At 46.1% G+C, this 102,489-nt stretch carries 95 protein-coding genes, 1 tRNA gene and 3 pseudogenes (1 of these 99 only partly in view); 64 read left to right on the top strand and 35 right to left on the bottom strand.

Features of this window, described 5'->3' with window-relative positions; all coding sequences use genetic code 11:
• A partial coding sequence (locus RWM02_RS00810) for a YolD-like family protein (RefSeq protein WP_314068432.1) occupies positions 1 to 221 on the top strand: 221 nt, incomplete at its 5' end.
• Between the two features lie 310 nt (positions 222 to 531).
• On the opposite strand, the gene waaF is transcribed toward RWM02_RS00810, so the two are convergent.
• Complete coding sequence (waaF, locus tag RWM02_RS00805) at positions 532 to 1,710, bottom strand: lipopolysaccharide heptosyltransferase II (RefSeq protein ID WP_390887708.1); 1,179 nt, start codon at positions 1,708 to 1,710, stop codon at positions 532 to 534.
• On the bottom strand, positions 1,694 to 2,725 hold the full coding sequence (locus RWM02_RS00800) for a glycosyltransferase family 4 protein (protein ID WP_314068430.1): 1,032 nt from the start codon (positions 2,723 to 2,725) through the stop codon (positions 1,694 to 1,696). The genes waaF and RWM02_RS00800 overlap by 17 nt, the downstream gene beginning before the upstream one ends.
• A gap of 133 nt (positions 2,726 to 2,858) precedes the next feature.
• On the opposite strand from RWM02_RS00800, the gene RWM02_RS00795 reads away from it, so the two are divergent.
• From RWM02_RS00795 to RWM02_RS00780, 4 genes are read left to right on the top strand one after another with little or no spacing between them, the layout of a single operon-like run.
• Positions 2,859 to 3,791, top strand: coding sequence for a glycosyltransferase family 9 protein (locus tag RWM02_RS00795; protein ID WP_314068428.1), 933 nt, complete (start codon positions 2,859 to 2,861; stop codon positions 3,789 to 3,791).
• Positions 3,788 to 4,840, top strand: coding sequence for a glycosyltransferase family 4 protein (locus RWM02_RS00790; protein WP_314068426.1), 1,053 nt, complete (start codon positions 3,788 to 3,790; stop codon positions 4,838 to 4,840). The genes RWM02_RS00795 and RWM02_RS00790 overlap by 4 nt, the downstream gene beginning before the upstream one ends.
• Positions 4,827 to 5,900 carry a glycosyltransferase family 9 protein gene (locus RWM02_RS00785; RefSeq protein ID WP_314068424.1) on the top strand — a complete coding sequence of 358 codons (1,074 nt, stop codon included), beginning with the start codon at positions 4,827 to 4,829 and terminating at the stop codon, positions 5,898 to 5,900. The genes RWM02_RS00790 and RWM02_RS00785 overlap by 14 nt, the downstream gene beginning before the upstream one ends.
• Complete coding sequence (locus RWM02_RS00780; RefSeq protein ID WP_314068422.1) at positions 5,897 to 7,084, top strand: glycosyltransferase family 4 protein; 1,188 nt, start codon at positions 5,897 to 5,899, stop codon at positions 7,082 to 7,084. The genes RWM02_RS00785 and RWM02_RS00780 overlap by 4 nt, the downstream gene beginning before the upstream one ends.
• On the opposite strand, the gene RWM02_RS00775 is transcribed toward RWM02_RS00780, so the two are convergent.
• Positions 7,032 to 8,315, bottom strand: coding sequence for a glycosyltransferase family 9 protein (locus RWM02_RS00775; protein ID WP_314068420.1), 1,284 nt, complete (start codon positions 8,313 to 8,315; stop codon positions 7,032 to 7,034). The genes RWM02_RS00780 and RWM02_RS00775 overlap by 53 nt on opposite strands.
• A gap of 92 nt (positions 8,316 to 8,407) precedes the next feature.
• On the opposite strand from RWM02_RS00775, the gene RWM02_RS00770 reads away from it, so the two are divergent.
• The 3 genes from RWM02_RS00770 to RWM02_RS00760 all read left to right on the top strand — a co-directional run bounded on the left by RWM02_RS00770 (position 8,408) and on the right by RWM02_RS00760 (position 11,041).
• Positions 8,408 to 9,688 (top strand): hypothetical protein, encoded by a 1,281-nt coding sequence (locus RWM02_RS00770; RefSeq protein ID WP_314068418.1) that lies wholly within the window; start codon positions 8,408 to 8,410, stop codon positions 9,686 to 9,688.
• A complete protein-coding gene (locus tag RWM02_RS00765; protein ID WP_314068416.1) occupies positions 9,678 to 10,436 on the top strand; it encodes a polysaccharide deacetylase family protein in 759 nt (252 codons plus the stop codon). The genes RWM02_RS00770 and RWM02_RS00765 overlap by 11 nt, the downstream gene beginning before the upstream one ends.
• Positions 10,437 to 10,603: 167 nt before the next feature.
• Positions 10,604 to 11,041: a hypothetical protein gene (locus tag RWM02_RS00760; protein ID WP_314068414.1), complete on the top strand. Its 438-nt coding sequence runs from the start codon at positions 10,604 to 10,606 to the stop codon at positions 11,039 to 11,041.
• Between the two features lie 198 nt (positions 11,042 to 11,239).
• On the opposite strand, the gene rfaQ is transcribed toward RWM02_RS00760, so the two are convergent.
• From rfaQ to waaC, 4 genes are read right to left on the bottom strand one after another with little or no spacing between them, the layout of a single operon-like run.
• Complete coding sequence (gene rfaQ / locus RWM02_RS00755) at positions 11,240 to 12,328, bottom strand: putative lipopolysaccharide heptosyltransferase III (RefSeq protein WP_122873420.1); 1,089 nt, start codon at positions 12,326 to 12,328, stop codon at positions 11,240 to 11,242.
• Entirely contained in the window at positions 12,325 to 13,089 is a 765-nt protein-coding gene (locus RWM02_RS00750) for a glycosyltransferase family 2 protein (RefSeq protein ID WP_314068411.1), read from the bottom strand. The genes rfaQ and RWM02_RS00750 overlap by 4 nt, the downstream gene beginning before the upstream one ends.
• The gene (locus tag RWM02_RS00745; RefSeq protein ID WP_314068409.1) at positions 13,083 to 13,976 is read right to left on the bottom strand and encodes a lipid A biosynthesis lauroyl acyltransferase; all 894 of its coding nucleotides are present in this window, start codon (positions 13,974 to 13,976) and stop codon (positions 13,083 to 13,085) included. Before RWM02_RS00745 ends, RWM02_RS00750 begins: the two co-directional genes overlap by 7 nt.
• Entirely contained in the window at positions 13,969 to 14,955 is a 987-nt protein-coding gene (gene waaC, locus RWM02_RS00740; RefSeq protein ID WP_314068407.1) for a lipopolysaccharide heptosyltransferase I, read from the bottom strand. Before waaC ends, RWM02_RS00745 begins: the two co-directional genes overlap by 8 nt.
• A 63-nt stretch (positions 14,956 to 15,018) precedes the next feature.
• Here waaC and RWM02_RS00735 point away from each other — a divergent pair, with 63 nt between their 5' ends.
• From RWM02_RS00735 to RWM02_RS00725, 3 genes are read left to right on the top strand one after another with little or no spacing between them, the layout of a single operon-like run.
• Positions 15,019 to 15,936, top strand: coding sequence for a 3'-5' exonuclease (locus RWM02_RS00735; RefSeq protein ID WP_314068405.1), 918 nt, complete (start codon positions 15,019 to 15,021; stop codon positions 15,934 to 15,936).
• 51 nt (positions 15,937 to 15,987) lie between these two features.
• Positions 15,988 to 17,046 (top strand): NAD-dependent epimerase, encoded by a 1,059-nt coding sequence (locus tag RWM02_RS00730; RefSeq protein WP_314068403.1) that lies wholly within the window; start codon positions 15,988 to 15,990, stop codon positions 17,044 to 17,046.
• Positions 17,043 to 17,954, top strand: a complete 912-nt coding sequence (locus RWM02_RS00725; RefSeq protein WP_314068402.1) for a DNA ligase — start codon at positions 17,043 to 17,045, stop codon at positions 17,952 to 17,954. Before RWM02_RS00730 ends, RWM02_RS00725 begins: the two co-directional genes overlap by 4 nt.
• 208 nt (positions 17,955 to 18,162) lie before the next feature.
• On the opposite strand, the gene RWM02_RS00720 is transcribed toward RWM02_RS00725, so the two are convergent.
• Entirely contained in the window at positions 18,163 to 18,441 is a 279-nt protein-coding gene (locus RWM02_RS00720) for a helix-turn-helix transcriptional regulator (protein WP_314068440.1), read from the bottom strand.
• Between the two features lie 107 nt (positions 18,442 to 18,548).
• Here RWM02_RS00720 and RWM02_RS00715 point away from each other — a divergent pair, with 107 nt between their 5' ends.
• The 26 genes from RWM02_RS00715 (at position 18,549) to RWM02_RS00590 (ending at position 45,590) form a co-directional block, all read left to right on the top strand.
• Complete coding sequence (locus tag RWM02_RS00715) at positions 18,549 to 18,752, top strand: hypothetical protein (RefSeq protein ID WP_314068400.1); 204 nt, start codon at positions 18,549 to 18,551, stop codon at positions 18,750 to 18,752.
• Between the two features lie 77 nt (positions 18,753 to 18,829).
• A complete protein-coding gene (gene galE, locus RWM02_RS00710; RefSeq protein WP_314068398.1) occupies positions 18,830 to 19,816 on the top strand; it encodes a UDP-glucose 4-epimerase GalE in 987 nt (328 codons plus the stop codon).
• Positions 19,813 to 21,135: a UDP-glucose dehydrogenase family protein gene (locus RWM02_RS00705; RefSeq protein WP_314068438.1), complete on the top strand. Its 1,323-nt coding sequence runs from the start codon at positions 19,813 to 19,815 to the stop codon at positions 21,133 to 21,135. The genes galE and RWM02_RS00705 overlap by 4 nt, the downstream gene beginning before the upstream one ends.
• Complete coding sequence (locus RWM02_RS00700) at positions 21,132 to 21,575, top strand: ecotin family protein (RefSeq protein WP_314068396.1); 444 nt, start codon at positions 21,132 to 21,134, stop codon at positions 21,573 to 21,575. The genes RWM02_RS00705 and RWM02_RS00700 overlap by 4 nt, the downstream gene beginning before the upstream one ends.
• Entirely contained in the window at positions 21,572 to 22,804 is a 1,233-nt protein-coding gene (gene tviB, locus RWM02_RS00695) for a Vi polysaccharide biosynthesis UDP-N-acetylglucosamine C-6 dehydrogenase TviB (RefSeq protein ID WP_314068394.1), read from the top strand. Before RWM02_RS00700 ends, tviB begins: the two co-directional genes overlap by 4 nt.
• A complete protein-coding gene (locus RWM02_RS00690) occupies positions 22,804 to 24,318 on the top strand; it encodes an MATE family efflux transporter (RefSeq protein WP_314068392.1) in 1,515 nt (504 codons plus the stop codon). Before tviB ends, RWM02_RS00690 begins: the two co-directional genes overlap by 1 nt.
• Complete coding sequence (locus RWM02_RS00685) at positions 24,315 to 25,070, top strand: glycosyltransferase family 25 protein (protein ID WP_314068390.1); 756 nt, start codon at positions 24,315 to 24,317, stop codon at positions 25,068 to 25,070. Before RWM02_RS00690 ends, RWM02_RS00685 begins: the two co-directional genes overlap by 4 nt.
• Before the next feature lie 93 nt (positions 25,071 to 25,163).
• The gene (locus RWM02_RS00680) at positions 25,164 to 26,228 is read left to right on the top strand and encodes a glycosyltransferase (protein WP_314068388.1); all 1,065 of its coding nucleotides are present in this window, start codon (positions 25,164 to 25,166) and stop codon (positions 26,226 to 26,228) included.
• Between the two features lies 1 nt (position 26,229).
• Positions 26,230 to 27,213: a glycosyltransferase family 2 protein gene (locus RWM02_RS00675; RefSeq protein WP_314068386.1), complete on the top strand. Its 984-nt coding sequence runs from the start codon at positions 26,230 to 26,232 to the stop codon at positions 27,211 to 27,213.
• Positions 27,210 to 28,337 carry an N-acetylgalactosamine-N,N'-diacetylbacillosaminyl-diphospho-undecaprenol 4-alpha-N-acetylgalactosaminyltransferase gene (gene pglJ / locus RWM02_RS00670; protein WP_314068384.1) on the top strand — a complete coding sequence of 376 codons (1,128 nt, stop codon included), beginning with the start codon at positions 27,210 to 27,212 and terminating at the stop codon, positions 28,335 to 28,337. The genes RWM02_RS00675 and pglJ overlap by 4 nt, the downstream gene beginning before the upstream one ends.
• A complete protein-coding gene (locus RWM02_RS00665; protein ID WP_314068382.1) occupies positions 28,327 to 30,687 on the top strand; it encodes an STT3 domain-containing protein in 2,361 nt (786 codons plus the stop codon). The genes pglJ and RWM02_RS00665 overlap by 11 nt, the downstream gene beginning before the upstream one ends.
• A gap of 59 nt (positions 30,688 to 30,746) precedes the next feature.
• Positions 30,747 to 31,874 (top strand): N,N'-diacetylbacillosaminyl-diphospho-undecaprenol alpha-1,3-N-acetylgalactosaminyltransferase, encoded by a 1,128-nt coding sequence (gene pglA / locus RWM02_RS00660; protein WP_314068380.1) that lies wholly within the window; start codon positions 30,747 to 30,749, stop codon positions 31,872 to 31,874.
• The gene (gene pglC, locus RWM02_RS00655) at positions 31,867 to 32,472 is read left to right on the top strand and encodes an undecaprenyl phosphate N,N'-diacetylbacillosamine 1-phosphate transferase (protein ID WP_122866383.1); all 606 of its coding nucleotides are present in this window, start codon (positions 31,867 to 31,869) and stop codon (positions 32,470 to 32,472) included. Before pglA ends, pglC begins: the two co-directional genes overlap by 8 nt.
• Positions 32,459 to 33,064 (top strand): UDP-N-acetylbacillosamine N-acetyltransferase, encoded by a 606-nt coding sequence (gene pglD, locus RWM02_RS00650; protein WP_314068377.1) that lies wholly within the window; start codon positions 32,459 to 32,461, stop codon positions 33,062 to 33,064. The genes pglC and pglD overlap by 14 nt, the downstream gene beginning before the upstream one ends.
• Before the next feature lie 245 nt (positions 33,065 to 33,309).
• The gene (gene pglE, locus RWM02_RS00645; RefSeq protein ID WP_314068375.1) at positions 33,310 to 34,398 is read left to right on the top strand and encodes a UDP-N-acetylbacillosamine transaminase; all 1,089 of its coding nucleotides are present in this window, start codon (positions 33,310 to 33,312) and stop codon (positions 34,396 to 34,398) included.
• Entirely contained in the window at positions 34,399 to 36,177 is a 1,779-nt protein-coding gene (gene pglF / locus RWM02_RS00640; RefSeq protein ID WP_314068374.1) for a UDP-N-acetylglucosamine 4,6-dehydratase (configuration-retaining), read from the top strand.
• A 2-nt stretch (positions 36,178 to 36,179) separates the two neighbouring features.
• Positions 36,180 to 37,076, top strand: a complete 897-nt coding sequence (locus RWM02_RS00635; protein WP_314068372.1) for a PDC sensor domain-containing protein — start codon at positions 36,180 to 36,182, stop codon at positions 37,074 to 37,076.
• Positions 37,073 to 37,684 (top strand): imidazole glycerol phosphate synthase subunit HisH, encoded by a 612-nt coding sequence (gene hisH, locus RWM02_RS00630; protein WP_314068371.1) that lies wholly within the window; start codon positions 37,073 to 37,075, stop codon positions 37,682 to 37,684. The genes RWM02_RS00635 and hisH overlap by 4 nt, the downstream gene beginning before the upstream one ends.
• The gene (hisA, locus tag RWM02_RS00625; protein ID WP_314068436.1) at positions 37,684 to 38,394 is read left to right on the top strand and encodes a 1-(5-phosphoribosyl)-5-[(5-phosphoribosylamino)methylideneamino]imidazole-4-carboxamide isomerase; all 711 of its coding nucleotides are present in this window, start codon (positions 37,684 to 37,686) and stop codon (positions 38,392 to 38,394) included. Before hisH ends, hisA begins: the two co-directional genes overlap by 1 nt.
• A 66-nt stretch (positions 38,395 to 38,460) precedes the next feature.
• Positions 38,461 to 38,826, top strand: a complete 366-nt coding sequence (locus tag RWM02_RS00620; protein WP_297966609.1) for a chemotaxis response regulator CheY — start codon at positions 38,461 to 38,463, stop codon at positions 38,824 to 38,826.
• Between the two features lie 12 nt (positions 38,827 to 38,838).
• On the top strand, positions 38,839 to 39,669 hold the full coding sequence (locus tag RWM02_RS00615; protein ID WP_314068369.1) for a 50S ribosomal protein L11 methyltransferase: 831 nt from the start codon (positions 38,839 to 38,841) through the stop codon (positions 39,667 to 39,669).
• Between the two features lie 18 nt (positions 39,670 to 39,687).
• Positions 39,688 to 41,616: an ATP-dependent zinc metalloprotease FtsH gene (gene ftsH, locus RWM02_RS00610; protein ID WP_314068367.1), complete on the top strand. Its 1,929-nt coding sequence runs from the start codon at positions 39,688 to 39,690 to the stop codon at positions 41,614 to 41,616.
• A gap of 4 nt (positions 41,617 to 41,620) precedes the next feature.
• Positions 41,621 to 42,265 (top strand): phosphatidylserine decarboxylase, encoded by a 645-nt coding sequence (locus tag RWM02_RS00605; protein ID WP_314068365.1) that lies wholly within the window; start codon positions 41,621 to 41,623, stop codon positions 42,263 to 42,265.
• Positions 42,246 to 43,025: a CDP-diacylglycerol--serine O-phosphatidyltransferase gene (gene pssA, locus RWM02_RS00600; RefSeq protein WP_314068362.1), complete on the top strand. Its 780-nt coding sequence runs from the start codon at positions 42,246 to 42,248 to the stop codon at positions 43,023 to 43,025. Before RWM02_RS00605 ends, pssA begins: the two co-directional genes overlap by 20 nt.
• Before the next feature lie 124 nt (positions 43,026 to 43,149).
• Positions 43,150 to 44,667: a 2-isopropylmalate synthase gene (locus tag RWM02_RS00595; RefSeq protein ID WP_314068360.1), complete on the top strand. Its 1,518-nt coding sequence runs from the start codon at positions 43,150 to 43,152 to the stop codon at positions 44,665 to 44,667.
• Positions 44,668 to 44,891: 224 nt separating this feature from the next.
• Entirely contained in the window at positions 44,892 to 45,590 is a 699-nt protein-coding gene (locus RWM02_RS00590) for a vWA domain-containing protein (protein ID WP_122861985.1), read from the top strand.
• Positions 45,591 to 45,815: 225 nt separating this feature from the next.
• Here RWM02_RS00590 and RWM02_RS00585 read toward each other — a convergent pair whose 3' ends face one another.
• Both RWM02_RS00585 and serS read right to left on the bottom strand, forming a co-directional pair.
• Positions 45,816 to 48,206, bottom strand: coding sequence for a tetratricopeptide repeat protein (locus RWM02_RS00585; RefSeq protein ID WP_314068356.1), 2,391 nt, complete (start codon positions 48,204 to 48,206; stop codon positions 45,816 to 45,818).
• Positions 48,206 to 49,450: a serine--tRNA ligase gene (serS, locus tag RWM02_RS00580; RefSeq protein WP_314068353.1), complete on the bottom strand. Its 1,245-nt coding sequence runs from the start codon at positions 49,448 to 49,450 to the stop codon at positions 48,206 to 48,208. Before serS ends, RWM02_RS00585 begins: the two co-directional genes overlap by 1 nt.
• An 86-nt stretch (positions 49,451 to 49,536) precedes the next feature.
• Between serS and RWM02_RS10640 the strand changes: the two are divergent.
• The 3 genes and pseudogenes from RWM02_RS10640 (at position 49,537) to RWM02_RS00560 (ending at position 54,203) form a co-directional block, all read left to right on the top strand.
• Positions 49,537 to 51,442 (top strand): annotated as a pseudogene (locus RWM02_RS10640) (site-specific DNA-methyltransferase).
• Between the two features lies 1 nt (position 51,443).
• Positions 51,444 to 53,906, top strand: a complete 2,463-nt coding sequence (locus RWM02_RS00565) for a type III restriction-modification system endonuclease (protein WP_314068349.1) — start codon at positions 51,444 to 51,446, stop codon at positions 53,904 to 53,906.
• A gap of 3 nt (positions 53,907 to 53,909) precedes the next feature.
• Entirely contained in the window at positions 53,910 to 54,203 is a 294-nt protein-coding gene (locus tag RWM02_RS00560) for a restriction endonuclease (protein ID WP_314068434.1), read from the top strand.
• 29 nt (positions 54,204 to 54,232) lie between these two features.
• On the opposite strand, the gene RWM02_RS00555 is transcribed toward RWM02_RS00560, so the two are convergent.
• The 5 genes and pseudogenes from RWM02_RS00555 to RWM02_RS10535 all read right to left on the bottom strand — a co-directional run.
• Positions 54,233 to 54,673: a copper resistance protein CopD gene (locus tag RWM02_RS00555; protein WP_122861990.1), complete on the bottom strand. Its 441-nt coding sequence runs from the start codon at positions 54,671 to 54,673 to the stop codon at positions 54,233 to 54,235.
• Between the two features lie 15 nt (positions 54,674 to 54,688).
• Entirely contained in the window at positions 54,689 to 55,654 is a 966-nt protein-coding gene (gene trpS, locus RWM02_RS00550) for a tryptophan--tRNA ligase (RefSeq protein WP_314068345.1), read from the bottom strand.
• Between the two features lie 423 nt (positions 55,655 to 56,077).
• The gene (locus tag RWM02_RS00545) at positions 56,078 to 56,581 is read right to left on the bottom strand and encodes a shikimate kinase (protein WP_314068341.1); all 504 of its coding nucleotides are present in this window, start codon (positions 56,579 to 56,581) and stop codon (positions 56,078 to 56,080) included.
• On the bottom strand, positions 56,574 to 57,977 hold the full coding sequence (der, locus tag RWM02_RS00540) for a ribosome biogenesis GTPase Der (protein ID WP_314068338.1): 1,404 nt from the start codon (positions 57,975 to 57,977) through the stop codon (positions 56,574 to 56,576). The genes RWM02_RS00545 and der overlap by 8 nt, the downstream gene beginning before the upstream one ends.
• A 130-nt stretch (positions 57,978 to 58,107) precedes the next feature.
• Positions 58,108 to 58,602, bottom strand: a pseudogene (locus RWM02_RS10535) (methyl-accepting chemotaxis protein); the annotation flags it as partial.
• Between the two features lie 1,431 nt (positions 58,603 to 60,033).
• Here RWM02_RS10535 and RWM02_RS00530 point away from each other — a divergent pair.
• From RWM02_RS00530 to RWM02_RS00480, 11 genes and pseudogenes are all read left to right on the top strand, one after another.
• Complete coding sequence (locus RWM02_RS00530) at positions 60,034 to 60,927, top strand: DMT family transporter (protein WP_314068329.1); 894 nt, start codon at positions 60,034 to 60,036, stop codon at positions 60,925 to 60,927.
• A 5-nt stretch (positions 60,928 to 60,932) separates the two neighbouring features.
• Positions 60,933 to 61,982, top strand: coding sequence for a hypothetical protein (locus RWM02_RS00525; RefSeq protein ID WP_314068326.1), 1,050 nt, complete (start codon positions 60,933 to 60,935; stop codon positions 61,980 to 61,982).
• A 9-nt stretch (positions 61,983 to 61,991) separates the two neighbouring features.
• Positions 61,992 to 62,798, top strand: coding sequence for a 3-deoxy-8-phosphooctulonate synthase (kdsA, locus tag RWM02_RS00520; protein WP_314068324.1), 807 nt, complete (start codon positions 61,992 to 61,994; stop codon positions 62,796 to 62,798).
• On the top strand, positions 62,788 to 63,117 hold the full coding sequence (locus RWM02_RS00515) for a DMT family transporter (protein ID WP_107811629.1): 330 nt from the start codon (positions 62,788 to 62,790) through the stop codon (positions 63,115 to 63,117). The genes kdsA and RWM02_RS00515 overlap by 11 nt, the downstream gene beginning before the upstream one ends.
• The gene (locus RWM02_RS00510; protein WP_314068319.1) at positions 63,114 to 63,437 is read left to right on the top strand and encodes a DMT family transporter; all 324 of its coding nucleotides are present in this window, start codon (positions 63,114 to 63,116) and stop codon (positions 63,435 to 63,437) included. Before RWM02_RS00515 ends, RWM02_RS00510 begins: the two co-directional genes overlap by 4 nt.
• Before the next feature lie 9 nt (positions 63,438 to 63,446).
• The gene (locus tag RWM02_RS00505; RefSeq protein WP_314068316.1) at positions 63,447 to 64,565 is read left to right on the top strand and encodes a cation diffusion facilitator family transporter; all 1,119 of its coding nucleotides are present in this window, start codon (positions 63,447 to 63,449) and stop codon (positions 64,563 to 64,565) included.
• A 17-nt stretch (positions 64,566 to 64,582) separates the two neighbouring features.
• Positions 64,583 to 65,053: a 6,7-dimethyl-8-ribityllumazine synthase gene (ribH, locus tag RWM02_RS00500; RefSeq protein WP_314068314.1), complete on the top strand. Its 471-nt coding sequence runs from the start codon at positions 64,583 to 64,585 to the stop codon at positions 65,051 to 65,053.
• Between the two features lies 1 nt (position 65,054).
• Positions 65,055 to 65,450 carry a transcription antitermination factor NusB gene (nusB, locus tag RWM02_RS00495; protein WP_009492867.1) on the top strand — a complete coding sequence of 132 codons (396 nt, stop codon included), beginning with the start codon at positions 65,055 to 65,057 and terminating at the stop codon, positions 65,448 to 65,450.
• A complete protein-coding gene (gene pyrF, locus RWM02_RS00490) occupies positions 65,447 to 66,133 on the top strand; it encodes an orotidine-5'-phosphate decarboxylase (RefSeq protein WP_122862001.1) in 687 nt (228 codons plus the stop codon). The genes nusB and pyrF overlap by 4 nt, the downstream gene beginning before the upstream one ends.
• Before the next feature lie 104 nt (positions 66,134 to 66,237).
• Positions 66,238 to 66,348: pseudogene (locus tag RWM02_RS00485) on the top strand (helix-hairpin-helix domain-containing protein); the annotation flags it as partial.
• 142 nt (positions 66,349 to 66,490) lie between these two features.
• Positions 66,491 to 66,581: transfer RNA gene (locus RWM02_RS00480), tRNA-Ser, on the top strand.
• 253 nt (positions 66,582 to 66,834) lie between these two features.
• On the opposite strand, the gene RWM02_RS00475 is transcribed toward RWM02_RS00480, so the two are convergent.
• The 15 genes from RWM02_RS00475 to RWM02_RS00405 all read right to left on the bottom strand — a co-directional run bounded on the left by RWM02_RS00475 (position 66,835) and on the right by RWM02_RS00405 (position 82,998).
• Positions 66,835 to 67,344 carry a hypothetical protein gene (locus RWM02_RS00475; protein WP_185898220.1) on the bottom strand — a complete coding sequence of 170 codons (510 nt, stop codon included), beginning with the start codon at positions 67,342 to 67,344 and terminating at the stop codon, positions 66,835 to 66,837.
• Positions 67,341 to 68,294: a hypothetical protein gene (locus tag RWM02_RS00470; protein ID WP_314068308.1), complete on the bottom strand. Its 954-nt coding sequence runs from the start codon at positions 68,292 to 68,294 to the stop codon at positions 67,341 to 67,343. Before RWM02_RS00470 ends, RWM02_RS00475 begins: the two co-directional genes overlap by 4 nt.
• A complete protein-coding gene (locus tag RWM02_RS00465; RefSeq protein ID WP_004321767.1) occupies positions 68,291 to 68,965 on the bottom strand; it encodes an ABC transporter ATP-binding protein in 675 nt (224 codons plus the stop codon). Before RWM02_RS00465 ends, RWM02_RS00470 begins: the two co-directional genes overlap by 4 nt.
• Complete coding sequence (locus RWM02_RS00460) at positions 68,962 to 70,071, bottom strand: ABC transporter permease (protein ID WP_314068305.1); 1,110 nt, start codon at positions 70,069 to 70,071, stop codon at positions 68,962 to 68,964. The genes RWM02_RS00465 and RWM02_RS00460 overlap by 4 nt, the downstream gene beginning before the upstream one ends.
• Positions 70,061 to 70,249: a hypothetical protein gene (locus RWM02_RS00455; RefSeq protein WP_314068303.1), complete on the bottom strand. Its 189-nt coding sequence runs from the start codon at positions 70,247 to 70,249 to the stop codon at positions 70,061 to 70,063. The genes RWM02_RS00460 and RWM02_RS00455 overlap by 11 nt, the downstream gene beginning before the upstream one ends.
• On the bottom strand, positions 70,246 to 71,382 hold the full coding sequence (locus RWM02_RS00450) for a nitrous oxide reductase accessory protein NosL (protein WP_314068301.1): 1,137 nt from the start codon (positions 71,380 to 71,382) through the stop codon (positions 70,246 to 70,248). Before RWM02_RS00450 ends, RWM02_RS00455 begins: the two co-directional genes overlap by 4 nt.
• A 14-nt stretch (positions 71,383 to 71,396) precedes the next feature.
• Positions 71,397 to 72,242 (bottom strand): tetratricopeptide repeat protein, encoded by an 846-nt coding sequence (locus tag RWM02_RS00445; RefSeq protein WP_314068299.1) that lies wholly within the window; start codon positions 72,240 to 72,242, stop codon positions 71,397 to 71,399.
• Between the two features lie 11 nt (positions 72,243 to 72,253).
• Positions 72,254 to 74,950, bottom strand: coding sequence for a cytochrome c biogenesis protein CcsA (ccsA, locus tag RWM02_RS00440; RefSeq protein ID WP_314068297.1), 2,697 nt, complete (start codon positions 74,948 to 74,950; stop codon positions 72,254 to 72,256).
• A gap of 19 nt (positions 74,951 to 74,969) precedes the next feature.
• A complete protein-coding gene (gene nrfD / locus RWM02_RS00435) occupies positions 74,970 to 75,941 on the bottom strand; it encodes an NrfD/PsrC family molybdoenzyme membrane anchor subunit (RefSeq protein ID WP_314068295.1) in 972 nt (323 codons plus the stop codon).
• Position 75,942: 1 nt separating this feature from the next.
• Positions 75,943 to 76,626: a 4Fe-4S dicluster domain-containing protein gene (locus tag RWM02_RS00430; RefSeq protein ID WP_314068293.1), complete on the bottom strand. Its 684-nt coding sequence runs from the start codon at positions 76,624 to 76,626 to the stop codon at positions 75,943 to 75,945.
• Positions 76,627 to 76,662: 36 nt separating this feature from the next.
• Positions 76,663 to 77,475, bottom strand: coding sequence for an FKBP-type peptidyl-prolyl cis-trans isomerase N-terminal domain-containing protein (locus RWM02_RS00425; RefSeq protein WP_314068290.1), 813 nt, complete (start codon positions 77,473 to 77,475; stop codon positions 76,663 to 76,665).
• A gap of 54 nt (positions 77,476 to 77,529) precedes the next feature.
• Positions 77,530 to 79,596 carry a cytochrome c3 family protein gene (locus RWM02_RS00420; protein WP_314068288.1) on the bottom strand — a complete coding sequence of 689 codons (2,067 nt, stop codon included), beginning with the start codon at positions 79,594 to 79,596 and terminating at the stop codon, positions 77,530 to 77,532.
• 97 nt (positions 79,597 to 79,693) lie between these two features.
• Entirely contained in the window at positions 79,694 to 81,133 is a 1,440-nt protein-coding gene (locus RWM02_RS00415; RefSeq protein ID WP_314068285.1) for a c-type heme family protein, read from the bottom strand.
• Positions 81,117 to 81,812, bottom strand: a complete 696-nt coding sequence (locus RWM02_RS00410; RefSeq protein ID WP_314068283.1) for a response regulator transcription factor — start codon at positions 81,810 to 81,812, stop codon at positions 81,117 to 81,119. The genes RWM02_RS00415 and RWM02_RS00410 overlap by 17 nt, the downstream gene beginning before the upstream one ends.
• Before the next feature lie 79 nt (positions 81,813 to 81,891).
• Positions 81,892 to 82,998, bottom strand: coding sequence for an FtsW/RodA/SpoVE family cell cycle protein (locus RWM02_RS00405; RefSeq protein WP_314068281.1), 1,107 nt, complete (start codon positions 82,996 to 82,998; stop codon positions 81,892 to 81,894).
• Between the two features lie 52 nt (positions 82,999 to 83,050).
• On the opposite strand from RWM02_RS00405, the gene RWM02_RS00400 reads away from it, so the two are divergent.
• The 13 genes from RWM02_RS00400 to mnmC all read left to right on the top strand — a co-directional run bounded on the left by RWM02_RS00400 (position 83,051) and on the right by mnmC (position 98,512).
• A complete protein-coding gene (locus RWM02_RS00400; RefSeq protein ID WP_314068279.1) occupies positions 83,051 to 84,067 on the top strand; it encodes an RluA family pseudouridine synthase in 1,017 nt (338 codons plus the stop codon).
• The gene (locus tag RWM02_RS00395; protein ID WP_314068277.1) at positions 83,997 to 85,214 is read left to right on the top strand and encodes a fibronectin type III domain-containing protein; all 1,218 of its coding nucleotides are present in this window, start codon (positions 83,997 to 83,999) and stop codon (positions 85,212 to 85,214) included. Before RWM02_RS00400 ends, RWM02_RS00395 begins: the two co-directional genes overlap by 71 nt.
• On the top strand, positions 85,214 to 86,389 hold the full coding sequence (gene trmB, locus RWM02_RS00390; RefSeq protein ID WP_314068275.1) for a tRNA (guanosine(46)-N7)-methyltransferase TrmB: 1,176 nt from the start codon (positions 85,214 to 85,216) through the stop codon (positions 86,387 to 86,389). The genes RWM02_RS00395 and trmB overlap by 1 nt, the downstream gene beginning before the upstream one ends.
• Positions 86,373 to 87,044, top strand: coding sequence for a cell division ATP-binding protein FtsE (locus RWM02_RS00385; RefSeq protein ID WP_002953262.1), 672 nt, complete (start codon positions 86,373 to 86,375; stop codon positions 87,042 to 87,044). Before trmB ends, RWM02_RS00385 begins: the two co-directional genes overlap by 17 nt.
• Positions 87,031 to 87,840: a cell division protein FtsX gene (locus RWM02_RS00380; RefSeq protein WP_314068272.1), complete on the top strand. Its 810-nt coding sequence runs from the start codon at positions 87,031 to 87,033 to the stop codon at positions 87,838 to 87,840. The genes RWM02_RS00385 and RWM02_RS00380 overlap by 14 nt, the downstream gene beginning before the upstream one ends.
• Positions 87,837 to 89,087 carry a murein hydrolase activator EnvC family protein gene (locus RWM02_RS00375; RefSeq protein WP_314068270.1) on the top strand — a complete coding sequence of 417 codons (1,251 nt, stop codon included), beginning with the start codon at positions 87,837 to 87,839 and terminating at the stop codon, positions 89,085 to 89,087. The genes RWM02_RS00380 and RWM02_RS00375 overlap by 4 nt, the downstream gene beginning before the upstream one ends.
• A gap of 72 nt (positions 89,088 to 89,159) precedes the next feature.
• Complete coding sequence (pyrH, locus tag RWM02_RS00370) at positions 89,160 to 89,879, top strand: UMP kinase (RefSeq protein WP_314068268.1); 720 nt, start codon at positions 89,160 to 89,162, stop codon at positions 89,877 to 89,879.
• A gap of 15 nt (positions 89,880 to 89,894) precedes the next feature.
• Entirely contained in the window at positions 89,895 to 90,113 is a 219-nt protein-coding gene (locus RWM02_RS00365) for a DNA-directed RNA polymerase subunit omega (protein WP_295142509.1), read from the top strand.
• A complete protein-coding gene (locus RWM02_RS00360; RefSeq protein ID WP_314068265.1) occupies positions 90,097 to 92,295 on the top strand; it encodes a RelA/SpoT family protein in 2,199 nt (732 codons plus the stop codon). The genes RWM02_RS00365 and RWM02_RS00360 overlap by 17 nt, the downstream gene beginning before the upstream one ends.
• A 17-nt stretch (positions 92,296 to 92,312) precedes the next feature.
• On the top strand, positions 92,313 to 93,521 hold the full coding sequence (gene tyrS, locus RWM02_RS00355) for a tyrosine--tRNA ligase (protein ID WP_314068262.1): 1,209 nt from the start codon (positions 92,313 to 92,315) through the stop codon (positions 93,519 to 93,521).
• Positions 93,521 to 94,612: a nitronate monooxygenase family protein gene (locus RWM02_RS00350; protein ID WP_314068259.1), complete on the top strand. Its 1,092-nt coding sequence runs from the start codon at positions 93,521 to 93,523 to the stop codon at positions 94,610 to 94,612. Before tyrS ends, RWM02_RS00350 begins: the two co-directional genes overlap by 1 nt.
• Positions 94,596 to 96,440, top strand: a complete 1,845-nt coding sequence (locus RWM02_RS00345; protein ID WP_314068256.1) for an N-acetylmuramoyl-L-alanine amidase — start codon at positions 94,596 to 94,598, stop codon at positions 96,438 to 96,440. Before RWM02_RS00350 ends, RWM02_RS00345 begins: the two co-directional genes overlap by 17 nt.
• Entirely contained in the window at positions 96,437 to 98,512 is a 2,076-nt protein-coding gene (gene mnmC / locus RWM02_RS00340) for a bifunctional tRNA (5-methylaminomethyl-2-thiouridine)(34)-methyltransferase MnmC2/FAD-dependent 5-carboxymethylaminomethyl-2-thiouridine(34) oxidoreductase MnmC1 (protein WP_314068253.1), read from the top strand. The genes RWM02_RS00345 and mnmC overlap by 4 nt, the downstream gene beginning before the upstream one ends.
• A gap of 272 nt (positions 98,513 to 98,784) precedes the next feature.
• On the opposite strand, the gene RWM02_RS00335 is transcribed toward mnmC, so the two are convergent.
• The 5 genes from RWM02_RS00335 to aspS all read right to left on the bottom strand — a co-directional run.
• Entirely contained in the window at positions 98,785 to 99,318 is a 534-nt protein-coding gene (locus RWM02_RS00335) for a DUF937 domain-containing protein (RefSeq protein WP_314068250.1), read from the bottom strand.
• A gap of 88 nt (positions 99,319 to 99,406) precedes the next feature.
• A complete protein-coding gene (gene ppa / locus RWM02_RS00330; protein ID WP_314068247.1) occupies positions 99,407 to 99,925 on the bottom strand; it encodes an inorganic diphosphatase in 519 nt (172 codons plus the stop codon).
• A 242-nt stretch (positions 99,926 to 100,167) separates the two neighbouring features.
• On the bottom strand, positions 100,168 to 100,557 hold the full coding sequence (locus RWM02_RS00325) for a YgiW/YdeI family stress tolerance OB fold protein (RefSeq protein ID WP_314068244.1): 390 nt from the start codon (positions 100,555 to 100,557) through the stop codon (positions 100,168 to 100,170).
• A 136-nt stretch (positions 100,558 to 100,693) separates the two neighbouring features.
• Positions 100,694 to 101,260 (bottom strand): adenylate kinase, encoded by a 567-nt coding sequence (locus RWM02_RS00320; protein WP_314068242.1) that lies wholly within the window; start codon positions 101,258 to 101,260, stop codon positions 100,694 to 100,696.
• Positions 101,261 to 101,617: 357 nt separating this feature from the next.
• Positions 101,618 to 102,489, bottom strand: partial view of an aspartate--tRNA ligase gene (gene aspS, locus RWM02_RS00315; protein WP_314068240.1) — the 3' end only. It continues 880 nt past the right edge of the window; only the last 872 of its 1,752 coding nucleotides appear in the window; the start codon falls outside the window, past its right edge; the stop codon is at positions 101,618 to 101,620.

Here is a 102,489-nt window from a genome sequence, read left to right as displayed (position 1 = left end):
GCGAAAAGCTAGATCTAGACGAATCAAAGATAGAAGAAATCCTAAATAAAATAAGCAAACTAAAGCCCGCCGACAAGGTAAAAATCACATACCACGACGGGCAGGGCTACGCGAATATAGAGGGGCTGGTTTCGGGCGTAAATTTGATGGATAAAAGCCTAACGGTAGTGAAGACTAGGGTCAAATTTGACGATATTTACACGGTTGAGGTTGTTTCGTGAGGCGGCGTTTTGGTTGTTTTGCGGTGTGCGAGATACTATAGACGGCACGCAAAACGCTTAAATTTGCTAGCTTTAAAGGCGTTTAAATTTTACTTTGTCTGCTATTTTTTGACGGCTGAAAAATGCGGCGAAATCTTAGTCGCGTTAAAAATAGGTAAAGTAAAATTTATCTTGTTTGAGCGGCTTTGTGCTATCTCAAAAATAGGTTTTTATGCGTCAAATCGGGTCACGCGCCGTTTTAAAAATATTATGCGCGACGGGGGATTTTGCTGATTTGCGGCCGTTTGAGAAAATCCGCGCGCTCAAATTTCTAGTTTTTTGCCGCTTCGGAGAGAAATTCTCGCTCGATCGCCTGGATGACGGCTTGCGGCGAGAGATCCTTCATACAGGCGTGGGTGCCCAGCGGACAGACGCGCTTCATGCAGGGCATGCACTCTAAAGTTAGCCGCAGGATGCGGGCGTTTTCGTTGCGCCACGGACAGGTCTGCGTAAATCTCGTCGGCCCAAAAAGCGCGACCGTAGGCGTTTTATAGGCTGCAGCGATATGCATCGGGCCGCTGTCGTTCGTGACGAATATCCCGCCACTTTGCCAGATGCCGCCGATATTTTCGCAAAGCTCGCGCACGCTTGTTTTGCCCGCTAGATTTTCGCACTCCGCGCTGTTTTCTCGTAAAATTTGCTCGATCTGCTCGCATATATCCCGCTCGCCCGCGCCGCCGAAAATCATAATCTTAAATTTATCTTTAAAATGCAGCGCCACCTGCGCGAAGTGGGCCGGATACCAGCGTTTGGCGCTTCCGTAGCTAGCGCCCGGATTTAGCCCGAGTACGGGCGCGTCAAATTTACGCGGCTCAAAGTAAAGCTTCAGCTCGTCGTCCGCCCGCTTTAAATTTAGCGCCGATTTGACGAATTTTAGGTATTTTTGCACCTGATGCGCGCCGTCTTTGCTCTTTTGAAAAACAAATTTTCTCTCCGCCCGCGCCCCGTAAAGTAAAACCTTGCTCGCAAACGAGCTTCTAAAGCTAAACGCCGCGTCAAATTTACCGAGATTTCTAGCCTGCCAAAATAGCCGCCAGAGCCTAAATTTAGCCTTTTTGCTGTTATCTACGATGACGCGCTCGCAGTTTGGATGAGCCTTAAAAAGCTCGCACGCCGCAAACGAGCCGAAAAATACGATTTTGACGGGCTCTTGAGTCTCTTTTTTTAAATTTTGCGGATTTTGATTTTCTTGCGCGTTTGCGGTCAAATTTGGGCCGCGGTCAGCTTCAAATTCACCGTCCAAATTTGGCGTATCGTTTTTAAAAATTTGAATTTCTTGCGTTATCGAGCCGAAATTTTGCGACGAAAAGCTAAAATCTCGCTCATTTTCAAATTCGCCCGTCAAATTTCCCGCGTCAAATGCCGCCGCGTGCTTTGCAATGGCCTCCACCGCGGCGCTTGCCATCACGGCGTCGCCCAGCCAGGTCGGCAGCTCAATCAAGATTCGCACGTATGATCTCCAGCGTCGCGTTCGCGTTTTTTTCGATGCTAAACTCGCTAGCAAGCGCCAAATTTCGCTCTTGTAGCATTGCTAGCCGCTCGTCGTCGTTTAGGATCTCGTCGATCAGAGCGCAGATGTCGTAGTCTTGCGGCGAGCTCATCACAAACTCCCCTGGTAGTATCTCCGCCGCGCCGTTTTGAGCGGTCGTGATAGCGACGCAGCCGTAGCTAAGCGCCTCTAAAACGACGTTTGAAAACGGCTCGTACGCCGTCGGGAACAAAAACAGCTCGCTGCCTTCGTAAAATCTCGCCGCGCTTTTTTGCGCGCCCGTAAATACGGCGTTTAAGCCTAGTTCCTTGGCTAGATTTTTGTAGCGGGCGGCGTTTTTGTCGCGGCCCACGATCAGGCAGTTTACGCGGGTCTTTAGGCGAGCCGCGATGCGCAAGAACTCCTCCGCGCCTTTGCGTTTAAAGCCGCTTCCCACAAACAGCAGCGTCGGTAGGTGAAAATCAAGCCCGAATTCCTCGCAAAGAGCGAGCTTTGCCGAGCCTTTTTGCACGCGCGTAGGCAAATTTACGCCGTTATAGACGACTGCGATCTTATCAGGGGCGACGGCGTAGGTTTCGCAAATTTGACGTTTTATGAAATTTGAGTTGGCGATGATTTTTTTGGCATTTCTAAAAGTGCGCTTTTCAAGGTAGGGAATTACGAAATTTAGCGGGTTTACAAACCAAAACGGCTTGGTTTTCATATAGACTTTATGCACGCCGTCGCCCGCGCGGTAGATGTCGGCGCAGGTGATGCGCTCTAAGCTAAAATAAATTTCGTCCGCGCTCTTTTGCCGCTTTGCTTGCGAGTTAAAAAGCAGGGCTTTGATCCACGAGCTTAGCTTTTTGCTGCCGTTAAATCCGCGCGTCTCGCACACAACGCCCGAGTTTTTTAGGGCTTTAACGAGCCGCGAGAGATATCTCTGCGCCCCGCCGATAGCGTCTAGATCAAGCCTTAAAAATACTATTTTTTTCATGTTCGCCTTTTAAAATTTAGCGGTATTTTATAAGTTTTTTGATGAATTTTAGGTTATGCCGGGCGTGCGAGGGATGTGGACGTAAATAAGTATAAGCGTAAAATAGGTATAATCGCGCAAAAAAAGGAAAATCGTGAAAATTTTGCTCGTTAGAAACGATAATATCGGCGATCTCATCTGCACGACGCCGGCGATTGAAGCACTGCGAAAGGCTCATTCGCGTGCACAGATCGACATCGTGGTAAATAGTCTAAACGCATGCGTCGTTCGCGGCAATCCATTTTTAAACAAAATATATATCTACACTAAACCAAAGCACGTAAAAGGAGCGGCGGCAAAGGTGCGGGCATTTTGGGGGAAATGTAAAATTTTGTTTCAAATTCGCCGCGAAAAATACGATGCGACGGTGATTTTTAGAAGCGCCTATTCGCCCTCCGCCGCCATATTTGCTAGAGCCGCAGGGGCTAAAACGACCATAGGCGCGGCAAAGCAAAACGAGGGCGGGTCGTTGATAACGCATAAACTAAGCTTTAATCCGCCGCCTCACGAGGTGCTGCTTTGCTATGAGCTAGCCGCGCCGCTGGGAGCGAAATTTGACGGAGAAAAGACGCTTTACGTGCCGAGCTTTAAAAGTGAGAAATTTAAGGATTTCGTATTTTTTCACGTCTCCTCAAGAGTGGAGCAAAACCGTATGGACGAGGCTAAAATTTTACGGATTTTGGGATTTTTAAAGCAAAATTTCAGGCACGTAGCCGTTAGCGCCGAGGATGCGAAACTGGGCGAAAAAGTAGCGCGAGAAGCGGATGTGGAGTTTGCCTCGACTGCGAGTCTAGATGAACTTGCAGGCTACATCTGGGCGGCCAAATTTGTCCTCACGCTTGACGGCGGCGTAGCGCACTTAGCTCCTGCGCTTGGCGTAAAAACGGTGCTGGCGCTTGGCAAAACGGACGCCGCTCGCTGGGCTCCGATTTACGGCGGCGCGAAGTGTGCCGTGCTGCAAAGCGCGAGTAAAAGGGCGCAGGATGTCGCGGACGAGGAAATCTACGAGGCGGTCAAAAATATATGAAAAAAACGGACAAAATCAACATCCTAGAGCTTGAAAGCTCACTAGGCTTCGGCGGTCAGGAGCACCGCACGCAGCGCGTCATAAACGGGCTAAATAAGGATAAATTTAAGGTATTTTACGCGCTAAATCCAGGCTCAAAAAGCTTTGAAAAGCCCATTGATTGCGAGTTTGCGGAATTTAACCTAAGCAAGGTCTATAATATTTTTGAAATTTTTAAAATTTGCCGTTTCGTGCGTGAAAAAGATATCTCGATCATCGCAACGCACTCGGGCAAGGACGGTAACATTGGCGCGATCGTCGCAAAGCTAACGGGTGCCAAAGTCGTGCGAACTAGACACCTGCAAACGCCGATCAGATCGGCATTTAGCTACAACGTAAACGATAAAATCGTAGCCGTCTCAAACGCCGTAAAAGCCCAGCTCGTCTCGCAGGGCGTGCGGGGAAATTTGATAGACGTTATCTATACCGGCGTGGATACGGCGCGGTTTAATCCAAATTTTACCAAAGATATAAAAGTGGAGCTAAATTTGAGCGCGGACTGCGTCGTAGTCGGTATCGTAGCGGTCTTGCGCGCGGCGAAAAATCATCAGCTGCTATTTGAAGCTTTTAGTGAGCTAAATCTGCCAAACACCGCGCTAGTCGTGGTCGGCGACGGTCCGCAGGAAGAAAATTTAAAAAAAATAAAGACGCCAAACATCTACATGCTAGGCTCGCGCACCGACGTGAGCGAGTTTTTGGGTAGTTTTGACGTTTTCGTGCTGCCCTCAAAGATGGAGGCGCTAGGCACGGCGCTGCTTGAAGCGCAGTCGTGCGGGGTGCCTTGCATCGGTAGCGACGCGGGCGGCATCGGCGAAGCGATAAGTAGCGGCGAAACGGGGCTTTTGTTTAAAAACGGCGATAAAGAATCGCTCAAAGCAGCCTTAAAAACGCTAATAGAAGACGCGGCGCTTCGGGCGAAATTTAACGCGAACGCGAGGGAATTTATCGTGCGAAACTTCTCGATAGAGACGATGGTCGCGCAGACGGAAGCGATGTATGAAGCTCTTTGAGAGCGCGGCGCGGCTCATTTTGCGCTTTAAAAGCGTGCGCAAAACGCAGCTGGTTACGCAGCCCATACAAACGGTCTGTTTTTTTAGCAACACCGCGCTTGGCGATACGATTTTTAACACGCCCGTTTTTCGCGTTTTTCGGCAAAATTTCCCGCACGTACGCATCGTCGCGCTACTAAATCCATCTACCGCGCCGCTTTTTAAAACCGATCCGAATATCGACGAAATTTTGCTTTACGACGGCAAAAAAGGCGGCTTTTTGCGCGCTTTATCGCAGCTAAAAAAGATAAAACCCGACGCCATCTTTATCCTGCACTCAAACGAGCCCGAGGCCACTCCGCTAGCCGTTTTAAGCGGCGCAAAATACGTCTTTAAGCTGCCAAATTCCGGCAGTAAATTTAGCCCCTTTCACTCAAATGAGCCAGAGCCATACGGAGAAGAGCGATACGTCGTGCTAAACCGCCTCGAGCAGCTTAAATTTGTAGGCATAAAAAGTCGCGACACGAGGTTAAATTTATATTTGCGAGACGAGGACTTTACCCGCGTCGATGAAATGCTAAAAAAAGACGGCAAACGCAAATTTATCGGCTTTCAGATGGGGGCTAGCACGGTTTCCAGGCAGTGGTTTTGGCAGCGTTGGCGGGGGCTGGCGGGAATTATTTTGGAGCGCACGGACGCCGTCATCGTGCTAACGGGCAGCCCCGCCGAGCGAGCGATGACCGCGCAGTTAGACGAGGAGTTAAGAAGCGCACACGTGATAGATGCGGCGGGTAAATTTAGTCTGCGAGAGGCTGCCGCGCTGATAGCTAGGCTTGACGTGCTTGTCACGCCCGATACCGGCCCGCTGCACGTCGCAGCTGCGCTAAAAACGCCTACGATCGGGCTTTTTGCCGTCGCTTCGCCCGTGAACTCAAATCCGGATTTTGACGAAAATATCCATAAATTTATCAAAAAGCCGCGCACCTGTTCGCCTTGCGTCGGCAAAAACTGCAAATTTCAGGAGTGTATGCTGCAAATCGAGGCGGATGAGGTCTGGGAGATGCTAAAGGAAATGATTTGAAAAAGATTTTGTTCGTCGATACGGGGCGCGAATACGGCGGCGGGACGAAGAGTTTTTTGTATCTTTTGCGGGGGCTTGCCGCGCAGCAAAAATACGATCTTTGCGCATTTTTTGAGACTGATTACGAGGCGGGCGGACGCAAAATCTCGCAAATCATAGAAGAGGTTGGGGCTAAATTTATAAATTTTGCGCCTAAAAAACAGCCCTCAAAGCTAAAAAAAGAGCTTTTACGCACGCTGGGCGGTCAAATTTTAGCAAAATACCTCTATAAAAGAGACTACGACTACGCGCTTTGCTTGCTGCGGCAGGTGCGTCCCGATATCGTTCATTTAAATAATCACTTTTCAACCAATCTCGCCTACATCGCTGCCGCAAACGCCCTAAATATCGCGGTAGTGCAGCACTTGCGTAAAAACTCGCCCGTCGAGCCCTTTAAGCTTGAAATTTTAAAGCGGTTAAAATTTACGCCCGTTTGCGTTTCAAATGCGACTTACGAATTTTACGCCGCGCAGATAAAAATGCCTAAAAACGTGGTTTATAATCCCGTGGAGGCGCCTGTTTTAAGGCGGGAAAAATCTGAAGCGAGCGAAAATTTAAGCCTCTCGCAGACAAATTTAAAAAATAGCGGCTACGATAAAAGCGCCGCCCTAAAAGCCAAATTCGACGCCGAAAAAATAAATATCGTAATGCCCGCAAATTTCTTGACGCTTAAAGGCCATGAGCTCGTTTTTGACGCGCTTGCGGGGCTAAAAAGAAGCGATGTAAAAGTGTATTTTGCCGGCGCGGGCGAGCTAAAAGCTGGCGCGAAAGTCAAATTTGACGCGCTGATAAAATCAAACAAGGCCGAGTATCTAGGCTTTGTTTCCAAGATGGACGAGATTTACGCCGCGTGCGACTACGTGCTTGGATTTTCCAGCGACGAGGGGCTGCCTAGAGTCGTCATCGAGGCGCTTGGATGCGGGCTTGGCGTCGTGTACTCTGATATCGCCGTCATAAGGGAGATTTATGAAATCTCCTCGAAAAAGCAAGATTTTTTTATAGTTCAAAGAAGCTCGGACGCGCTTTTAGCCTGCTTTGACGGCTTGTGTAAGCCAGCCTCAAAAAGCCCCGACGATGCCGTTATAAAGGCCTTTAGCATAGAAAATTATCTTCGCGGGATAGATAGGATATATAGCGAACTTTGACGAAGGCCTCGATCTCTGCGAGATTTTGCTCACTAAGCTCGAAAAATGCGCTCGCGTCGATATCACGCACGGTTTTAAACACGGAGCTAACGGGCGGCAAATGCGAGTTTATCACGAGCGAGTCGGCGATGCCCCTTTGCTCGCTGGCAAAACAAGGCCCCATTAGGCAGATCGTGGCCGTGCGCACGCTGTCTGCGACGTAGTAGTTGCCCGTGTCTGAGCTCGCGTAAAGCTGCATCTGCGAGAGATAAAACGGCAGCTCATCAAGCTTGATTTTATCTATCAAAGAGATGATTTTTAGCTCGTTTTCGCCGAATTTTTTTACGTAAGTATCGCAAATTTGCGAGCTAAAATTTGACTCGTCGCTAGCGCCGTTTTGGCTGCAAATTTGAGCTTTTGTCTGCTCTTCGTTTGTATTTTCAAGACCGCCGTAAATTTCGCTCGTATCGCTACCGGCTAAATTTGCGCAAATTTGTCCATCGCTCGGATTTTCCGTCTGCTTTTTGTCCGTATTTTCCGCGAGCAGGTTTTTTAGCAGCGCAGCCTCTTCGCCGACGCCGAAAATGTAAACCTCGCAGTCAAATTTAGCGAAAATTTCAAAGATTTTTTCCCAAGTTTTTTTTGGCGGCGTTTTCATTTTATTGCCCGCGCTCAGGCTCACGCCGATCTTAAATTTGCCACTTTTTATTAGATTTTCTTGCGGGATAAAGAGCGGTTTTTGCAAGCATTTTTCATATTTTAGCTCGCTCTCGCCCAGCGTTTTTAGGTAGGTTAGCAGCGTGAGGTCTTGCAAAGTGTGCGGCACTTTTTTCATGCCGAGCGACAGCAGGGCAAAGTCGCTAGATGCCGCGTAGTGATGCACGGCGATGATGTTTTTAGCTAGAGTGCAGCGCGCTAAAAAGAGGTTTAGGCTGTTTGGCATCAGAACGTAGACGCTCTCGTAGTTGCGCGAAAAAAGCTCGAGCGCGAGTCCTATTTTTGAGGTTTTTTTACGCTTTACGTCATTTATCGTAAATATTTTTTCTATTCGGCTGTCGTGTTTTGCGAAAGCTAGATTTATCTCGTCTATGAGCACGTCAAATTTGCTCAGCTTTTCAAAGATCACGGTCGAGTTTGCGTAGTCGCCGATTTTAGCGGTTTGTATGAGTAAAATTTTATCGGATGCTTTTTTAAAACAGCTTGTTATTTTAAGGTACGGCCAAAGTATTAAATAAAATAAAAAATATATCAAAAATAAATCCTCTGATTTAATCAAATAGGCCATTTTACATGATTTTTAATTAAATATTGTTATAATCGCGCACTTAATAAAATGGAGAGTGTATGACCAAGCAAAAGGCGTTTGATTTTTGTCAAAATTTAATAATATATCTTCTCTTTTTATTTATAGTTTGCGAGCATCACGTAAGCTTTACTGCTGTAAAAAACATATCGCTCTATACTGCTGTTTTGCTAGCTTTTACAACGTTATTTTTGTGCAAAGATCAAATATTGCAAAGAATTAAATCAAATTTTAGCCATGCTAAAATGAGTCTAATATTCTTAGCTTTATTTGCTGCTTATGCACTTTTGATATCTTGTTTTCCATATGACGATTCTTTTGGTTCCGCAAAAAAAGCTTTTAGCGAATTTGGAAGAGGGGTTGCATTTTTATTTGTAGTGCTTGTTTGTTCAAACGGCAAAGAAAGACAACAAAAAATCCTTTTTTATTCCATATTGGCGGCATTTATTTTTATTACCGTTTACTATGCATTGCCGATTTTTGAAAATTTGGACAAAATTTCAAGTGCGGATCCGGAGGCTGGAAGAATAGTACATAGGGGATATTCATTATTTGTAGACAGGTTTATGGTGTTTGCTTTGTTGGGTATAATATTTTTTAAAAGCAATGCTGTAAAAGCTTTTATGGTTATTTTTTGTTGTATTGCTATTGCTATGGATATATTAGGCGGAGCTAGGGGGAGCTGGCTTAGCGTATTTGTTGCTTTTATTTTGTTATTTATATTTCTGGTTTTCAGTAAACATAGAGATTTTTTAAAGAAAAATTTTAAAAAATTATTTGTCATTGGAATGCTTTGCTTTTTAAGTATAGGGGTTTTATTTTTTAATTCATCCATTGCAAACTCTAAATTATCGCAAGGATTGCATAGTTCGGGCAGGGATTTGATATTAAAAGAAAGGCTACCCTTGCTTTTTGAAACTAATAGATGGATATTGGGGCTTGGGCACGGCGAGCACTTATATGATAAATTTTTAGCTGACAAGTCGGATGAAAAGGGTATTGAAATTTTCATGATGTCCATAAGGGACGGAAAAAGACATTGGTTTAATGATGAGCCTTTTTTTATAGGCAATATATATTATTACGGAGCTATCGGAGTTTCATTTTTATTTTTATCATTTTTCTATTTATTAAAAGAAAGTTTAAGCTCTTTTAAAAGTACGCAAAATTTATTATTTGCCGGAGTTTTTATTTCAGCTATATCGTATTTTGGCGTAAGAGGACTATTTGAGACATATAATTTAAAAATTTTATACCTTTTTTATTTAATCGGATTTCTTATTTTATTTAAATCGAAGGTCGATGTAAAAAATGAGCGTTAGCGTTTTGATGTATCATCACGTTTTAAAAAAGGGCGGATTTATCGCTTCTAGCGTGGAGGACTTTGCCTCGCAGATGAGATTTCTCGCCGAGGCTGGCTACAAAACGCTCACGATGAGCGAATTTATCGCCTATAAAAAGAGCGAGCTGGCCGTACCTAAAAAAAGCGTCCTTATTACCTTTGACGACGGTTGGAAGGACAACTACGTCTACGCCTACCCTATCTTGCGCGAGTTTGGGCTGCGGGCGAGCATATTTTTAGTGACGCAGTGGATCGAGCGCGCGAGTCTGCGACAGGGCGAGTTTATCGAGCTAACGCACTCCGAATACAAACAAGTAGCCCACCAGCGCCCGCAGGACGTGTTTTTAAACCTTGACGAGATAGCTGCGATGCGGGACGTTTTTGACTTTCACTCGCATACGCACACGCATTTTGACGAGTATTTCGGCGCGCTCCCGCCTGAGGAAAATTTCGCTCGGTGCCGCGAGTTTATGCGCGCAAATTTGGGCATCGAGGACAAAATTTTGTGTTGGCCGCGGGGCAAATACGACGAAAATTTGATCCGTCTGGCTAGGCAGGCGGGATACGAGGCGTTTTTTACGACGCAGCGAGGTATAAATAGACCAGGCGGCGACTTGTCGGCTATCAAGCGCATCGCCGCTAAAAAGGACGCTGCGTGGCTAAAACGCACGCTTTTTATCTATCAAAACGACTTTTTGGGCGGGATATACTCAAAGATAAAAAAGTAAGATTTGCCTTAAATTTGAGTAAAATTTGGAGTTTTGGCGGATTTGGTTCGATCTGCGTAAATTCGGCTCAAATTTAAAATGTAAAAGAATCATTCAACGAGATCAAAAAATACATCGGCAAAGGTGGCTAAAAAGCTTTGATCGTAAAATTTAGAAAAAAGCAAAATATGATGAGTGCAGAGCAAAAATATAAATTTTACAGGGCGGCGAGATATTTGCTAGCGGTGCCGATGGTTTTCTTGCTTGATTGGTGGGCGGCGGCTTTGATTTTGGCGGTTTTGCCTTTTGAGGGCGCGCTAAGGATTACCGTTTTTGCGGCAACATTTGCGATTTTGGCTTGCGCGCTGCTTTGGTATTTATTCAAAAGGTATAAAAATTTTAAGCTAAGCAAGCTGTTTGTAAAAAATCCAAATCTTAGTTTGCTGCTTTTTGCGATAGAGAATTTATCGCTCGGCGCTTTTTACGGCGGGTTTTTGGTATGCCTCGCGGCGGGGTATTTTTGGGGCGAGCGTGCGGCAGTCTGGAGTATAGCGTTTGTTGTCGTTGCGCCCGTTTGTCTGATCGTTTTCGTGATTTCGTATATGTTTAATGAAAAGAAGGCCTAGGCGTCAAATTTAAGCGCCCAAATTTATAAAATCAAGAAGGTCAAATTTAACGGCTAGCGTTCAAGTAAAATTTGACTTTGCAAAAGCCGAGCCGATAAATTTGATCGTCAAATTTGGCCAAAACAGCCAAATTTACCGCTCGAGGCTCAAATTTGCTCGTAAAATTTAGCCAAAACGGCCGAAATTTACAAAGCCTGCTTAGCTTTGGCTTAAATTTTCCCTGATTTTCCTCTCTATCGCCTCCAGCTCCTCGCCCTCAAATCTCATCAGCGTTCGCTCCACGCCGTGCTTTATCATCCCCTCTTTGTCGCACGGCACGAAGTCCCAGTCTTTTTGAAATACCGCGTGCTTGCCCATAGTTTGGTTGCCGTTGCGCTGCGTGTAGCCGTTTGCGTCTAGTTCGTTATCCCACGGCCCCCACTCAAACGCCCCGCTAGGCCCAAACAGCGCGATCACGGGCACGTCGTTAGCCGCAGCTAGGTGCATGATCGCCGTATCCACGCCGATAAACATCGCGGAGCGCTTTGATAGAGCGGCGGTTTGCTTTAGGGTGAGCTTGCCGCCTAGATTTACGGGGCTAGAGGAGCACAGCGCCAGCACGTCGTCTAGCTTTTTTAGCTCGGCGTCGTTGTTATCGGCCGTCAGCACTACGCGCACGCCAAGCTCTTCGCAAAAGTCGATTATCGCAGCCATAGTTTCGTCGTCCGCGCACTTAAACATCCAGCGGCTAGTTAGATGCACGTGGATAAATTTAGGCGGCAAATTTAGATGACTGATGCACTCTGGATCAAAATACACGCTCACTCTTTTGCCGCTAGGCTCAAGCCCGAGCGCGGCTAAGGCGTCTAGATTTCTATCCACGGTGTGGCGTAGGCCGCCTATTTTAGGGGCTTTGTGAGTTATTATTTTATTTACGGTCTTGTTTTTGCCCTCAAAGCCCACGATGGTTTTTATCTTGGCGTATTTGGCGACGATGATACCGCGGTCTCCCGTCGTGGTTTGCACGGCGATGTCGTATTTTTGCTTTTTGATGGTGCGGATAAACTTTAGCTCGCGCCAAAGTCGTTTGAAAAAGCCGACCTCTTTTATATTTGCGCGGTCGTAGACGTGGATGTTTTGGATGTTCGGGTTGCCTTCGATCATCGCTTCCGTGCCCTTGTTTAGCGCGAAATCTATCTGCGCGTCAGGGTAGATGCGGCGCAGGTTTTCGATGAGCGGAGTCGTGAGCAACACGTCGCCGATGTTTCTAAATTTCATAACTAGGATTTTGATTTTTTTATCTTTCATTTTACGTACTTCCAAAATGTGTATTGCGCGTAAAGCCTTGCTATCACGTAGCCGCGCCAGCCCTCGCGCCAGCCGCCTTTTAGGAAAAATAGCTTAAAAAACGTCCATGCGGGGTTTAAAATAGCTTTAAATTTACTTGATTTCGCACCCTTTGCGCCCAGGCTTGAGTAGCGATTTTGCTTGGCGATAAACTGCTCGATACTATCGTAGGCATAGTGTTTAAAGTGGTTTTTTAGCCTGCCGATTTGATTTTTGGCGGCGGTTAAATTTGCTCCGCCTGCCGGAGTTTGTTTGTCTGTTTTAACCGCGCTTTTTAAAACGACCTTTTCGTGTATCTCGCGCCCGTCAAATTCCGCCCGCGTCTTGTCAAAAAGTCTAACCGTGTAGTCTGGATAAAGCCCCATAGTGCCCACTTCTTTACCGAAAAAGATATTTGCGCGAGCCACCTCGTACGCGCAAAACTCGGGACGCTGCAAAACCTGCAAAATTTCCTCTCGCAAAGGCTCCAAAATCACCTCGTCGCTATCTAGCACGAAAACCCAGCGATTGCGCGCTAGATCCACTCCTAGCTGCTTTTGCGCGCTAAATCCCAGCCATTTTTGCTTGTGAAATTTGACGTTTTTAAACCCTGCGCAAATTTGCTCTGTAGCGTCCTGCGAGCCGCTATCGACCACGACGACTTCGTCTGCGAATTCGCAGCTTTTTAGCACTTCGGCGAGGTATTTTTCGCTGTTAAGCGTGAGGATTACGACGCTTAGCATTTATAAATTTCCTCGTTAAAATGTTTAAAGCGTTTATGAAACCAAAAGTACTCGTCCGGCTTCTCGCGCACGGCGGCCTCGGTAGCGTCTGATTGAGCTTGCGTGGCATTTAGCACGGCTTCGTCTTTGTCAAAATCCCTAACGTCGATCAGCGGGAAAAAGCAAATTTCGCTGAGGTTTGCCCCCTTTTCGCGGATAAAGGCCGGCACGATGAGCGCGTCTGTTTTTTGCGCGAAAATGCTAACTGCGGGCGTATGCAGGACTTTTCGCCCGAAAAATTTGACCTCTACTCCTTCCTCTTTGGCGGTGTTTTGATCGACTAGGATGCCCACTAATCGGCGCGCCTTGACCGCTTTTAAAATTTGCTTGGCGCCGCCCATTTTATCGATGAGCTCGATATCAAAGCGGGTGCGGTTGGCTGCTAAAATGCGCTGCATGACCGCGCTATCAAGAGCGCGTCCGACGATGCTAACGCCGCCGAATTTTGCCGCCATCGCTAGAGAAAAAAGCTCCCACTGTCCGTAGTGCGCCGTTTGCACGATGATAGGACGACCCGAAGCGAGCGCGTTTTGAAAGATTTGCTCGTTTTTAAATTCGACCTTTTCTAGGATTTTTTCCTTACTCGCGTTTTGGTTTTTTATAAAATTTACCGCAAATTTGGCGTAGTTTCGGTAAGTATCTTTTACGATCTGCTCTTTTTGCGCGGCCGTAAGCTCGTCCGCGTAGGCGAAATTTAGATTTGCCCTGATGATTTTGGTGTGTTTGGCGTCAAATTTATAAAACAAAAACGCGATGAAATTTAAAAAAGGATCCAGCAAAAACGCGGGCGTAACGGTAAAGATAAATTTAAAAAATCTATAAAGCCAAAGGTAAAATAAATCACGCATCAAGTAGCCTTTTTGCCGCGTTTGCGATAGCTTGCGGCGCGATATCTCGCACGCAAAAGTCGCTTTTATCTATCTTTTTCGCGTCTATTTTTTTGCCCGCATCTAGCGTTAAATTTACGGGGCTAGCAAAGGCGTTTCGCTCTGCGGGGCGGTTGCCAAAAAGCGTGATAGAGGGGCGGTTTTGCGCCCAAGCTATATGCGTTACGCCGCTATCGTTGCCGATAACAAGGTCGCAGGACGAGATAAAGCTTACGAGCTCTTTTAGGTTTAAGCTTAGCGGTTTTGCGTTTGAGTTTTTGATCAAATTTATGGCTTTTTTCTCCTCGTTTTCGCCGTTAAAGCAGACGAAAATTTCATTTTGCGGCTCGTCTAGCAGAGCGATAACATCGCTAAATTTATCGTAAATTTTACTCGGCTCGCTAGCAAAAGGCGCGATCAAAATTTTCTTTTTTGAGCTTTTAAATTTACTTTGCGGGGCGCTAAAACAAGGCTGTTTGGCTAAAATTTCATCCTCGCTAAAACTAAAGCCCAAGGCAAAAGCCGTAAGTTTTAAATTTCGCAAGATGATATTTTCTGCGTAGTCGCAATTAAATTTATGCCTATAAAACAGTGCCGCAAGCGGTTCTTTGACGCTAAATTTGTCAAATCCGTAACTGTTTTTGCCAAGAAGCTTCGCAACCGCGGCGGATTTGATCAGCCCTTGCAGGTCGATGACGTAGTCAAATTCGCCCTCTTGTTTTGCAGACGCGATCAGCTCCAAGCTTTTTTTGTATTCGCCGTTTTTTAGCGGTAGCGATACGACGCGCGAAATTTGCGGACAAAGGAATAAAATCTCGCTAAATTTAGCGTCGGCAAACCATGTTATTTTGGCTTGCGGTAAGTGCTTTTTGATAAACTGCAGCACGGTAGCCGCATGGACGATATCGCCCAGGGCGGAGAGCTTGATAACGGCGATGTTTGGGCTTAAATTTTTACTCATTTACCGCTTTTATAAAGATTTTTAGCTATCATTTTAGGCAAAAATAGCTAAAAAAGGTTTGAAATGGCTAAAAATTATATCTGTGTTTTTGACTGCGAGACGGTGCCCGACACCGCGCTTTTGCGTAAAATTTACGACTTTGAGGGAAGCGACGCGGAGGTGGCGAGGCAGGCGTTTGCCGCGCAAAAGGCAGCAAGCGGGAGCGAATTTTTGCCCGTGATGTTTCACCGCGTCGTGGCGATCTCTGCGGTGATGGCGGACGAGTACGGTAAATTTTTGCGCGTAAGCACGATGAAGGGCGCAAACGAGCGCGAAATCCTAAATAAATTTATCGGTTTCGTAAACTCGCACAACCCGCGCCTGGTGAGCTTTAACGGGCGGGGTTTTGATCTGCCGATGATTTTAACTCGCGCGATGAGGTACAACGTCTCGTTTCCGAGCTTTTACGAGGTCGAAAACAAGGAGCTTGGTAAAGGCAAATGGGACGGCAACTACCGCGACAGGTATAGCGGCAAATTTCACTTCGATCTGCTCGATCACGTGAGCGAGTTTGGCTCCGTGCGCGGGCTAAAGCTCGATACTCTCTGCGCTAGCCTAAATTTACCCGGCAAATATGACGTGCACGGCGATCAGGTGATGGAGCTGTTTTTTGACGGTAAGATCGACAAGATCAACGAATACTGCGAAAGCGACGTGCTAAACACATACTGGCTTTTCCTAAAATACGAGCTTTTGCGCGGAAATTTGACGCTGGACGATTACGCGGACGATATCTCGGTGATGAGCGAGTGGCTCGCGGCAAACTGTGCGCAGATGGGCTATACGCCGGTTTTTTGCGAGGCGGTCGATCGCGAACTTGCGCGCCTTGAGACGCAAAACTACGAGGACGAGCCCGAGCTCGGAGATGACGACGAGCAGGCCGCGGTGGAGGAGTACTATACCGAAGAAAATATGCCCGAGATAAATTTAGACGAGCAGTGAGAACGGGCGCAAAAATACGCTAAAATAGCGTCAAATCACAAAGGAAAAAACATGAAAATTTTAGTAACCGGAACGGCGGGATTTATCGGATTTCACTTGGCAAACGCCCTCGTAAAAAGAGGCGACGAGGTCGTCGGATACGACGTGATAAACGACTACTACGACGTAAATTTAAAGCTTGCGCGCCTAAAAACGGCCGGCTTTGATATAAACGAGATCGAGCGAGGTAAGCTGATAAGCTCAAAAACGCAGCCTAATTTAAAATTTATAAAAGCCGACTTGGCCGATACCCAGACGATGAAAGAACTTTTTGATAAAGAAAAATTTGACGTAGTGGTAAATTTAGCCGCGCAGGCGGGCGTGAGATATTCGCTAATTAATCCGCAAGCCTACATCGACAGCAACGTTACGGGCTTTATGAATATCCTCGAATGCTGCCGCCACAACCAAACTAAAAATCTAGTCTACGCAAGCTCGAGCTCGGTTTACGGCCTAAACGAAAATATGCCGTTTTCTACGCACGAGGGCGTAAATCACCCGATCAGCCTCTATGCCGCGACTAAAAAAAGCAACGAAATGATGGCGCACACGTACTCGCATTTATTTGGCGTGCCGACTACGGGGCTGCGATTTTTCACCGTTTACGGCCCGTGGGGACGCCCCGATATGGCGCTGTTTTTGTTCGTCTACGCCGCGCTAAAAGGCAAGAAAATCGACGTCTTTAACTACGGCAAGATGAAGCGCGACTTTACCTACGTGGACGACATCGTAAAGGGCATCATAAAATGCGTCGATAACCCCGCCAAGCCAAATCCCGCGTGGGACGCGAAGCATCCCGATCCCGCCACGTCAAGCGCGCCGTTTAAGGTCTATAATATCGGCAATAATAGCCCCGTAGAGCTCATGGACTACATCAAGGCCGTCGAGCTAAAAATCGGCCGCGAGATAGAGAAAAACTTCCTCCCGCTGCAAGCCGGCGACGTGCCTGCGACCTATGCGGACGTGGGCGATCTAGTAGCGGACTTTGACTACAAGCCAAACACTAGCGTAAATGACGGGGTGGCTAGGTTTATCGAGTGGTACTGCGAGTTTTACGGGGTTAAAATTTGAGATTTTTCGCGCTATTTTTGGCCGCCTTTTTAAATTTTGCTATGGCGGCGCAGAGCGAAAATATAAGCAGCGCCGCGAGCGCAGATACCGCTAAAAAGGCTAAATTTGAGCTTTTAAAACTTAGCGAATACAAAGGTCAAAGTGTCGGCGGCTGGCTAGCTAGCGAGAAACTAGACGGCGTGCGCGCCTACTGGGACGGGCGAAATTTGCTCTCTAGAAACGGTAAAATTTTAGCCGCGCCAGGGGGCTGGAGCGCGCATTTTCCGCCGTTTGCGCTTGACGGCGAGCTTTACACCGCGAGGGGCGAATTTGAAAAAATCCAATCGATCGTGATGGATAAAATGCCGAGCGCCACGGCGTGGAGCGAGGTTAAATTTTATGTTTTTGACGTACCTGAGGCTAGCGGCGGGCTTTTAGAGCGGCTTAGCGAGCTTGAAAAATTTATCTTGCAAAATCCGCAAGCCGGGCAAAATTTAAAGATAATCAAGCAGGTGAAAGTAAAAGATAATGCCGAATTTGAGGCATTTGCGGAGGCCGTCATCGCAAAAGGTGGCGAGGGTGCCGTCGTGCGCGAGCCAAACGCGCCGTACGAGCGAAAACGAAGCAAAAACGCGCTGAAATACAAAAAATTTAAAGACGCCGAGTGCGAGGTGACGAAGGTAAACGCGGGCACTGGCAAATACGTCGGGCTCATGGGCTCGGTAACCTGTAAGGCGCTTAGCGCTGCGGGCTCAAACTCGGACGAGCAAATCGCTAGCGGAGTAAAATTTAAGATTGGCTCGGGTTTTAGCGACGAAGAGCGCGCAAACCCGCCTAAAATCGGCTCTATAATAACCTACAAATATCAAAATTTAACCGCAAAAGGGTTGCCGAGGTTTCCGGTATTTTTGCGGGTTAGAGAGGATTAAATTCGGCCGTTTCGGGCAAATTTGCCGCTTTGATGCTCGCTTGGACTCAAATTTTAAGAATTCTGACGGTCTTTTGGTTAAATTTGGCTTCTTTTATCGCCTTGATTTGCGCTCTGCCAGCTCAAAAAATACAAACACCGTTTCATTAAAAATTTACATTCAAATTTGCTATGCCCGTTTCAAATTAAATTTAATGCTTAATCTAACTCTACTCGCCGCCGTCTCGCTCAGAAATTTCCTTAAAAAATTCGTTTATATTGCAGTTAAAAAGTTTTGAGAGCTTAAAAAGGTGAAGTAGATTAAAGTGTTTGCCGTGGGCGTTATTTTCCATATTTGCGTAAAATCCGCCCGAGGCCTGCCCTATACTTAGAGCCGTCTCGAGCTGGCTTAGATTTTTCTCTTGCCGCATTCTTTTTACATTTGAAGCTACGGTATCAAAAAACTGCTCGTTTTCCTCATCTGTCGTTATCTCAGGTAAATTTAACACGCCCATTCCTATAGAAAAGTTTTCTATAAGTTTATTTCTCATATAATTCTTTATCAACTTGCTATGGCGATTATGCCTATAGCAGTAATTTTTTTAAGGAGCGGATGATGAAAAAAGTTTTAGTGCCATTATTGGTGTTTTTGGGATTTGAAAGTAGCATTTATGCTTATCAAATTAATGGAATGTATGCAACGCTTTTAGACTGCAACTATGAACAAGTTGGTTATCAAATGGGTTATGTTGGATATTACCGCGGTAGCGACAATAAAATATATACCGTATTTTTTGGAAATAATTATTGTGAATACTAAATTGTAGTTTTATTTTAAGCCCCTCCAGTTATTTGTTTTGATATAATTCCACAAACTAAAAAGCAAAAAGGCAAACAATGAAAATTTTAATAACAGGCGGAGCGGGATACATCGGCTCTCACGTGCTAAAAGCGCTTTTAAAGCAAGGCGGACACGAGATAACGGTCGTAGATAATCTCTGCAAAGGCACTACAAAGGCGCTTGACGCGCTTGAGAAAATCGGAAAATTTAAGTTCGTAAAGGCAAATTTAGAGGATGATTTGAGCGGGATTTTTGCGGAGGGCAAATTTGACGCGATTATCCATTTTGCCGCATTTATCGAGGTTTTTGAAAGCACGCAAGATCCGCTAAAATACTACCTAAACAACACCGCAAACGTCGCTAAAATTTTAACCTATTGCAAAGAGTACGGCGTAAATAAATTTATATTTAGCTCCACTGCAGCCGTTTACGGCGAGCCAGAAATCGGAGAGGTTGATGAGCAAACCGCGGCAAACCCGATAAACCCGTACGGCCGAAGCAAGCTAATGAGCGAGTGGATCATCAAAGACTACGCCGCCTCAAATGAAAATTTCAAATTTGCGATTTTGCGGTACTTTAACGTCGCGGGCGCCGACGAAGAGGGGCTCATCGGGCAAAACTATCCAAACGCCACGCACTTAATCAAAGTCGCGACGCAGACGGCTCTAGGCAAACGCGAAAGCATGGGAATTTTCGGTAGCGACTATCCGACCGCAGACGGCACCTGCGTGAGGGACTACATCCACGTGAGCGACCTAGCCGACGCGCATCTAAGCGCGCTGGAGTACCTAAACGAGCATGAAACAAGCGAGACCTTTAACGTCGGCTACGGCCGCGGCTTTAGCGTAAAAGAGGTTATAGAAACGGCTAAAAAAGTAAGCGGGATTGATTTTAAAGTAGTTAGCGCACCTCGCAGAGAGGGCGACCCCGCACGCCTCATCGCAAAGCCAGAAAAGATAAGAAATTTAACTAACTGGCGGCCTAAGAGAGAGGATCTCTCGCTCATCATAAAAACCGCGCTTGAGTGGGAGAAAAGACTGTGAGGATCGCAGTCGTAGGCACGGGATACGTGGGGCTAGTTAGCGGTGCGTGCCTAGCTAAAATGGGCAACGACGTCATATGCGTGGACGTGGACGAAGCAAAGATAAACGCCCTAAACAGCGGCGTCATACCGATCTATGAGCCGGGGCTCGGCGAAATCGTGGCCGAGTGCAGGGCAAACGGCGCGCTTAAATTTAGCGTCGATATAAAAGAAGCCTTGGCGCACGCTAGTGTGCTATTTATCGCGGTGGGCACGCCTATGGGCGCGGACGGGCAGGCGGATCTGCGCTACGTGCTAGAGGTCGCAAAAAGCATCGGTCAAAATTTAACCTCGCCGCTAATCGTCGTGGATAAATCAACCGTACCCGTGGGCACAGCGGAAAAGGTTAGCGAAGTGATCGCTAGCGAGCTAAAAAAGAGAAATTTGGACGTCAAATTTGAAGTCGTCTCAAACCCCGAGTTTTTAAAAGAGGGTGCGGCGGTCGAGGACTTTTTAAAACCCGATCGCGTAGTAGTGGGCGCTAGCAGCGAGTGGGGGCAAAGCGTCATGCGCGAGCTTTACGCGCCGTTTATGAAAAATCACGACCGCTTTATCGCTATGGACGTAAAATCGGCCGAGATGACCAAATACGCCGCAAACGCGATGCTGGCGACTAAAATCAGCTTCATAAACGAGATCGCGGGTATCTGCGAGCGCGTAGGAGCGGACGTAAATTTGGTGCGAAAAGGCATCGGCAGCGATTCTCGCATCGGTTATAGCTTTATATATCCGGGCTGCGGATATGGCGGCAGCTGCTTTCCAAAAGACGTCGAGGCGCTCATATATACCGCTAGGCAAAACGGCTTTGAGCCGAAGGTTTTAAGCGCGGTGGAAGCTAGAAACGCGGCGCAAAAAACGGTGCTTTTTGAAAAAATTTCAGCATTTTTCGGCGGAAATTTGAGCGGCAAAACGGTGGCGATTTGGGGGCTAGCGTTTAAACCAAACACCGACGATATGCGCGAAGCTAGCTCGCTAGCGCTTATAAAGGCGCTAGAAAACGCGGGCGCAAACGTCGTCGCCTACGATCCAAAAGCCGCAAATGAAGCCAAAAAATATCTACCTAACTCAAATTTAAAATTCGCCCCAAACAAATACGACGCGCTAAACGGCGCCGATGCGCTCGCGCTCGTGACCGAGTGGAGCGAGTTTAGGTCGCCTGATTTTATGGAGATGAAGCAGCGGCTAAAAAACGCCGTGATCTTTGACGGGCGCAATCAATACGACGCAAAAAATCTGGCAAATTTAGGCTTTAAGTATTTCCAAATAGGAGTGAAATCATGAGGAAAATTTTACTTTTTATCGCAGCTTGCGCGTTGCCGTTTGCGCTTTTGGCGGGCGAAAATGCGGCAAAAACCGAGGAAAATATTTTCGAGCTACCTATCTCAAAGATGCCGCCTGATTATTTTAAATACGAAGTCGCGTTTTTTAAAGAGATAGAAATCGACTGCAACTTCGCCTTTTTGCTCGGCGGAAAGCTCGAGGAAAAAGAGGATGCGCGCGGGATTTATTACGAATTTAGCGGCGGGGACGAGCTGGCGCAAACGATGATGCTTTGCAAGGACGGAAAGAAAAAGAGGCGGGTTTATTATGAGCTCACTCAAATTTTACCCGGCGTTAGCCCGGTTAAAATCATAACTCCGCAAGGTGTAGGCGCGGAAATAAGAGTGTATGAACGCGTAAAAACGATAGAACCAAAAAAATTAAAAAGGAAAAATAAATGAAAATAGCCGTTATCGGACTAGGATACGTCGGGCTGCCTTTGGCGGCGGCGTTTAGCGAAAAATACGAAGTCACGGGCTTTGACGTAAACGCTGCCCGCATCGAGGAGCTCAAAAGCGGGTATGATCGCACGCTGGAGCTAAGTGCTGAGCAGATGAAAAAGGCGATCGAGAATGGCATGAAATTTAGCCTAAATTTGGACGATATAAAGGATTGTAATTTCTTTATCGTTACCGTCCCAACTCCGATAGATAAAAACAAGCGCCCCGATCTAACGCCAGTTATAAAAGCCACGCAAAGCGTCGCGAAAGTGCTAAAAAAGGGCGATATCGTCGTGTATGAAAGCACTGTGTATCCGGGCGTTACGGAGGAGATCTGCGTGCCGCTACTTGAGCAAAGCGGGCTTAAATTTAACGAGGACTTTTTCTGCGGATACTCGCCAGAGCGCATAAATCCGGGCGATAAAGAGCATACCGTAACTAAAATCAAAAAAATCACTAGCGGCTCGACGCCGGAAATCGCCGACAAGGTCGACGAGGTCTACCGCTCGATCATAACGGCGGGCACGCACAAAGCGCCTACTATCAAGGTCGCCGAGGCTGCCAAAGTCATCGAAAACACGCAGCGCGATATAAACATCGCCTTTATGAACGAGCTTGCGATGATATTTAACAAGATGAACATCGACACGAACGCCGTTTTGCAGGCGGCGGGCACGAAGTGGAATTTCTTAAATTTCCGTCCTGGACTAGTCGGCGGCCACTGCATCGGCGTGGATCCTTATTATCTCACGCATAAGGCGCAGGAGCTTGGCTTTCATCCGGAAATGATCCTAGCCGGACGCCGTATAAATGATAATATGGGTAAATACGCCGCCGATCAGGTCGTAAAACTAATGATAAAAAGGGGCGTTTTGATAAATTCGGCTCGCGTTTTGGTGCTTGGGCTTACGTTTAAGGAAAACTGCCCCGACATCCGCAATTCGCGCGTGATAGACGTGATCGAGGAGCTTAGGGATTTTGGATGCCGCGTGGACGTCTACGATCCGTGGGCGGACGAAACCGAGGTGAAGCGCGAATACGGCTTGACGCCTCTAAAAAGCTTTGACGAGGCGGACTACGACTGCGTCGTGATCGCCGTCGCTCACGATAAATTTAAAGGGTTAAAATTTAGCAAAGCTCTCGTTTACGATATCAAAAACGTTTACGAAAACGCCGACGCAAGGCTGTAATGCTCGTAAATTTGATCAGCTCCATCGTCGTTTTTATCGTCTCGATGGGGATAAATTTTTTCCTCACGCCCTACATTTTAAAGAGCCTAGGCAACGAGGCCTACGGCTTTGTCGGGCTGTCTAACGCTATCGTGGCCTACGCTTTGGTCGTGACTGCTGCGATAAACTCCGTTAGCGGCCGCTTCGTCGCGTACGAGTGGCACAGAGACGACACCCGCGCGGCAAACGCCTGCTACTCGTCGGTTTTAGTCGTAAATATCTTTTTTTGCGTTCTTATTTTGCTTGGCGCGGGCATTTTTATCTTAAATTTACAAAGCGTGCTAAACGTGAGCGACGCGCTACTAGGCGACGTGCGGCTTACTTTTGCGTTTTATTTTATAAATTTTTGCGTCGGGCTTTTTAACGGCGTCATCAGCGTCTCGATGTTTATCAAAAACAAGCTATACATCATCTCCGTTCGCAACGCCGCGTCTAGCGCCATTTTAGCCGCTCTCATCGTAGCGCTTTTTTATTTTTTTAGACCGATGATCGCATATATCGCGATCTCCGCTCTAGTCGCGTCGCTATTTGTTTTTTTTACCAGCGTTTGGGTTTCGCGCCGTATCACGCCCGAGCTTAAATTTAACCCGCGAGAATTTGACTTTGCGAGGATAAAAGAGCTTTTGAAATCTGGCGTCTATAATAGCTTTAACGCCCTAAACCGCGTGCTTATGAGCGGTATGGATCTGTTTATCTGCAACATATTTTTAAGCGCTAATGCGACGGGAATTTTGGCCGTTTCGAAGGCTGCTCCGATCATTTTAGAGAGCTTCGTAGCGCAGCTTAGCGCGATATTTGCGCCCAAATTCGTCGAGCACTACTCCAAATCAAATTTGGCCGCGCTTGTTGCGGAGGCTAAATTTTCGATGCGAGTTACGGCATTTGTCATGAGCGTACCGGCGGCCATTTTCGTGGCTTTCGGGCGCGAATTTTACACGCTTTGGTTGCCGTTTAAAAGCGCGGACGAGATAAGTCTAATCTATAATCTCTCGATGATAACTCTAGTGCCGATTATATTTATCAGCTACGTTTTTTCGCTTTTTAATCTCGACGGCGCGACGAATAAACTAAAACGCCCCGCGATAGCAAACACGATTTTGGGCGCGGGCACGATTTTGGCGCAGATTGCCGTGCTTAAATTTACGCCTTACGGCATTTACGGCATGACGGCTGTCGGCGCCGCGCTTTATTCGGTGCGCATTTTGGGATTTGATCTCATAAACGCCGCGTTAAATTTGAGCTTGCCGCTTACTACTTTTTACGGCGTTTATTTTAAAAATTTAGCCGTTTTTGCGGCGGTTTGCGGACTGTTTTTTTGGCTGCGAAATTTCGTGCAAATTTCAAGCTGGAGCGAATTTGCCGCGTATTCAGCGGTTTTGCTTGCGCTCGGTTACGCCGCGAGCCTGTTTTTGATATTTGATAAAAGAGAGCAACTAGTGGTGATAAATAAAATCAAATCGAAGTTTAAAAGATGAAAAATTTAGTATTCGTTATTTCGCTAAAAAGCGACGAGGCGCGCAGGCAAAAACTAAAAGAGCGGTTTAAAAACTACGGCGAATTTAAGCTCGTTGAGGCGACCGACGGCAGGACAATGAGCGCAAAGGAGTACTACGGCTACGCGCTGCCTAGCCTTGAGGCTTACGGCAGGCTATTAAGCCCGTCCGAGGTCGGTTGCTCGCTCTCTCACGTGCACGCTTACGAGGAGTTTTTAAACAGCGACGCCCGGTTTGCGCTCATCTTAGAAGACGACGTCATCGGAGATGAAAGCGGCGTAAAAAAGGCGTTTGAAACGGCTACTAAGATGGATGCGGGCTCGGCGCTCATTTGCGGCGCGCAAGACGGGCTAGAGGGGCGATTTAGCGCATTTGGTAAAAAACTAGAAGATGATTTTTGGTTAGTCTCAAAGCGCTCTTACGGCACGATTTACCGAGCGGCTGCTTACGTGCTTGATAGGCGCGCGGCGGAAGCGATTTTACAAACGCACAAAAGGGCGCTTTGCGTGGCTGATTTTTGGCGGATTTTGCTTTTACAAAACGGCTTAAAGATGTATTTTAGCGATATTTTCGCGCATCCAACCGATCTAGCAGACTCAAATATCCAAGCCGAGCGGGTGCAAAGAGCGCAGGCAAAAGTCTCGCCGCTAGCTCGCCTAAATAGCTTAAAATATGTCGCCGCAACGCGCTTTGAAGCGGCAATTTTGGGCTATGAGCGGATATTTAAAAGATAAGAAACTAAGCGATTATAAAGCTCAAAATTTATAAAATCAATAATTTTGAAGATTTATTAAATTTTCGCGCATCGATTAAAATTTGGAGAGAGAATGAAGGTTTTATTTATAATTTCGACCCTGCAAGCAGGCGGCGCCGAGCGCGTGATGAGCTTGCTGGCAAGCTATTTTGCGAAATTTCACGACGTAACGCTTTTAAAATTTGACACCAAACCGCCGTTTTACGAGCTAGACGAGAGGATAAAGCTGATCGATCTGCCTTTTCCGATGGTGAAAAAGGGCTTTTTCGCAAATTTAATAAGGCGCGTGAAAAAGTTTTTTTATCAGCGAAATTTGATCAAAAACGGCGGATTTGACGTCGTTATCTCCTCGATGGATAGCACCAATATCAACGTAATTTTGTCGAATTTATTTATAAACAAGCCGCTTTTTATCAGCGAGCATTCAAGCGCCGATTTTTTCAAGGGGCGCGGCTGGCTGTTTTTACGCCGAATGCTCTATCCGCTAGCTAGCGGACTTACGGTGCTTACGAAGGAGGACTACGAGTACTATAGCTTCGTAAAAAATAAAACCGTGATGTATAATCCGATGTTTGAAGCCAAAAAACAGGGCTTGCCGAAGGAAAATATCATCCTTTTCGTCGGTCGTCTCATCTCGCTTAAGGGCTGCGACGTATTTTTAAAAGCCATGAGTTTAGTCGATAAAGAGCTTTTAAAAAACTGGAAAATAGTGATAGCGGGCGCGGGCGAAGAGAGGCAAAGACTAGAGCTTATCGCACACGAGCAGCTGCATCTGGATGCCGAATTTATCGGGCAAACGAGCGATGTCGCTTCGCTTTACGAAAGGTCTAAAATTTTAGTCTCAAGCTCCAAAACCGAAGGCTTGCCAAACGTTTTAATCGAGAGCGTATTTTTTAACTGCGCCAGGGTGGCGACTGCTACAAGCGGCGCAAAAGAGCTCATCGAGGACGGCAAGGACGGATTTTTAGTGCCGATAGACGACGTAAAAGCGCTCGGAAGCAAAATCGAACTCTTGATGCGCGACGAGGAGCTTAGACAAGAGCTGGTAAAAAACGCCAACGAGCGCAAAAACGCCTTTAAAACCGATCAAATTTATCAAAAGTGGATGGATTTTATCACGCAAAACATAAAGAACTGAAATGCTAAAAGTAAGCATAATAATCCCAACCTACAACCGCAAAGAGCTTTTTGAAGCCGCCCTAAAAAGCGCGCTGGCTCAAGACTACGAAAATAAAGAAATCATAATCAGCGACGATAACTCAAACGACGGCACGCGCGAGCTTGCGCAAAGTTACGTCGCTAAATTTGACAACGTAAAATACGTCTTAAACCAAACTTACGACCGCGGCCCAAACGGTAATAAAAATAACGGCTTTGATCACGCTAGCGGCGATGCTTTCGTGATACTAGACGACGATGACTTGCTGATAGAAGGCGCCATAAGCAAGATGGCGGCCGTACTAGAGCAGGGGTATGCCAGCGTCTGGGCGAACTGTTATTTTGAGATCGACGGCGAGCCGACGACGAAATTTTCGGGATTTGGACTGAGTAAAAGCGGGGAAATTTTGCCGCAAGACTACTACGACGGCAAGATAACGGGCGAGTTTTTGATAATGTTTCGCCGCGACGCGATCGGTCAGAGGCGCTTTGAAAAGGGGCTTTACGGTAGCGAAAATACGCTTTGGATATATCTTTTTGACCTTCCTGCTTACTATCTGCACGATGCAGTGCGTATTTACCGCTTTCACCGCAGCGACAGCGTCACGATAAACTCGTTTAAGCGCCCGCTTTGCATAATGAAAGGTTACGCGATGACTGCGGAGCTCATTTTGCAAAAGATCGCCGAGAAAAACGCTCAAGCTAGCGCAAACGGGGCAAATTCGGCCGAGCCGAAATTTCGCGTAAACGACGCTCACATCGCGATCCTATATAAAATGGCGGCGTACTATGCAAAATTTGGCGGCGAATACAAAAAAATGTACGAATATCTTTTTAAAAGTCTCAAATTTAAATTTACAAAAGAAGCGCTTGCGATGCTGATTTTAAGCCCGTTTCCAAAGTCGATGATTTTGTTTTTAACTAAAATTCGCGTTTGGATATACAAAAAAACGCACGGCGAATGAAAAAATTAGCCGTTTTTCTCTACTCTATGGGGCCGGGCGGCGCAGAGCGCGTAGTTTCAAATTTGCTCCCGGCTTTGTGCGAAAAATACGAAGTTCATCTCGTTTTAATGAGTGAGGTCGTAGCCTACGAGATACCAAGCGCGGTAAAAATTCACTTCCTCGAGCGCTCGGATCCCTATGAAAGCGGCGTAAAAAAGCTATTTCGCTTGGGACTTTTGTTTCCGTTTTTAGCCTTAAATTACAAAAAACTTTGCGACGATTTGGCTATCGACCTGCATTTTGTCTTAATGAACCGGCCTTGTTATATCGCGCTTTTAGCAAGGATCGCCGGAGTAAAAGGACGGATGGTGATAAGCGAGCGTAGCTGTCCGTCGGTCATCTATAAAAGCGGCCTTAGCGGTCTTGCCAATAGAATTTTGGTTAAGGCGCTTTACCCAAAAGCCGATCTCATCCTAGCTAACGCGCAGGGAAACGCCGATGATCTCGTGCGAAATTTCGGCTGCAACGCCGCAAAAACTAAGGTGCTATATAACGCGGTCGATTTGGCTGCGATAAAAACTCTCGCAAACGAGCCGCTAGAGGATAAATTTAAGCCGTTTTTTCTAAATATCGGCCGGCTTGATAGCGGTAAAAATCAAGCGATGCTAATAAGAATAATCGCAAATTTAAACGACGAGCGCGCGACGCTTGGGATCCTTGGCAAAGGGCCTTTGCAAGGCGAGCTTCAAAATTTGATCGATGAGCTTGGCGTAAGCTCGCGCGTAAAACTGTTAGGCACAGATAAAAATCCGTTTAAATTTATCAAAAACGCGCAGTGTTTCGTCTGCGCTTCGCGGTTTGAGGGCTTTTCAAACGTGCTTTTAGAGGCGCTTGCTTGCGAGAGATTTATCATCTCCACCGATCACAAAAGCGGCGCTAGGGAGCTTCTGGGCGACGATGAATACGGTATTTTAACGCCCGTTGATGACGAAAAAGCGATGGAGACTGCGATGAGGCGAGCGCTTGAGGATGAAAATTTAAGGCAAGATTATGAAAAAAAAGCGTACGGCCGCGTAGTAAAATTTGATAAAAACGCCGTCGCGGCGCAGCTCATAGGATATTTAGAGGGTGAAAATGGCGAGTAAAATTTTAGACTTCCCCGGCAAATTTAAATTTTCAAAGCAAACTTGTTTTTTGATGCTTGCGGCGTTTATTTTTAGCGTGGTTTGCAGGCTGTACTGGGTGTACTGGGCGGGCGAATACCAGCACTTTTTCTGGAACGATCAGCTCATGATCAGCACAAACGACGGCTACGCCTTCGCCGAGGGCGCGCGCGATATGATAGCGGGCTTTCATCAGCCAAACGACCTTAGCTACTACGGCCGTTCGATGCCGACGCTTACGTATTTTTTGTATCAAATTTTGCCTTTTAGCTTCGAGAGCATTTTGCTTTATATGAGCGTGTTTTTTAGCTCGCTTATCGTTATTCCCGTGATTTTGATAGCCAAAGAGTACGAGATGCCGGGCATGGGCTTTGCGGCGGCGCTGCTAGCTAGCATCGCAAACAGTTACTACAACCGCACTATGGCCGGCTACTACGACACCGATATGCTCACGATCGTGCTGCCAGCGTTTAGCGTCTGGGCGATGATACGCCTCGTGCAGAAAAAAAACGTAAACGACCTTATTTTTATCCCGATTTTTATCCTGATAAACGACTGGTGGTATCCGAGCTCGTACTCGCTAAATTTTGCGATGCTGGGCGCATTTTTGCTCTACACTTTGGTTTTTGATAGGAAAAACGCGCTAAATTACGAAGCGGCTATTTTGATGATAGTCGCGCTTACCTATATCGATTTTTACGCTAAAACCGCGCTTGCGGTCGCGCTTTATCTAGTGATGAGATTTCGTCCGCAGATCTGGGATAAGCGCGCTGTCGCGGCTTGTCTTGCTTTAGCCGTCGCGCTTCTGGGTTATAGCGGCGGACTAAATCAAATTTTATTTCAGCTTAAATTTTACGTATTTCGCGGGGTTTCGGAGAGTAGCGAGCCTGTTTTTCATTTTTACAACGTAAATAAAACGATAATGGAAATGGATAATTTTTCGTTTGAATTTAATTCTATAAACGCCTTTGCTAAGCGTATCAGCGGGCATATCGTTACATTTGCCTTATCGCTTGTAGGTATCGCCGCGCTGTGCGTCAAATTTCGCTCCTTTTTGCTCGCGCTTCCGATGTTGCTACTTGGATTTTTGGCGCTAAAAGGCGGGCTTAGATTTACGATCTATTCCGTGCCAGCGATGGCGATAGGGTTTGGGTATTTTGCCGTCCTTTGCGTGGGTTTTTTCAAAAAAGATAAAATTTTAGACAAATTTTGCATCGTTTGCGTTGCGGCGTTTTTCGCGTTTTTCTTTTTGTATTTTGATAAATACTACAGCCTCTTGCACGGCAAATCTCCGGTTTTCGCTCCAAATTTCGACGGCGAGGCTAGCCTTGGCGTATATCTAGCTACGCTTGCGGCGGCAGCGCTCGTTTGCGGGGCGGCTTATTTTATGGTTTCGGGGTTAAGCTCGCTCAAAAAACACGCGCTTTTAGAAAAAATTTGCGTCTTTTGTATCGCTGCGCTATCCTTGATGCCGTGTCTTGAGCACATTTACGGCTACAAGGTCGGCACGGTTTTTGCCAAAAGCGAGGTCGAGAGCCTAGATAAACTACACAAGATCGCGGGACGCGAGGACTACGTGCTGGCGTGGTGGGACTATGGCTACCCGATCCGCTACTACGCGGACGTCAAAACCCTCATCGACGGTGGCAAACACCTAGGCAGGGATAACTTCGCCGTGAGCTTTGCTCTAGCTAGCAACCAGCGCATGTCGGCAAATATGGCGCGTCTAGAGGTCGAGTACACCGAGCGAAATTTTAGCGAGAGATTCGGGCTAAATTTGAACCAAATGATGAAGGACTACAACGCCACGAGCGTAAATTCGTTTTTGTATTCGCTAAACGGCAAGGATTTCCGCCCGCCGCAAAAAACGCGCGAGATTTACTATTATCTACCAGACTCCATGCTTGATATCTTTAACGCGGTTTTGCGCTTTTCAAACCTCGATCTAAACAGCGGCGAGGAGTACGGGGCGATATTTTATCCGGGCAAACCTTACTCGGTGGACGGCGATACGATAAATATCGGCGGAGGTTTTGGCGTATCGGGCGACGCGTCTAAAGTCTATATCGGCGAGCGCGAAATATCCGTGAATACGTACTTTGAAACAAGCTACGACGAGAAAGATAAACTAGTCGTCAAAAAGCACGAGATGAACGCGGACGGTAAAATTTATCTCATTTTTATGAAGGATTACAGGCGGTTTTTGGTACTTGACGAAGCGGTGCTAAACTCGGCGTATATACAGCTTTTCGTGCTCGAAAACTACGACAAAGAGCTGTTTGAGCCGGTTGTTTTAAACGGTGCGGTTAAAATTTATAGGTTGCTAAGATGAGGGCGGTAAATTTGATCAAGGTGCGGACGTCCGCTAAATTTGCGATAGAGGTTTTTTAAATGGCTAAATTTGGATTTTTGAGTCACGCCGATATGAGCATTTACTTTTTCCGCGCTCCGATTATGCGCGAGCTAAAGCGGCTCGGGCACGAGGTTTTTGCTATCGCTCCGCAGGGCGAGTATACAGATAGGCTAAAAAGCGAGTTTAACTGCGTGACATACGAGCTTGACCGCGCGAGCCTAAATCCTCTAACCGTGCTTGAAAACTCAAAAAAGCTAGCCGAGATTTTGCGCGGACTAAATTTAGACCTGCTACAAACCTCGGCGCACAAATCAAACGTGTTTGGCACCTTTGCGGCTAAAAAAGCGGGCATAAAGCGCGTGATAAATTTAGTCGAGGGGCTTGGCAGCTTTTATATCGATAACGACTTAAAAACCCGTCTGGTGCGCGCCGCGATCGAGACGCTTTATAAAAAAGCGTTAAAGATGAGCGACGGCTGCGTATTCGTAAACGAGGCCGATCCTGCATATTTTCTAGCTCGCGGGCTGATTGCCGAAGAGAAAATTTTTAAGATAAAAAGCGTGGGCGTAGATACGCTCAAATTTGACGAAAGCAGCGTGCCGGCCGCAAATTTGGGCGAGGATCTGCGCGGCAAAAAGATCGTACTGATGATAGCGCGCGCGATGTGGCACAAGGGCGTGCGCGAGTTTTACGAGGCGGCAGAGCTTTTACGCGGGCGCGAGGACTGCGCGTTCGTCTTTGCGGGCGAAGGGTTTGAGGGAAACAAAAGTACGGCGGACGCTAAGTTTCTAACTGGCGGCGCCGTGCGGTATCTGGGCGCTAGAGACGACGTGCCGCAGCTTTTAAAGGCTAGCTATCTACTCGCGCTTCCAAGCTACAAAGAGGGCTTTCCGCGCACGGTTTTAGAGGCGATGAGTATGGGCAGAGCAGTCGTGGCTAGCGACGTGGCCGGCTGCAACGAGGCCGTGACGAACGGCTTTAACGGCCTGCTTTGCGAGGCGAAAAACTCGGCCGATCTAGCCGCAAAGATAGAAATTTTACTAAACGACGAAAATTTGGCCGCACAGATGGGGCGAAACGGGCGGGAGCTTGCGGTGCGCGAGTTTGACGAGCGAGCGGTCGCTAGGAAATATATAGAAATTTATAGGAAATTTATCGATGTATAGGGCGTTTTTTAAGAGATTACTGGATATTTGCGGCGCGATTTTTCTCATAGTTTTGACGCTGCCGATCATGGCGGTCGTCGCGGTTTTGATCTATTTTAAGGTTAGTAAGGACGTCATTTTTACGCAGGCGCGCCCGGGCTTGCATGCTAAAATTTTTAAAATTTACAAATTTAAAACGATGAGCGACGAGCGCGGCGCGGACGGCGAGCTGTTGCCCGACGAGATGCGCCTAAGCGGTATCGGCAAGACTATCCGAAGCCTCAGCCTTGATGAGCTACCGCAGCTTTTTAACGTGCTAAAAGGCGATATGAGCTTCATCGGGCCGCGTCCGCTTTTGGTCGAATACCTGCCTCTTTACGACGCCGAGCAGGCGACCCGCCACGACGTGAGGCCCGGTATCACGGGGCTAGCGCAGGTAAACGGCCGCAACGCGATCAGCTGGGCGGAGAAGTTTAAATTTGACGCTAGGTACGTCCGCGAGCTTAGCTTTGCGCTGGATGTGAAAATCGCGATTTTAACGGTGCAAAAGGTGCTAAAACGAAGCGGCGTGAGCAAAGAGGGCATGGCTACGACGGAGAAATTTAATGGCCGCAACTAAAATTTACGTTTACGGCTTTAGCGGGCACGGAGCGGTAGTGGCGGACGTAGCTAGAGCGTGCGGATACGGCGAGGTCGTGTTTTTGGACGACGCTAAATTCGACGGCAAAAACGTGCTCAAATTTGACCCGAGCTTAGAAAAAGCGGACGTGATCGTTGCTATCGGAGATAATAAAATCAGACGCATCCTGCAAGAAAGAGTAAAAAACGCGGGCTTTGGCGTAGTAAATTTGATCCATCCAAGCGCGGCGGTAAGCGCTAGCGCGCAAATAGGCGAGGGTGCGGTCGTGATGCCAAATGCCGTCATAAACGCGCGCGCTGTAATAGGCGAGGGCGCGATAATAAACACGGGCGCGATCATAGAGCATGACTGCGAGATCAGTGATTTTGCCCACGTTAGCCCAAACGCGGCGCTAGCAGGCGGCGTAATCGTGGGCGCAAATACGCACGTGGGTATCGGCGCTTGCGTCATCCAATGCGTAAAAATCGGCGCAAACTGCATCATCGGAGCGGGTAGCGTCGTGGTAAGAGATATCGCGGACGGTAGCGTCGCCTATGGTAATCCCGCTAAAGTCAGGCGAAGCGTAAGCTAAATTTGAGAGCCAAAATATCGCTCGTCAAATTTGCGCTCGCAACGACAAAAATCGTCGCAAACTAGAAAATAGATAAAATTTAGCCAAGTCCCATGCCGCGTCAAATTTGCCGTTTAAAACGAATTTTGACGCAAAATTTAACAAAATCCCCATTTTCTACGCTCTAAAAGCGACTTTAAACGAGTTTTTATAAAAATATTTAGATTTTAAGTGCTACAATGCGTAAATTTCTTTAAGGAATAATAATGCAAAGAATTTTCCTAAGTCCGCCGCACATGAGCGGCAAAGAGCAAGAGTACATAAACGAGGTTTTTAAGAGCAACTATATCGCGCCGCTTGGTGAATACGTGAATAAATTTGAAGCGAGCGTCTCAAGCTACGCGGGCGCGCCAGATGCATTGGCGCTAAATTCCGGCACGTCGGCGATCCACTTGGCGCTAAGGGTGCTTGGTATCGGGGCGGGTGACGCGGTGCTAGCCTCTACGTTTACCTTTATGGCGTCCGTTAGTCCGATACTTTATCAAGGCGCTACGCCTGTTTTCGTTGATAGCGACGAAAGCTGGAATCTAAGCCCCGAGCTACTAAAAAAGGCGATCGCAAATTTGCCTAAAAAGCCAAAAGCGCTCGTCGTCACGCACCTTTACGGTCAGGCGGCCAAGATGAAAGAGATCTGCGAGATCTGCGAGCGGGAAAATATCGCCGTCGTCGAGGACGCGGCCGAGGCGCTGGGCGGTTTTTTGAACGGCAAAGCGCTGGGTACGTTTGGACGGCTGGGCGCGTATAGCTTTAACGGTAACAAAATCATCACCACAAGCGGCGGCGGCATGCTGGTGGGCGAAAAAGAGCTCGTCGAGAAGGCGAGATTTTATAGCACTCAAGCTAGAGAGCCGTTTTTGCACTACGAGCACAAAGACTACGGCTATAACTACCGCCTAAGCAACGTCCTAGGCGCGATCGGAACGGCGCAGATGGAGGTGCTCGAGCAGCGCGTGATAAAAAAACGCGAAATTTTTGAAAAGTACAAAAAAGAGCTTCCCGAGCTTGAATTTATGCCCGAGATCCCAAATTCCCGCGGCAACCGCTGGCTAACGACCGCGCTGTTTAAAGAAAAAGGCGCGCATCTACGCGTGATTGAGGCGCTTGCGAAGGAAAATATAGAAAGCCGTCCGCTTTGGAAGCCGATGCATATGCAGCCGGTGTTTGAGGGGGCGCTAGCGTTTACGGACGGTACTAGCGAGGAGATGTTTGCGCGCGGTATCTGCCTGCCTAGCGGCACGGCGATGCAGGACGAGGAGTTCGCGCGAGTAGTAAAAATCGTAAAGGAAAATTTATAAATGTTTAAGGCGACGAAGCTAAAGCGGCTTGCGTTTTTTCTAACCTTTGACATCGTGATATTTGTCGCGTCGTTTTATCTGGCGTATCTGCTTAGATTTAGCGGCGTGCTGCCTGATTATTTTAGAGGCGGACTGGTCGCGGGCTGCGCTACGATGGTGGTTTTAAAGCTATTTTTCATGTGGCTTTTTAAAATTTACAAGGTGCCGTGGAGATTTTTCGGACTAAACGAAGCGAGGAAAATTTTCCTCGTTCATCTTTGCGCGATCGTCTGCTTTTGGATCGTTTATTTTGCGATGCCCGCGGTTTTTAACCCGTTTCCTCGAAGCGTGGTTTTTATAGACTTTATCATCTCGTGCTTGCTAATCGGAAATTTAAGGATCGCCAAGCGTATGTTTTTAGACTTTTCTAAAAAGCCGCACACGGGCGAGCCTTGCGTCGTTATCGGTGCTACGTCAAAGGCGCTTCACGTTTTAAAGGGGCTTAGGCAGGGCTATATCGATCTATATGCCGTGGGCGTGGTAGACGGCAGGAGTGATCTAGTCGGCACTTACTGCGACGGATTTTTAGTGCAGCCAAAGAGCGAAATCGCAAATTTGATCAAAGAGTACAACGTAAAAACCGCTATCATCGCGCTAGCACTCGGTCAAGACGAGCTAGCCGAGCTTTTTGACGAGCTTACGGCCTACGGTATCCGCGATATCAAGATCTTCTCGATGTTTGGTACCGGCAAGGACGCGATCAAAGATATCTCGATCGAGGATCTGCTAGCTAGAAAGCCAAAGGACCTAGATAGTAGCGCGGTGGAGAAATTTTTAGGCGGTAAGGTCGTTTTGGTTACGGGCGCAGGCGGTAGCATCGGTAGCGAAATTTGCAAGCAGTGCCTTAAATTTGGCGTTAGCAAGCTAATCATGATCGATCACAGCGAGTTTAATCTATATAAAATCGGCGAGATAACCCACAGCGACAAAACCGTGAGCAAGATGATAAATATCGTAAACGAAGCGGATTTGCGCGCGGTTTTTGAGGAGTTTAAACCGCAGATCGCGATCCACGCCGCAGCCTATAAGCACGTGCCGCTTTGCGAAGCAAACCCTAAAGCCGCGGTTGTAAATAATATAATCGGCACTAAAATTTTGATCGATTTATCTATCGAATACGGCGTTAGCAAGGTCGTGATGATATCCTCCGATAAGGCCGTACGCCCGACGAATATCATGGGCGCGACTAAACGCGTGTGCGAGCTTTACGCGCTAAACTCGAATTTGCCGGCTAAAACCGAGATCGTCGCAGTGCGCTTCGGTAACGTTCTAGGATCAAGCGGCAGCGTAATACCGAAATTTAAAGAGCAAATCGAAAATAATAAACCGCTAACAGTCACGCATCCTGATATCACGAGGTATTTTATGCTGGTTTCCGAGGCCTGTCAGCTCGTGCTTCAGGCTGCCTCGATCGCAAAGGGCGGCGAGCTTTTCGTGCTTGATATGGGCGAGCCGATAAAGATCGCCGATCTAGCCAAAAAGATGCTGATTTTATCAAACAAGGAGCATCTGGGCGTCGAATTCGTCGGCCTTCGTCCTGGAGAGAAGCTTTACGAGGAGCTTTTAATAAACAAAGACGACGTAAAAACCGAGTTTCAGTCTATTTTCGTGACGCACTCGGGCGAATACGACGTAGCCAAACTAAACGAGCAAATTAAAAATTTAACGCAAGCGGACGACGTCGCGGCGGCGCTCAAAGAGATCGTGCCCGAGTTTAATCACGCGCTAAATAAGGAATAAATTTGACGCTGCAAGATATACAGAGGTTTTCGGAGCTAAGATACAAGGCTAGAGCCTATATATGCTATCTTTTTAGTAAAAATTTGCCAAACAGGCTGCCGGGGGTAAACGCCGAGTCGATAAAAAGCGGCTTTGATAAAATGGCGCACGAGATAGAGGGCTTTGACGCGTTTTACGTGCTTGACGCAAACGGCGTGCAGATAGGCGACGCCGTGAGCCTAAACGAAAAATACAAAGCCGGCGGCGGCGAAAACTGCAGCAATAAGTCATATTATTACACCGCGGTGCGCGAGAAGCGCTGCGTGCTAAGCGACCCGTACCCGTCCTCGCTCACGGGCGAGCTGTGCGTGACGGCGTCCACTCCGATATATGACGACAAAGGGGAGCTAAAATTCGTCGCGTGTATCGACGTTTCGCTAGAAAATATCCTAGCCATCGTCTCTCACGGTAAGTTAGAGAGCTACTTCGGCAAATTTCTAAAGGTCGTTTACGCCGCGTTTTCGGTCGCGCTTTTTATGGTAGCGGCATTTCTTTTCGTAGACGGGCTAAAGAGATTTTTGTCTAAAGATTTTATGAACATTAACGTCGAGGAGATGTTTGAGACCACGATCGTGCTGACGCTGGCTCTGGCGATCTTTGACCTAGTTAAAGCGATATTTGAAGAAGAAGTGCTCGGAAAAGGAAAACATAGCGATAATGGCGAAAACAAGACGATGGTGCGTTTTATCGGCTCGATCATCATCGCGCTTGCGATCGAGGCTTTGATGCTCGTGTTTAAATTTGCCATCACGGCGCCCGATCACATCATAAACGCGATCTATCTGATCGGCGGCGTTGCGATGCTGATGATCGCGCTTAGCGTCTATCTTTTTGCAACCAAGCAAAGGAGCTCGCATTGATCGGCATCATCGACTACGGCGCGGGAAATTTAAGAAGCGTGCTAAACGCGTTTGAGAGTTTAAATTTAAAGGCGCAGCTGGCGGTTCGCGGCGAAGAGCTGGGTAAATTTGACAAGATAATCTTGCCCGGCGTCGGAGCTTTTGGCGAAGCGATGCAAAAGCTAAAAGATAGAGACTTTATCCCCGCGATAAAAGAAGCCGTAGTTGACGGAAAGCCGTTTTTAGGCATTTGCCTGGGTATGCAGCTGCTTTTTGAGCAAAGCGAGGAGTTTGGCGTAAACGAGGGGCTGGGGCTCGTAAAAGGGCGAGTGGTTAAATTTGACCCGTCTAAATTCGATATGCCGCTAAAAGTGCCTCACACAGGGTGGAATACGATAAATTTTACCAAGCAAACGCCGATAAATAAGGATCTGGCGGCTAGCGAGTATTTGTACTTCGTGCACTCTTATCATGTAGTTTGCGAGGACGATGCGGCGCTTGGCTTTAGCGAATACGGCTATAAATTCGTAAGCGCGGTGCATAAAGATAACATTTGGGGCTTTCAGCCGCACCCCGAAAAGAGCCACGAAACGGGACTAAAAATTTTACGAAATTTCGGAGAGATGTGATGGAAATTTTCCCTGCGATAGATTTAAAAGAGGGCAAGGCGGTTCGGCTTTTTAAAGGCGAAATGAGTAGCGCCAAAATCTACTCGGATACGCCGTGGGAGCTAGCCAAAAGGTTTGAAGATATGGGCGCAAAGTGGCTTCACGTCGTAGATCTTGACGGAGCGTTTGCGGGAGAAGCGGTAAATCTAAAAACCGTAGAAAAGATCGCAAAAGCCGCAAATTTGCAAATCCAAATCGGCGGCGGGATACGCGATGAAGCGCGCATCAAAAGCTACCTTGATAGCGGTATAACGCGCGTTATCTTGGGCTCGGTAGCTCTAAAGGATCCAAATTTTACTAAAGAAATGGCGCAAAAATACCGCGTCGCCGTCGGCATAGACGCCAAAGACGGCTTCGTCGCCGTGCAGGGCTGGGCGGAGGTGTCGCAGATGAGGGCGACCGAGCTAGCGCGCAAATTTGCCGGAGCCGGAGTCGAAGCAATCATCTGCACCGACATCTCAAAAGACGGCACCCTTAGCGGCGTGAACATTGAGTTTACCTCGCAGATCGCAAAAGCAAGCGGTATAAATACGATCGCAAGCGGCGGCGTAAAAGATATAGAGGATATCCGGGCACTAATACGCGCTGGAGACGTTTACGGCGCGATCGTGGGCAAGGCACACTACGAGGGGACGCTCGATCTAAAAGAGGCCTTTAAGCTGGGCCGATAAATTTTTAAAGTAAATTTAAATATAAAATTTGCTAGAATTGGACATTTTTTAAAAAAGGATGCGATTGTGAAAATACTAGTAGTCGACGACAGCTCTACTATGAGAAGAATTATAAAAAACACCCTACAAAGGCTTGGACATCAGGAAATTTTAGAGGCCGAGCACGGAGTCGAAGCGTGGCAAATTTTGAGTCAGCACAGTGATATAAACGTGCTTATCACCGACTGGAATATGCCTGAAATGAACGGCCTTGAGCTCGTAAAAAAGGTCCGCGCCGAGGCAAAATACGTCGATATGCCTATCATCATGGTAACGACCGAGGGCGGTAAAGCCGAGGTCATCACTGCGCTAAAAGCAGGCGTCAATAACTACATCGTAAAGCCGTTTACGCCGCAAGTTTTAAAAGAAAAACTTGAAGACGTTTTGGGCTAAAAGAGCGTAAATTTGAAAGATAAATTTTACGAGCTTGAAGTTCTTTGTTCGCAGGAGCTTCGCGAGCTTTTTGAGGATCTCGTTTTTTCTTTGGGTGTTACTTGCACGCAAGAGACTCATGGCGGGTTTATCATCCGAGACGAAGACGAGCTAGACGAAGTGGAATTTGGCCTGCAAGAATACGCAAAATCTTTACAAGACGCGCTTGGTCGCGAGATCGAATTTAAGATAACGAAAAGCCAAAAAGAAAATAAAGACTGGCTAAACGAATACAAAAAAAACGTAAGACCGATAGAGATAGGTAAATTTTACATCCACCCAAGCTGGGAAGAGTCTAAAGACGGGTTTGAAAACATTATCATCGATCCTGCGCTTGCCTTTGGCTCGGGTCACCACGAGAGCACGAGTGCCTGTATAGAGTATCTGCAAAAATACGCCGCAAACGGCATGAGCGCGCTTGACGTGGGTTGCGGAAGCGGGATACTAAGCATCGCTCTAGCAAAACTAGGCTGCGTCACGGATGCCTGCGATACGGATGAGCAGGCCGTGCAAAGCTCGCAGAAAAATGCCGAGCTAAACGGGGTTAAATTTAATCAAATTTGGACCGGTTCTGTGGCGAATCTGGATAAAAAATACGACGTCGTCGTCGCAAACATCATCGCCGACGTGATACTAATGCTAAAAAACGATTTGATAAATTTGCTAAAAGAGGGCTCGTATCTCGTTTTAGCAGGCGTTTTGGATAAATACGAAACGCGAATTTTAGAGGCTTTTTCGTCGCTTAAGCTGGTAGAGAGCCAAACCAAAAACGAGTGGAAAAGCTTCGTATTTCAAAAAGCGTAAAATAATTTAAGGAACATAATGGATAACAGAAAAAACGATGATAAAAATTTAAATAACGGCGGAAACGGCTTTTTTAATAAAAATCCGATTATGATTTTCGCAATTTTCGCGGTAGTTGTCGTGCTGGTGTTTAAGGGGCTAAACGGCGACGTAGACGGTATGCCGATAACCGGACAAAGCGCGGTAACTGCTAAAAATTTATCGTATTCTGATATAAAAGAGATGATAAAAAATAAGCAAGTCGCAAAGGTCGGCATCTCTGAAACCTCGATAAAAGCCGTTGATAACGGTGGTGCGGTCTATACGGCAAAGAGGGTGGGCGACTCTACTTTGGTTCCTCTTTTAGAGGAGCAAAAGATCCCTTACGGAGCGTATAGCGAGACGAATTGGTTTACCGAGATGATTTTCTCGTGGGTGCTTCCTATTTTTATTTTCTTTGGAATTTGGATGTTTTTGGCTAGCCGTATGCAGCGAAATATGGGTAGCGGAATCCTTGGAATGGGAAGCTCCAAAAAGCTCGTAAACTCGGAAAAACCGAAGGTTAAATTTACCGACGTAGCGGGCGTGCAGGAGGCTAAAGAGGAAGTCAAGGAAATCGTGGATTTTCTAAAGCATCCTGATAGATATATAAATTTGGGCGCAAAAATCCCAAAAGGCGTGCTTTTAGTTGGACCTCCGGGTACGGGTAAAACATTGCTGGCAAAAGCCGTCGCGGGCGAAGCTGACGTACCGTTTTTCTCGGTTTCCGGATCAAGCTTTATCGAGATGTTTGTCGGCGTGGGCGCTAGCCGCGTGAGGGATCTTTTTGAAAATGCAAAAAAAGAAGCTCCGGCGATCGTCTTTATAGACGAGATCGACGCCATCGGCAAGAGCCGCGCAGCTAGCGGAATGATCGGCGGAAACGACGAGCGCGAGCAAACGCTAAACCAGCTTCTAGCCGAGATGGACGGCTTTAGCTCGGATGCGTCGCCGGTTATAGTACTTGCCGCGACGAACCGTCCAGAGGTGCTTGACGCCGCGCTTTTAAGGCCGGGTAGATTTGACAGGCAGGTGCTCGTCGATAAGCCTGATTTTAAAGGCAGGATCGAAATTTTACGCGTACATATAAAAGATATTAAGCTAGATCATAGCGTTAGTATCGAGGATATCGCGCGCATGACGGCGGGCCTTGCGGGAGCGGATCTAGCCAACATCATAAACGAAGCCGCGCTACTAGCGGGCAGAAAAGAAAAAGGCAAAGTCGAGCAGGCTGATTTGCTCGAGGCCGTTGAGAGAGCGATCGCTGGTCTTGAGAAAAAATCTCGCCGCATAAATCCGAAAGAAAAGCGCATCGTGGCCTATCACGAGAGCGGACACGCACTCATAGCAGAGACCACCAAAGGCGCAAACAGAGTCACCAAAGTATCGATAATACCGCGCGGGCTTGCGGCACTGGGATACACGCTCCATACGCCTGAAGAGAATAAATTTATGATGCAGCGTCACGAGCTTATGGCCGAAGTAGACGTGCTTCTAGCCGGACGCGCGGCGGAAGAGGTCTTTATAAAAGAGATTTCAACCGGTGCGGGCAACGACCTAGAGCGCGCGACCGATATACTTCGCTCGATGATCTCGATATACGGCATGAGTGATATCGCTGGACTTATGGTGCTTGAAAAGCGCCGCAGTACTTTCCTGGCCGGCGGTCAGGCCGATAGAGACTATAGTGACAGGACGGCGGAAAAGGTAGATGAATTTATTAAAACCACGCTTGATGAGCGCTATAAACACGTGCTTGAGACGCTGCGAACCTACGGCGATGCGATAGAAAAGATGGTTGAGGCGCTTTACGAAGAGGAAACTATCGAGGGAGCGAAGGTTAGAGAGATTATCGCAAACTATGAAAAAGAGCGCGGGATGCCTAGCAGGCTCGTAAATTTAGAAGAAAACAAAGAGGAACAAGCGTAAAGATATGCAAAACATCGGGCTAATCGCAAAACAGGGCTACAAATACGTCTTCGTTTTAGGGCTTTTGCTTTTGCTTGCGCTGGTTTTGGGCGTATGTCAAATTTTATTTTTCGCGCTTTTTGCGCTTTGCGTATTTTGGTTTAGAAACCCGGAGCGAGCGCTAGGTAGCGACGATGCGTACGCCGTGCTTAGCCCGATCGACGGTAAGATAAAAAGCATAGATAAAATTTACTATTTTGATACTCAGTGTGTAGCCATAACTATCCGTAAGGGCGTGTTTGACGCAGGTGCGCTCAGGGCTCCTTGCGATATGGAGCTTTTGGAAGTCAGGCGGAGGCACGGCCTGTTTTTGTGCAACGCTATGGAGCCTTCTAAAAATTTAAACGAACGAGCCTTGTTCGTATGTAAAAATTTAGATAATAAATTTGCGATCCGCGTCATCGCCGGATCTCTTAGTAAGGGTATTTCTTTTGAAAATTTTAGCCGTCTAAAGACGGGCAGGAGATTTGGCTTTTTAGGTAGCGGCGAGGTGGTTCTGATACTACCCGCAAATACGAGAATAAGCGTTAGCGTTGGCGAAAAAGTGGCAAGCGCGGGCATTTTAGGGTTTTTTAGCTACGAGGAAAAAGATGCAAGACAATCAGCATAAACTTCAGTTAATGTATATTTTGCCGAATTTATTCACGGCGGCTTCGGCCTTTTTGGGTATCATCAGTATCATCGCTTCCGTCCGCGGCTACATCGCGGCCAGCGCAGGACTAGTCGAGGAGGCTAACGGCTACTTTTTTAAGGCTATTATTTACATCGTTTTGTCTCTTTTTCTGGACGGACTTGATGGGCGAGTAGCGAGGCTAACCAAAACTACGTCAAAATTCGGCGTGGAGTTTGACAGTCTTGCCGATATTATAGCTTTCGGCGTCGCGCCCGCGATGCTTTTTTACTTTACGGTCGGACACAGCTTTGGGCGTTTGGGTTCGCTAGTCGCTGCACTGTTTGTAGTTTTTGGTGCTATTAGACTTGCTCGGTTTAACGTAATGACCGGCACCTACGAGCCGTCCGTTTTTATCGGTCTTCCGATACCTACGGCCGCCATCGTTTCGGCATTTTGGGTCGGGCTAAGCTTAGAATACGACTTCACCAGAAGCGCCGAGTGGTTTTTGATGTTTTTGCAAATTTTGCTCTCCGTCTTGATGGTGAGCAATATCCGCTACCCTAGCTTCAAAAAAATCGATCTAAAAAAAGCCGATTTTCTTCGCATATTAGTCGGTCTTACGGTTGCATTTTCGGTAATCTATATCTATCCGATCGAGGCTGTCACGGCTTTAATGAGTGTTTATGTTTCTTACGGTATAATCAGGTATATTTTTATGAGATGTAAAAACAAAAAAATCCAAAAGGAGAGCGAATGAACGGCAACGTCAAATTTAACGCATTTTTCTCTCTACTTCTGCTGCTGCGCTAAGCAGCGACTCTTTCACACCCTAATAATCAAATTTAACCACGCAAACTAAAACTCCAAAAAAAGGATAAAAAATGAACAATGATAAAATAATAATATTTGATACGACTTTACGAGACGGTGAGCAAAGCCCCGGTGCCTCGATGAATACCGAGGAGAAAATCCGCATCGCGCGACAGCTAGAGCGTCTAAACGTGGACGTTATGGAGGTCGGTTTTGCCGCGGCTAGTAGGGGCGATTTCGACGCGATACATCAGATCGCCAAGCAAGCCTCAAACGCATCTATCTGTTCGCTCGCCCGCGCCGTAGACGGCGATATAAAGGCTGCGGGAGAGGCTATCGCTCCGGCAAAAAATAGGCGCATCCACACCTTTATCGCCACAAGCCCGATCCATATGGAGTTTAAGCTAAAGATGGCTCCCGACGAAGTAATCAGGCGCGCCGTAAAAGCCGTGGAATACGCCAAAACGTTTTGCGACGACGTAGAGTTTAGCTGCGAGGATGCGGGACGAAGCGAGATGGGCTTTTTAAAAGAAATTTGCGACGCCGCTATAAACGCCGGAGCAAAAACCATCAACATCCCAGACACCGTGGGGTATCTATATCCCGAGGAGATTACCGCTCGCATAGGAGAGATAGTTAAATTTATAAATGGTCGCGCAGTCGTTTCGGTGCATAATCATAACGACCTAGGCCTGGCCGTCGCAAACTCGCTAGCTGCGATAAAAGCGGGCGCCAGACAGGTCGAGTGCACGCTAAACGGCATCGGCGAGCGCGCGGGAAATGCCGCGCTTGAAGAGATTGTGATGGCGATAAAAACGCGCCAAGACATCTTTGCGCCGCTTTACACCGATATCGTTTGTAAGGAAATCTACCCTAGCTCGCGCCTGCTATCGGGCATCATCGGTATCGAGCCTCAGCCAAACAAAGCCATCGTCGGCAAAAACGCCTTCGCTCACGAAAGCGGCATCCATCAAGACGGCGTGCTAAAACACAAAGAGACCTACGAGATCATCAGCGCCGAGAGTATCGGGCTGGATAAAAACTCGCTGGTGCTTGGCAAACACTCGGGTCGCCATGCCTTTAAAGATAAGCTAATAAGCCTTGGCTTTGAGCTCGAAGATAGCGCACTAAACGAGGCGTTTGAGAAATTTAAGGCGCTAGCGGATAAGAAAAAAGAGATCTTTGACGACGACTTGCGCGCGCTAGTTACGAGCGAGATTATCAAGATCCCTGAGGTTTTCGAGTTCTTGACGCTTACGCAAAGCAGCTGCAACAAAGGCCTAAGCAGCGCAGCGATCACGCTTCGTCACGCCGACGAGATCAAGAGCGATGCGGCGCTAGGCAACGGTACGGTGGACGCGATATTTAAGGTAATCGACCGCTTAAGCGGTATCCACGGCGTGCTCAAGGATTACAAGGTTAGCGCCGTTTCGCAGGGCAAGGACGCGCTGGCAAACGTCGTCGTGAAGGTCGAATTTGACGGCAAGACCATCATCGGTCACGGACTTGATATCGATACGATGACGGCGAGCGCTAGAGCGTATGTGGGCGCGCTAAATAGCTACGTAAAAATCACCGCTACAAAGTAAAATTTGAGCGGTTTGACCGCGTGCCGCTTGACAAATTTAAGGCTCGGATTGGGGCCTTAAATTTCTAAATTTAGCCTTTAAATTCGGCCGTAATTTTTGAAGTAAATTTGACCGGGTTTTGGGGCAAATAAAAAAATACAAAACTCCAATTTAAATCTCCTCGCATTTACCGCCGTATCGTCAAAATTTGCTATAATCAAGCCAAATTTTTCAAAGGAGAAAATATGAAAAAAATCGCGTTTTTGTTGATGATTATCGGGGCGTTTGCGTTTGCTAAAAGCGAGGAAGCGCCACAAAAATCTACGCCAAAGCAGCTTGAGATGGTGCTGATCCTAGATAAATCGGGCTCCATGAGCGGGCTTGAGAGCGATACGATCGGCGGCTTTAACTCGATGATCGACAAGCAAAAAGAAGCGGGCGTGGACGCAAAGGTAACTACGGTACTCTTTGATACAAATTTCAGGACATTGCACGATAGAACAGATATCAAAAAGGTCGAGAAGCTAACAAACAAAGACTATGTTGCGGGCGGCAATACCGCTCTACTAGATGCGGTCGGCGATACGATAAATAAAATCTCAAAAGTCGAGGACATCTACGCTAAAAACAGAGCCGTGCTTTTCGTAATCATCACTGACGGGCAAGAAAACTCGAGCAAAGAGTATTCAAAGGCTCAGATCAAAAAAATGATAAGCGATAAGCAGGAAAAATACGACTGGGAGTTTATATTTTTGGGAGCTAACATCGACGCTGTTAGCGAGGCGCAGAGCCTAGGTATAAAGGGCACGAACGCGGTGAAATACAAAAACAGCAGCGAGGGCGTACAGAAAAACTTTGAGGCTGCTGCCGAGATGTCTAAAGATATGGCGATGGATAAAAAATCAAGCTCGAAGTGGCGCGAAAAGGTGCTTGAGGATAAGTAAAATTTAACTTAGGCGCAGCTTAGCGCCGTGCTTTTGTAAATTTGCGGTTGTTTTTTAAATCGCTAGTCGTAGCGCAAAGCGGAGCAGGGCGATCAAATTTGACGAGGCGAGTTATTTTTGCTTCTCGTCAAATTTGACAAAGTCGTTTTGCTTCGGCTCTGTAAATCTATAAAAATTATTCGGGCGACTTTGCGACGAATTTATCGCCGTATCGCCCGCATAAAACTACTTTTTCAGCTTCTCGTAATCAATCATAAAATCAACGAATTTACTTTTAAAATTCGGATCTTTTATCAGCCCGTATTGTATCGTCGCAGCTTCGATATTATCGATCTCTTGGTATAGGTGCCCGAGCGCCACGCGGCTTTCCATCGCGTTTGGATCGGTGAGTTTAGATAGCTCCAAAAGCGCGGTTGCGTTTTGCGGGTGATTTGAGCCGATGGCGGCTACGGCCGCTAGAAACAGCGTGCCAGCGTCGTTTATCTTAAATTCGTCGATTATGCGGTTGTAGATCTGATAGCTCTCCTCAAAATCGTTCGTGAAAATGTCGATATAAGCTAGCGTCTGGAGCAAGTCGGCGTTATCGGCGCCTTGTTTTAGTAGCGCTTTTAACTTCTGGCGTTCGTAGTTTAGTAGGCCCGAGATTTGCAAAAGCTTGATGTATTGCTCTTTGATGATGTTTGCGCCGTGATAAAACGCCGCGTCGTTTAGCTGTTTGTTGTGGAAGTAAATTTGGATTTGCTCGACGTATTTTTTGATGCCTTCATCTTTATAGTTTGCGATAAAATCAAGAATGTTCGCTACGATATCTTCAGGTAGCTTGGCCTTTAAAATTTGCGTCTTTTTAGCAAACTCTGCGCCCTTGTCGGTCATCTTTGCGATTATCGCGTCAAAGGCTAAATTTAGCGCACTCTCCTCCTTATCTTCTTCTAGCCAACGCATTAAAGCGCCGCTATTATTTGCGATGAGCGCCATCAGAGCCTGGCTAATGGACGCGTCTTTCGAGCTAGAGTCGTGGTCGAGATTTTCTGAAATTTCTTGTAGTAGTTTGGTATTATCCACTGCGTTTATATCGTTTGCGATAGCGCCCAGCACGCCCGCTATGTGATTTGTCGGATCTAAGTGATAGCTCGTGATAAAGTGCTTCGCCGCCATGCTAAAGTTGCCCAGCTGAGCGTAGCTAAGAGCTAGGTCGTAGTGTAAAACCGAGTGCTCGGGATAGAACGAGATGAGCGAGGCAAGCTGTGCGTTGGCCTGCTTTAGCTTGTAATTTAGGGCGTTTGCGATGGCTGATGAGAGCTCTAAATTTACCTTTGAGAGCGCACCGCTAGCGTTTAGGTAGTTGCCCGCTGCGCTTGCGTCGTCCAAAAACAGGCTCACGCCGCCTTTTCTTATGTAGTTTATCGTTTGGTTTGGGTCAAAAACCTTGTAAGGCGCGAAGTAAAACAGCGTCTCGTAGCGTTTAGTTTTATCGAAAAATAGGTCGTTTCTAAAGTGCGCTTGAGCTAAATTTACGTCGAAAAGCTCGGGTTTTAGTATCGTTTTGATCGGGAAATTCGTGTTTAAAAACAACGGATCCTCGTGAAATACGGCCTTTATCTCGTCGGTCGCAGCCTCAAATTTGCCGTCTTTTAGGTTTATGATGGCTATCATCGCGTTGATTTTATTTGAGTCGCCGTCTCTTTTTAGTGCTAAATTTAGCCTATTTCTGGCTCTTTCATATTGCCCGAGCCTCGCGTAAAGCATGCCAAGCGCCAGATCTGCGTTAAATTCTTTTTGTGCTTCGAGTTTTTTTATCGCTTCGGTATCGTCGCCGATAAAGCTTAAAATTTTAGCCGCGAGGTAGTCGTATCGGTCTTTATAGTAGCCGTTTTCGGCGTGCGAGAGAGCCGCTAGAGCTTCGACGTACTGGCCTTTATAGTAGTTTATGAGGGCGTAGTAGTAGTTGTATAGCGGAGTGCCCGCCTCCTTGTACAAAAACGAGTTTGCGAGATTTATATAGTAGTCGAAATTTTGCTCGTTTTTTAGCTCCAGCGAGCTAACCGCGGCATTTATGGCGCTAACGGCGACGTTTTCATCGTTTGCGATCGCTTTTTTAAAGCTCGCTAACGCATCTTCAAATTTACCTTGCCTCATCTGCGAGACGCCCAGATTGTAGTTTGAGAGGCTTTGGTTGTAAACGGCGATGTTTTCGTAGATTTTCAGCGCTTCAAATTTATTGCCTTTTTCGTAGAGCAAATTTGCCTTAGCGATCATGTCGTCGATCTTTGAGCTGCCGAATTTTTGCGACTCGTAGTGTTCCTCGATGTCTTTTACGATCTGTTTTTCATCTATCGGCGGCTTTTTCTCGCCTCTAAAAACGAAAAACAAAACTATGGCCAGTATAATGACGAACGCACCCGCCGCTCCGCCGAAGATAAAAAGCTTTTTCTTGCTTTTTTTAGCCTCTTCTCGCGCGTCTACGAGCTGTTCGACGGCTACGGGCTCTAGCTCGTCAAGCGAGACCAGACCGTCGCCGTCGCCGTCTTCTTGCTCGTCTAGCGATTCCGTTTCTTCGTCTTGATCAAAATCGGCCTCTTCGAGGATTACTACGTTTTCGTCGTCGTTTTGCGCCACTACATATACCTTTTAAGAACTTCCGGGATATCGATGCTGCCGTCTGCTTTTTGGTAGTTTTCCATTATCGCTATGAGCGTTCTGCCTACGGCTAGGCTCGAGCCGTTTAGGGTGTTTACCAGAGCGTTTTTCTTGCCGTCTTTGTAGCGGATTTTAGCTCTGCGAGCTTGGAAGTCGCGGGTATTTGATACCGAGCTTATCTCGCGGTATTTGTTTTGTCCAGGCAGCCAGACCTCGAGGTCTATCGTCTTTGCCGCGCTAAAGCCCAGATCTCCGCTACAAAGCAACATATGGCGGTGCGGCAGCCCAAGGCTCGTTAGCAAGTCGCTGGCGCACGCTACCATCTCGTCTAGCATCTGCGCGCTTTGCTCGGGAGTCGTGATAGCTACGAGCTCGACCTTTTCAAACTGATGTTGGCGTATCATGCCGCGCGTGTCGCGTCCTGCGGAGCCCGCTTCTTTGCGAAAGCACGCTGAGTAACAAGTCATCTTTATCGGTAAGCTCTCTACGGGTAAAATTTCGTCGTTGTAAAGATTCGTCACCGGCACTTCGCTAGTAGGGATCAGATACAAATCCTCGCCCTGAGCTTTGTATAGATCGTCTTCAAATTTAGGCAGCTGTCCGGTGCCGTAAAGCGTGTTTGCGTTTACCAAAAACGGTACGTTAACCAGCTCGAAGCCGCGCGCGTTGTTAAAGTCGATCATGTAGTTAACCAGAGCTCTTGATAGGCGCGCCCCCATGCCCTTTAGCACGCAAAAGCGCGAGCCTGAAAGCTTAACTCCGCGCTCGAAATCAAGCCAGCCTAAGCTCTCGCCAAGTTCGTAGTGTTCCTTCGGCGCGAAGTCAAATTTAGTCGGCTCCAGTACCGTTTTTACGCATACGTTGTCGTCCTCATCGGCGCCAAACGGCACGTCGTCGTCGGTGATATTAGGCACGCAGCTTGCGATGTTTTCTAGCTTTTCCTCGTATGCGCGCACGATATCGGCGGCATCGCCCATCGCGGCTTTGTTCAAATTTAGCTCGTTTTTTAGCTCGTCGGTGTTCTCGCCGTTTCTAGCCTTTATGCCCAGTTCCTTGCTCTTAGCGTTTTGGATCGCTTGGAAATTTTCTAGCGCTTGGCGTTTGGCTTTTAGTTCGTTAAAGGTCGTCAAAAGCTCGTTTAAAATCTCGGGCTTTACGTTTTTTCCTTGCAATTTTTTTACGAACTCGTCGTAGTTGCTTTCAAGTAGTCTTAGATTTATCATTTTATTTCGTCCTCGTTGAATTTATGGCGTATTTTAGCGAATGTTAGTATAATTTTGACTAAAACTTAAAAGGAGGAAAGATGCAGGTGCAAAACATTTTCGACGATAAAGATATCTCGGCAAACAGCGAGTCGCTCGCTGTTTTAAAACGAAATTTCCCGCAATGTTTTGATAAAAGCGGCAAATTCGACTTAGAAACGTTAAGCCGAATTTTAGGCTCGGAAAATATCAAAAAGGAGGGTTTTGAGTTAAGATTTTTAGGCAAATCTTATGCGAGATTAACGGCGAATTTAAATCCCAAAACGCTTCTAATGCCCGATATCGCTCATAACGCTAAAAACAAAGACGCCCAAAATTTACTCATAAAGGGCGATAATCTCGAAGTGCTAAAACACCTTAAAAACGCTTATTTTGAGAGTATTAAAATGATTTACATCGATCCGCCTTATAACACGGGTAGCGATGGGTTCGTATATAGCGACGATAGAAAATTTAGCGCCGATGAGCTTGCAAAGCTTGCCGGCATCTCTGAGGATGAGGCTAAACGCGTGCTTGAATTTACCGCAAAAGGCTCAAACTCGCACTCTGCGTGGTTAAGTTTTATCTATCCGCGTCTTTATATCGCTAGGGAGCTACTCCGCGAAGACGGCGTGATATTTATAAGTATCGACGATAACGAACAGGCACAACTTAAAATTTTATGCGATGAAATTTTTGGGGAGGAGAATTTTGTTGCCAACTTAATATGGCAAAAGAAAAAAGGTGGCTCACAAGATAGCCAAGATTTTTCAAAAGAACACGAATATATTTTATGCTACAAGAAAAAAGATTGGCGAATTTACGATGAAACAGAAGAATTTACCGAAGATGACTTTAATAAAACAATTAATAATAAAAAAGCCAATATTATAAAATTGGAAAAATGGGGTGCCGGTGCTTTGAGAATTGAAGCACCAACGCTTTAATATCCTATAAAAGATCCAAATGGCAATGATTTTTACCCTATAGTGCCAAATGGCGAAGATAGACGATGGCGAAAAAAACCTGAAAATTTGGATAAAGATCATATTTTTTGGCAGAAAAATTCTAGAGGCCGCCTGACTCCGTACGAGATTATATATTTTGATGAAATAGAAAAAGAAAAAATTATAAAAACTAGAACTATGTTTACAGATTTTGGAACTACTACAGATGCCACAAAGGAAATACAAAATTTATTTAATAACAAAAAAGTTTTTGATACTCCAAAACCTACGAACTTACTTAAAAAATTAATGCAAGTTGGTACTGATTATGACGACATCATTCTAGACTTCTTTGCTGGTTCCGGCACTACCGCTCACGCCGTAATGGCTCAAAATTTAGAAGACAGCGGCAACCGTAAATTTATATTAGTCCAGCTTGATGAAAAAATAGATGAGAAAAAGAGCAAAATGGCTTACGATTTTTGTAAAAACGAGCTAAAAAGTAAAAATCCGACTATCTTTGACATCACGAAAGAGCGTATCTTGCGCGCAGCGCAGTCTCTCTCTCTCTCTCTCTCGAGACGACGCGCGGCTTAAATTTAAAATCTTTTCGATCGTCCCACTTTTAAAATCGTATTTAGACGAAGACTTAGACGGCGACTTTGGTACGAAAGAACCGAATTTATTTTCTACAAACGAGCTTTCAAAAGACGATCTTATAGCGCTTTTAACTACGTTTGCAGCTTATGACGGTATAAAATTAACGGACGAGTTAAAAAGCTTAAATTTAGACGGATACGAGGCATATTACGGCAATAAAAAGCTTTATCTTATAAATACGAATTTTAGCAGTAAAAATTTAAAAGCATTAATCGAGAAGATAGATAGCGATGAGGAATTTGCGCCTGAGAAGATAGTGATTTACGAGCCGAATTTCGAAAGCTCGAGGTGGCGCGAATTAGACGAAGCTATTGAAAATTACGCAAATAAAAAGAATTTGCAAATAAGCTTAATCGTAAGGCACTAAGATGGCCGGATTTAACTACGAAAGAGACTTGCCTCATCAAAACGAAGCGATAAATGCGGTAATAAAAGCTTTAATCGGGCGCGAGATAAAAACGAACCTAAACGCGGAGCAAAATCCGCTAATAGAAAGCAAAGATAAAATTTTTGATATCTGCATGCAAACCGGCACCGGCAAAACGTATACGTTTACGAAAATGATGTTTGAGCTAAATAAAATCGCAGGCGTTTTTAAATTTATAATCGCGGTGCCGACGCTTTCTATAAAGGCCGGAACGATGAGTTTTTTAAACTCCGATACTACTAGAGAGCATTTTAGAGATATTTACTCTAAAAATATCAAAATATATTTAGTCGAAAGCACAAGCCGAAAAGATAAAAAAGAACGTATGCCAAGCGCTATAAGCGAATTTGCAAGAGCGAGTGAGAATAATGCCGTACACGTACTTGTAATAAATCAAGGTATGATAAATTCTAAAACTATGGAAAAAGAATTTGACGCGACTCTTTTTGATGCATTTTCAAAACCATTTGAAGTTATCTCGCATACAAGACCTATCTTGGTAATAGACGAACCGCATAAATTCGATAAAGAGAATAAAACGTGGGAAAATTTGGAGAAATTTAACGCGCAACTCGTTTTTAGATACGGAGCTACTTTTAGCAAATTCGAAAATAAAATTTACGAGCTAAACGCGCTTGATGCTTTTAATGCGGATCTGGTAAAGGGCGTTGAGGTTTACGTGGCCAAATTCGACGAGGCGGCTGACGCGAGCGTGAGACTGGTGTCGACGGACGGAGCGATCGCCAAATTCGAATATAAAATCGATAGGAAAAGTAAATTTTACGATCTTGCGAGAGATAACGATTTGGGTTCCATAGACGAAAATTTAAGCGGTATAAAGATAGAAAAGATAAATACGAAAACGGCGTTATTAAATAACGGCGTAGAGATGAAAAGAGGCGACGCGATAAATCCTTTTAGCTACTCGCAAACGCTTCAACAAAAGATGTTGCAAACGGCCGTAGATGCGCACTTTAAAAACGAGCGCGAGATGATGAAGCGATCGCCTCGCATAAAACCGCTTGCGTTATTTTTTATAAACGATATAGAGAGCTACCGCGAAAAGGACGGAGCGTTTAGGACCGAATTTGAAACGCTGATAAAAGCAAAAATGGAGCAAATTTATAAAGAAGAAGAGCCTGGATTTTATAAAGATTATCTAAAAAAATCGCTTGAAGATATATCTTTAACTCACGGCGGATATTTCTCGAAAGATAATAGCGATAAGGATGAAGAGATTCAAAAAGAGATAAATGAAATTTTGCGCGATAAGGAGAGTTTGCTAAGCTTAGAAAACACTAGGCGTTTTATATTTTCGAAATGGACTTTGCGCGAAGGCTGGGATAATCCGAACGTCTTTAGTATTTGCAAGCTACGAAGCAGCGGTTCGAATACGAGTAAGCTGCAAGAAGTAGGGCGCGGACTAAGACTGCCTGTAAACGAGTATATGTCTCGCGTCAAGGACGATAAATTTATGCTTAATTATATCGTCGATTTTAGCGAAAAGGACTTCGCAAATAGCCTGATAAACGAGATAAATAAAGATGCTGAAGTCGAAGTAAATAAAGAGGAGCTTACCGAAGAAATATACGAAAGAGTAAAGCAAAAATTTAATATTAGTAAGCTCAAAATTCTAAGTAGTTTAGTTGAGGTTGGAGCGTGCGACGAGAACGGTAAATTTTTAGAAGGCGGATATGAAAAATTTAAAGAGATTTATCCGATACGAAACGGAAATTTATCGCAAAAGATAAGAAACGTCGAAGATAGGAAAAAGGGTATAAAGATAAGACCCGCTATGTTTGCTGAGCTAAAAGAGCTTTGGGAGAGGCTAAATGAGCGAGCAATCCTAGAATACGACATAAAAAACGAGGAAGAGTTCCGCAAAATTTTTAGCGATTTTTTATTCGCCAGAAAAGAGATATTTAAACCAAGCGGACTTGAAGTGCGAAAATTCGGCGTAAAAGCAACGAAAAGCGGTATGTGTGTCGTAAATATAAGTAGCGTAGAAGATAAAATAGAGCCTATAAATACGCTGAGCTATAAAGAATTTTTAATAAAGTTAAGCGATGAGACGAGTATGCGGATAGATACGTTACATCAAGCATTTATAAGATGTAAGGGGGCGATAGATATAAAGGAGTATTTAAATCTTTCGACTGTTTATGCCGTTAAGAGCGAATTTAACCGTTATTTGCTCGAAAATGCACTAAGTAAATTTAGTATTTCGTATAAAAATATAAAAAGTAGCGTCCATCCTACGAAATTTACCGATAAAAACGGTAATATAAAAGAAGTGAGTTCTAGCGATCTTGGAGTGCAAAGTATCGCAGGCAAAGCTACTAGGGAGTATTTGTTTGATGAAATATTTTTTGATTCCGAGCTTGAGAGAGAAAATATAGCTTAAGAAATAACGGACGTAGTAGTTTTTACTAAAATTCCTAAAAACTCTATAAAAATCCCGGTAGCAGGCGGCGGCACATACTCGCCCGATTTTGCTTATATAATCAATCAAAAAAACGGTAAAAGTAAGCTAAATTTTATCATCGAAACCAAAAATAAGCCCAAAGAGGAGCTTGCTTTAAGCGAAAAACAAAAGATTAAGCATGCACAAGAACTATTTAGTAGAGGCGGTTTTGATGTGAGATTTGAAACGCAGTTTGAGAATGATGAAATTTTGGAGATTATCAAGCGGTATTTATAGGATAGAGGCTATAAAGATAGCCTCTAAATTTACACCATAAACATAACTTTAGCAAGTATCACGACGACTGCGGCCGCCGCAAATGCAAACGGATGAATATTGCCTAACGGGCTAGGGCGCTTTAGTATAAATTTGCACGTGAGATTGGTCGCTACGGCCGCAAATATCAGCATCGCCAAAACAACCTTTATCATCAAGGCGGTTTGTAAATTTGACGCGAAATATCCGCCAGCCTTCGAGCCGACCCAGCTGCTCATCATCATGCCGCCCGTTAAAATCAAAATCAGCACGCAAAGCGGCATGATCTTTATCGCGACGCTTGAGATAGCCTGTTGCGCTTTTTGCGCTATTTCCGCGGGCAGTTTCTTTTTAGCCCTTGAAAAAATAATCACGTCGAAAAATAAAAATCCAACGAAAATAATAGCGCAGATCAGGTGAATAAGCTGCGCGTAAGGGTAGATTGCTTGCACTTTTTTCCTTTAAATTTATTTGTATATGCCGGTTGCGGCGCGTATTTTTTCCATTATCGGCGCTGCGACGGCTCGCGCTTTTTTCGCGCCTTCGTTTAAAATTTCATCCACTTCGCCTGCGTGATTTAGATAATAATCAAATTTGCCTCTCGCGTCCGCAAAATAGTCCCAAACCAGCTCGTTTAGATACATCTTAAAGTGTCCGTGTCCTTCGCCGCCTCGCTCGTACCGCGCTTGCAGGGATTTTTGTCCGTCCTCGTCTAGGAATAATTTAGCGATATTATAGACGTTGCAATTTTGCCACTGCTTAGGCGCTTCAAGCGGCTCAGATGTCGTCACGATGCTTGAGATTTGCTTTTTTAGCTCTTTGGCGCCGGCGAAAATATCTATCGTGTTGCCGTAGCTTTTGCTCATTTTCGCGCCGTCTGTTCCGGGCACAGTAGCGACGTTTTCATCGACTTTGTACTCCGGCAGGACGAAGATGTCGCCGTGCTCGTTGTTAAATTTGATCGCGATGTCGCGCGCGATCTCGACGTGCTGGATCTGATCCTTGCCCACGGGCACGACCTGCGCGCCGTATAGCAGGATATCGGCCGCCATCAAAACCGGATAGCTAAAAAGCCCGTGATGCGATGTTAGACCCTTTGCGACCTTGTCCTTGTAGCTGTGTGCGCGCTCGAGCAGGCCCATAGGCGTGTATTGGCTCAGTATCCAGTAGAGCTCTAAAACCTCTTTGACGTCGCTTTGCACCCAAAATACGCTCTTTTGCGGATCGATACCTAGCGACAAAAACGCACTCGCCGCCTCATAGGTATTTTGTTTTAGTTTTCCCGCGTCGGCGACCGAGGTCATGGCGTGGTAGTTTGCGATAAACATAAACATCTCGCTTTGCCCCTGCGCCTCAACCATTTGTTTGATCGAGGCGAAGTAGTTGCCTAGGTGTAGTTTGCCGCTTGGTTGCAAACCTGTTAGTACTCTCAAATTTTATCCTTTTTGCGGCTTATCTTTTTCCGCTTTACTTTGTTAGATTTTGCTTCGCTTCACTGCGATGCACGGCAAGTGCGCCTCATTCGCAAAGCAAAATCTGCCGCGTCTAGCGAAAAAATATCGCGCCTTATTTTTGTTTTTATAAAATTTGCACGGCTATTTGACAATATTGCCGCTTATTTTTGTTGCATTAAACTTTTGAAATCCATCAAATTTGAACTCAAATTTTTAACTCGCTTAAAATTTGACGTTTACCGCTCAAATTTCAGCGATACGAACCGCGCCGAATTTTCACGCCGATACGGTCAAACGCTAATCGCATTAAATTTAAACCGCTCAAATTTAAAAAAGAAATTTAAAGCCGCAAATTTTAAAATTTACGCTCAAATTTCAACCCAAATTTTACTTAATCCTTTTTTATTTTTCTAAAATCTCTTTCGCGACTTGCTCTAGCCCTTTGCCTTCGACGTCGATTGTGAGATCGGCGACGCTTTTATACATTTTTTTTCTCTCGCTAAAAAGCTTTTTAGCCGCGTTTAAATCCTTTAAAAGCGGGCGTTTGGCGTAGTGCATCTGCGCTTCGCCGCTTTTATCTATTCGTTTTAAAATCGCCTCGAAACTTGATTTTAGATAGATGATTTTGCCGATTTTTTTAAGGCCTTTAACCTTTGCAAAGCCGCCGCCTGCCGCGATCACCGAGGATTTTACGTTTTTAGATAGCTTTTTAGCGAGTTTTGCCTCGCATTTTCTAAAATACTCCTCGCCCTTAGTCTCGAAAATTTCTCGGACTTTTAAATTTTGCTCGCTTTCGATCAGCTCGTCGGTGTCTAAAAACAGCTTGCCCGTTTTTTTCGCGATATGCCTTGCTACCGTACCTTTGCCGACACCCATAAAGCCGATAAAAACTAAATTTTTACTCACTTTTTCCCTTGTTTTCCTCGTCCGAGCCGCTGCGATTTTTAGGTATCAGCACGATTGGAGTGCCCGATAGCTCGAATTTCTCGCGCAGTTTGTTTGTTAGGTAGCGTTTGTAGCTAAAGTGCAGGGCGCGCGGACGGTTCATCACTAGCGCGATCTTAGGCGGTGCGAAACCAAACTGCACCGCGTAGTAAATTTTCACGCTTTTGCCCTTTTCGCGCGGTATCGGGTGTGCTTTTACAGCCTCTTCGATAGCTTCGTTTAGCCTTGCGGTTTGGATTTTTTGCGTGTAGTTTTTATAAACTTCTAAAATAAGCGGGTAAATTTTATGCACCCTTTTGCCGCCCAGAGCCGAAACGCTGATGATCGGCGCGTAGGCGAGAAATTTAAATTTATCCCTGATCTCGCGGCTAAATTTATCAAAATCTTCCTCGCTTTTGTCCCATTTGTTTAGCACGATTATGACGCCGAGCTCAAATTTGGCCGCAAGGCCCGCGATACGCTCGTCAAGCTCGGTTAGCGGTTCGGAGCTATCAAGCACCAAAAGCGCGATGTCGGCTAGCTCGAGCGCGGACTCGGTGCGGTTTAGCGCGTATCTTTCGATGCCTTCTATCTTGCCTCGTTTTCTGATGCCCGCTGTATCGACGAACTCAAAAATCCTATCCTCATAAAGGAAAGTCTCGTTTACCGGATCTATCGTCGTGCCGGCTATGTCGCTCACGACCGCGCGAGATTCTTTTACGAGCGCGTTTAGAAGCGAGCTTTTGCCGACGTTTACGCGTCCGATGATGCCTACTTGGATATTTTTGCGTTCATAATCCTCGCGAGCCGATATCTCCCTAACCACCTCGCCGTCGTCGCCGAAATTTTCCAAAAACTCGTCCAGATCTTCGCCGTCGTCGGGTCTGATCTCGTCTTTTAGCTGTTTATAGATCCAGTCTGCCAGCTCGTCTATGCCCGCGTTGTGGCTGACCGAGATAGCAAAGCTCGTTTTTGCACCGAAATTTGCAAACTCGTAGCTTCGCAGCTCGTCTTTTTTGCTGTCTATTTTGTTGATTACGAGCGCGGTCGGTAAATTTAGCTTTAAAAGCGCGTAGTATAGGGCTTTATCCTCGTCGCTAGGCATCATTTTGCCGTCGACCATAAAGATTATGGCGTCCGAGCTTCTAGCTTCGGCTAGGGTTTTTGCCTTGACATTTTTAAAAAGCTCGCTACTATCGTCCAGTCCGCCGCTGTCGATCAAAACGCAGCTTTTGTCGTAGATTTCTATAATCGTTTTGTTTGTATCTCGCGTCGTGCCGCTGACGTCGCTGGTGATAGCTATACGTCTGCCGGCTAGGCGATTAAAGAGCGAGCTTTTGCCGACGTTTGGCTTGCCGACTAAAATTATCTTTTGCAAAATTTGTCCTTTTTATGATGCCTGATTATACAAATTTTTCACTTATACAAAGTATAAAATGCGGCTTAAAATAGCATAATGCAAAGCTCTTTGATCTTTCGTCAAAGAGCTTTTGGAGTAAAATTTGAAGTTAAACCTTAAATTTGTCTAGACTGTTGTTTAGAGTTTCGGTCATTTTGCTTAGATGTTCGGCGGCTGCCGCTATCTCCTCGATGCTTTTTGCATTTTGAGAAGAGATGGCGTTTATGTTATTTGTATTGTTTAAAATTTCAGTTACGTTTTCGCCTGTTTTTACATAGTCGCTTACGTTTTTATCGGATAAATTTATGGCTTGATGCATACTATCGGCTAGTATGGCGATCTTGTCTTTTACGTCGTCCGCTACCAAATTTAGATCTTTTATCTGAGCTGAGTTGATATGCATTTGCTCGCTAGCCTGATTTATTCCTTGAACGATTATATTTATCGTCGCATTTATCTCGACTAGGCTTTTTTGCGTCCTTTCGGCTAGTTTTCTAACCTCGTCTGCGACCACCGCAAATCCCCTGCCGTGCTCGCCTGCGCGTGCGGCTTCGATAGCGGCGTTTAGGGCTAGTAAATTTGTCTGATCTGCTATGTCGTTTATCACGGAGAGTACGTTTTTGACTTGCTCGGCCTCGCCGCTAAGTCTTGAAATTTTATCCGACAGACCAAGCTCTGATTCTACGCTGTTTTCTATCTTTAATGTGAGATCTGATATGGCTTTATTTGCGCTCTCGATGACGGTGCTTGCTTGTTTCATATCGCCTGCGCCTTTTTTGGCCTCTTCTATAAAATCTAAAAGCTGATCTTTTATCTGATTTGCTTTTTGGGCTGCTTCGTCAACTATTTGAGATGTTTTTTCGGCATTTTGGCCTGCGATCAGCGATGTCGAGCTTAGCTCGTATGCAGTCGAGGAGTTTTCGCGAGAGAGTTGCTTTGCTTCGCTGATTAAATTTCTTAAATTTTGCGCGACGGCTTGCAAAAGACCCATTGCGCTTTTTGGACTGTCTGTTTTGATATCGACGGCTAAATTTCCATTTGAAATTTCTGATATGACGTTTTCTATTTGAGCTGGTTTTGCGCCTAAAATTCCTTGTATCACTTTGCTATTTACGATTGATAAGATGATGGAGCAAAATATAGTAATACCGAGCAAAATTTTAAAGATATTTTGCTGCAGGATTAAGCTTTCATGTAGATTTTTTACTTCATTGTGCGTTCTGTCCGAAACCAAAACGAAAAATTCGTCAAGCGGCTTCATGATGTAGGCTTTTTGGTCGTGATAGTCCTTGCCGTTAACCAGATCGAGTGCCGTTTTTAAAATTTCATCCCTTTTTTCAGGCTCGGCTTTGTTTAAATTTTTGATCATATCAAAAGCTTTTACCTCAAGATTTACAAGAACGTTTGATCTTGCTTCTGTCTCTTCTATTTTTTTAAACTCGGCTTCCGTAAAGCCCTCTTGTTTCATCAGATCTTTTAGCGCGATTTTTATATTTGAGTCCGGTCTTGGCTTTTTGATCCCGCCTGCGACAAAGTCCCAATAAATTCTGCTATATTCCTCCGGACGTGGACTTTTGCCGTTTCTGATATCCAAAATGGCGTTATATTGCTCCTCAAAGCCAGGATTTTTCCCAGCCGTCGCCACGTATGATCTCACAAGCTTCGTTAGATCGTCGGAGCTTTGTCTGAGCTCATCTGCTAGCTTGTATGAGTTTAGTTGTCTGACTGAAGCATTTTCTAGCTGGCTTGAGATACTTTGGATGTTGATAAAAATAATACCGAGCGCAGGCATTAAAACTATACATAAAACGACTAAAAACATTTGAAATTTTTTAGATCTAAATAATTTAGATACAAATTCGCCCATAAAAACTTCCTTTTTTGTGACTTTAAAAGATAAATTTTATATAAATATAAAACCAACCTTACATATTTGAAATCGGTTTATACAATTTATAACATAAAATAACACTTAAGTAGACAAATTTTAAGTCATTTTTTATTAAAATGCTTGTTTTAAATTCAAAGGAAAATTTTGTTTCGTAGATACGTTTTGCACCATTTGGGCGCTTATTATATGATCATCGCGTGTATGTTTTTTGCCGCCGTCGGAGGCTTTGCGAAAGTTTTGAGCGAGCAGATGTCTAGTATCGAGGTCGTATTTTTTAGAAATGCCGTCGGCCTTGCTATCGTGCTTTACGCTATTTACAAAAGGCCGCCGACGCACCAAAAGGGCGGGCAGCTTTTTGTGCTGATGTTTCGCGGATTTATTGGCACGATCGCGCTTTTTGCTCTTTTTTACAACATCGCTCATATAAATTTGGGCGCGGCTTATACTTTTCAAAAAACCAGCCCCATTTTCACGGCGATTTTTGCGGCGATTTTCTTAAAAGAAGCGCTTAGCAAAAAGGGCTGGGGCGCGATATTTCTAGGCTTTATCGGCATACTTTTTATCATCCAGCCAAATTTAGGCATCAGCAAAACCGACTGGCTGGGGCTTTGGAGCGGCGTAGGGGCGGCGCTTGCGATGCTTAGCGTCAGAACTCTGCGAAAAAGCTACGATACGAGCGTCATCGTGCTTAGCTTTATGGCGTGGGGAACGGCTCTGCCGATGCTTTTGATGGGCGTTGCGGAGTGGGTCAAATTTGAGCCTTTAGATTTTTTGCTTTCGCCTTTTGTGGCGCCGAATTTTAAAGGCGTAATCTTAATCGTGCTGATGGGGCTTGCGGGCTATTTTTTCCAGCTTTATATGACGAAGGCGTATGCGGCGAGCAAAAAGGCAGGCTCAGTCGCCGCGATAAGCTACATGGACGTCGTGTTTTCGCTAGTAGTGGGCTTTTTTATGGGCGATACGCTACCTAATGCGGCGGCGTTTTTTGGTATAATGCTGGTCGTTATCAGCGGAATAATCGTAGCAAGGGAGAGATAAATTTTATGAAAATAGAAATAGGCGAATCTTTATTTTACTCCTGGCTTCGCCATGTCAAAGAGTGTCAAATAGTGCAAACTAATTGGAAAATTTCTCCAAAATGGGAACTAAAATTTTCGGACGAACTAGAAAAAATTATGTCGAAAACAGATGGTTTTTTTTCTAATAAATACGGATATAAAATTTACAAGCAAAATACCTCTTTAAAACAGATTTTACAACAGGCTGAATGTGATGCTTTGGGTATTTGCGCCAATGATGGTATAAATGAAATTTATGCGGTTGATGTTGCCTTTCATGAGTCCGGACTAAACTACGGCGGTCTTGATGAGACGGTAGCTAGAGTAGTAAAAAAATGTCTTAGAACCGCCATGTGTATTTATGGATATTTTGGTGTTAAAAAAGCAGAAATTATCTTTGTATCCCCTAAAATAAATAGACAAATTTTAGATGCCTTGCGCCCTTGTTTTGTTGATATAAACAACATAATGCAAGAGATGGGGTTTGAATTTGACTTTAGAATAATAGCAAATAGCGATTTTTCAAATTTGGTTTTAGAACCTATTTTGGAGGTAAGTGGTAATGTGGCCGATACGGCGGAGCTTTTTATGCGTTCTTACCAGATGCTATCCTTGTTTGATAAAAAAAGCCTAAAAGATACGAAAAACATAGAAAAACAAAAGCTGAAAGTAGGTATACATAACTACCAACTTTCTAAAGACTGCGTTAATATCAAAAATAATCAAGACGATTACGCCGAGTTAAAAGTAGGGCAAATAGCACGAATAATTATGAGGGAAATTTTGGAAAGCGGTAAAGTAGATGCCGACGAGATAAACAGGCTTCAAAGCGAAAGATATAGTAAGGATAGTCTTGGATTAAATTACCCTGCGCTTGTAATAGCGAACAATGAATATGATACGAGGCGATATTATGTGGATCCTGTATTCATAAATGGTGTATATTATAAACTTTGTAATGATTGGTATGAAGGGGCGGCAAACGATGATAGACCCTACCTAATCGACTGGATCAAAAAATATAGAGATAAATAAAGGAGAAATATGATACTAATAGCAGGGCCTTGCGTCATAGAAAGCGAGCAGCTCGTTTTTGACGTGGCAAAAAGGCTAGTTAAATTTAACGAAGATAAGCGGATAGATTTTTATTTCAAATCAAGCTTTGACAAGGCAAATCGCACGAGTATAAGCTCGTTTCGTGGGCCCGGACTTGAAAAAGGGTGCGAAATTTTAGCCAAGGTAAAAAAGGAATTTGGCTTTAAAATTTTAACCGATATCCACGAGAGCTACCAGGCCGCGCCCGTAGGCGAAGTAGCCGACGTGCTGCAAATCCCCGCGTTTTTGTGCCGCCAGACCGATTTGCTCGTGGCTGCGGCCAAGACAAAAGCTGTGGTAAACATCAAAAAAGGACAGTTTTTAGCAGCCTCTGCGATGAAGCACTCGGTCAAAAAAGTGCTAGAAGCAAGGGGCATTAGCGGCGAGGGATACGAGGTTGCTAAACAAAACGGAGTGTGGCTAACAGAGCGAGGAAGCACCTTTGGCTACGGAAATTTAGTCGTAGATATGAGAAATTTGGTGCTGATGAGAGAATTTGCGCCCGTGATTTTCGACGCGACGCACAGCGTGCAGATGCCGTCGGCTTTGGGTGAGAAAAGCGGCGGTGACGCGAGATTCGTGCCGTATCTAGCGCGAGCTGCGGCGGCTGCGGGCGTGGACGGATTTTTTTACGAGACGCACGTAAATCCTTGCGAGGCGCTTTGCGACGGACCGAATATGCTAAATTTGGACGAGCTGGACGCAAATATCGCTCAAATTTTTAAGATAAAAGACGCCCTAGGCGATGCAAACTAAGGGCTTTTTGTGGGTGCTAGGCGGCGCGGTCGCCGAGTGCGGCTGGGCGTACGGGCTAAAACACGCATCGAGCGCGCCGGAGATCGCGCTAACTGCGATGCTCGTTTGCGTTAGCTTTACGTCGTTTATAATCGCTATGAAATACCTGCCTATTAGCATCACGTATACCGTGTTTGTCGGGCTTGGAGCGTTTTTTGTGGTGATCGCCGAGATCGTGAGCGAATTTCGCGCGAGCGGTCAGACGCCCGATTTATTGCGGCTATTTTTCATAGCGACGCTGATCGCGGGCGTACTGGGGCTAAAGAGGCTAAAATCTTGACGCACGTTTTAGCTCTTTTGGCGGCCGGGTGCTGCGAGGTCTCGGGCGTGTTTTTTCTAACCAAATTTCAAAAAAGCTTCGGCGTGAAAAAGGCGGCGAATTTTTTGATTTTGGTCGCAAATTTCGCCATTTCTCTTTGGCTTTTGAGCTACGCGATGCAGGCGATGCCGATGTCGGTGGCGTACGCGATCTGGACGGGTATGGGAGCGGTCGGAGCCGTGGGCGTCGGGATAGTATTCGATAAAGAAAAAATGAGCGCGCAAAAGGCGTTTTATCTATCGCTAATAACGCTAAGCGCGATAATGTTAAAAATAATCTAAGGGGCAAATTTGGAGGTAGTAGAGCAGGTCACGTCGCGAGATAAAACCATCGTAAAAACAGGCCTCATAGGCATAGTGACAAATGCCATTTTAGCGGCTATAAAGGCGGTAGTGGGCTTTGCTAGCGGCTCGATCGCTATCATCTTAGATGCGGTAAATAACCTAAGCGACGCGCTCTCGTCGGTCATTACCATTGTCGGCATAAAAATAGCCGGGAAAAGCCCTGACAAAGAGCATCCGTTTGGCTACGGCAGAGTGGAGTATCTAACGGCTATCGTTATAGGCGTGATCATACTTTATACGGGCGGCACTTCAGTGGTCGAGTCGGCTAAAAAAATCATCTCGCCAAGCACCCCAAACTACGATACTATCTCGCTTGTTTTGATCGCCGTTTTGGTTGCGGTCAAATTTGCGCTTGGTCTTTACACGCAAAGAGTCGGACAAAGCGTAAATTCCGACTCGCTCATAGCAAGCGGAGTGGATGCGAAATTTGACGCTCTTATCTCGCTTGGTACGCTTTTGGCGGCGTTGGTCTTTGTGTTTTTTGACGTTAGCCTTGAGGCATATCTTGGCGTGATCATATCGCTACTTCTTATCAAGGCGGCACTTGAAATTTTACGTGACGCGATAGATAAAATTTTAGGCGCGAGGATGCCTAACAGCGACAGCTCGCAAATTTATGAGTGCATAGGCTCGTTTGACGGCGTGCTTGGGGCGTATGATCTTATATTTAACGATTACGGCCCAGACAAGAAGCTAGGCAGCGTGCATATAGAGGTGGCGCACGATATGAATGCCGCGCAGATAGACGCGCTTACTAGGCGAATACAAAATGAAATTTTTGCGAAATTTAACATTGTTTTAGATACCATTGGCATCTATGCATTTAACAAAGAGGATAACGCAACAAGGCTAAACGTCGAAAAGATAGTTTTTGGGCATAAATTTATCAAGCAAATGCATGGATTTTACATAAATAAAGAGACAAATACGATCACGTTTGATATCGTCATAGACTTTAACGCGCCAGATAGCTCGGCACTCTACCGCGAAATTTTATCGCAAGTAAGCAGCGCCTACCCTAGCTACAAGGTCATCATCACGCGTGACACGGACTACAACGGATAGAAATTTAAGGAGCAGACATGAAAATAATCGAAGGAAATTTGGCTCTAAAAGGCGGCGAGAAGATCGCTATCATTAACGCGAGATTTAACCACATCATCACAGACCGCTTGGTAGAGGGCGCGAGGGATGCGTTTTTGCGTCACGGTGGCGACGAGGCGAATTTGAGCCTCATTTTGGTGCCGGGCGCGTTTGAGATACCGATGGCGCTTGAAAAGGCGCTAGCTAGCGGCAAATTTGACGCCGTTTGCTGCGTGGGAGCGGTTATCCGCGGCTCTACGCCTCATTTTGACTATGTTAGCGCCGAGACCACCAAGGGCATCGCAAACGTCACGCTAAAGTACGGCAAACCGGTGACCTTTGGCGTACTAACGGTAGATAGCATCGAGCAAGCCATCGAGCGAGCGGGCTCAAAGGCCGGAAACAAGGGCTTTGAAGCGATGACCGGCGTGATCGAGATGCTAAGCTTGTATAAAAATTTGGAGGCGTAAAATGGCGACTCGTCATCAGGTCAGACAAGCCGTCGTTTCGCTACTATACGCACGCGAAATGGGTAGTTGCAGCGAGGAGTTCGTCGAGGAGTTTTTAGAAGAAAAAAAGATCAGAAACGATCAGCGAAGCCTCGCACTGTCGCTTTTTCACGGCATTTTGGAGCATGCGGATGAGCTTGACGGGCTACTAAACGCGCGCCTAAAAGAGTGGAAAATAAACGAGATCGGCAGTATCGAGCGCGCCGTGCTTAGGCTGGGGGCGTACGAGATGAAATTTACCCCGACCGATAAGGCCGTCATCATAAACGAGGGTATCGAGCTTGGCAAGGAGCTGGGCGGCGACTCGGCACCGAAATTTATAAACGGCGTGCTAGACGCGCTAAAGGCCGATCTGTGAAGCTCTGCGTCGCGCTTGATCTGGGCTCGAAGCAGGAGTGTTTGCAGCTAGCGGAGGGGCTTGCGGACTTTGCGGATAAAATTTGGCTAAAAGTGGGCTTGCGAGCCTATTTGCGCGACGGAGCGGGCTTTATCGAGGAGCTAAAAAAGCTCAGAAATTTTAAAATTTTCCTCGATCTAAAGCTCTACGACATCCCAAATACGATGGCGGACGCCGCCGAGGAGATCGCTAAAATCGGCGTAGATATGATAAATGTGCACGCAAGTAGCGGCAAGCGCGCGATGGCTATGGTGATGGAGCGACTGGATAGGCTAGCTTCGCGTCCGCTAGTGCTCGCGGTCTCTGCGCTAACTAGCTTTGACGAGACCGAATTTAGCGCGGTTTACGAGCAAAATTTGGACGACGCCGTGCGCAAATTTAGCGTGATGAGCTACGAAGCGGGGCTTGACGGCATGGTCTGCTCGGCGTTCGAGAGCCGCCTGATAAAGGACGCCACAAGCGCAAATTTTATCACGCTCTGCCCTGGCGTGAGGCCGTTTGGCGAGAGTGCGGGGGATCAAAAACGAGTGGCGGATCTGAGCGTCGCGCGCGAGGCGGGGGCGGATTTTATCGTAGTCGGTCGTCCGATCTATCAAAGCGCCGATCCGCGCGAAATTTGCAAGCGGATTTTGGATCAAATTTAGAGTCAAAGCTTGCATAAATTTTAGTCTCAAATGATTTTGGTCTGGTTTTTGCGTGCAATAAATTTTAATTAAATCATCGCAAAAACGCGACCTGAACGACGACCGGGCGCGGCAGCGACAGGTGCATCCTCTATGTTTACCGCATGGTCTGTTACTACGCCAGCACGCCCCATCCCGACAATGCCAAGCTAAAATGGTGGCTCTGGAAGGATTAAATTTGCAAATTTGATACGCGCGAGCTGTTTAAACTCGATCAAATTTTGCGCGGCTATTTTTCTGCGGGAGGGCGGCAGGCGCGAAAACGCAAATTTAAGCAAGATATCAGCGGTATTTAATTATAATGCGGTTTCTTTTTTGGGACAGATGGGTGAGTGGCCGAAACCACACCCCTGCTAAGGGTGCAGCTTCTAACCGGGGCTCGAGGGTTCAAATCCCTCTCTGTCCGCCACCGATTTTTTCTTAAATTTCTTTTTACTTTAGCAATCAATTTTAAATCACTATGTTTTTGATGGATATTAAAAATAAATAATATCGTACGGCGACTACTAGATATTTTGTGTGCTTGTTGTCTGTATTTTTTGACAATAAATAGAAAAAATTTATTTTTAAGCAGGGTCTAGATTGTTGTATTAGTAGCTTAAGGTGCATAAATGCAGTCATATTGTGCACCTCGGAGAATCAAATAGCCAACTGGCTTAAGGCTAAATTTTATTCTCCGAAAGTAAGATAAAGATGAGCGGATTTATCAGCGTTTCGCCGCGTGCGGCATAGAGCATGACGTCCTCGAAATAGTTATCGTTGATGCCGTAAACGTGGTATTCGTACGCGCCGATGCCGTATCCCATCGGAGTGATATCTACGCGCGAGTACCAGGCGTTTTTAGCCAGGATATAGCGGCTTGTATCTTGCGAATAGACCCACAGCACGACGTCGTCTTTGTTCTTTTGCCGCATGAGCCACGTAAATGAGTTTGAGATGTCGTAGAAAAAGTACGTATCGCCGTTTGGCATCACCGCCTGAGCCGTGTTGTTTAGGTCGCTGATGAGCACCTTGCTCTCAAAGCAGAGGTATTTGCCAAGCTCGATTTCTAGCGGCTTTTTTTCTACATTGCCGTGGCGAACTACGATTTTGCCCTCGCTAGTATCCACTGAAAACGCGAGCAGCGCCACCACGCCGATAAGTAGCACGGCGGCGAAAATTTGCCTTATCATAATAAAACTCCTCGCAAAAGGTAGTATTTAGCGACGAAAAAGCTGCAAACAAGAGCATTTACGATCAGCCAAAAAGAGGAAATTTTGAGCAAATGCTCGTAAGGTTTTTTCACGATTAGCTCGACCAAAAACGCCGATATGCCGTAGAAAATGCCCAAAAACAGCGAACCCCAGATAAGGTAGCCGACGTAAAAATACTCGCCCTTTAGCATGCAGTACGGGCATTTGTGATTTGGCTGTTCGTAGACGTAAAGCCCGAAAAAATAAGTAATTGCGTAGTATGCGATAAATAAAAACAGCAGGTTGCAAACAAAGCTCGCCATCGTCTGTTTGAGCAAATTTAGCGTCAAAATGACCGCAAAAACGGCGTAGTAAAAGACGACCAAATTTAACTTTGTGTAGCCAAACGGCAGTTTTGGCGCCTGAAATACGACCGAGCAGCAAAAGACGGGCACCTTTAAGGGTACGTTGCTAAAAAACAAAATCTCAGCGGTAAATTCAACCAAAACGCCGATGAAAAGCGCGGTAAAGATGACGTATTTTCGCTTTAAATACGGAAAATTCGTCGCCTTTAAATCAAGCGAATTTATGATGAGCCACAGTCCAAAGCCAAAGATAAGTAGCAGTTTTAGCAGTAGCAAAATGCCGCCAAATTCGTTTGATCCGATGACGCCCGCCGAGCACATGGCGCCCGGCACTACGTCTGCTAGCTCGTTTAGAGATAGCGCGAAAAATACGAACAAAACGATCTTGCAAACTACGGCGAAAAATAAAATCGTATTTACGAGGTAGTTGCGTTTTTCGAGGTCGTATTGTAAATTTGACGTCGAGTTAAAGTCCCACAGGCGCATGATGCGCACGACGAAATACTGCGAAATACCCATTAAAACAATGATTATAAGCTCGATCAGTAAAAACGCGATGACAACGTCCGATAAAAATACGCTCACAGCATCTCTCCGTCCTGCATCCTCACGTAGCCGTCCACGAAGTCCAGATCGTCAAACAAAATGTCGTGCGTGGCAACGACGACGGTCTTTTTTAGCTCTTTAAATTTTTTCAGCATTTCGATGAAGATGAGTGAGTTTTGTTTGTCCAAATTTGCCGTTGGTTCGTCGGCCAGTATGACGCTAGGATCCATCGCTAGAGCCCTTGCTATCGCACATCGCTGCTTCTCGCCGCCACTTAGTTTTGAGATGATTTGATCTTTTTTGTGCGCGATGTTGGCGAGATTTAGCGCGCGATCGATTTGCGAATTTAGCTCGGCTTTTTTAAGACTGGTTAGGCTTAGCGGCGCTAGTACGTTTTGATAGACGCTAAGGCCTTCGATCAGGTTAAAGGACTGAAATATAAACCCAACCTCGCTATGTCTAAAATTTGAACTCATGATGTCTGGTAGTTTTGAGACGTTGCGACCGTTGATCAGCGCTTCTCCGCTACTTGGTTTGCTAAGTGCTCCTAGAATGCCTAGCAGCGTGCTTTTGCCGCTACCGCTGACGCCTTTTAGGATAACTAGGTCGCCGCTTTTTACCGTCAAATTTATATTTTTAAGAGCGTGAAATTCGTTGGGTTTGTTTTGATTGTAAATTTTACATAGATTTTTTACTTCTATCGCGTTCATTTTACCGCCTCGCTCATGTCGCTAACGGCTATGCGCCACGACGGGATGATGACGAATGCCAAAAACGGAATCACGCTAAAAACGAAGATCAAAAACAGCATGTTAAAGTCGATGATCGGCGTGAAATCGGTAAAATTCGCCACCTCGCTGCCTAAAAATATATCGCGTAAAAACGGCGCGCCGAATAAAAACACGTAGAGATACGCTCCCGCGACGCCTAGCAAATAGGCGCTAAAAGAAACGACGATGTTTTGGATAAATTTAAGCGCGATGATATTTCTAACGCTAAAACCGATACTGCGCAATATCGCGATCTCCTTTTTCTTCTCGCCGTAAGCGAGCGAAATTTGATTTTTCAGTAGGATGAAAAACGAAACCATCGCCACGACGTAAAGCACCATGAAAATGCCGCCTTTGTAGTAGTAAAGGTGCCTTATTTTGGCTACTCCGTCCTCGATGCTCGTAACCTCGGTGTTTGGATAGACGTTTTGGATCTTTAGGGCCACTTCGCTGATCTCGTTTACGTTTGGCACTTCGACGTAGAGTCTTGTGTATTCGCCCTCTTTAAGGCTTAGCACTTCGCGCGCGGTGGTGGGATTCATATAGATGACGTCGTTTGAGACGATACCCGTTTCATGCGGCGCGGTTTTGTTGATCTTTATCGGGATCATTTTTTCTTCGGTTAAAAAGTTAAAAACGTCCTCGTAATAAAGCTCCGCCATCTCTTTTTTCACGCCTTCGCCCACGATCATCTCGTTTTCGTCTAAATTTTCGTCGCCGACGATGTGAAACCAGACTCTTTTTTGCGCGAAATAGTACTCTCCCTCGACCGCGCCCTCTACGCTAGCTACGCCCGCGATCTTTGAGACGTCGTAGATGTAGCCGTCGTGCATGAGGTCGCGCTTGCCCGCGCGCAGAGCTTCGACGACGACTTCCGGTTTTGAGCGGATCAAATTCGTAAGGTCGCTTTGGATGGAGCTTGAGACGAAAAGAACCGCGCTTAAGATAAACACGATAAAAGCGAAGATAAAAAAGCTAAAAGCGTGATCGGCGCGGTCTTTATAGAGCAGCGTAACTGCGTAATCGATAAAATTTTTACTCGGCATAGACAAACTTCCCGTACTCTCTTGAAATAAAATTCGTTGAAATTTGCGCGTCTTTGACGGATTTTTGGATCAAATTTAGCTGAGCTTCCTTGTCCGCTCTATCGTAACCTAGATAATGCGCCCCGATACAAACGTAAAGGATCGCAAAAAAGCCCGCTAAAACGCAGATGAGCCTCACATCAACCTCTCTACTAAAAGAGTCGTGATCTCGTCAAATTTGACTATCTGTTTACCGCCGTGGTCTTTGGCGAAGGTCTTAGCGTCCTCTTCGCTGGCAAACGGTATGAGCTCGTTGCCCATAGGTCCGAGTACGTTTGAGCCGGTTACGTAGTAGGCGGTTCTAGCGTCGATTTTGTTGAGCTTATAGTAGTCGCTAACGAAAATTTGATCGTCTTTTTTGCCTTTTTCGAAATAATACTTCATCATGTCCTTGACGCCGTCAAAGTAAAGCTCCTCTTTGTCCGTCTTCATCATCGTCGCCCACTGCGGGTTTTTGCCGATTAGCATACCGCAAACTGGGCAGCGAGCGCCTTTTGGCACGACGATTCTCTCGGCTTTTTGCGTTTTTTGCTTAGATTTTGAGGCTTGATCGCTCGAGCCTAAATTTGCCGGAGCGTCCCATAGATACAAAGCGGCGGCTTGCAGGTGTTTGTCGTATTCAGGGGCTTTGCTAGCGCCCTTTGCGTCGCATGTTTTTTTGAGGTGGGCTTTTAGCTCGGAGATGGCTTTAAAGCTTTTTGGATCCGTTTTCTCGCAGTTTGCTTCGTAAAATTCCTTGCCGTGCGCGTAAACGCCGCCTTCGCGTTTGGCTTTGATCATCTTGTTATCGCCCTCAAAGTCCTGTCCAGCGATCTCGTATGCTTTGGCAAAGTCCATTATCTCGCCGCCGTTTTCGGCTTGGAACTCTTTTGCGTCGGCCTCGGTTGAAAAGGCGTATTTGCTATTTCTAGTCATCGTACCGCCGATCTTGCTGCCGACTACGTAAAAGGCTTTATTCGCATCGATCAAATTTAGATTTTTCGTATCAACAACCTGCGCGTCGCTTGGGATTTTTCCCTCCGTTAGCTCGTACAAGCAGTGCAGAGAAGCTACTTGCTTGCCGTTTACAACATGGTTAGTTTTATAAAATTTAACCAAATTCATGCCGCAAACGGCGCAGTACTCTTTATCCTCGCCGCTTCCTACTAGCGTAGCTTTGCTTGGATCTACGCTTTGAAACATCGGCTTCATCTTGCCGGCCTGCTCGTTTGCTTCGGCTCCGAAAAGTAGCGCCGCTAATAGCGCCGAACCCAAAATAGAACGTAAAATCATATTATCTCCTTAAATTATTTAGTTTTATTTGTTTCCGGTTTTAAAAACTCCGCATTCTCGCACGCGACTTTTAGGCCTTTTGCGCAGCTTTTGTCAAAGAGCTCTTTAGCCTTGGCGACATCGGCCGCGACGCCTTTGCCCTCGGCGTACATTATGGCTAGGTTGTTGCAGCCTTTGTCGTAGTTTAGGGCGCAGGATTTTTCGTAAAATTCTTTAGCTTTGGCGTAGTCTTGCTCCGTACCTTGGCCGAATGCATACAAAAAGCCGAGGTTGTCGCAGCCGATACCCACGCCGCCCGCGCAGGCCTTTTCATAAAAGGCTTTTGCTTTGACGTAGTCTTTTTCTACGCCCATGCCTTCAAGGTGTAGGTAGCCTAGATTATTGCAGCCCATCATATCGCCGTAGTCGCAGGCTTTGGTGTAGAGCGAGATTGCCTTTTTGATATCGGTTTTGACGCCCGCGCCGTTTGCGTAAAGAAGTCCTAGCGAAGTGCAGCCTTCGTTATCTTCGCAGGCTTTTTCGTAGTATGCAGCGGCCTTGGCGAAGTCCTGCGTCGCTCCGCTGCCGCTTTCGTAGATGTAGCCTAGGTTGTTGCAAGCAAGCGCAAATTTAGCGTTGCAAGCTTTTTGGTATAAATTTATAGATTTTTCGTAGTTTTTCTCCACGCCGCCAGTACCTTCGAAATACACCACGGCAAGATTATAGCAGCCCGAAGCCTTGTTCTCTTCGCGGCAGGCTTTTTCGTAGATTTCTATGAGCTTTTTATGGTCGCCGCTTTGCTGGGCCTGCATGCCTTCTTGGATAAAGCCCGCGTTTGCGCTAGCGCATAAAACCGCCGCCATTAGTAGTTTTTTATACATTTTTTCTCCTTTTAAATCGTTTTTACGTCGCGCCCTCTAAAGGCTAGCGCAGCTATCAAAAGCATGCAGCTAAGCGCGATATAGACGCTAATGTGCACCGGCGGCAAATCTCCGCTGGCATAAGAGTGCATGCCCGTTAGGTAAAAATTTACGCCAAAATAAGTCATCGCGATCGAAGCGTAAGAAAACACCGATGCGATCAAAAATACGTAGAGTGAATTTAGCTTCGGGATAAAGCGCAGGTGCAGCGCGATAGCATAAACTAGGATCGATACGTACGACCAAGTCTCCTTGCTATCCCAGCCCCAGTAGCGCCCCCAGCTCTCGTTCGCCCAGATTCCGCCGAAGAAATTTCCAAGCGTTAGCAAGCAAAGACCGATGATGAGGCTTGCTTCATTTATGGCTGCGATATATCTGATCTGTTCGTTTAGGTGCGTTTCGTTGGCTTTGTTTTTGAACGCCATGAGTCCTAGCGCGATAAGCCCAAGCACGCAGCCAAGGCCCAAAAATCCGTAGCTAGCCGTGATGACTGAGACGTGGATACTGAGCCAATAAGACTTTAGCACCGGGACCAAATTCGTTATCTGCGGATTTACGAAGCTCATGTGAGCTACCAGCATCACGATACCCGCTAGTAGCGCAGCCGCCGCAAGCGCAAGCAGCGAACGCCTAAAAAATATCATCCCCGCTAGCGCTCCCGACCAGCCGATGTAGATCATCGATTCGTAGCTATCGCTCCAAGGCGCATGCCCCGAGACGTACCAGCGTAGCGCCAAGGCCGCCGTATGCACCGCAAAACCTAGCACGAACGCCGCTAAAATCGCTCGCTCAAGCGGCAAAATCCTTCTAGATAAAAATACCGAAGCAAGCCCTAGCAAAAGCGCGGCAAAGCCCAAAATCCAGTAGAAATAAACGAGCTTTTTAAACACCGAAGCGCGGTTATAAAAGACCTCGGCATCAACCCTGCTAACGCTAGGTAAAATTTCGCCCGAAGCGGCTCGCTGATAGTTTCTTAGCGCGGCTAACGCGGAGTCCGCCTTGCTCCAGTCGTTATCCGCGATGCCCTCTTGCAGACCCATGAGATAGTCATTTAGCATGTTTTTTGCTTCTAGAGCGACTCGCTCGTCGTTAAAGGCGTCGTTTGGCGAGAGCCACGCGTGTTGCGGGTCGTTCGCCGCCGGGATAAATTTAAAAAACGTGCCCTTAAACGTGAGATAGGCGATGTTTAGCCGCTCGTCGAATTTTATGAGGTCGTTATCGAGCGTGCCTCGTTTGGAGAGCGGTTTTTCGTTCGCGGCTTCGACCTGCGCGGCTAGTTTGTACTCGCCGTTTGCGTCGAACGCATCCCTAAAGCTCGCGTAATCTCCGCTCAAATTTAGCATTTTTTTGATTTCGTCGTTTTTTATCTTTACGATTTTGATCTCTTGCCATAGCGCGGGATTTAGATTCATCCCAAGCACGATTTGCTCTGCGCTTAGGCCGTAAAGCGAGTCCGTGCCCGAGATTTTATTTACGATTTCGCCCGCTTCGGTGCTAAGCGGCTTTATCCTGCCCGCGTAGTCTTGTACGAGAAGCTTTGCAAATTCGCCGTTAGCGTGAGCGGCGGTATTTGCGGCGAAAGTTTTTAAAATCTCACTCTCGTTTTGTTCGGCCGCGTTTGCGTTAAAATTTAAAAAACCAAGCGCGACAAAGGCCGCAACGAGCGAAAATCGGGTATTTTTGATGAAATTTATGAGTTTTAAAAAGCGGCTTTTTTTGGTAAAAAAGTTGCCGATGACGCCGACGCAAAGCAAGAAATATCCGACGTAGGTAGGAATTTTACCAGGATCGCGGTTGACCTCCAGCACCGTGCCTTGCTCGTCCGCGTCGTAGGATGACTGAAAGAGCTTAAAGCCTTGCAAATTTAGCGGATGATTCATGTAAATTTTATATCTCGTTAAAACCTCGCCAGCGTCTGAGAGCGCCTCTACGTCGCTAGAGTAGGAGGACGGGCTTTGCGAGCCGGGGTAGCGTTCAAGCTCAAATTTAATAAGCTTTATCGAAAACGGCAAGCTAACTAGCTTTGAACCCCAAGTTAGCATTATCTCCTCGCCGTCAAAATTTAGCGTGCTAGGCTCGCCCAGCCAGCCTGCGCCGCCGTGGATTTTAGCCGTTTGCTCGCGCTGCCCTTCAAAGCTGGCTTTTACTACGAGAGTGCCTCGCTCGCCTTTGGGCGCGGGTTTATACGAGTCAAATTTGACGGTGAAATTTTTGGAATTTATACTTTGCGTGAAGCTAAAATTATTATCGCCGATTTGGGATAAATTTAGCGGATACTCGAAAAATGCGTCTTTTGTGCGTATTTGCAAAAACGGCTTGACGCTCACCATCTCGTTTCCGCTCTCGCCCGCTCTTACGTGCAGCACGCCCTCGGCGCCCAGATACCGCGTCAAAGCCGCGCCGATAAAGATGACGATAAATGCCGCGTGAAGTACGAATGAACCGAAGCGGCGCCACATTTTGGTTTTTACGATGATAGCGAGTAAGCAAAGCGAGAGCACGCTCATGACGCACTCGTACCAGCGCGCCTCATAGACTAAAATTTTAGCCGTTTGCGTATCGTAAATGCTCTCTAAGAAGGTTGCGACGCCGGCACCTGCGGCAAGGATAAAGAGGAGGCAGAGCGCAAATTTGTAAGAAGTGAAAAATCTAAATAAATTTACGCCCAAAATCGCCTCTCCGAGTTTTTTACATTATTATATCGTAAGTTTGACCTGCGTATAGTATAAACATTCTAAGAAGTAATACTCCGACCACGCTAGCAAGCGCGCTAACGTAGAACGCAAATGCGGTGTGAGCGATCTTTTTGCCCAGTGCGAAATTTAAAACTAGCGGTACGCAAAATCCTATGCCCACGACGCCTAGCCAAAATAGCTGAGCGTAAATTCCCTCGCTAAAGGCAACGCTTGCAGCTTTTTGTACGTCGCTTCCGGTGATTAGCGAGACGAAAATCATGCCGATTAGTAAAATTTCCATCGCTAAAACCGGCCACTCGACCGCGTGCAAGGTTTTTAGATCGCCGCCGTGTGGGTCTGCTTTAAAGAAAAGCGCGGCTATCAGGCTTGAGCCCGCGATACCCGCAGATAGTCCAGACGCCACGAAAAGCGCAGGTAAAACGGCGGTATTAAGGATAGGAAATCTAACTAAAACCGAGATCAAAAAGCCCGTATAGGCGCAGATCGCAACCGCAAAAACAAGAGTAAGCGCAAGAAGCAGCGGGCGAAGCGCGTTTAAAATTTTCATTACCAGCGTGAAAAGCCCTTTTAAAAAAGTAAGTCTGTGCGATAAAAATCCGCTAAGATCAGCTTTAAACGCATAAAGGCAGGCTACGAAAGTAAGCGGGATATAGACGCAAAGCGCTGCCACGCCCACGGACATAACCGATGTGAAGTTATAATTAATCAAAATTTTCCAAAAAAGTAGCGGCCTCTCAAGGTCGGCCACCAGACAAACCATACCTAGAAGGATCGTTACGAAAGATAACAACGACGCAGCCTTAAACAGCGGCGTGCTTTCGGTTTGCTTTTTATAAAGCTTAACGAGGATCGCGACTATCAAAGCGCCGCCGCTCATACCCGCTAGCAAAAGATAAACCGCGATCGGCCAGCCCCACTCAACGCCGTGCGAGAAGGTCGCAGTGAAATTTATAGCTCCGTTCATATCACACCCCCAATTTAACCGCAGGAATATAACGCAGGCTCGGCTTCGTGCCGCACTCAGGATGCATTCGCAGGCTATCTTTTACGCGAAGTAGCTTGCTGATGTGTGACTCTTCGTCGTTTAGATCGCCGAACACGATCGCCTCGTATCTGCACGCCTCGATGCAGGCAGGCTCGTGGCCGTCTTTTAAATTCGTATCCAAGCAGAAGTTGCAGCTCTCTGCGGCTCTCGTTTCGTGGTTTATAAAGCGCACGTCGTAAGGACAGGCTACGATGCAGTATTTACAGGCGATGCAATCGTCGGTGTTCATCGTCGTGATGCCAGTTTTTTCGTCCTTGTGACAGGCTTTGGTCGGGCAAACGGTCACGCACGGCGCGTCCTCGCACTGCTGACAAGATACTCTAACATAGCGCTTTTCTTTCAAATTGAGCGGATCGGTTTTATCCTGGATAAAAAGCCTCATTTGGCCTTTTGGGACCAAATTTACCTTTTGGCAGGCGACCTCGCAGTCGGTACAGCCGACGCATTTGTTCTGATCGAAGATCATGCCGTAGTGCGGCTTTTTGCCGTTTTCCGTAGGGGCGTCTAAATTTATACTCTTGCCCAGTACGCTAGTCGCTCCCGCAACCGCCGCACCAGAAGCAAGGAATTTAAAAAACGTCCTTCTTGTATTTTGCTCTTTCATATTCTTCTCCATCCGTATGGATTAAATATCCTAAATTTATCTAACAACGCTACTTCCGTGGCTATGCGCGCCATGGAAATTTCGCGGCTGAGTTTCGCTTAGTTTTTTGGCTGCGCCGGCTAGCTCGCCAGGTTTTAGCGCCTTTACTAGCTCGACTTCAAAAATCAGCGTCGAGCCGCCCGGTATCTCGTCCGCGCCCTCGTCTCCGTAAGCTAGGTGAGACGGGATGACGAATTTATATTTTGAGTTACCGTTCATCATCATGAGGCCCTCTTGTAGGCCGTCTATTAAATTTACCATAGAAAGAATCGCAGGCTCGTTTCTAGAGTACGTATCGTCAAAAACTTTGCCGTTTATGAGGTAGGCTTTGTAGTTTAGCGCTACGACGCTCTCGGGTCTTGGCTTATCGCCGTCGCCGACGGCCATGACTTCGTACTGAAGCCCTGATTTAGTCGTTTTGACCTTTTTGTTTTTGGCGTTTTTCGCCATAAATTCTTCACCCTCTTTTAAATTTTTTTCAAGCGCTTTTTTTAGCGCGTCTTGGGTTAGCTTATTTAGTTTTTCGTCTCTTTGGTTTAGTAGAGAGATAATCTCTTCGTCGGTTAGTTTTTTTTCGTTTTTAAAGGCGTCGGCAAAGCCGTCTAAAAGAGCCTTGCTGTCAAATTTAACGCCTAGGCTTTCTTGTTTTTTTAGTTGTGCGGATATATAGGTTCCGGTTGAAATTCCGATGCTGTATGATTCTTTTTGCTCTTGCGTCATCGCCTCTTTATCCGCCGCGCTAGCGCACAAAACGCAGCCGGCCGTTAGGCAGAGAGCTAAAAGCGGGTTTTTGCTAAGTTTAAAACGCATAAATTTTACCTTATTAAATTTGGACGCCGCAAAATCGCGGCGTCCATAATCTCATCATAAATTGTTGTTTATGATTCTTTGGGCTTCTTTGATGTACTCTTTAGAAGCATCGAGTCTTTGTTTTGTGTATTTAAAGCCGTGCATACCCCATGAGCCGTCTTTTTGTAGCAAGTCAACTGTGTCTTGCGCTTTTTCGATTAGCTCATAAACTCTTGTCTTATCGCTAGGGCTTAGTTTCTTAGTTTCTAAGATAGCGTAAAGTCCCTCGATACCGATTTTGACTTGAGAGAAGTCGTTTTTAACAGGGGTTTGCCAGCCCATAACCTCATCGTAAACCTGTTTTTGGTTCTTGAAGTGTAGGGTAGGTTTTAGCTCAGATAGAACAGGGCTGTGGCAGCCTTTAGTATCTTGCATATCTTTATCGGCCCAAGACGTTCTAGCGCACGCCCACATTAGGTCAACGAAGTTGTGTCCGTTTTTATCTCTTTGGAAGTGCCAATCTTTAGTGTCTCTTGGTCCTTTGGCAGCGTCGCCCGCAACTAGAGATTTTCTAGCAGGATCTACGTCGATCTTCCAGATGTGAGATCTTCTTTGTGTATCGAATCCAGCGTTATCTTGGAACTGGATAGCGTAGAAGTTCTCGCAGCTCATCATGAACGGCATATGGCAAGATGCGCAAGTGTTGTCTTTATGCGTATCGGCTCTAGAAGCGATATATGCTTGCTCTTTGTGGCAATCTTGACAATCTTTTCTGATTTTTGGTTTAGTGTAAAGCGCACTTAGGTAGCCTTGCTCTGAGTTATAGTTTACGCCCTTGATAGTCTTATCGCCTACAACCGGACCTGTGTTATCGTGTGGATCGTGGCAAGTGGTGCAGCGCATACCTTTATCGTAGTGAGCGGTAAAGTATGATTGTGAACCCTCAGATCCGCATCCTGGTCCCATTGATTTAAATTTAGAGCTTAGAGATAGGTCAAGCTTGCCTTGGTTTAGAGGATTAGCGCGAGCTAGGTCTGGGCTATAGTTAAATCTTTGGTGACAGCGTTCGCAGTTTGATGTTCTAAAGTTTGTAGCTCCGTCAAGGTGACCGCCGGCTCCGTGACACTCCTCACAGCTTACACCTTTAGAGATAGTGTGTTTTTGAAGCTCTTTAGCATTACCTAGAGCGGCATAGAACTCTTTCTTGGTTTTAAAGTCAAATTTGAACGGGTGGCAAACTTCGCAGTAGGAGCCGTTTGCTTGGAAGAACATTGACTTTTTGTATTTAGCGGCGTATGAGGCTAGACCTCTGACGTATCCGCCGTTATCGCCGTAATCAGCTAGAGTTTCCGGAAAATCAGGAACGAAATCTTTGATTTTCTTAACTGTTTCAGGGGTTAAATTTAACGCCCAAGTTCTTTGGAACTGGTTACCGCCGGCTACGACTTGACCCGTGCCGTCTTTTAGTTTACCGCCTTCGATGTGATAAGTACCGCGTAGTAGCCATGCATCGACGAAGCCGAATTTCGTTCTTAGGTGTCCTACGGTCGCGTAAATAACGTCCGGAGTAATACCTTGAGGCAAGATAGACGCAGTATCTGGGCTAAATACCGGATCGGTTAGGTTGTTGTTGACCTCTGGGTGCTCGCCGGGGAAGCGGATAGTAGTGGCGTGGCGTGATCTGCTCCATACTTCGTACTGCGCAGGGTGGCACTCGCCGCACTTTTCTGATCCTACGAATTTGTTAGGAAACTGCAAAGACGAACCCGCAGGTATCCTATACATCATAGAGCTGTAGCCTTTACCGCCGTCTCTTTTACTGGCTTTTGACATGTCAAAGCCGTGACCTTCGGCAAGCCACTCAAGTCCACGGTCGTGAACGTCCAGTTTACCGACTGTTTTACCGCCGTATTTTGTGAAAATCGGGTGGTTTTTAAACAGCCACTCATACATCTCTTGCTCTTCTACGATGTAGTCTTGCAAGGATATTACGCCTCTACTTTGAAGCGTACCTTTTGGGTTTGCTATGACGTCTCGCGCTTGTTGAGACATCTGCATGTTGTGTTCTTCGCAACAGGCTTGCGATGCGAAGACGCTAACGCCCATAAGCAAACCTAATAAGGTTTTACTTAAATTCCTCATTGCGCCCTCCTTATAAATTTTGGATCTAAAATCAAAAAGATTTCATACTGATAATCCTATCGTAAAAAGGGGGCAAAAAAAGGGGAAATTTAATAAATTATGAATTTTTAAATTTAATAGTAAATACTACGCCGTTATTTATATTTTGCGCGTAAATTCGGGCGTTATTTTTTTCGGCTATTACCTTACTCATATATAGTCCAAGCCCGCTACCTGATTTTTTCGTAGTAAAATGCGGCTTAAAAATTTTATTTATCGCCGCTTTATCTATATTGCCGGCGTTATTTTCAAGCGTTATCGTGCGTTCGCCGTTTTGCAAAAAGGCCATTATTAAAATTTGCATTCGATTTGCTTGCGCTCGATCTTGCGGCGCATTTAAAAATGCTTCTTTGGCGTTATTCATAACGTTGATTAAAATTTGAATGAGCTCGTTTATATTTCCGTAAAGCGTAAAATTTTCTTTTATCTCGACTTTTACGTCTATGACGTGCCTTTTGAGCGCCGCATTTAAAATTTTACAAGCTTGTTCTATGGCCTGTTTTACCTCAAATTCGCTTTTTGGCATATTTGGATTAAAGAAATTTTTAAAATCCTCGATAGTGCCGGACATAAATTTGACCTGCTCATTCGCCTCCTCGATGGCCTCTTTTAGCCTCTGCTCGCTTAGCTTGCCTCGCTCGGAGTAAAGCTCCAAATTTACCAAAGTCGAGCTGATCTGGGCTAGAGGTTGGCGCCACTGATGCGAGATATTGCCGATCATCTCGCCCATCGAGGCTAGGCGGCTTTGATTTATCATCAAAAGCTCGTTTTGCATCTTGGTTTTTTCGTTGCTTTTGTGGATTTTATAAACGAAAAATAAAAACGCCGCAAATATCGCCGTGATCGCCACGCCGCTAACGATAAATTCTTGTTTATGATAAAGCAAAATACTTTTTACCGGAATTTTAAAGCTCACCATCGCTATCGTGTCGCCGACTTTGCCCTCGAAATTATTTAAATTTCCGTATTGTTCGAGCATTTTTTTAGGCGCGCTGTTTATGTTGTGGCACTCGACGCAGGACGGGTGGGAGTTTTTGACCGGAAGGCCGACGAAAAAGTACGAGGCGTTTTGATCTTTGATGATGTCTGAGTAGACCTCGTATTTGCCCTCTTTAAATCCTTCTAAAATTTCGTTTTCAAATTCTGTTCCTTCGTGTTCGGGGTTTAACGGGTTCGTCGCCGTTAGTCTGTAGTCGTAGTTTATGTTTTTTTTGGCGAGCTGGATTTTGTAAATTTGACGAGTTATATAGGATGAGGACATGAGCCTTGGATCAAAAAGGTCTTTGTCAATCGCGCCGTGATCTTTTAACTCATCTATGAGCGGGCGCTGGACGGTAGAGATGTAGTCGCGTATGCCGTTCATCGCATCAAGTACGTAAAATGCCTCCTGTCTGGCGTCTTTTAACGCAAGATCGCGGTAAAAGTTAAAAACCAAAACGGTAATGGCGCCGTACAAAACTACGAGCAGTAGGACGATAAATTTAAATTTGGACTTCACATAGATATCCTACGCCGTATAAATTTCTAATTGTATCCTTGCCGATCTTGCGGCGCAGCTCTTTTACGATAGTTTTGATGGCTTCTTTGGTCGGCTGTTCAAATTCCCACATGTAGTCAAACAGCTGCTCGTAAGTGATAGTTTGGTTTTTGTTGTTTAAAAAATACTCCAAAAGCTTGCTTTCGCTTTTGGAGAGGCGACAGGCCTCTTCCTTTATATATATGATTTTTTTACTAAAGTCGTATTTGAGGTCGTTGTTGATACTAAACATCGGCGTATGGTCGATGAGCTCCATCGCAACGTCTTCTAGCGCTTTTATAAACGTATCTTTATCGTAAGGCTTTGAGAGATATCTCGTGATCTTTAGCTCGACCGCGCGCCACAAATACTCCTGCTCGGTGTGGCTTGAGATGATTACGATCGGGATTTTGCGGTTTGCACAGCGGATCTTTTTAGCTACCTCTAAACCGTCCATGTGCGGGACGCTGACATCTAGGACGAGCGCGTCGTATGAGCCGCTCATAGCCTCGTCTAGCGCCTCTATGCCGTCGCTTACGCCTTTTACTTCGGCAAAAAAGAGCTCGAGGGAGTCGATCATGTTTTTTAATATATATGGTTCATCCTCTAAACAAAGGACTTTTTTGTTGGATAAAACATCTAAAATAGAGTAATCTTGCATCTTTTTCCCGTACTAAATTTTGCCGATACTAACACAAGCAAGCTTAAGGGGTAATTATTATTTAGTACAATTTGAATACCTAAAATTTAAATTGTACTAATTTATACGTCGAATCAAACCTAAACGCGAGCAAATTTTGTAAAATCCCAAAAAGGCACATAAAAGTAACGAAGCTGCTACCGCCGTAACTGTAAAAGGGCAGCGGAATGCCCACCACCGGCGCAAAGCCGATCGTCATCATGATATTTATACTCACGTAAATAAAAATAAGCACCCCGATCCCCGACGCCATCGTCTGAGTAAAATAATCATCCTTTAGCCCGTAGTTTAGGCTGAGCAGATGAGCTATCAGCGCGCCGTAAAAGCTAAGTAGCGCAAGCCCGCCGTAAAATCCATATCGCTCGATCGTGTATGCGAAAATAAAATCGCTAGTCGAAATCGGTAAAAATTTAAAGTGCGTCTGCGTCGCCTCGTCTTTTGGCTTGCCTTTTAGTCCGCCGCTGCCGATAGCGATGATGCTCTGGCGCACGTGATAGTTGGACTCCTCGCTTAAAAAATCGGTAATGCGCTTTTTTTGATAATCGTGCAAATTTTCGTAGATCACGGGTACAGAGAGCAAAATCCCGGCAAATATCGCGACCCAAATTTTTTTATTTACTCCGATGATAAAAAGCACGGCGTAACCGACGATGAGTAGTATCAGCGCGGTGCCCAGATCAGGCTCTTTTAAAATCAGCACGAAAGGCAAAAGGATATAAAAACTAAGGCGCAAAAAGTCCTTGAGACCGTAGCCGTTTTCCTCTGGCGGGCGTTGTTTGATTAGGTAGCCTAACATCAAAAGAAGCGCCGGCTTCATGATCTCTGAGGGCTGAAGCGTAAAGTGGATAAAGGGAAACTCGAGCCATCTTTTTGCGCCCAGTTTGCTCGTACCGAACAAATCTACGCTAATAAGCAAAACGATGCAAATCCAGTAAAATAGCGGTATGAGCCAGGAGATCTTGCGAATAGGAAGTAAAAAGAAAAATAAAAACGCCGCTAGACCGACGCCAAAATAGACAAGCTGCTTGCCGGCTAGGATAGAATTTGCCTCAGAAACCAAAATGTATGATAAAATAATAATAGGAAGTGTCAAAAACGGCTGAACGAAGTCAAAATGGGTTAAAATTCGCCTATCGAGTCTTATCAAAAATTTGCCTTTTTTAAGCGATTATAGCATTTTAAAGGAAACAAATCTAAAAATGACGGAAAAAGAGATCAAAATTTTAGAGGATGCGCAGGCTAGGGCTGACGCGTTTTTGGCGGCCGAGCTAAACGTCGCTAGAAACCAAGCACTAAATTTGATAAAAAGTGGGCTGGTTAGCCTAAACGACAAGCCGCTAACTAAGCCATCAGCTAAGTTAAATTTGGGCGACGTTTTGAGGGTCAAATTTGAGCAAAGCGAGCCTGATACGGCTAAATTTGAAGCCGAATTTGAAGTGCCGATCATTTACGAGGACGAGGATTTGCTCGTGCTAAATAAACCGGCAAATTTGGTCGTCCATCCCGCTCCTAGCGTTAAGGAACCCACACTCGTGGACTGGCTCGGCGCAAAGGGGTTTTTGCTATCAAATTTAAGCGGACAAAGTAGGGCGGGCATCGTTCACAGGCTAGATAAGGGCACCAGCGGAGCTATCGTCGTAGCCAAAAATAACGCCGCCCACGCCGCGCTTTCAAGCCAGCTAAGCGATAAAAGCATGGGACGCATATATCTAGCGCTAACCGATCTGCCGCTCAAGCAAAACTGCACCGTCGAGCGAGCTATCGGACGAAACCCCGCTAACCGTCTAAAAAAGGCGATCATATCGGATGGTCGCGCGGCAAAAAGCGCCTTTGCAAATCTACTTTTTAGCGAATTTGACGGCTCGGCGCATGGTAAAAACGCGGGCGTAAATTTGATCGCGGCAAAGCTTTTTACGGGTAGAACTCATCAGATAAGAGTCCATCTAGCTAGCCTAAACCGCCATATTTTGGGCGATGCTTTATACGGTTTTAAGAGCGAAAAGGATAAAATCGGCCGAGTAATGCTTCACGCCTACGGGCTGTATTTCACGCATCCGTGCACGGGCGGGCAAATGAGCTTCGTAGCGCCCGTCTGGGATGATTTTAGTGAAATTTTACTTAGCAAATTTAGCAAGGAGAATATAGATGAAAAGATTGATTTTATGGGGCTTAGCGAGCTCTTTGGCCATTGTGATGAGTGGATGCGTATCCTCTAGCGGGCCTGCGCAAGTAAATCCGAATTTGCCGACCGTCCAGAGCCTAAAAACCATCAGCGATATGACCGAAGTGGGCTTTGAGTGGACGCCGACTCCGACCTCAAACGTCGCAGGCTACTATCTATACCGCTCAAATCCAAACGAAAATAACGGCAAAATGAAAGTCGTAGCCGACATAAAAGACCGCTTCGCTAGCCACTACGTGGATGCAAATTTAGCTCCAGAGACGACCTACTCTTATGAGATGAGAACGTATAACGAGAGTAAGCAAATCTCGGGCCCGGGCATGATCGTTAGCACCACGACCAAGCCTCTTATGGACTCCGTGCCTTTTGTTAGAGCGCTTACGAATTTACCTGAGCGCGTGAAGCTCATCTGGAGACCGCATCCGGACCTTCGCGTGGCATCTTACGTCGTCGAAAAGGCCGATATAAATAAAGAAAACTGGAGACAAATCGCCGAGGTAAAAGGCAGACTAAACGCCGAGTATATCGATGACGACGTGAAGTCGGGCAGAAGCTACAAGTATAGAGTTTTCGTAAAAACTACTAGCGGCACGATCTCAAAACCTAGCGAGATCGTGGACTCTACGACGAAGCAGCTACCAAGCGAAGTCGTAAATGCGCAGGCTACTCAAAACGTGCCTAAAAAGATTATTTTGACGTGGGATAGCGTGGCTAGCGACGATTTTGGCTACTATAAAATTTACAGCGCGTCAAGCAAATATATGCCCTATACCTACCTCGTCAAAACTACGTCTAATAGCTACGAGGATCTCATAAACGAAAACGGCGCGACTAGATACTATAAAATCACCATCGTCGATAAAGACGGCCTGGAGTCTAAAAAGCCTAGCGAGCCTATAATCGGTATGACGCTGGGAGCTATCGACGCGCCGGTCGTATCATCTATCGTAGCCGACAGTACGGCGGTTAAGCTCACGTGGAACGCCTCTGATAAGGCTAGAAGCTTTACCGTTATAAGAGACGGTGGCGGAAGCGAGCAGAAATTTACAAATATAACGGGCAACGAATTTGTCGATAATAGCGTAGCATACGGGCTAAAATACAGCTATAAAGTGATCGCCGTAGATGAATACGGCATAAGCTCCGACGCTTCTCAAAAAGCCGAGATAGCCGTCGAATAATGCCCAATTTTATAGCTAAAAACGTAAATTTTACGTCAAAAGACTGCGGCGAGATAAGCTTTTTGTGGGAGGCTCGCGGCAGGCAGGGCGTTAGCCTTATCTATACCAAAAGCTCTAGCGAGGAGTTTTTTATCACGCTAAAAAAGCGCGAAGGGGGCTGGGTCGTAAAGGGCGAAAAGCTAACAAAGCCTGCTAAAATAGGGCTTTTACAAAATGCTTTGGTTAAATTTAAAGAGCTTTACTGCGATCAAATTTTAAGTGAAGCCATCGCGGTAAAAAACACGCGTCTCACGCAAAAAGACTCGGCGATCTTTAGCGTGGGCGAGTTGCTTGAGAATTTAAATCAGAGCGAATTTGAGAGCAAATTTATCGAGATCGGATTTGGTTCGGGCAGGCACTTGCTATTTCAGGCGGAAAATAATCCAAATACGCTAGTCGTCGGTATCGAGGTCTACAAGCCCTCGCTCGAGCAGGTCGCAAAGCTGGCTAAAGCCAAAAATCTAAACAACGTCATGCTCGTAAACTGCGACGCGAGACTGCTTTTGTCGCTTGTGGAGTCAAATTTTATAGATAAGATTTTCTTGCATTTTCCCGTACCTTGGGACGACGCTCCTCATAGGCGCGTGGCCTCGGCGAAATTTGCTCTAGAGTGCGAACGAACGCTAAAGGCGGGCGGTAAATTTGAGCTAAGAACCGATAGCCGCGAGTATGCGGACTTTACTTTGGCTCAAATTTTAAATCTAAGAGACGCCGACGTGCAAATTTACAAAAACCGCGACCTAAAAGTAAGCAGCAAGTACGAAGACCGCTGGAAAAGGCATCAAAAAGATATTTACGACGTTATCTTTACCTGCGAAAAGCAAAGCGAGCCAAGAGCTGATCAGGGCGAGCTAAAATTTGAAAACGGCTACGACACGAGCAAGATCTCGGCTAAATTTAGCAACCAAACGATAAAAGAGGATGATTTTTTCTTGCATTTAGAGGAAAAATACGAAAAAGAAGGCGAAATTTTGATTCGTGCGGCGTTTGGCGCATTTAACGCGCCCGAGCATTGCTATGTTTTGCTCGGCGAAAAAGGCGCGGAATATTTTATAAAAAAGCCGCTCGTTACGGCTGAAAATTTAAAGGCGCATCTTGCGTTTAAGGAGTATTTAGCGGATGCAAAAAATAATTAGCGCAAGCGGGCTTTGCCTAGGATACGAGGGCTGCGAAAAGCTCATAACGGACGCGAAATTCGACATTTACGCTAATGATTTCGTTTTTATCACCGGGCAAAGCGGTAGCGGCAAATCGACGCTTTTAAAATCCTTTTACGGCGAGATAAAGCCGAGTGCTGGCTCGCTAAACGTCTGCCTAACCGATATGATGAATCTTGGCGGGCAAAATCTAGACAAACTAAGACAGCGCATCGGCGTGGTTTTTCAAAACTACCGCCTGATAAGCGAGTGGAATATCGAAAAAAACGTGATGTTGCCGCTAATGATAAAAGGCCTTAGCGCTAATGTTTGTAAAAATCAAGCGACCAAGCTTTTAAAGCACGTAAATTTGCTCCACAGAGCGCACAAGTATCCAAACGAGCTAAGCGGTGGCGAACAGCAGCGAGCTGCGATGGCTAGAGCGCTAGCGCATAATCCAAATTTGCTGCTTTGCGACGAGCCTACGGGTAGCCTCGATGAATATTCAAGCGACGTTATCTGGGGGCTTTTGCGCTCAGCAAAGGAGTTTTTGGGCACTTGCATCGTGGTCGTCACGCACAAGGTGCCAAGCTCGCTAAGAGTGCCTTATAGACATTTTGTTATAGAAGACGGACATTTACATGAAATCCTTTAAAACTCATCTAAGCGTGATAATCCCGCTCGTGGCGCTGCTCGTGGGCATTCAGTTTATATTGCTAGTCGGGCGAGTGGTGGACGAGTACGAGTCCGTGATGAACAAAGACTATAGCATCATCATCGTTAGCCAAAACGAGCTAAATGCTACCGACGTAAAGCCGCTTATTTATACCTTCGAGTCGCTTGAACCGCTTAGCTCAAAGCCCGTGCTAGAGAGGCTTGCTAAGGACATATCGTCTAAAAATATCGCCGTTTTGCAAAATGCCTTGCCTAAATTTTACTCGCTAAAGCTAAATGCCTTTCCGAGCACCCAATATATGCAAGAGATAAAGGATAAAATTTCAAAGATTAATGGCGTGAGCAGGGTTGAGACCTTTTCAAAAACGCACGATAAAATTTATAAAATCATGCAGCTGATTAAAAATATATCCGCGATATTTTCGGGTCTAATCGGTCTAATCGGGCTCATGCTCATCTCAAAGCAGATGCGAATTTGGCTTTATGAGCACAAAGAGCGTATCGAGATAATGACGCTGCTTGGCGCTCCGTCGTGGCTAAAATCGGGTGCTTTATACAAAACCGCGCTGTTTGATTCTTTTATCGCAACCGTTTTGGTGGCGGTTTTTTATATTATCTTGCCGGATTTACAGCCCGTTAAAGAAGTCGCTACCGACCTAAATATAAATTTGCCGGCAATAGATCTGTTTTGCGAGGGTGGAGTGCTGCTGGGCGTTTCGCTTGCGATTAGCTTTTTTGCCGTTTATCTAGTGATGAGAAAAGCAAGGGCGATATGAGAAAAATTTGCGTTTTGCTGGCTGTTGCGCTTTGCTTAAATGCAAGCACGGGCGAAAAGATAAAAAATCAAACGACCTATCTTGAGTCCTCAAAAGAGCTTGAAAAGCAGCTAAATAAAAAGCTCGACGACCTAGCCGGCGACATACTCGGCGGCGAAAAAAGCGTCAAGCAAACCGACGATAAAATGAAAGAGCTCATCATGCAAATAGCGCAGCTAGAAAACAGCGCTAAAAGCGCTAGCGGCGAGCTTGACGAGCTGGTAAAGCAAAACAAGGACCTCACGCAAAGCCAAAAAGATATCCAAAAAAGTATCGTGCGTATCATCTCGGACGAGTTTTCTTTCGATCTCATAATGCCAAAAGAGTACGAGGAGGGCGTGGATAGCATCATCGCGACCGAGATTTTGAGCAAGCTAAACTCGGTGCTAAAAGATGACTTTAACGAGCTAGCCAAGCAGTATGAAAGCACGCAAAATTTGATAAAAACTCAAAACGATAAGATCGACGGGATAAAGTCAAATTTAAAAACCTTTAAATTTAAGCAAGCCGAGCTCGTTTCTCTGCAAGATAAGCAGATGAAAACTTTGGCAAATTTAAAGCGGGATAAGGAAATTTATCAAAAACAACTCTCGCGCCTACAAGCCCAACAAGATGAGATCAGAAAGACGCTAGAAGAGCTAAAAATCGTCGCAAAAAGGGAGAGCGAGGAGGCTAAAAAGGCCCTAGCCGCGCAAAAAGCGGCCGAAGCCAAAGCTCAAAAAAATAAGAAAGATAAAAAGGGCGAGGTTGCCGCAAGCGCGTCTGATGGCGACGTGAAGCAGTTTGGCTCGAGCTATCAAACTAGCCTCGTGAAAAAATATAGCGGCGAAAAGACGATCACGCCGCTTGACGGCTTTACGGTCAAGCAAAAATTCGGCAACTACGTCGATCCTATCTATAACATCAAAATTTTTAACGAATCAGTCGTGCTTAGCGCAAATTCGGCCGATGCGAAGGTAAAGAGCGTGTTTAACGGCAAAGTGGTCTTTGCCAAAGAAACCGCGATGTTAGATAAAGTCGTAATTATCGAAAATCCAAACGGCATCCACACTATCTACGCTCACCTTAGCCAGATAGCCCCTACCGTAAAAGTGGGCGCTAAAGTACAAAAAGGCTATGTCATCGGCCGCGTTCAGCGAGACCTCACCTTTGAAGTTACGCAAAAAAACTATCATATAGATCCACTTGAGATAATCGGCTTAAAATAGCCGTTTTTCGGGCGGATTAGCAAAATTTAAAGCAAATTTAGTTAAAATCGCAAAATTTTAAGGAGATGAAAAATGGAGAAAAAGAAGCGAATTTTAGTTAAATTTTCGGGCGAGGCATTAGCCGGAGATAGCGGCTTTGGTATAGATAACGCGGTGCTTAAATTTATCGCAAAACAGATAAAAGAGCTGGTAGAAAACGGTATCCAAGTGGGTATCGTTATCGGCGGAGGCAACATCATACGCGGCGTTAGCGCGGCTAGAGACGGCATCATAAAGCGTACCAGCGGCGATCACATGGGCATGCTAGCTACCGTGATAAACTCTATCGCGATGAGAGAGGCGCTAGAGAGCGTGGGTCTGGATGTGCGCGTACAAAGCGCGATAAAGATGGAAGCTATCTGTGAAACTTTCATCGTCGGACGTGCGAACAGACACCTTGAAAAAGGCCGCGTGGTGATATTTGCTGCAGGTACGGGAAATCCGTTTTTCACTACCGATACGGCGGCGACTTTGCGCGCTATCGAGATCGGCTCGGATATGATCATCAAGGCCACTAAAGTAGACGGCGTTTACGATAAAGATCCGAATAAATTCGACGATGCGACGCTGCTAAAAGAGCTAAATTACGAGCTTGCTATGAGCGACGATATCAAAGTGATGGATGATACGGCCATAGCGCTAGCCAAAGACAACTCGCTACCGATTTTAGTCTGTAATATGTTTAAAGACGGGAATTTGCTTAAAATCATACAAGGCGACGAGAGCGCGTTTTGCTCTATCGTGAGAAATTAAATTTAAGGAGAATAAATGAGATCTGAAGAAGTAGCGGCAAGGGCTTTAAAACTCGTCGGAGACGATAGATATAAGCTCGCTCTAGTCGTAGCCAAAAGAGCCGAGGCACTAGCCGGCGGAGCAAAAAGCCTGCTTGATATCGACGTTAGCAAGATGAAATTTGCCGATATCGCATTGCGCGAGATAGCCGAGGGCAAAATAGCTTTAGAGGGTATAGTTGAAGCAGCCAAATAGCGGATTTTTACTAGAGCAGCTAATAGACGACGTACTTGCATGCAAAGACGTATCACAGGCACGTACGCTACTTAGCTCGCTAGTGTGCTTTACTCCGAATTTAGAGCGCGCCGTCGAGTGCTGCGTCATCTCTCATACCGGACAGTTTAGAAAAAGCGGCGAACCCTACGCGATACACCCTATCCTAGTAGCCTGCATCGTAGCGCATATGGGCGGGGATGAGGATATGATTATCGCCGCCTTACTGCACGACGTGGTCGAGGATACGGATAGATCGATAGAAAGCGTACGTGAGGACTTTGGCGAAGAGGTAGCAAAGCTAGTCGAAGGACTAACTAAAATCGTAGCTATCAGAGAGGATAAGCTCGCAAGCTCAGAGTCAAACGAACGTCTGGCGGCGTCAGCTATGACATTTCGTAAGATGCTGCTTATATCGATCGAGGACGTGAGGGTGCTCGTGGTGAAGCTCTGCGATAGACTGCACAATATGCTCACGCTACAAGCTTTGCGCCCCGAAAAGCAAAAACGAATCGCCGAAGAGACGCTGATGGTTTATGCTCCTATCGCGCATAGATTAGGTATCTCGTCCATAAAGAACGTACTTGACGATCTTAGTTTTAAATACGCTTTACCGGAAGAATACAAAAAAATAGACGACTATCTAAACGAGCATAAGCAACAGCTCGTACTAAAGCTAAACGCGTTTACCGATAAAATTTTTCAAATTTTACTCAAAAACGGCTTTAGCGAAAACGACTTTGAGATACAAAAGCGCATCAAGCACCACTACTCGATCTACTTAAAAATGCAGCGAAAAGGTATCTCTATAGAGGAGGTGCTAGATCTGCTAGCCGCTCGCGTGCTGGTTAAAGAGCCGCAGGATTGCTATTTGGTGCTTGGAAATTTACATATAAATTTTAATCCTCTAATCTCGCGTTTTAAAGACTATATCGCGCTTCCTAAGCAAAACGGTTACCAAACCATACACACGACGATATTTGATAACAAAAGCATCTTTGAGGTGCAAATTCGTACCTTTGATATGCATAAAACCGCAGAGTACGGCGTCGCGGCGCACTGGAAATATAAAACGGGCGGCTTTTTAAACCCAAAACTAGACTGGCTAAGCGACATCAGCGGTATAGAAAACGGCATAGAAGAGGCGAACGAAAATCCGGAAGAGCTCTACGAATACGCAAAAGATAGCCTCTATGTAGAAGACGTCGCGGTTTATTCGCCAAAGGGAGATATATTTACGCTTCCTCGCGGCGCGACCGCGCTTGATTATGCTTACGAGATACATACGCAAGTAGGACTGTATGCAAAAGAGGCCTACGTAAACCGTATGCGAGTGCCGCTACTAACGGAGCTAAAAAATGGCGACATAGTAAGCATCGTAACGGGCGATGAGCCAAAATACCGTTGTTCGTGGCTAGGCAGCGTAAAAACTGGCAAGGCTAGAGCTACGATACGCTCATACTGCAAGCAAAAGATAAGAGATATAAATAATATGGTCGCGCTTGAGATTTTAAGCGGGATTTTCGGCGTTCCTTCCGAAACTATATCGCAGTGGGTGGATAGCGAAAATTTAACAAAGAAAATTTTTAAGGCCGCATTTGACTCGGTTTACTTACAAGACATCGTAAACGCGCTAAAAAAATACGTAAAAAAAGATCGTCCGTTTGCCATCGCGCTAACGGATAAATATAACGTAAAAAAGCAAAAATTTGAAAATATCGTGATCTACTCGAACCATAAAATAAACAGCATCGAGTTTGATTATTGCTGCAATCCAAAGCGCGGAGACGATATCGTGGGCTTTAGAAACTATCACCACGTCACCGTCCATCACAAGCTTTGCGAGCGGTTTATGAAACTGGCCGAAGAGAAAAACGAGATGATTTTCGTCAAATGGACGCGGGTTGCTCCGCATAGATTTAAGATCATCCTAAGTCTTGAAAACAGGCGCGGGTCGCTAGCCGAGTTTTTGACGTATATGGCGAAAATGCAAGTCGATCTCGTAACCATCAGCCTTACCGAGACCAGAGAGGCGACGGCGGACTTTTTCGAGCTGACGATCGAGCTTGGCGAAAATTTGAACGTGAATGAGATAAAAGAACGACTAAGAGATCGCTACAAGATCATCGACTTTGTGTCGCTTGACGACGCATACGGACATTAATAAATTTAGGAGAGAAAATGGGCGAAAATTTAAGCAAAATAATGAGCGATATAAAAAAAGGCGTCGCCGAGATGATAGACGAGGAGCGCGTCGAAAATTTAGTAAAAAATTACTATGAAAAGGGCGAAAATTTCTACGTTAAGGCAGGCTTTGACCCGACGGCTCCCGATCTGCACCTGGGTCACACCGTAGTGCTTCAAAAGATGGCTCTTTTGCAAAAGCACGGCGCGATAGTGCAGTTTTTGATAGGCGATTTCACGGGGCAAATCGGCGATCCAAGCGGCAAAAGCCAGACGCGAAAAAAGCTAGACCGCGAGACCGTGGTGGCAAACGCCAAAACCTACGAGGAGCAAGTTTTTAAAATCTTAGACCCGCAAAAAACAAAGATAATGTTTAACTCCAAGTGGCTAAACGAGCTGGGGGCTGCAGGTATCGTGGAGCTAACCAGCACCTTTGCCGTGGCTAGGATGCTTGAGCGTGATGATTTTGAGAAAAGATACAAGAGCGGCGCCTCGATCTCGATAAGCGAATTTTTGTACCCGCTGCTTCAGGGCTACGATAGCGTCGCGATGAAATGCGATATCGAGATGGGCGGCACGGATCAGAAATTTAACCTCCTAATGGGGCGAACTTTGCAGCGAGTTTACAATGTCGGCAAAGAACAAGCCGTCATAATGATGCCGCTTTTAGAGGGGCTTGACGGCGTAAATAAAATGAGCAAGAGCCTAGGAAACTACATCGGCGTTACCGATGAGCCAAACGATATGTTTGCTAAAATTTTAAGCGTGAGCGACGAGCTGATGTGGCGCTGGTACGAGCTACTAAGCGACAAAAGCGCGGAAGGAATCGCAAATTTGAAAGCGGACGTAGCTAGCGGCAAAGCTCACCCAAAAGCCGTAAAAGAGGCTCTAGCGCTAGAAATCACGGCTAGATATAACGGCGAAGCGGCGGCAAAAGAGGCGAAGGCCGAATTTGACCGCGTGCACTCGCAAAATTTGATCCCGACCGAGATGGACGAGTTTGAGCTAGCTGCTCCGGTTTGGATCGTGCAGGCGCTCACTCACTGCGGTCTATGCGCCAGCAGCTCCCAGGCGCGCCGAGACATCGCGGCAAACGCCGTGAGCTTAAATCAAGAAAAGATCGCCGACGAGCAGCTAAAGCTGGGCGCTGGCGAATACGTCTTGCAGGTCGGCAAGCGTAAATTTGCAAAACTAAAGGTAAGCTGATGCAACCCGTAAAAATCGGAAAATACGATATAAAATACCCGATAATCCAAGGCGGAATGGGGCTTGGTATCAGCTGGGATAGGCTCGCCGGAAACGTCAGCCTAGAAGGCGGCCTAGGCGTCATAAGCTCTGTTGGGACGGGCTACTACGAAGGGCGAAAATATATCACCAAAGAGCTAAACGCTAAGCCCTACGGTAGCGGAAATTTCTACTCGCGAGAGGGGCTAAAAGCCGTCATCGATAACGCGCGTAAAATTTGCGGCGACAGGCCTCTTGGGGTAAATATCCTGTATGCAAGCAACGACTACGAGCGTATCGTAAAAGACGCCTGCGACCACGGCATAAACGTGATCATTACAGGCGCGGGGCTACCTACGAATTTGCCTGAATTTACGGTAGATTACCCGGACGTGGCTTTAGTTCCTATCGTATCCTCGGCAAAGGCGCTAAAAATCATCTGCAAACGCTGGCAGGGGCGATACGGTAGGCTTCCGGATGCGGTAGTACTCGAAGGGCCTCTTAGCGGCGGGCACCAGGGATTTACCTACGAGCAGTGTATCGATCCCGCATATCAGCTGGAAAATTTGATAACGCCAGTTAGCGAAGAGATAAAGCAGTGGGGCGATTTTCCGCTATTTGCCGCGGGCGGCATCTGGGATAAAAACGACATCGAGAAGGCGATTTCGCTAGGGGCAAACGGCGTGCAGATGGGTACTCGCTTTATCGGTACGCACGAGTGCGACGCTAGCGAGGAGTTTAAGCAAGTGCTGCTGGGGGCCAAAAAAGAGGACATCGAGCTGATCAAAAGCCCGGTAGGCTACCCTGCACGCGGCGTTAGGACGAATTTGATAAATCTAGTCGATAAGCGCCAGGGTCCAAAAATCAGCTGCGTAAGTAACTGCGTAAGCCCGTGCCAGCGCGGCAAAGAAGCTAAAGAGGTAGGTTACTGTATCGCAGACCGCCTTTATGACGCCTTTGAGGGGCGTAAGGAGACGGGGCTGTTTTTCACGGGCGCAAACGGCTACAAGCTAAACGAGATAATAAGCGTGAAAGAACTATTTGAAAAACTGATAAATGGCGAAGATAATTAAAAAAGTTTTTGTAATTTTATTTTTATTGGCGGCGACGTTTGCAAACGACGACTTTTTTGATAAATTCGACCGCGAATTTGACGGTGCAAACAGCAAGAAAAAGACAGAATTTCATCAAGAACTGCGCGTACTATATGTTAGATCCATCATGCACAACGACAAGGAACTAACCGCAAAGTCGCTGCAGCGTCTGATAAAAAGCGCAAAAGCCTTGGGGCTAGATACGAAATCGTACGAAAAAGAGCTAAAAGGCTTGCCGCAGCCAAAAGCCGGGCCTGCGCCTAAAAAAGAAAAAGAGGCGCCAAAGCCTAAGCAGCCCGAGGTAAAAGATCAAAAAGAGGTCAAGCAAAAACCCGCCGAGCTAAAACAACTCTCTGCGCCGGTAAACAAGAAAAACCCGTCCGAACAGGACAAGCTGACGCTAGTTTCCGTGATCAGGGGTAGCGATAGCTTGGAGTTAAAATTTAACAGGCAGCTAAGCGGCAGCGATATCAATAAATTTACACTAAATCAAAAAGGCTTATATAGGGATATATACCAGTTTAAGGGTGTTTGGAGCGCTGGAACTGTGGAGAGTATAAAAGGATTTTTGGTAGATGAGGTCCGTATAAGTCAGTTTGACGCGAGCACCGTGAGGGTGGTTTTCGTGAACAAATTTGAGATAAATTTAAAACTAAGAGCCGAAGATCGGTCGCTAGTTTTTAAAAAGGCCTCTCCCACGCAAGAGCAAAAATCCGTAAAAAATGAAAATTTAAACTCTAAACAAGCCGCCGCAAAAGATAATCATCAAAAGTCGCAAATCTCGCAAAAACAAAACGTAGAAAAAACGATCGACCTAAAGCAGGCTCAAATACAAGCTAGGCAGATGGCCGAAAAGAAAAAAATCGAACAAGCTAAGCTAGAACAAAAGCAAGAAGCCCAAAAAATTGCAGCCAAGCCAAAGCCTGAAATAGCGCAAATGCCGCAACAGCAAAAAACCGCTCAATCGCAATCTCAAAATCAAAAGCTCGCTCAGCAAAAGCAAGAAAAAGTTGCCGCACAGACCAAGACGGATGCAAAAAGCACTCAAAGTACTACTAAAAAAGACGAGCAAGAAATTGTGCTGGCGCCCGTAAAAACGACAAGCGCCAAAAAAATTACAAGCGCTAAAGGCAAGGTTATCGTCCTTGACGCTGGGCACGGAGGCGATGATCCGGGCGCTATAAACGGATCTTTAAAAGAAAAAAACGTCGTACTAAGTATCGCGCAAAAGGCTGGCAAGGAGCTGCAAGGACGCGGTTACAAGGTTTATTACACGCGTAGCAAGGATAAATTTATCAACCTTCGCGACCGCACGAAATACGCCAACGACAAGGCTGCAGATCTCTTTATCTCCATCCATGCAAACGCCGCGCCAAACAAGACTAAGGCAGCGACCATGCACGGTATCGAGACATTTTTCCTCTCGCCGGCTCGTTCCGAGCGTAGCAAAAACGCCGCGGCGCTGGAAAACAAATCCGACATCGAAGAGATGAACTATTTTTCCAAGCAGACATTTTTAAATTTCCTTAACCGCGAGAAAATCATTGCCTCAAACAAGCTCGCCATCGACGTTCAGCGCGAAGTTTTAGCGCGAGCTAAATCGGTGAGCTCAAAGGCATCCGACGGCGGCGTTCGCGAGGCGCCTTTTTGGGTGCTAGTAGGCGCGCTGATGCCAGCGGTGCTGCTTGAGGTCGGCTACATCACTCACCCAGACGAGGGCGAGCTCATAAATAACTCAAAATACCAAGACGCCCTAGCCAAGGGGCTTGCGGACGGCATAGACGTCTATTTTTCAAACCAGCAATGAAAAGCGCGAGAGTCGTTTTTAAGGACGGCATTCCATTTAGTCCCGAATTTGACGACATTTACTTTAACGCAGATGGTCCCATAGCCCAGAGCGAGTACGTTTTTAACTCCGTTTTTGATGAAATTTGGGAGAAAAAAAGCGAATTTAACGTACTTGAGACTGGATTTGGCGCGGGGTTAAATTTCCTCTGCGCTTTTAAAAGATTTAAAAACTCGGATAAATTTTTAAATTTCGTCAGTATCGAAAAAACGCCGATCGATAGAGACGATCTAGCTAAAATTTACGCAAATTTTAGCGAGCTTGAGGATGTTTCTAGCAAGCTTTTAGATGCCTATCCGCCGCTTATTTGCGGATTTCATAGGCTAAATTTGTCCCCAAATGTCACGCTTACATTGTGCTTTGGCGACGTGGACGAGGTTTTGGACGAGCTTAGCTTTATCGCGGATGCTGTTTTTATGGACGGTTTTGCTCCCGCTAAAAACGAAGCTATGTGGAGCGAGCGGGTTTGTGCTAAAATCGCAAATTTATGCGCTCCCGGCGCCGCTGTTTGTACGTATTCTGCATCGGGCGCGCTAAAAAGAGCCCTGCAAAATAGCGGTTTTGAAGTAAATTTGCTAAAGGGTTACGGCAAAAAGCGAGAGATGTTGCGCGCTAAATTTATCGGCGAACGGCAAGCCGGGAGCGAAATTTGGTTTAGCAGATTTGATCCCGCCGCCACGATCGCTCCAAAGACGGCGCTAGTTATCGGCGGCGGCGTGGCTGGCTGCGTTTGCGCGTTTAAGTTGCGCAAGCGCGGTTTAAAGGTCACGATCGCCGAAAAGCGGGGCGACATCGCACTAAACGGCTCTGGAAATCACTGCGGGATCTTGATGCCGCTTATTACAAAACCAACCGTAAATTTAGGCCGCATGCATATGAACGCGTTTTTGCAGGCGGCTCGCTTTTATGAGCGAAACCTCGGCGCCGAGGAGATAGAGTTTTGCGGCGCGACAGACTACGCATACGAGCAAAAGACGCTGGAGCGCTTTTACGAGTGGCGAGAATTTGACTCGGACAACGGCATTTTTGAGCTAAAATTTGATGACGAGCCTTACGCTAGCGCGTTTATTTTTAAGGGCGCAAAAGCTCGCCCTAGAAAAATGTGCAAGGCGGCAAGTGCTGGCATAAAAACGCTTTTAAACTGCGAATTTACGGGCTTTGAGACGCTTGAGGGCGGTGCGGTTAGGGCTCATTTTAAGGACGGACAAATTATCGACGCCGACGTGCTCGTACTTGCTATCGGCGGCGAGAGCATGGATTTTTTTGCGGACTACGACATTAGGCTCAGCTCCGTTCGCGGTCAGGTAACGCATATCGCGCCCGCCGTTTTGACGCCTGCGCCCTTTAGCGCCAAAGGCTACGTTTGCCCGCCTGCCCAAGGCGTGCAGGTGATCGGCGCGACCTATGATAGAAATCTTTTTTTAGACGAGCCGCGTTCTAGCGACGACGAGAAAAACTTAGCCGACGTCGCCGAGTTTTTGGACGGCAAATTTGCAGAAAAAGAGCGGCTAAATTTGAATATTGGCCGAGACGGCGACGCTGAAAATTTAAATCGTTTAGAAACGAGTAGGAACGATATAAATTTGAGTAAAAATATGGATTTGCGTGCCGAGACTACTGATGATTCGGCTCTGACGCAAGATGCATCAAATTTGACTGCATCCGAAAATCTCTCAAACGACACGATAAAAACTCCGCAAAACGTCCGAATAATCGGTTCGAAAGTGGGCTACCGCAGCTATAGCGGCGACCGTTTTCCGCTCATTGGGCGGCTTTACGACGAGGATTTTTATAAAGATACCTACAAGTCGCTGCTTTGGACGAAAGGTAAGTCCAATCCGCATCCAAAATACGTACCAAACGTCTACGTTAGCACCGCTCACGGCTCGCGCGGGCTTTGTACGGCTGTGCTTGGCGCCGAGCTCATCTGCGACCTCGTTTTTGACCGTCCACTTTGTATCGAAAAATCGCTTTTTGACGAGCTTCATTTGGCGAGATTTCTCGTTAGGAAACTTAAAAAAGGGCTAAAGTAGGCATAAAATTGGATTTTAAAGTCTGATTTTACGTTATTTGTTTTGCGCCAAATTCGGCATAAATTTGAGGCAGCGGCGAGTATTGATCAAATTTTATTTTTTATAAATTTAGTCCTTCTAGTTAAAGTAGCATGAGTGCCGTTTCTTGGCGTGTATCAAAAATTGTTAAGAGTAGAAAAAATGCGCATTGCGGCGCAAAAGCATAGTATAGATAAAGCTCAAATTTAGACGAGCGGCCAAAAGTCAAAACGGCTAAAATAGGCGAGATTCGCCTATTTTTTACCGAAAAAGTTGTCTGCGATCCTAAAAATATCGTCCACGATCGAGCCGTCTTTGTTTTGATCTAAAAACTGCGTAAGCATCGACATCATAGAGTCGTTATCTGCAGAGCCTTGCAAATTTGAGGCTTTTAGCTGATTGTTTAGCATGCCTGCGATCATCGGCGCGATCATCGGTAGCAAGGCTTTGATAGAGTCCGCGCTGATGCCTAGCTGCGAACCCACGTCGCTAGCTAGAGCCCTGCTGTTTTCTTTTGAGCCCGTTAGTACGCCAAGCAGCTCGTTGCCATCGGCGACGCTGATGTTTTGCGGGGCGTCAGCCATCTCGTCGAGGTTTGAGCGGCGGATCATCTCTAGGAAATTCGACGAATCCGCGTCTGATTTAAAATTTTCGTTCGCTCTTTGCATGAAAATCGGCGCAATCTTAGAAACTACGGCCTCTACGTCGTTTGCCGCCAGTCCGCTTTTTTGCGACATCGCGTCTATCATACCGCTAGAGTTGCCCAAAAGTAACTTTAATATATCCATTTTTATCCTTTTGATTTTTTCGCGAGTTTAGATTCGGCCGCCGCTTGTTTGAGTTGAACGAAACGACGGTCAAGCAAGCATAAGCGGCTTATTTGTAGTTTTTGATTGCCGCGTCTAGGATCTCTTTCGCGGCGTCGGCGTCTTTAAATTCTTTAACCTTGACCCATTTGTTAGGCTCTAAAATTTTATAAGTTTCAAAGAAGTTTTTGATCTTATTTAAAGTGGCCTCAGGCAGGTCTTTGTAGCTCTTGATCCCGTCAAATCTTGGGTCGATCTTAGTGACCGGTACGGCTAGTAGCTTCTCGTCCATACCCGCTTCGTCCTCCATCACGAGCACGCCGATCAGGCGGCACGGGATCACGCTACCTGCTTGCAGCGGATATTCGTTTAGCACCAAGATATCGGCAGGATCGCCGTCTGCTGCGAGCGTGTTTGGTACGAAGCCGTAGTTTGCCGGGTAGAACATCGCCGAGTAGAGCACGCGATCGACTACGACCGCGCCGCTATCTTTGTCGATTTCGTATTTGATGTTCGAGCCGTATGGGATCTCGATCACGGCGTTGATTTTGTCCGGGTTTGAGCCTACTTTGATTTTTGAAACGTCCATTTTAATCCTTTGTAAAGCTCCTATCTCGCCAAAAGATTTTGAGATAATTGCCTTGAAATTTAAGTAAGGGATTATATAAAATCTCGGCTAAATTTGGAGTAAAACGAGAACTTTTGCGAGCTAAATTTTAACGGGTCTTACTACAGCAAATTTGAAGCTAGAGCGCAAAATTCGCTTATCGGCAAGGTAGGGTTGAAAAACTTAAAATTAGAGGAAATTTAAGGCGGCAAACCGCCCTAAAATTATTTGATTATTTCGATACTTTTTACGTCGATAGAGGTTTTCATAAAGTCCTTATCAACCTCGCCGTAGACACGCACGGGCGTGTTTTCATCGACGGTTACGCCTCTCCAGCCTTTGTGATCGATCTCGACTTCGATCGTGTCGCCGTTTTTATCGACGAACTGGTAGTGCTCAGGGCGAAACTCGGAGACGATCTTGCCCTCAAGCACGACGCGAGCGTCATCCGGTAGCGCTAGGGCTTGTTTTACTGTGCTTGCGCTCAGAGCGCCTTTGCCGACGAAGCCGCCTTGATTTGTTGCGCCTTGCGCATTTGAGCTTGCACCCGTAAATCCGCCTGCCGCAAACATAGCGCTTGCAAGAGTCGCTGATAAAACTATTTTTTTAAACATTACGTATCCTTTAAATTTGATGTGATTTTCGTGAAATCATAGAACGGATTTTAATGATATTTCGTGAATTTTTTGTTAATTTGGATTTATGGAAAGCTTAAATTTAGAGCCTAGCTTGAGGCTCTAAAAATAATGTTTATAGGCTATTTACGAGGGCCTTGACGTCGGCTACGATAGGTTCTATCGCGCGCTCGCCGTTTACGACGTGGAGAAGGCCTTTTTCTTTGTAAAATTTACGTATCGCCTCGATCGGCTCTAGATAAACCTTCATGCGGTTGTTGAAAACCTCGTTGTTATCGTCGGCTCCGCGCGCTCGTCCGAGTACTCTCTCGCGTGCGACGGCTTCGCTAACGTCCACTTCGATCACGCCTTTTAACGCGATCTCGTTTTGCGCGGCTAGCACTTTGTCTAGCTCGGTCATCTGCTCGACACTGCGCGGGTAACCGTCGATGATGACGTTTGATTTGTCCGAGCTTTTGATCGCCGAGACGATCGCGTTTACGACGACGTCAAGCGGGACTAAGTTGCCCTTTGAGATAAAGCCGTCGATTAGTTTGCCAAGCTCTGAGTCGCTAGCAACCTCTGCGCGAAGCAAGTCGCCGGTCGAGAAGTGTGCAAATTTAGCATCTTCTTGCGCGATTAGCGATGCGTCAGTGGTTTTGCCGGAGCCTGGAGCGCCGATGATTAAAAATAGTTTTTTCATAAAATTTCCTTTAAAACGGCTTGTCTTTTTCTACCTATACTTCGTTGAATTTTAATTTTTAAGCTCGATGAACTATATGTTCTATCTGCGCTTAAAAATTAAAATCCGCCTCGTCTAAGCGAAAAATACTTCACCTTCATTTTTGTTATAAAAAGTTAAAGCAGAAATATCGTACGACGATTTTAATGCTTTGCTTTTTCTTTCAATAAAAAATAAAATCAACTAAATTTGTAGCGGAAGTATCGCCAAGCTAGACTAGGCGGTTTTAAAATTTAAGCGTGCGCTAGGCGTATAGCCTGCGGAGCGCCAAATTTTAAAACCAACGACGTATAGCGCGGCGAGACGACGCTTTCAAGCTTATTTTTCTTTTTCTCGCAGCCTTAACCCCAACTCCCTTAGCTGCTCGCCGCTAGCTTCGCTAGGCGCCTTAGTTAGCGGGCACTGAGCGCGCTGGGTTTTAGGGAAGGCGATGACGTCGCGGATCGAGCCGGTTTTGTTTACTAGCATATTTAGCCTGTCAAAGCCGATCGCGATACCGCCGTGCGGAGGCGCACCGAAGCTTAACGCGTCAAGCAAGAAGCCGAATTTCTCGCGTTGCTCGGCCTCGTCGATGCCTAGTAGCTTAAATACCTTTTGCTGAACGTCGTTTTTGTGTATCCTCACGCTACCGCCGCCAAGCTCATAGCCGTTAAGCACTACGTCGTGAGCGACCGAAAGGATGTCCTCGAGATCGGGCTCGTCGATGTTTTTAGGCATGGTAAACGGATGGTGCATGGCTGAGTAGCTGCCGTCGTCGTTTTGCTCAAACATCGGGAAGTCAAGTACCCATAAAAACTCCATTTTGCTTTGGTCTATGATGCCCATTTGCTCGGCGAGGAAAATCCTAAATCGACCCATGTAGTCAAGCACGACTTTTTTCTTGCCTGCGCCGAAAAATACGACGTCGCCGACTTTTAGCTCGCAGCGCTCTACGATCTCGTCAAGGTCGCTTTGCTCGAAAAATTTGCAAAGCGGTCCTTTTAGCCCGTCTTCTTTCATCTGGAAGTAGCCAAGGCCCTGAGCGCCGAATTTGCGGACGAATTCCTCAAAACGGTTCATCTCGCGCTTACTAAAGATATTATCGCCGTTTGGCACTTTTAGCGCTTTGACGCGGTTTTTCTTAGGCTCGATTGCGATCTTGCTAAAGATTTCATTGCTAGAGCGCGCGAAAATGTCGATAACGTCGATCA

This window comes from Campylobacter showae, from assembly GCF_963515975.1.
GTDB classification, from domain to species: Bacteria; Campylobacterota; Campylobacteria; order Campylobacterales; family Campylobacteraceae; genus Campylobacter_A; species Campylobacter_A showae_F.
The sequence above is the reverse complement of the archived record's forward strand: the minus strand, read 5'-3'. Positions and strand labels throughout refer to the sequence as shown.

What these genes read in the sequence shown, in the direction of transcription:
- RWM02_RS00800 (WP_314068430.1), bottom strand. Translation starts at nt 2,725, where the DNA reads ATGAAAAAAATAGTATTTTTAAGGCTTGATCTAGACGCTATCGGCGGG.
- RWM02_RS00790 (WP_314068426.1), top strand. Translation starts at nt 3,788, where the DNA reads ATGAAAAAAACGGACAAAATCAACATCCTAGAGCTTGAAAGCTCACTA.
- RWM02_RS00785 (WP_314068424.1), top strand. Translation starts at nt 4,827, where the DNA reads ATGAAGCTCTTTGAGAGCGCGGCGCGGCTCATTTTGCGCTTTAAAAGC.
- RWM02_RS00770 (WP_314068418.1), top strand. Translation starts at nt 8,408, where the DNA reads ATGACCAAGCAAAAGGCGTTTGATTTTTGTCAAAATTTAATAATATAT.
- RWM02_RS00765 (WP_314068416.1), top strand. Translation starts at nt 9,678, where the DNA reads ATGAGCGTTAGCGTTTTGATGTATCATCACGTTTTAAAAAAGGGCGGA.
- RWM02_RS00760 (WP_314068414.1), top strand. Translation starts at nt 10,604, where the DNA reads ATGATGAGTGCAGAGCAAAAATATAAATTTTACAGGGCGGCGAGATAT.
- rfaQ (WP_122873420.1), bottom strand. Translation starts at nt 12,328, where the DNA reads ATGAAAGATAAAAAAATCAAAATCCTAGTTATGAAATTTAGAAACATC.
- RWM02_RS00750 (WP_314068411.1), bottom strand. Translation starts at nt 13,089, where the DNA reads ATGCTAAGCGTCGTAATCCTCACGCTTAACAGCGAAAAATACCTCGCC.
- RWM02_RS00745 (WP_314068409.1), bottom strand. Translation starts at nt 13,976, where the DNA reads ATGCGTGATTTATTTTACCTTTGGCTTTATAGATTTTTTAAATTTATC.
- waaC (WP_314068407.1), bottom strand. Translation starts at nt 14,955, where the DNA reads ATGAGTAAAAATTTAAGCCCAAACATCGCCGTTATCAAGCTCTCCGCC.
- RWM02_RS00735 (WP_314068405.1), top strand. Translation starts at nt 15,019, where the DNA reads ATGGCTAAAAATTATATCTGTGTTTTTGACTGCGAGACGGTGCCCGAC.
- RWM02_RS00730 (WP_314068403.1), top strand. Translation starts at nt 15,988, where the DNA reads ATGAAAATTTTAGTAACCGGAACGGCGGGATTTATCGGATTTCACTTG.
- RWM02_RS00715 (WP_314068400.1), top strand. Translation starts at nt 18,549, where the DNA reads ATGAAAAAAGTTTTAGTGCCATTATTGGTGTTTTTGGGATTTGAAAGT.
- galE (WP_314068398.1), top strand. Translation starts at nt 18,830, where the DNA reads ATGAAAATTTTAATAACAGGCGGAGCGGGATACATCGGCTCTCACGTG.
- RWM02_RS00700 (WP_314068396.1), top strand. Translation starts at nt 21,132, where the DNA reads ATGAGGAAAATTTTACTTTTTATCGCAGCTTGCGCGTTGCCGTTTGCG.
- tviB (WP_314068394.1), top strand. Translation starts at nt 21,572, where the DNA reads ATGAAAATAGCCGTTATCGGACTAGGATACGTCGGGCTGCCTTTGGCG.
- RWM02_RS00690 (WP_314068392.1), top strand. Translation starts at nt 22,804, where the DNA reads ATGCTCGTAAATTTGATCAGCTCCATCGTCGTTTTTATCGTCTCGATG.
- RWM02_RS00685 (WP_314068390.1), top strand. Translation starts at nt 24,315, where the DNA reads ATGAAAAATTTAGTATTCGTTATTTCGCTAAAAAGCGACGAGGCGCGC.
- RWM02_RS00680 (WP_314068388.1), top strand. Translation starts at nt 25,164, where the DNA reads ATGAAGGTTTTATTTATAATTTCGACCCTGCAAGCAGGCGGCGCCGAG.
- RWM02_RS00675 (WP_314068386.1), top strand. Translation starts at nt 26,230, where the DNA reads ATGCTAAAAGTAAGCATAATAATCCCAACCTACAACCGCAAAGAGCTT.
- pglJ (WP_314068384.1), top strand. Translation starts at nt 27,210, where the DNA reads ATGAAAAAATTAGCCGTTTTTCTCTACTCTATGGGGCCGGGCGGCGCA.
- RWM02_RS00665 (WP_314068382.1), top strand. Translation starts at nt 28,327, where the DNA reads ATGGCGAGTAAAATTTTAGACTTCCCCGGCAAATTTAAATTTTCAAAG.
- pglA (WP_314068380.1), top strand. Translation starts at nt 30,747, where the DNA reads ATGGCTAAATTTGGATTTTTGAGTCACGCCGATATGAGCATTTACTTT.
- pglC (WP_122866383.1), top strand. Translation starts at nt 31,867, where the DNA reads ATGTATAGGGCGTTTTTTAAGAGATTACTGGATATTTGCGGCGCGATT.
- pglD (WP_314068377.1), top strand. Translation starts at nt 32,459, where the DNA reads ATGGCCGCAACTAAAATTTACGTTTACGGCTTTAGCGGGCACGGAGCG.
- pglE (WP_314068375.1), top strand. Translation starts at nt 33,310, where the DNA reads ATGCAAAGAATTTTCCTAAGTCCGCCGCACATGAGCGGCAAAGAGCAA.
- pglF (WP_314068374.1), top strand. Translation starts at nt 34,399, where the DNA reads ATGTTTAAGGCGACGAAGCTAAAGCGGCTTGCGTTTTTTCTAACCTTT.
- hisA (WP_314068436.1), top strand. Translation starts at nt 37,684, where the DNA reads ATGGAAATTTTCCCTGCGATAGATTTAAAAGAGGGCAAGGCGGTTCGG.
- ftsH (WP_314068367.1), top strand. Translation starts at nt 39,688, where the DNA reads ATGGATAACAGAAAAAACGATGATAAAAATTTAAATAACGGCGGAAAC.
- RWM02_RS00605 (WP_314068365.1), top strand. Translation starts at nt 41,621, where the DNA reads ATGCAAAACATCGGGCTAATCGCAAAACAGGGCTACAAATACGTCTTC.
- pssA (WP_314068362.1), top strand. Translation starts at nt 42,246, where the DNA reads ATGCAAGACAATCAGCATAAACTTCAGTTAATGTATATTTTGCCGAAT.
- RWM02_RS00595 (WP_314068360.1), top strand. Translation starts at nt 43,150, where the DNA reads ATGAACAATGATAAAATAATAATATTTGATACGACTTTACGAGACGGT.
- RWM02_RS00590 (WP_122861985.1), top strand. Translation starts at nt 44,892, where the DNA reads ATGAAAAAAATCGCGTTTTTGTTGATGATTATCGGGGCGTTTGCGTTT.
- serS (WP_314068353.1), bottom strand. Translation starts at nt 49,450, where the DNA reads ATGATAAATCTAAGACTACTTGAAAGCAACTACGACGAGTTCGTAAAA.
- RWM02_RS00565 (WP_314068349.1), top strand. Translation starts at nt 51,444, where the DNA reads ATGGCCGGATTTAACTACGAAAGAGACTTGCCTCATCAAAACGAAGCG.
- RWM02_RS00525 (WP_314068326.1), top strand. Translation starts at nt 60,933, where the DNA reads ATGAAAATAGAAATAGGCGAATCTTTATTTTACTCCTGGCTTCGCCAT.
- kdsA (WP_314068324.1), top strand. Translation starts at nt 61,992, where the DNA reads ATGATACTAATAGCAGGGCCTTGCGTCATAGAAAGCGAGCAGCTCGTT.
- RWM02_RS00515 (WP_107811629.1), top strand. Translation starts at nt 62,788, where the DNA reads ATGCAAACTAAGGGCTTTTTGTGGGTGCTAGGCGGCGCGGTCGCCGAG.
- ribH (WP_314068314.1), top strand. Translation starts at nt 64,583, where the DNA reads ATGAAAATAATCGAAGGAAATTTGGCTCTAAAAGGCGGCGAGAAGATC.
- nusB (WP_009492867.1), top strand. Translation starts at nt 65,055, where the DNA reads ATGGCGACTCGTCATCAGGTCAGACAAGCCGTCGTTTCGCTACTATAC.
- RWM02_RS00475 (WP_185898220.1), bottom strand. Translation starts at nt 67,344, where the DNA reads ATGATAAGGCAAATTTTCGCCGCCGTGCTACTTATCGGCGTGGTGGCG.
- RWM02_RS00465 (WP_004321767.1), bottom strand. Translation starts at nt 68,965, where the DNA reads ATGAACGCGATAGAAGTAAAAAATCTATGTAAAATTTACAATCAAAAC.
- RWM02_RS00460 (WP_314068305.1), bottom strand. Translation starts at nt 70,071, where the DNA reads ATGCCGAGTAAAAATTTTATCGATTACGCAGTTACGCTGCTCTATAAA.
- RWM02_RS00450 (WP_314068301.1), bottom strand. Translation starts at nt 71,382, where the DNA reads ATGATTTTACGTTCTATTTTGGGTTCGGCGCTATTAGCGGCGCTACTT.
- RWM02_RS00445 (WP_314068299.1), bottom strand. Translation starts at nt 72,242, where the DNA reads ATGTATAAAAAACTACTAATGGCGGCGGTTTTATGCGCTAGCGCAAAC.
- nrfD (WP_314068295.1), bottom strand. Translation starts at nt 75,941, where the DNA reads ATGAACGGAGCTATAAATTTCACTGCGACCTTCTCGCACGGCGTTGAG.
- RWM02_RS00430 (WP_314068293.1), bottom strand. Translation starts at nt 76,626, where the DNA reads ATGAAAGAGCAAAATACAAGAAGGACGTTTTTTAAATTCCTTGCTTCT.
- RWM02_RS00425 (WP_314068290.1), bottom strand. Translation starts at nt 77,475, where the DNA reads ATGCGTTTTAAACTTAGCAAAAACCCGCTTTTAGCTCTCTGCCTAACG.
- RWM02_RS00420 (WP_314068288.1), bottom strand. Translation starts at nt 79,596, where the DNA reads ATGAGGAATTTAAGTAAAACCTTATTAGGTTTGCTTATGGGCGTTAGC.
- RWM02_RS00410 (WP_314068283.1), bottom strand. Translation starts at nt 81,812, where the DNA reads ATGCAAGATTACTCTATTTTAGATGTTTTATCCAACAAAAAAGTCCTT.
- RWM02_RS00400 (WP_314068279.1), top strand. Translation starts at nt 83,051, where the DNA reads ATGACGGAAAAAGAGATCAAAATTTTAGAGGATGCGCAGGCTAGGGCT.
- RWM02_RS00395 (WP_314068277.1), top strand. Translation starts at nt 83,997, where the DNA reads ATGAAAAGATTGATTTTATGGGGCTTAGCGAGCTCTTTGGCCATTGTG.
- trmB (WP_314068275.1), top strand. Translation starts at nt 85,214, where the DNA reads ATGCCCAATTTTATAGCTAAAAACGTAAATTTTACGTCAAAAGACTGC.
- RWM02_RS00385 (WP_002953262.1), top strand. Translation starts at nt 86,373, where the DNA reads ATGCAAAAAATAATTAGCGCAAGCGGGCTTTGCCTAGGATACGAGGGC.
- RWM02_RS00380 (WP_314068272.1), top strand. Translation starts at nt 87,031, where the DNA reads ATGAAATCCTTTAAAACTCATCTAAGCGTGATAATCCCGCTCGTGGCG.
- RWM02_RS00375 (WP_314068270.1), top strand. Translation starts at nt 87,837, where the DNA reads ATGAGAAAAATTTGCGTTTTGCTGGCTGTTGCGCTTTGCTTAAATGCA.
- pyrH (WP_314068268.1), top strand. Translation starts at nt 89,160, where the DNA reads ATGGAGAAAAAGAAGCGAATTTTAGTTAAATTTTCGGGCGAGGCATTA.
- RWM02_RS00365 (WP_295142509.1), top strand. Translation starts at nt 89,895, where the DNA reads ATGAGATCTGAAGAAGTAGCGGCAAGGGCTTTAAAACTCGTCGGAGAC.
- tyrS (WP_314068262.1), top strand. Translation starts at nt 92,313, where the DNA reads ATGGGCGAAAATTTAAGCAAAATAATGAGCGATATAAAAAAAGGCGTC.
- RWM02_RS00350 (WP_314068259.1), top strand. Translation starts at nt 93,521, where the DNA reads ATGCAACCCGTAAAAATCGGAAAATACGATATAAAATACCCGATAATC.
- RWM02_RS00345 (WP_314068256.1), top strand. Translation starts at nt 94,596, where the DNA reads ATGGCGAAGATAATTAAAAAAGTTTTTGTAATTTTATTTTTATTGGCG.
- mnmC (WP_314068253.1), top strand. Translation starts at nt 96,437, where the DNA reads ATGAAAAGCGCGAGAGTCGTTTTTAAGGACGGCATTCCATTTAGTCCC.
- RWM02_RS00335 (WP_314068250.1), bottom strand. Translation starts at nt 99,318, where the DNA reads ATGGATATATTAAAGTTACTTTTGGGCAACTCTAGCGGTATGATAGAC.
- ppa (WP_314068247.1), bottom strand. Translation starts at nt 99,925, where the DNA reads ATGGACGTTTCAAAAATCAAAGTAGGCTCAAACCCGGACAAAATCAAC.
- RWM02_RS00325 (WP_314068244.1), bottom strand. Translation starts at nt 100,557, where the DNA reads ATGTTTAAAAAAATAGTTTTATCAGCGACTCTTGCAAGCGCTATGTTT.
- RWM02_RS00320 (WP_314068242.1), bottom strand. Translation starts at nt 101,260, where the DNA reads ATGAAAAAACTATTTTTAATCATCGGCGCTCCAGGCTCCGGCAAAACC.